The 115343-nt window shown below is 63.1% G+C and carries 110 protein-coding genes and 1 pseudogene (2 of these 111 running past the window's edge); 46 read left to right on the top strand and 65 right to left on the bottom strand.

Annotated elements, in window-relative coordinates; genetic code table 11:
- Together FEZ59_RS27330 and FEZ59_RS27325 are read right to left on the bottom strand one after the other, a co-directional pair.
- A protein-coding gene (locus FEZ59_RS27330; protein ID WP_085989607.1) for a nitrate/nitrite transporter crosses the window boundary here: on the bottom strand, positions 1-1036 show its 5' portion. The gene continues 365 nt to the left of window position 1, outside the view; 1036 of the gene's 1401 nt are visible here — the first part of the coding sequence; it begins with the start codon at positions 1034-1036; its stop codon lies off the left edge, out of view.
- A gap of 113 nt (positions 1037-1149) precedes the next feature.
- A complete protein-coding gene (locus FEZ59_RS27325; RefSeq protein WP_172933458.1) occupies positions 1150-2412 on the bottom strand; it encodes an MFS transporter in 1263 nt (420 codons plus the stop codon).
- A gap of 93 nt (positions 2413-2505) precedes the next feature.
- Between FEZ59_RS27325 and FEZ59_RS27320 the strand changes: the two genes are divergently transcribed.
- Positions 2506-3186, top strand: coding sequence for a FadR/GntR family transcriptional regulator (locus tag FEZ59_RS27320; protein WP_020907120.1), 681 nt, complete (start codon positions 2506-2508; stop codon positions 3184-3186).
- Here FEZ59_RS27320 and FEZ59_RS27315 read toward each other — a convergent pair.
- From FEZ59_RS27315 to FEZ59_RS27305, 3 genes are read right to left on the bottom strand one after another with little or no spacing between them, the layout of a single operon-like run.
- Positions 3183-4037 (bottom strand): TIGR02569 family protein, encoded by an 855-nt coding sequence (locus FEZ59_RS27315; RefSeq protein WP_007731227.1) that lies wholly within the window; start codon positions 4035-4037, stop codon positions 3183-3185. The two genes, FEZ59_RS27320 and FEZ59_RS27315, sit on opposite strands and share 4 nt — an antisense overlap.
- A 45-nt stretch (positions 4038-4082) precedes the next feature.
- Complete coding sequence (gene moeZ, locus FEZ59_RS27310) at positions 4083-5270, bottom strand: adenylyltransferase/sulfurtransferase MoeZ (protein WP_172933457.1); 1188 nt, start codon at positions 5268-5270, stop codon at positions 4083-4085.
- Positions 5271-5317: 47 nt separating this feature from the next.
- A complete protein-coding gene (locus FEZ59_RS27305; protein ID WP_153212496.1) occupies positions 5318-6364 on the bottom strand; it encodes a DUF3152 domain-containing protein in 1047 nt (348 codons plus the stop codon).
- 329 nt (positions 6365-6693) lie between these two features.
- Here FEZ59_RS27305 and FEZ59_RS27300 point away from each other — a divergent pair, with 329 nt between their 5' ends.
- Positions 6694-7365, top strand: coding sequence for a TetR/AcrR family transcriptional regulator (locus tag FEZ59_RS27300; protein WP_003942309.1), 672 nt, complete (start codon positions 6694-6696; stop codon positions 7363-7365).
- Positions 7366-7434: 69 nt separating this feature from the next.
- On the opposite strand, the gene FEZ59_RS27295 is transcribed toward FEZ59_RS27300, so the two are convergent.
- Together FEZ59_RS27295 and FEZ59_RS27290 are read right to left on the bottom strand one after the other, a co-directional pair.
- Positions 7435-7665: a DUF3107 domain-containing protein gene (locus FEZ59_RS27295; protein ID WP_003942312.1), complete on the bottom strand. Its 231-nt coding sequence runs from the start codon at positions 7663-7665 to the stop codon at positions 7435-7437.
- 107 nt (positions 7666-7772) lie between these two features.
- Positions 7773-8468: a ferritin-like fold-containing protein gene (locus FEZ59_RS27290; protein ID WP_029255047.1), complete on the bottom strand. Its 696-nt coding sequence runs from the start codon at positions 8466-8468 to the stop codon at positions 7773-7775.
- A 400-nt stretch (positions 8469-8868) separates the two neighbouring features.
- On the opposite strand from FEZ59_RS27290, the gene FEZ59_RS27285 reads away from it, so the two are divergent.
- On the top strand, positions 8869-10473 hold the full coding sequence (locus FEZ59_RS27285) for a DEAD/DEAH box helicase (protein ID WP_029537929.1): 1605 nt from the start codon (positions 8869-8871) through the stop codon (positions 10471-10473).
- A gap of 9 nt (positions 10474-10482) precedes the next feature.
- Positions 10483-11685: a PQQ-binding-like beta-propeller repeat protein gene (locus FEZ59_RS27280; RefSeq protein WP_029255045.1), complete on the top strand. Its 1203-nt coding sequence runs from the start codon at positions 10483-10485 to the stop codon at positions 11683-11685.
- Between the two features lie 15 nt (positions 11686-11700).
- Here the strand turns inward: FEZ59_RS27280 and FEZ59_RS27275 are convergent, their stop codons facing one another.
- On the bottom strand, positions 11701-12498 hold the full coding sequence (locus FEZ59_RS27275) for an AAA family ATPase (protein ID WP_003940948.1): 798 nt from the start codon (positions 12496-12498) through the stop codon (positions 11701-11703).
- Between the two features lie 71 nt (positions 12499-12569).
- On the opposite strand from FEZ59_RS27275, the gene FEZ59_RS27270 reads away from it, so the two are divergent.
- The gene (locus FEZ59_RS27270) at positions 12570-13193 is read left to right on the top strand and encodes an acid phosphatase (RefSeq protein ID WP_019747801.1); all 624 of its coding nucleotides are present in this window, start codon (positions 12570-12572) and stop codon (positions 13191-13193) included.
- 17 nt (positions 13194-13210) lie between these two features.
- Positions 13211-13690 (top strand): GNAT family N-acetyltransferase, encoded by a 480-nt coding sequence (locus tag FEZ59_RS27265; RefSeq protein ID WP_003940724.1) that lies wholly within the window; start codon positions 13211-13213, stop codon positions 13688-13690.
- Between the two features lie 26 nt (positions 13691-13716).
- Here the strand turns inward: FEZ59_RS27265 and FEZ59_RS27260 are convergent, their stop codons facing one another.
- Positions 13717-14187 (bottom strand): membrane protein, encoded by a 471-nt coding sequence (locus tag FEZ59_RS27260; protein WP_019747799.1) that lies wholly within the window; start codon positions 14185-14187, stop codon positions 13717-13719.
- 41 nt (positions 14188-14228) lie between these two features.
- Here FEZ59_RS27260 and FEZ59_RS27255 point away from each other — a divergent pair, with 41 nt between their 5' ends.
- The gene (locus FEZ59_RS27255) at positions 14229-15185 is read left to right on the top strand and encodes a diacylglycerol kinase family protein (protein WP_019747798.1); all 957 of its coding nucleotides are present in this window, start codon (positions 14229-14231) and stop codon (positions 15183-15185) included.
- Between the two features lie 255 nt (positions 15186-15440).
- Positions 15441-15695 (top strand): WhiB family transcriptional regulator, encoded by a 255-nt coding sequence (locus FEZ59_RS27250; protein WP_003940950.1) that lies wholly within the window; start codon positions 15441-15443, stop codon positions 15693-15695.
- Positions 15696-15814: 119 nt separating this feature from the next.
- Here the strand turns inward: FEZ59_RS27250 and FEZ59_RS27245 are convergent, their stop codons facing one another.
- The 4 genes from FEZ59_RS27245 to FEZ59_RS27230 form a co-directional block, all read right to left on the bottom strand.
- Entirely contained in the window at positions 15815-17317 is a 1503-nt protein-coding gene (locus tag FEZ59_RS27245) for a histidine kinase N-terminal domain-containing protein (protein ID WP_019747797.1), read from the bottom strand.
- Positions 17318-17325: 8 nt separating this feature from the next.
- Entirely contained in the window at positions 17326-17541 is a 216-nt protein-coding gene (locus tag FEZ59_RS27240) for a biotin/lipoyl-binding carrier protein (RefSeq protein WP_007731208.1), read from the bottom strand.
- A 313-nt stretch (positions 17542-17854) separates the two neighbouring features.
- Positions 17855-18136, bottom strand: coding sequence for a mycothiol system anti-sigma-R factor (gene rsrA, locus FEZ59_RS27235; protein WP_003940722.1), 282 nt, complete (start codon positions 18134-18136; stop codon positions 17855-17857).
- Positions 18133-18780 (bottom strand): sigma-70 family RNA polymerase sigma factor, encoded by a 648-nt coding sequence (locus FEZ59_RS27230; RefSeq protein ID WP_085989606.1) that lies wholly within the window; start codon positions 18778-18780, stop codon positions 18133-18135. Before FEZ59_RS27230 ends, rsrA begins: the two co-directional genes overlap by 4 nt.
- A 258-nt stretch (positions 18781-19038) precedes the next feature.
- Here FEZ59_RS27230 and ybaK point away from each other — a divergent pair, with 258 nt between their 5' ends.
- On the top strand, positions 19039-19533 hold the full coding sequence (gene ybaK / locus FEZ59_RS27225) for a Cys-tRNA(Pro) deacylase (RefSeq protein WP_031330963.1): 495 nt from the start codon (positions 19039-19041) through the stop codon (positions 19531-19533).
- A 24-nt stretch (positions 19534-19557) separates the two neighbouring features.
- A complete protein-coding gene (locus FEZ59_RS27220) occupies positions 19558-20271 on the top strand; it encodes an SIMPL domain-containing protein (RefSeq protein WP_021332569.1) in 714 nt (237 codons plus the stop codon).
- Positions 20272-20274: 3 nt separating this feature from the next.
- Here the strand turns inward: FEZ59_RS27220 and FEZ59_RS27215 are convergent, their stop codons facing one another.
- Positions 20275-21027 carry an SOS response-associated peptidase gene (locus FEZ59_RS27215; RefSeq protein WP_020969226.1) on the bottom strand — a complete coding sequence of 251 codons (753 nt, stop codon included), beginning with the start codon at positions 21025-21027 and terminating at the stop codon, positions 20275-20277.
- Between the two features lie 49 nt (positions 21028-21076).
- On the opposite strand from FEZ59_RS27215, the gene aroA reads away from it, so the two are divergent.
- Positions 21077-22390, top strand: a complete 1314-nt coding sequence (gene aroA / locus FEZ59_RS27210) for a 3-phosphoshikimate 1-carboxyvinyltransferase (protein ID WP_172933456.1) — start codon at positions 21077-21079, stop codon at positions 22388-22390.
- Positions 22339-23376: a ribosome small subunit-dependent GTPase A gene (gene rsgA / locus FEZ59_RS27205; protein ID WP_007731200.1), complete on the top strand. Its 1038-nt coding sequence runs from the start codon at positions 22339-22341 to the stop codon at positions 23374-23376. The genes aroA and rsgA overlap by 52 nt, the downstream gene beginning before the upstream one ends.
- Positions 23377-23481: 105 nt before the next feature.
- Here rsgA and FEZ59_RS27200 read toward each other — a convergent pair whose 3' ends face one another.
- The 6 genes from FEZ59_RS27200 to FEZ59_RS27175 all read right to left on the bottom strand — a co-directional run bounded on the left by FEZ59_RS27200 (position 23482) and on the right by FEZ59_RS27175 (position 29712).
- Positions 23482-24723 carry a fatty acid desaturase gene (locus FEZ59_RS27200; RefSeq protein ID WP_019747790.1) on the bottom strand — a complete coding sequence of 414 codons (1242 nt, stop codon included), beginning with the start codon at positions 24721-24723 and terminating at the stop codon, positions 23482-23484.
- A gap of 138 nt (positions 24724-24861) precedes the next feature.
- Positions 24862-26124, bottom strand: a complete 1263-nt coding sequence (locus FEZ59_RS27195; RefSeq protein WP_020907111.1) for an acyl-CoA desaturase — start codon at positions 26122-26124, stop codon at positions 24862-24864.
- A gap of 24 nt (positions 26125-26148) precedes the next feature.
- A complete protein-coding gene (locus FEZ59_RS27190; protein ID WP_003940928.1) occupies positions 26149-27267 on the bottom strand; it encodes a ferredoxin reductase in 1119 nt (372 codons plus the stop codon).
- A gap of 92 nt (positions 27268-27359) precedes the next feature.
- Positions 27360-27860, bottom strand: coding sequence for a hypothetical protein (locus FEZ59_RS27185; protein WP_070386989.1), 501 nt, complete (start codon positions 27858-27860; stop codon positions 27360-27362).
- 23 nt (positions 27861-27883) lie between these two features.
- Positions 27884-29293, bottom strand: coding sequence for a wax ester/triacylglycerol synthase family O-acyltransferase (locus tag FEZ59_RS27180; RefSeq protein WP_003940935.1), 1410 nt, complete (start codon positions 29291-29293; stop codon positions 27884-27886).
- Positions 29287-29712, bottom strand: coding sequence for an HAD-IA family hydrolase (locus tag FEZ59_RS27175; RefSeq protein ID WP_021332567.1), 426 nt, complete (start codon positions 29710-29712; stop codon positions 29287-29289). Before FEZ59_RS27175 ends, FEZ59_RS27180 begins: the two co-directional genes overlap by 7 nt.
- A 55-nt stretch (positions 29713-29767) precedes the next feature.
- Here FEZ59_RS27175 and FEZ59_RS27170 point away from each other — a divergent pair, with 55 nt between their 5' ends.
- The gene (locus FEZ59_RS27170; RefSeq protein ID WP_020723642.1) at positions 29768-30361 is read left to right on the top strand and encodes an Rv3235 family protein; all 594 of its coding nucleotides are present in this window, start codon (positions 29768-29770) and stop codon (positions 30359-30361) included.
- Positions 30362-30413: 52 nt separating this feature from the next.
- Here FEZ59_RS27170 and secA read toward each other — a convergent pair whose 3' ends face one another.
- From secA to FEZ59_RS27080, 18 genes are all read right to left on the bottom strand, one after another.
- Positions 30414-33257, bottom strand: coding sequence for a preprotein translocase subunit SecA (secA, locus tag FEZ59_RS27165; RefSeq protein WP_172933455.1), 2844 nt, complete (start codon positions 33255-33257; stop codon positions 30414-30416).
- Between the two features lie 130 nt (positions 33258-33387).
- Positions 33388-34068, bottom strand: coding sequence for a ribosome-associated translation inhibitor RaiA (gene raiA / locus FEZ59_RS27160; protein ID WP_003940893.1), 681 nt, complete (start codon positions 34066-34068; stop codon positions 33388-33390).
- A 175-nt stretch (positions 34069-34243) separates the two neighbouring features.
- The gene (locus FEZ59_RS27155) at positions 34244-34942 is read right to left on the bottom strand and encodes a ComF family protein (RefSeq protein ID WP_041815795.1); all 699 of its coding nucleotides are present in this window, start codon (positions 34940-34942) and stop codon (positions 34244-34246) included.
- A 48-nt stretch (positions 34943-34990) separates the two neighbouring features.
- On the bottom strand, positions 34991-36769 hold the full coding sequence (lpqB, locus tag FEZ59_RS27150) for an MtrAB system accessory lipoprotein LpqB (protein WP_020907106.1): 1779 nt from the start codon (positions 36767-36769) through the stop codon (positions 34991-34993).
- Positions 36766-38505 carry an MtrAB system histidine kinase MtrB gene (gene mtrB / locus FEZ59_RS27145; RefSeq protein WP_019747781.1) on the bottom strand — a complete coding sequence of 580 codons (1740 nt, stop codon included), beginning with the start codon at positions 38503-38505 and terminating at the stop codon, positions 36766-36768. Before mtrB ends, lpqB begins: the two co-directional genes overlap by 4 nt.
- Positions 38502-39179: an MtrAB system response regulator MtrA gene (gene mtrA, locus FEZ59_RS27140; RefSeq protein WP_003941013.1), complete on the bottom strand. Its 678-nt coding sequence runs from the start codon at positions 39177-39179 to the stop codon at positions 38502-38504. Before mtrA ends, mtrB begins: the two co-directional genes overlap by 4 nt.
- A 116-nt stretch (positions 39180-39295) precedes the next feature.
- Positions 39296-39937 (bottom strand): dTMP kinase, encoded by a 642-nt coding sequence (locus FEZ59_RS27135; RefSeq protein WP_070796172.1) that lies wholly within the window; start codon positions 39935-39937, stop codon positions 39296-39298.
- Positions 39938-40017: 80 nt separating this feature from the next.
- Positions 40018-41496: an adenosylhomocysteinase gene (ahcY, locus tag FEZ59_RS27130; RefSeq protein WP_021332564.1), complete on the bottom strand. Its 1479-nt coding sequence runs from the start codon at positions 41494-41496 to the stop codon at positions 40018-40020.
- Between the two features lie 60 nt (positions 41497-41556).
- The gene (locus FEZ59_RS27125; RefSeq protein ID WP_021332563.1) at positions 41557-42198 is read right to left on the bottom strand and encodes a TetR family transcriptional regulator; all 642 of its coding nucleotides are present in this window, start codon (positions 42196-42198) and stop codon (positions 41557-41559) included.
- Between the two features lie 48 nt (positions 42199-42246).
- The gene (locus FEZ59_RS27120; RefSeq protein ID WP_003940894.1) at positions 42247-42429 is read right to left on the bottom strand and encodes a rubredoxin; all 183 of its coding nucleotides are present in this window, start codon (positions 42427-42429) and stop codon (positions 42247-42249) included.
- Entirely contained in the window at positions 42426-42611 is a 186-nt protein-coding gene (locus FEZ59_RS27115) for a rubredoxin (RefSeq protein ID WP_003940827.1), read from the bottom strand. Before FEZ59_RS27115 ends, FEZ59_RS27120 begins: the two co-directional genes overlap by 4 nt.
- The gene (locus FEZ59_RS27110) at positions 42611-43837 is read right to left on the bottom strand and encodes an alkane 1-monooxygenase (protein WP_020907102.1); all 1227 of its coding nucleotides are present in this window, start codon (positions 43835-43837) and stop codon (positions 42611-42613) included. Before FEZ59_RS27110 ends, FEZ59_RS27115 begins: the two co-directional genes overlap by 1 nt.
- A 111-nt stretch (positions 43838-43948) precedes the next feature.
- Positions 43949-45445, bottom strand: a complete 1497-nt coding sequence (locus tag FEZ59_RS27105) for an amino acid permease (RefSeq protein WP_019747776.1) — start codon at positions 45443-45445, stop codon at positions 43949-43951.
- A gap of 86 nt (positions 45446-45531) precedes the next feature.
- Positions 45532-46491 (bottom strand): cation diffusion facilitator family transporter, encoded by a 960-nt coding sequence (locus FEZ59_RS27100; RefSeq protein WP_134998770.1) that lies wholly within the window; start codon positions 46489-46491, stop codon positions 45532-45534.
- Between the two features lie 28 nt (positions 46492-46519).
- A complete protein-coding gene (manA, locus tag FEZ59_RS27095; protein WP_046378332.1) occupies positions 46520-47767 on the bottom strand; it encodes a mannose-6-phosphate isomerase, class I in 1248 nt (415 codons plus the stop codon).
- Complete coding sequence (locus FEZ59_RS27090) at positions 47768-48862, bottom strand: hypothetical protein (protein WP_020907100.1); 1095 nt, start codon at positions 48860-48862, stop codon at positions 47768-47770.
- Positions 48863-49025: 163 nt separating this feature from the next.
- Positions 49026-50399, bottom strand: a complete 1374-nt coding sequence (locus FEZ59_RS27085; RefSeq protein WP_020907099.1) for a phosphomannomutase/phosphoglucomutase — start codon at positions 50397-50399, stop codon at positions 49026-49028.
- Between the two features lie 127 nt (positions 50400-50526).
- Positions 50527-50913 carry a DUF3499 domain-containing protein gene (locus FEZ59_RS27080; protein ID WP_020969213.1) on the bottom strand — a complete coding sequence of 129 codons (387 nt, stop codon included), beginning with the start codon at positions 50911-50913 and terminating at the stop codon, positions 50527-50529.
- A gap of 80 nt (positions 50914-50993) precedes the next feature.
- Here FEZ59_RS27080 and FEZ59_RS27075 point away from each other — a divergent pair, with 80 nt between their 5' ends.
- On the top strand, positions 50994-51482 hold the full coding sequence (locus FEZ59_RS27075) for a metallopeptidase family protein (RefSeq protein WP_003940797.1): 489 nt from the start codon (positions 50994-50996) through the stop codon (positions 51480-51482).
- A gap of 175 nt (positions 51483-51657) precedes the next feature.
- Here FEZ59_RS27075 and FEZ59_RS27070 read toward each other — a convergent pair whose 3' ends face one another.
- Positions 51658-51936 (bottom strand): WhiB family transcriptional regulator, encoded by a 279-nt coding sequence (locus FEZ59_RS27070; protein WP_020907098.1) that lies wholly within the window; start codon positions 51934-51936, stop codon positions 51658-51660.
- Positions 51937-52316: 380 nt separating this feature from the next.
- Between FEZ59_RS27070 and cofD the strand changes: the two genes are divergently transcribed.
- The 3 genes from cofD to FEZ59_RS27055 are packed head-to-tail and all read left to right on the top strand — an operon-like array spanning position 52317 to position 55255.
- Positions 52317-53309, top strand: a complete 993-nt coding sequence (gene cofD, locus FEZ59_RS27065) for a 2-phospho-L-lactate transferase (RefSeq protein WP_003940958.1) — start codon at positions 52317-52319, stop codon at positions 53307-53309.
- Positions 53306-54691, top strand: a complete 1386-nt coding sequence (locus FEZ59_RS27060; RefSeq protein WP_134998769.1) for a coenzyme F420-0:L-glutamate ligase — start codon at positions 53306-53308, stop codon at positions 54689-54691. Before cofD ends, FEZ59_RS27060 begins: the two co-directional genes overlap by 4 nt.
- A gap of 3 nt (positions 54692-54694) precedes the next feature.
- A complete protein-coding gene (locus FEZ59_RS27055) occupies positions 54695-55255 on the top strand; it encodes an NUDIX domain-containing protein (RefSeq protein ID WP_172933454.1) in 561 nt (186 codons plus the stop codon).
- On the opposite strand, the gene FEZ59_RS27050 is transcribed toward FEZ59_RS27055, so the two are convergent.
- Genes FEZ59_RS27050 through rfbD form a run of 4 tightly spaced genes read right to left on the bottom strand, consistent with a single transcriptional unit; the run spans position 55246 to position 58925 of the window.
- Positions 55246-56016: an SGNH/GDSL hydrolase family protein gene (locus FEZ59_RS27050; RefSeq protein ID WP_134998768.1), complete on the bottom strand. Its 771-nt coding sequence runs from the start codon at positions 56014-56016 to the stop codon at positions 55246-55248. The two genes, FEZ59_RS27055 and FEZ59_RS27050, sit on opposite strands and share 10 nt — an antisense overlap.
- A 32-nt stretch (positions 56017-56048) precedes the next feature.
- Positions 56049-57131, bottom strand: coding sequence for an NDP-sugar synthase (locus tag FEZ59_RS27045; protein WP_019747766.1), 1083 nt, complete (start codon positions 57129-57131; stop codon positions 56049-56051).
- A complete protein-coding gene (locus FEZ59_RS27040) occupies positions 57128-58042 on the bottom strand; it encodes a glycosyltransferase family 2 protein (protein ID WP_019747765.1) in 915 nt (304 codons plus the stop codon). Before FEZ59_RS27040 ends, FEZ59_RS27045 begins: the two co-directional genes overlap by 4 nt.
- A 43-nt stretch (positions 58043-58085) precedes the next feature.
- Positions 58086-58925: a dTDP-4-dehydrorhamnose reductase gene (rfbD, locus tag FEZ59_RS27035; protein ID WP_019747764.1), complete on the bottom strand. Its 840-nt coding sequence runs from the start codon at positions 58923-58925 to the stop codon at positions 58086-58088.
- Between the two features lie 114 nt (positions 58926-59039).
- Between rfbD and FEZ59_RS27030 the strand changes: the two genes are divergently transcribed.
- Together FEZ59_RS27030 and FEZ59_RS27025 are read left to right on the top strand one after the other, a co-directional pair.
- Complete coding sequence (locus FEZ59_RS27030) at positions 59040-60524, top strand: LCP family protein (protein WP_134998849.1); 1485 nt, start codon at positions 59040-59042, stop codon at positions 60522-60524.
- Positions 60525-60578: 54 nt separating this feature from the next.
- Complete coding sequence (locus FEZ59_RS27025) at positions 60579-61292, top strand: TIGR03089 family protein (RefSeq protein ID WP_020969208.1); 714 nt, start codon at positions 60579-60581, stop codon at positions 61290-61292.
- A gap of 3 nt (positions 61293-61295) precedes the next feature.
- Here the strand turns inward: FEZ59_RS27025 and FEZ59_RS27020 are convergent, their stop codons facing one another.
- From FEZ59_RS27020 to FEZ59_RS26990, 7 genes are all read right to left on the bottom strand, one after another.
- Positions 61296-63746 carry an ABC transporter permease gene (locus FEZ59_RS27020; protein WP_134998767.1) on the bottom strand — a complete coding sequence of 817 codons (2451 nt, stop codon included), beginning with the start codon at positions 63744-63746 and terminating at the stop codon, positions 61296-61298.
- On the bottom strand, positions 63743-64540 hold the full coding sequence (locus tag FEZ59_RS27015) for an ABC transporter ATP-binding protein (protein ID WP_019747760.1): 798 nt from the start codon (positions 64538-64540) through the stop codon (positions 63743-63745). The genes FEZ59_RS27020 and FEZ59_RS27015 overlap by 4 nt, the downstream gene beginning before the upstream one ends.
- Before the next feature lie 134 nt (positions 64541-64674).
- Positions 64675-65367 (bottom strand): response regulator transcription factor, encoded by a 693-nt coding sequence (locus FEZ59_RS27010; RefSeq protein WP_019747759.1) that lies wholly within the window; start codon positions 65365-65367, stop codon positions 64675-64677.
- Positions 65368-65402: 35 nt separating this feature from the next.
- Complete coding sequence (locus FEZ59_RS27005; RefSeq protein WP_019747758.1) at positions 65403-66590, bottom strand: sensor histidine kinase; 1188 nt, start codon at positions 66588-66590, stop codon at positions 65403-65405.
- A gap of 35 nt (positions 66591-66625) precedes the next feature.
- Complete coding sequence (locus tag FEZ59_RS27000) at positions 66626-67003, bottom strand: hypothetical protein (protein WP_019747757.1); 378 nt, start codon at positions 67001-67003, stop codon at positions 66626-66628.
- A 7-nt stretch (positions 67004-67010) separates the two neighbouring features.
- On the bottom strand, positions 67011-67523 hold the full coding sequence (purE, locus tag FEZ59_RS26995) for a 5-(carboxyamino)imidazole ribonucleotide mutase (RefSeq protein WP_172933453.1): 513 nt from the start codon (positions 67521-67523) through the stop codon (positions 67011-67013).
- The gene (locus FEZ59_RS26990; RefSeq protein WP_019747755.1) at positions 67507-68775 is read right to left on the bottom strand and encodes a 5-(carboxyamino)imidazole ribonucleotide synthase; all 1269 of its coding nucleotides are present in this window, start codon (positions 68773-68775) and stop codon (positions 67507-67509) included. The genes purE and FEZ59_RS26990 overlap by 17 nt, the downstream gene beginning before the upstream one ends.
- A 122-nt stretch (positions 68776-68897) precedes the next feature.
- On the opposite strand from FEZ59_RS26990, the gene FEZ59_RS26985 reads away from it, so the two are divergent.
- Entirely contained in the window at positions 68898-69515 is a 618-nt protein-coding gene (locus FEZ59_RS26985; protein WP_021332550.1) for a GtrA family protein, read from the top strand.
- Positions 69516-69541: 26 nt separating this feature from the next.
- Here the strand turns inward: FEZ59_RS26985 and FEZ59_RS26980 are convergent, their stop codons facing one another.
- From FEZ59_RS26980 to FEZ59_RS26960, 5 genes are all read right to left on the bottom strand, one after another.
- Positions 69542-70864: a HAMP domain-containing sensor histidine kinase gene (locus FEZ59_RS26980; RefSeq protein ID WP_019747754.1), complete on the bottom strand. Its 1323-nt coding sequence runs from the start codon at positions 70862-70864 to the stop codon at positions 69542-69544.
- 26 nt (positions 70865-70890) lie between these two features.
- Positions 70891-71571, bottom strand: a complete 681-nt coding sequence (locus FEZ59_RS26975; protein ID WP_003940916.1) for a response regulator transcription factor — start codon at positions 71569-71571, stop codon at positions 70891-70893.
- 37 nt (positions 71572-71608) lie between these two features.
- Positions 71609-72175, bottom strand: coding sequence for a PH domain-containing protein (locus FEZ59_RS26970; protein WP_021343702.1), 567 nt, complete (start codon positions 72173-72175; stop codon positions 71609-71611).
- A gap of 74 nt (positions 72176-72249) precedes the next feature.
- The gene (locus FEZ59_RS26965; protein ID WP_172933452.1) at positions 72250-72825 is read right to left on the bottom strand and encodes a DUF308 domain-containing protein; all 576 of its coding nucleotides are present in this window, start codon (positions 72823-72825) and stop codon (positions 72250-72252) included.
- A gap of 118 nt (positions 72826-72943) precedes the next feature.
- Positions 72944-73798: a biotin--[acetyl-CoA-carboxylase] ligase gene (locus tag FEZ59_RS26960; RefSeq protein WP_134998766.1), complete on the bottom strand. Its 855-nt coding sequence runs from the start codon at positions 73796-73798 to the stop codon at positions 72944-72946.
- A gap of 115 nt (positions 73799-73913) precedes the next feature.
- Here FEZ59_RS26960 and FEZ59_RS26955 point away from each other — a divergent pair, with 115 nt between their 5' ends.
- Genes FEZ59_RS26955 through FEZ59_RS26945 form a run of 3 tightly spaced genes read left to right on the top strand, consistent with a single transcriptional unit; the run spans position 73914 to position 76549 of the window.
- The gene (locus FEZ59_RS26955; RefSeq protein WP_020969200.1) at positions 73914-75554 is read left to right on the top strand and encodes an acyl-CoA carboxylase subunit beta; all 1641 of its coding nucleotides are present in this window, start codon (positions 73914-73916) and stop codon (positions 75552-75554) included.
- A complete protein-coding gene (locus FEZ59_RS26950) occupies positions 75551-75892 on the top strand; it encodes an acyl-CoA carboxylase subunit epsilon (RefSeq protein WP_019747751.1) in 342 nt (113 codons plus the stop codon). The genes FEZ59_RS26955 and FEZ59_RS26950 overlap by 4 nt, the downstream gene beginning before the upstream one ends.
- Before the next feature lie 15 nt (positions 75893-75907).
- Positions 75908-76549 (top strand): nucleoside triphosphate pyrophosphatase, encoded by a 642-nt coding sequence (locus FEZ59_RS26945; protein ID WP_007731146.1) that lies wholly within the window; start codon positions 75908-75910, stop codon positions 76547-76549.
- 124 nt (positions 76550-76673) lie between these two features.
- Here the strand turns inward: FEZ59_RS26945 and FEZ59_RS26940 are convergent.
- Both FEZ59_RS26940 and FEZ59_RS26935 read right to left on the bottom strand, forming a co-directional pair.
- Positions 76674-77984: pseudogene (locus FEZ59_RS26940) on the bottom strand (DUF222 domain-containing protein).
- A gap of 63 nt (positions 77985-78047) precedes the next feature.
- Positions 78048-79745 (bottom strand): MFS transporter, encoded by a 1698-nt coding sequence (locus FEZ59_RS26935; protein WP_019747749.1) that lies wholly within the window; start codon positions 79743-79745, stop codon positions 78048-78050.
- A gap of 150 nt (positions 79746-79895) precedes the next feature.
- Here FEZ59_RS26935 and FEZ59_RS26930 point away from each other — a divergent pair, with 150 nt between their 5' ends.
- From FEZ59_RS26930 to FEZ59_RS26890, 9 genes are all read left to right on the top strand, one after another.
- Positions 79896-81389, top strand: coding sequence for a condensation domain-containing protein (locus FEZ59_RS26930; RefSeq protein WP_020907077.1), 1494 nt, complete (start codon positions 79896-79898; stop codon positions 81387-81389).
- A complete protein-coding gene (locus FEZ59_RS26925; RefSeq protein ID WP_020907076.1) occupies positions 81389-82852 on the top strand; it encodes a condensation domain-containing protein in 1464 nt (487 codons plus the stop codon). Before FEZ59_RS26930 ends, FEZ59_RS26925 begins: the two co-directional genes overlap by 1 nt.
- A 118-nt stretch (positions 82853-82970) precedes the next feature.
- The gene (locus FEZ59_RS26920) at positions 82971-83876 is read left to right on the top strand and encodes a sulfurtransferase (RefSeq protein ID WP_019747746.1); all 906 of its coding nucleotides are present in this window, start codon (positions 82971-82973) and stop codon (positions 83874-83876) included.
- Positions 83873-84289, top strand: a complete 417-nt coding sequence (locus FEZ59_RS26915) for a SufE family protein (protein ID WP_003940804.1) — start codon at positions 83873-83875, stop codon at positions 84287-84289. Before FEZ59_RS26920 ends, FEZ59_RS26915 begins: the two co-directional genes overlap by 4 nt.
- Before the next feature lie 4 nt (positions 84290-84293).
- Positions 84294-85694 (top strand): condensation domain-containing protein, encoded by a 1401-nt coding sequence (locus FEZ59_RS26910; protein WP_020969197.1) that lies wholly within the window; start codon positions 84294-84296, stop codon positions 85692-85694.
- Positions 85695-85832: 138 nt separating this feature from the next.
- Positions 85833-87629, top strand: coding sequence for an acetyl/propionyl/methylcrotonyl-CoA carboxylase subunit alpha (locus FEZ59_RS26905; RefSeq protein WP_019747743.1), 1797 nt, complete (start codon positions 85833-85835; stop codon positions 87627-87629).
- Positions 87630-87705: 76 nt separating this feature from the next.
- The gene (locus tag FEZ59_RS26900) at positions 87706-88131 is read left to right on the top strand and encodes a DUF1707 domain-containing protein (RefSeq protein WP_020907074.1); all 426 of its coding nucleotides are present in this window, start codon (positions 87706-87708) and stop codon (positions 88129-88131) included.
- On the top strand, positions 88131-88481 hold the full coding sequence (locus FEZ59_RS26895; RefSeq protein WP_003940792.1) for a hypothetical protein: 351 nt from the start codon (positions 88131-88133) through the stop codon (positions 88479-88481). The genes FEZ59_RS26900 and FEZ59_RS26895 overlap by 1 nt, the downstream gene beginning before the upstream one ends.
- Complete coding sequence (locus tag FEZ59_RS26890) at positions 88478-88840, top strand: VanZ family protein (RefSeq protein ID WP_020969195.1); 363 nt, start codon at positions 88478-88480, stop codon at positions 88838-88840. Before FEZ59_RS26895 ends, FEZ59_RS26890 begins: the two co-directional genes overlap by 4 nt.
- Here FEZ59_RS26890 and FEZ59_RS26885 read toward each other — a convergent pair whose 3' ends face one another.
- Positions 88841-89641, bottom strand: a complete 801-nt coding sequence (locus FEZ59_RS26885; RefSeq protein ID WP_172933451.1) for a tyrosine-protein phosphatase — start codon at positions 89639-89641, stop codon at positions 88841-88843.
- 116 nt (positions 89642-89757) lie between these two features.
- On the opposite strand from FEZ59_RS26885, the gene uraD reads away from it, so the two are divergent.
- The 6 genes from uraD (at position 89758) to FEZ59_RS26855 (ending at position 96476) form a co-directional block, all read left to right on the top strand.
- Complete coding sequence (gene uraD, locus FEZ59_RS26880) at positions 89758-90276, top strand: 2-oxo-4-hydroxy-4-carboxy-5-ureidoimidazoline decarboxylase (protein ID WP_019747739.1); 519 nt, start codon at positions 89758-89760, stop codon at positions 90274-90276.
- Entirely contained in the window at positions 90273-90602 is a 330-nt protein-coding gene (uraH, locus tag FEZ59_RS26875; protein ID WP_020907070.1) for a hydroxyisourate hydrolase, read from the top strand. The genes uraD and uraH overlap by 4 nt, the downstream gene beginning before the upstream one ends.
- 64 nt (positions 90603-90666) lie before the next feature.
- Complete coding sequence (pucL, locus tag FEZ59_RS26870; protein WP_024487453.1) at positions 90667-91584, top strand: factor-independent urate hydroxylase; 918 nt, start codon at positions 90667-90669, stop codon at positions 91582-91584.
- Between the two features lie 53 nt (positions 91585-91637).
- Positions 91638-92951 carry an 8-oxoguanine deaminase gene (locus tag FEZ59_RS26865; protein ID WP_242459955.1) on the top strand — a complete coding sequence of 438 codons (1314 nt, stop codon included), beginning with the start codon at positions 91638-91640 and terminating at the stop codon, positions 92949-92951.
- A gap of 7 nt (positions 92952-92958) precedes the next feature.
- Positions 92959-93768: an FAD binding domain-containing protein gene (locus FEZ59_RS26860; RefSeq protein WP_060938629.1), complete on the top strand. Its 810-nt coding sequence runs from the start codon at positions 92959-92961 to the stop codon at positions 93766-93768.
- On the top strand, positions 93765-96476 hold the full coding sequence (locus FEZ59_RS26855; RefSeq protein ID WP_080909731.1) for a molybdopterin cofactor-binding domain-containing protein: 2712 nt from the start codon (positions 93765-93767) through the stop codon (positions 96474-96476). Before FEZ59_RS26860 ends, FEZ59_RS26855 begins: the two co-directional genes overlap by 4 nt.
- On the opposite strand, the gene lat is transcribed toward FEZ59_RS26855, so the two are convergent.
- Together lat and FEZ59_RS26845 are read right to left on the bottom strand one after the other, a co-directional pair.
- On the bottom strand, positions 96473-97801 hold the full coding sequence (gene lat, locus FEZ59_RS26850) for an L-lysine 6-transaminase (RefSeq protein ID WP_172933449.1): 1329 nt from the start codon (positions 97799-97801) through the stop codon (positions 96473-96475). The genes FEZ59_RS26855 and lat overlap by 4 nt on opposite strands.
- 66 nt (positions 97802-97867) lie before the next feature.
- The gene (locus FEZ59_RS26845) at positions 97868-98332 is read right to left on the bottom strand and encodes an Lrp/AsnC family transcriptional regulator (RefSeq protein WP_019747732.1); all 465 of its coding nucleotides are present in this window, start codon (positions 98330-98332) and stop codon (positions 97868-97870) included.
- A gap of 30 nt (positions 98333-98362) precedes the next feature.
- On the opposite strand from FEZ59_RS26845, the gene FEZ59_RS26840 reads away from it, so the two are divergent.
- Complete coding sequence (locus FEZ59_RS26840; RefSeq protein ID WP_172933448.1) at positions 98363-99679, top strand: VOC family protein; 1317 nt, start codon at positions 98363-98365, stop codon at positions 99677-99679.
- Positions 99676-101181 carry an aldehyde dehydrogenase family protein gene (locus FEZ59_RS26835; RefSeq protein WP_019747730.1) on the top strand — a complete coding sequence of 502 codons (1506 nt, stop codon included), beginning with the start codon at positions 99676-99678 and terminating at the stop codon, positions 101179-101181. The genes FEZ59_RS26840 and FEZ59_RS26835 overlap by 4 nt, the downstream gene beginning before the upstream one ends.
- Here FEZ59_RS26835 and FEZ59_RS26830 read toward each other — a convergent pair.
- Genes FEZ59_RS26830 through FEZ59_RS26820 form a run of 3 tightly spaced genes read right to left on the bottom strand, consistent with a single transcriptional unit; the run spans position 101132 to position 104350 of the window.
- A complete protein-coding gene (locus FEZ59_RS26830; protein ID WP_172933447.1) occupies positions 101132-101917 on the bottom strand; it encodes an alpha/beta fold hydrolase in 786 nt (261 codons plus the stop codon). The two genes, FEZ59_RS26835 and FEZ59_RS26830, sit on opposite strands and share 50 nt — an antisense overlap.
- The gene (locus tag FEZ59_RS26825) at positions 101914-102978 is read right to left on the bottom strand and encodes a 2-oxoglutarate and iron-dependent oxygenase domain-containing protein (protein WP_019747728.1); all 1065 of its coding nucleotides are present in this window, start codon (positions 102976-102978) and stop codon (positions 101914-101916) included. Before FEZ59_RS26825 ends, FEZ59_RS26830 begins: the two co-directional genes overlap by 4 nt.
- Positions 102959-104350, bottom strand: coding sequence for a nucleobase:cation symporter-2 family protein (locus FEZ59_RS26820; RefSeq protein WP_172933446.1), 1392 nt, complete (start codon positions 104348-104350; stop codon positions 102959-102961). Before FEZ59_RS26820 ends, FEZ59_RS26825 begins: the two co-directional genes overlap by 20 nt.
- Positions 104351-104484: 134 nt before the next feature.
- Between FEZ59_RS26820 and FEZ59_RS26815 the strand changes: the two genes are divergently transcribed.
- Genes FEZ59_RS26815 through FEZ59_RS26805 form a run of 3 tightly spaced genes read left to right on the top strand, consistent with a single transcriptional unit; the run spans position 104485 to position 107236 of the window.
- Positions 104485-105048, top strand: coding sequence for a cupin domain-containing protein (locus FEZ59_RS26815; RefSeq protein WP_003940980.1), 564 nt, complete (start codon positions 104485-104487; stop codon positions 105046-105048).
- A gap of 57 nt (positions 105049-105105) precedes the next feature.
- Positions 105106-106110: an acyl-CoA dehydrogenase family protein gene (locus FEZ59_RS26810; RefSeq protein ID WP_060938856.1), complete on the top strand. Its 1005-nt coding sequence runs from the start codon at positions 105106-105108 to the stop codon at positions 106108-106110.
- A 34-nt stretch (positions 106111-106144) separates the two neighbouring features.
- Positions 106145-107236, top strand: a complete 1092-nt coding sequence (locus FEZ59_RS26805) for an N-formylglutamate amidohydrolase (RefSeq protein WP_020969180.1) — start codon at positions 106145-106147, stop codon at positions 107234-107236.
- A 37-nt stretch (positions 107237-107273) separates the two neighbouring features.
- Here FEZ59_RS26805 and FEZ59_RS26800 read toward each other — a convergent pair whose 3' ends face one another.
- Positions 107274-108605: an anaerobic C4-dicarboxylate transporter family protein gene (locus tag FEZ59_RS26800; protein ID WP_020907057.1), complete on the bottom strand. Its 1332-nt coding sequence runs from the start codon at positions 108603-108605 to the stop codon at positions 107274-107276.
- 106 nt (positions 108606-108711) lie between these two features.
- Here FEZ59_RS26800 and FEZ59_RS26795 point away from each other — a divergent pair, with 106 nt between their 5' ends.
- On the top strand, positions 108712-113259 hold the full coding sequence (locus FEZ59_RS26795) for an ATP-dependent helicase (RefSeq protein ID WP_172933445.1): 4548 nt from the start codon (positions 108712-108714) through the stop codon (positions 113257-113259).
- A gap of 48 nt (positions 113260-113307) precedes the next feature.
- Positions 113308-114099 carry an Fpg/Nei family DNA glycosylase gene (locus FEZ59_RS26790; RefSeq protein WP_172933444.1) on the top strand — a complete coding sequence of 264 codons (792 nt, stop codon included), beginning with the start codon at positions 113308-113310 and terminating at the stop codon, positions 114097-114099.
- Here the strand turns inward: FEZ59_RS26790 and FEZ59_RS26785 are convergent.
- Positions 114086-114655: a TetR/AcrR family transcriptional regulator gene (locus FEZ59_RS26785; RefSeq protein ID WP_019747721.1), complete on the bottom strand. Its 570-nt coding sequence runs from the start codon at positions 114653-114655 to the stop codon at positions 114086-114088. The two genes, FEZ59_RS26790 and FEZ59_RS26785, sit on opposite strands and share 14 nt — an antisense overlap.
- A gap of 87 nt (positions 114656-114742) precedes the next feature.
- On the opposite strand from FEZ59_RS26785, the gene FEZ59_RS26780 reads away from it, so the two are divergent.
- On the top strand, positions 114743-115343 hold the 5' portion of the coding sequence (locus FEZ59_RS26780; RefSeq protein WP_019747720.1) for an oxygenase MpaB family protein. The gene runs 341 nt beyond the window's last position; the window shows 601 of its 942 coding nt (coding positions 1-601); the start codon lies at positions 114743-114745; the stop codon falls past the right edge of the window.

The following is a 115343-nucleotide window of genomic DNA, read 5'->3' as shown; positions in this document are numbered from 1 at the left end:
ATCCGAGAACGAAGGTCACCATGATTCCGGCGCTGGCGACGCCCGCGGTGTTGTCGTCCATCGTTCCGGCCGTCACGAGAATCGATGCTGCGAATGCCATGGCGACAAACGTCCACATGGTGATCTTGCCGCCGCCGATCCGGTCGGCCAGTTTGCCGCCGAGGGGGCGAGCGATCGAACCGAGGAGAGGACCGATGAAGGCGATCTGTGCTGCATGCAGCGCGGCCGCGGCCGGAGTGGCACCGCCGGCGAGGAAGTTGATCTGCAGAACCTGACCGAAGGCGAAGCTGAATCCGATGAAGGAACCGAACGTACCGATGTACAGGAAGCTGATCACCCACGACTCGGAGAACTTGAGTGCCTTGGCCATCGAGCGCAGGTCCGACTTCTGGTTGCCCAGGTTGTCCATGAACAGCGCGGCACCGACGGCAGCGGCGGCAATGAACACGAGATAGACAGCGCACACGATCCACGGAGCACGGTTACCGACGGTGGCGATCACCAGCAGACCGATCAGCTGGATCATCGGTACACCGATGTTGCCGCCGCCGGCATTGAGACCGAGCGCCCACCCCTTGAGGCGTTGCGGGTAGAAGGCATTGATGTTGGTCATCGACGACGCGAAGTTGCCGCCGCCGATACCTGCAGTGGCCGCTACCAACATGAACGTGGTGTACGACGCACCCGGGTTCATCATCAGGTAGAGCGTGAGAAGTGTTGGTACGAAGAGGAACAGCGCACTCATGACGGTCCAGTTACGACCGCCGAACCGTGCGGTGGCAACCGTGTATGGAATGCGGAGGACCGACCCGACAAGTGTGGGCACTGCGACGAGGAAGAACTTTCCGGCCGCGTCGATGCCGTAGATATCCGTCGGCATGAACAACACCATCACGGACCAGATCGACCAGATCGAGAAGCCGACGTGTTCGGCTACCACTGACCAGATCAGGTTCCGCTTCGCGATGTCCTTGCCGCCGGATTCCCAGGCGTCGACGTCCTCTGCATCCCAATGCTCGATGTAATGACTCACCAGGGCCTCCTGAATATGTTGGAGACCCAAAGGTAGAAAACGGTTATTGCGCCGGTGCTGCGTGCGATGACCGCGAAGTCAATTGATCCTCACCCGGTAACAAGACCGGGTGTGAGCTAGTTTTTCGCAGGTGCGTGCCAGGAATCCTCGAGCATCCGAGGCTTGCATGCCTGGTAGGCGCCCAGGAGCACCACGATCACCGCGACGACGAGCAGGCCGAACGGCGCAGCGTATCCACCGGACACGTCGTGGAAAACGCCGAACAGGAGCGGACCGAGGCAGGCAACGGAGTAGCCGATGCCCTGGGTGAAGCCGGACAGTGCCGAGGAACCGATGTGCGAACGAGTACGCAGGTTGATCAGCGTGAGCGACATCGGGAACGTGCTCGGACCGAGGCCCAGGACGACAACCCACACGATCGGCGCCGCCATCGGGGCAAAGTACAGCCCGCCCATGCCGACCAGGTAGCAGATGGCACACGCGATCACGACAGGGAAGGGATTGGCCATGCGGGCGCACAGGGTCGGCGCACCGAACGCCGCGACGAGCCCGATCACCGAGAACATTCCGACCATCGTTCCGCCGAACGCATCACTGGCTCCGGCGTCACGAAGGATCGAGGGAATCCACGTGAACATCGAATACGTGATCAGTGAGGTCATGCCGAACATGCCGGCCATCCCCCAGGCCACGGGAGAACGCCAGACCTGACCGCGTGGCTGTTCTGCCACTGCCGCAACCGAATCCGATGCATTCTCGACGGACCCGGCTTCGTTCGCGCGAGCTTTGCGCGAGCGAGCGAGGGTGATCAACCACGGCACTGCTGCGGCGAAGCCGAAGGCGGACCACCAGCCGATCGAGAACCGCCACCCGAAGGCGTCGGCGACCGGGACTGCGACGAACGCCGGAACGATGGTGCCGATCTGCACGGCCACGATGTAGACCGAACTCATGGTGGCGAGGCGATCCGAGAAGTACCGCTTGACCAACGGCGGGATCACGACATTGCCGATTCCCATGCCTGCCAGTGCCAGAGCTGAGAGGGCCAGCAACGACCATGTCTGAGACATCATGGCGCGCAACAGCATTCCGACGCCGGCCATGAGCATCGCAACGAGGGCCGTTCGCTCGAGCCCGATACGTTTCGCGATGGCGGGAGTGATGAGACCGAAGATGGCGAACATTGCGGTCGGAACCATGCCGAAGACACCGACGATCGAGGCGGAGAAGCCGATCTCGTCGCGAATCTCGGCCGCCAAGGGCGAGAACGAGGTCACCGCAAGTCGAAGTACGAGCGCAGACATCGCAATCGCAGCGAAGACGAGCACACGGCCTTGTATCAACGAGCGGGTTTCGGTTCTCTCCAGTTGAGCAGTCACCGGGAAATCATAGGATGACCGGACGAACTCGCACAAGCGCGGTAATCTAACGTCACATTCACACCACTTACCCGGACCCGAGGAAACAACCACGTGCAACCCGTTCGACGCGCAAGTCTCATCTCGCAGGTCACCGAACAACTCCGCAACGAGATCCGGAGCGGAACCTGGCCGATCGGTTCCAAAATCCCCACCGAACCGGAACTGTCGGAGCTGACCGGGACCGGTCGCAATACCGTGCGCGAGGCGGTCCAGGCGCTCGTTCACGCCGGAATGCTGGAACGTCGTCAGGGATCGGGCACCTACGTCGTTGCTGTCTCCGACCTCGGTGGCACTCTCGGCAACTACTTTGCCGGCGCCCACCAGCGAGATGTACTCGAACTTCGGCGCGCACTCGACATCACCGCGGCCACCCTCGCCGCCGCACGGCGAACCGAAGACGACATCGCCGAACTGACGCGACTACTCGAGCTTCGCACCGCGTCATGGGAGGGTCAGGACATCGACGCTGCCACCACCGCGGACGTCGCCCTGCACCGAGCAATCGTCGCGGCCAGCCACAACGAGGTCTACCTGGAGTTCTACGACTCCCTGCTCCCCGTCATCGAGACCACGATCCAACAGCACATCGATGCAACCGGCGAAGGATTCCACTCGCAGCACGCAAACCTCGTCAACGCTGTCGTCGACGGGAACACCGTGGCCGCCTCGAACGCCGCACGCGAGCTGTTCGAGGGCCTGGTCTCGGACTTCGGTACCGGCGCCCCGATCTAGAGCAGCAAGCGCACGATGTCGGAAGTACGGGCCAACCCCGGGAACGCGTCCGCCGTCGAGCGGGGATGCAGAACATGAACTGCCAGGCGGAACATCACCGCACGTAGAAGCATCTGCGGCCACTCGGGGAGATCTTCCCACCGGCCGACCAGTGCCTCGTCTGCCCCGCCCCACGAGATCGCGTCGACCACAGCGACGGCAGCGGCCCACGCAGCCGGTCGCCAATACGGCGTGATGTCGGTGATTCCGGGGGCCATACTGCCCGAGAACAGCACCGTCCCGAACAGATCGCCGTGCACGAGCTGGTCCGGGCTCTGCACCGGCTTCCGCAAAGTAGCGAGCCCGGCAATCAGTTCCAGACTTTTGCGACCGTCCGGAGTGGGCGTCTCGAGTTGCTCGACGCCCTTCGCGATCCTCAGCGGAACCGTTTCCCATGCCGCGCGATCAGCGGCGACGAATACGTCGACCTCGGCCCACGGCGGCACCGGCGGTTGTGCAAGGAAGCGCGGGCGCTCGAGCGAGGCCGTCGCCGCATGCAGTCGGCAGGACATCGAGACCACTTCGTCGTGACGTGGTTCCGGCGATCCGACGATGAATGTGTCGGCGCGCCAGCCCGAGACGACGTAACGACCGTCAGTCGAACGCACCGGTCGAGCCAGCCGAACGCCGTCGACTTCGAGGTTCTCTCGCACCTTCGCCGACCACGCTGCGCGGGCATGATCCGCGACTGCTGAAAGGACAACGTCTCCACACAGCCACCCGCCGTCCCAATCCGCACCGAGTGGGATGGGATCGACTTCACGGAGGCCGAAGGTGGAGCACACGTGCTGGGGAGGTTGGCCTGTGCTCACACCCCAACGCTACCGGTGCGCGGCGCCGCCTCCCGCGAGGCGCGCCTAGTAGACCGGCAGACTCGCATCCACCTGGTTCGCCCAGGCGATCGCGCCGCCTTGAACATGAACTGCGTCGGAGAAACCGGCGTTCTTGAGAAAGGCCAGTGCCTCGGCGGAACGAATGCCGGTTTTGCAGTACAGGACTATCTGCTTGTTCTGCGGCAACGTCGCCAGAGCTTCACCGGAAAGGATGCGGTCCTTCGGGATCAGCACCGCCCCCGGCAGATGCATGATGTCCCATTCAACCGGTTCTCGTACGTCTACCAGCTCGATCGATCGTCCCTCGCCGATCATGGCCTCCAGCTCCGGCGCCGTGATCGTCGAGCCGACAGCAGCAGCGCTCGCCTCTTCGGACACGACACCGCAGAACGCGTCGTAGTCGATCAGGGCGGTGACCGGCACGCGGGTCGGATCACGCTGAAGGCGGATCGTCCGGAACGTCATCGCAAGAGCGTCGTAGATCATCAGGCGCCCGAGAAGCGGTTCGCCGATCCCTGTGATGAGCTTGACCGCCTCGGTCGCCATGATCGAACCGACGGTCGCAGGCAGGACTCCGAGAACACCGCCCTCGGCGCACGAGGGGACCATGCCGGGCGGCGGCGCCTCCGGGTAAAGATCGCGATAATTCAGTCCCGCGCCGTCCGGGGCGTCTTCCCAGAAGACCGAGACCTGCCCTTCGAAGCGGTAGATCGAGCCCCACACGTACGGCTTTCCGGCGATGACGGCGGCATCGTTGACGAGGTACCGCGTCGCGAAGTTGTCCGTACCGTCCAGGATCAGGTCGTACTCCGAGAACAGGTCGACCGCGTTGGAGTTGTCCAGGCGGAATTCGTGCAACCGGACGTCGACGTGCTCGTTTATCTCGAGAATCGACTCCTTCGCGCTGACCGCCTTCGGGCGTCCGACGTCGGAGCGTCCGTGAATCACCTGACGCTGCAGGTTCGACATGTCGACCTCGTCGAACTCGACGATCCCGATGGTGCCCACTCCTGCGGCCGCGAGATAGAGCAGTGCAGGCGAACCCAATCCACCGGCGCCGATGAACAGGACTCGCGCATTCTTGAGCCGCTTCTGGCCGGTCATGCCCACGTTCGGGATGATCAGGTGCCGGCTGTATCTGGCAACTTCCTCCCGACTCAACTCGGCTGCCGGCTCCACCAGTGGTGGCAATACGACGGGTGTTGCAGACACCGCGAAACACTCCTAGTTCAAGACGAGATCAGGGATTCTCGATCCGGTCACGCTCGGGGGTACGGCCACGGATTGAAGCGGCACGTGAGTCCGTTCATCGGAACGACGCCCTCGGGATCAAGCCTAGCGATGTCGTTGTTCGCGGTTCCGAAGGTCTGCTGCATCATGATCGGTGCGAGTCCGCCTTCGGTCTCGCACGGCTGATGAGCGGCGTATCCGATGGCATGGCCGACCTCGTGATTGATCTGATACTGCCGATACGAGCCGATGTCACCCTGGAACGAAATGGCGCCTCGCACCCATCGCGGTTCGTTGAGCAGGACTCGGTCCATGCTCGGGTTGTAGCAGGATCCTTCGAGTTCGATCTCGTATCCGCAGCCTTCACGGATAGTCATCTGCGAGGTCAAGGAGATCCGGAAGTCCGGCTCGCCCGCGTCGACGCGCCGGAACGCGACCTTGGGATCATTGGTCCAACTCTTCGGATTTGCCAGCGTCTGATCGACCATGCGTCCGTACGATTCGTCACCGCCGAAACCGGTCGTGTCGACGCCGTCCTCGATCTCGACCGTGTACGTGAACTCGCGTTCGGTTCCCTGTCCGACCTTGCCCGTCGTACCCGGTACGACGTGCCACGTTCCGCCGCCCGCGACGGTGAACGGACCACCGTCGGGGAGAGCGCCGGACGGTATCGACGACGCAAAGGTTCCGTCTCCGGCCGGCGGCGCACCGATGACGTCGGTTCCGTCGGTGCTGTGTGCGAGGTCGGCAGTGGCCGACGTCTTGCTCGCGGTGTCTGTGGCGTCCGGACGTACTGCGTCGACGATCACAAGGATGGTGAGCACCACGAGAACCGGAATCGCGTAGGCCCGCCAACCGTAGGTCGAGACGAAGCGCCCGAGCTTGCTCTGCTTTCGCGCTGCCCGGTCGGGCCGCGGATTACGCGGGGTTCGGCCCACTTCTCGTTTGGTCGGATCCCACTGGGCACGCAAGGGCTGATGGGAGGAAATGCCGCGATAGTCGCGTTCGCCGTAGGCACGATCATCCGGCACCTCTGGCCGACGTTCGTCGCGGGGCGCTCCAGTTCCGCTACGCATTCGACGTTCCTCACGTTCAGGGTTCTGCGTAGTTCGTCCACGCATGCGCGGTCCCCCTGGGTCAGTCACGTCGTCCAGAATCTCACACACGGCAAGTCACTCGCCCGGGCTGACCGAAACATGCTGGTCCTGGCGTGTCATGGCAACCCGTCCTGTAACGAGAAAGACCGCTGGTCTCGCTCACCGAGGCACGCGCGACTCGCCCGGGCGACACACGGTATCGTTCATTCGGCTACGACCGGTGTGACGGAGGATACTGGCGGGTACGCACACGCGACTCGCGGATCCGCGCGCCGACCGAATTTACTTTTGCTCAGATTGGAAGCGACATGACAGAACTCGCGGATCGGACAGACTCCGATCGCGGTACAACGGCTGGCAAGCCTGCCGGAACACGTCGCAGCACCCGACTCCCCCGCGATGCGCGCCGCCTCCAGCTCCTCGCAGCTGCAAGTGAGGTATTCGTCGCGAACGGGTACCACTCGGCCGGTATGGACGAGATCGCCGAGTGTGCCGGTGTCAGCAAGCCAGTCCTGTACCAACACTTTCCAGGCAAGCTCGAACTGTATGTCGCAGTCCTGCAGAGTTATGTCGACAGCCTCATCTCGGGTGTACGCCAAGCCCTGCGATCGACGACGGACAACAAACAGCGTGTCCGCGCCGCAGTCCAGGCGTTCTTCGACTTCGTCGACAACGACTCGCAGGGCTTCCGCCTGGTGTTCGAGTCCGACATCATGGGCGAACCTCAGGTCCAGACACGCGTCGAACAAGCCACCGAAGCCTGCGTCGACGCCGTGTTCGACCTGGTCAGTCAGGATTCCGGACTCGATCCGTACCGCGCGCGCATTCTTGCCGTCGGTCTGGTCGGTGCCAGCCAGTTCACTGCGCGGTACTGGCTCGAAGCCGCGCGGCCGATCCCCAAGGAAGAGGCCGTGGAAATCACCGTGACACTGGCGTGGGGCGGTCTCTCACACGTGCCGCTGCAGGCCGAAACCAAGTAACCGGAACCCGAACGAGAATGGGCGGGCAGTCTCACGACTGCCCGCCCATTCTGCTGTTACAGCTACGCGTCAGACGGTAGGCGCGAATCCGACCTTGCGGATATCGGACGGACCGATCTCCACGTACGCCACACGAGAAGCCTGCACCAGGAACTTGCGGCCCTTGTCGTCGACGAGAGCCAGAACCGGCTCGCGGCCACCGAGGACAGCCGCGACCAGTGTCTCGACCTCGTCAGGGGTCTGTTCGCTGTTGACGATGAGCTCACGCGGGCTGTCGATTACACCGATCTTGACCTCCACGGTCAACCTCCGAACTGTTCGTGAATTACATCCGTTGTCGACGCAAGGCTAATGCAGCAGCGACCGCCCACGCTCCTCTGCACGCTGTGCCCAGAGCGAACAGGCACCTAGACGAGTCCGAGAATCGCCATCCGCTCGGCGTGCTTTGCCTGCATACCGTCGAACAACGCGACAACTCCGTTGAGGTCACCCGAGGCCGAGATCACCAGATCCGTGAGGTCCTCACGCTGCGCCAGCACGAACTGCGCCTGCGTGATTGCTTCACCCAGAAGACGGCGTCCCCACAGCATCAGCCGGTCCTTGGCGCGGGTGCTGGCCTCCACTGCTGCCTTCACCTCGAGCACCACGAACTCCGAGTGGCCCGTCTGGGACAGCACGTCCTCGACGATCTCGGCGACATCCGCCGGGAGGGAGTGCCCGATCTCGCGGTAGAAATCGGCAGCGATTCCGTCGCCGACGTACGCCTTCACGAGCGATTCCAGCCACGTCGACGGTGTCGTCGACGCGTGATAGTTGTCGAGAGCACGAACGAACGGGTCCATGACGGCAAAGATCTCGTGGCCACGTTCCGTCAGCGCCGTTTCCAGAGTCTCGAAGTGGTCCATCTCGGCGGCGGCCATGCTGGCGAACGCCACCTTGCCTCGCAGGTCCGGTGCCATTTGTGCGTCCTCCGCCAACCGGTAGAACGCCGAAATCTCGCCGTAGGCGAGAACGGCAAACAAATCGATCACGCCGGGGTGATCGGAAGCGACTCGGCCTCCGGTTCCAGCGTCCGTCGAAGCATCAAGATCGTGTGCGCCCATGACTACGAACTGTAGTGCTTCGACGGCCGACGCGACCGCCAAGGACCGCATGTCCGATTCGGTGATCTTCGACATGTCATCACGAGGGGCGGACAACGTGCAGCTACAATGGTCTTGGGAGTTCGCCAGTTCCCCCGGCTCTTATGATTAGCCGGGACGGCTGCTTTAGGTCAGCCGACACGACTGTGCTCACGCGGACCCCACCGATAATGTGCGCGCACCTGCATCGACGGTTGTTGCCCGCTTCGCCGAGATCTCCGGACGGTTCGAATTCGTCCGAGTGGAATTCAGTGCTGAGGCGTAGGCATGACCGAAGAAAAAGAGGGCATCGACATCGGCCGATTTACGGCCTGGCCCCTTACCTTGTGCGTGCGTACCGCCACGAGGAAAGGCTAGTCCCCTGAGCAAGATCACTGTCGACCACGAAGACGAAGCAACCGAGAACACCGTTTCCGTCCAGCTCGACGACACCCATGTACCCCCGAGCTTCGCCGAACTCGGTGTACGCGACGAAATCGTCCGCGCACTGAACGAGATCGGCATCGAGCGCACCTTCGCCATCCAGGAACTCACCCTTCCGTTGGCTCTCGCCGGTGACGACCTCATCGGTCAGGCCCGCACCGGAATGGGCAAGACCTTCGGTTTCGGCGTCCCGCTCCTGCATCGCATCGTCACCGCCGAGAACGGCACGGCTGTCCTCGACGGCACGCCTCGCGCTCTGATCATCGTTCCCACCCGCGAACTGTGCATCCAGGTCGCTCGCGACCTCGAGAACGCCAGCAAGTACCTCCGAGTCGGCGACCGAGGTCTCCAGGTTCTGCCCATCTACGGCGGTCGGCCGTACGAGGCGCAGATCTCGGCACTGCAGAAGGGCGTCGACGTTGTCGTCGGCACCCCGGGTCGCCTGCTCGACCTGGCCAACCAGTCGCACCTGATCCTGGGCAAAGTGGGCGTTCTCGTCCTCGACGAGGCCGACGAAATGCTCGACCTCGGATTCCTCCCCGACATCGAACGCCTCATGGGCATGGTCCCCGACAAGCGTCAGACGATGCTCTTCTCCGCCACGATGCCCGGCCCGATCATCACCCTGGCTCGCACCTTCCTGACGCAGCCGACGCACATCCGCGCCGAGGAAGCCGAATCCTCCGCAGTGCACGACCGCACGAGCCAGCACATATACCGTGCGCACGCTCTCGACAAGGCCGAGATGGTCGCCCGTGTTCTGCAGGCCGAAGGCCGCGGCGCGACGATGATCTTCACCCGCACCAAGCGCACAGCCCAGAAAGTCGCCGACGATCTCGCCGAGCGCGGCTTCTCCGTCGGTGCCGTCCACGGTGACCTCGGACAGATTGCCCGCGAGAAGGCCCTGAAGGGCTTCCGCAACGGCAAGGTCGACGTGTTGGTCGCTACCGACGTCGCCGCACGCGGCATCGACATCGACGACGTCACCCACGTCATCAACTACCAGTGCCCCGAGGACGAGAAGACCTACGTCCACCGCATCGGTCGTACCGGACGCGCCGGACGCACCGGCATCGCTGTCACGCTGGTCGACTGGGACGACATTCCTCGCTGGCAGCTCATCGACAAGGCACTGAGCCTCGGAATCCCCGATCCGGTCGAGACGTACTCGAGCTCGCCGCACCTCTACGAAGAGCTGTCGATTCCGGCCGATGCCAAGGGCACTGTTCGCAAGGCCAAGCCCGCCCCTGAGAAGGCTGCAACCGACAAGGCGGCAACGGACAAAGCAGACGCGCCGAAGACGGCCGACGCCGACGGCAACGAAGAGAAGGCCGCGCCTCGTCGCAACCGGACTCGCCGCCGTACCCGCGCCGGTGCTTCGACCGACGCCGCGACGTCCACCACCGCCGGCGCCACCACAGCTCCCCCTTCGGCACCGGCTGCAACCGCTACCGAGAACTCGGACGAAGACGGAGCGGCCAAGCCGCGTCGCCGTCGGCGTCGTCGCCCCGCGGCTTCCGCGACGGCAGGCGCCGCAGAGTAAGCTGCCGATGTGCTGGCTCCCGAAAGGCGTACTCGCTCAGATGTGATCGGTGCGCTGGCAATCGCGCTGGCCGTAATCGTGGCGGTGACCGTGGTGTGGTTGCGCAGTGATGCGCGCGGAACCACCTCGGTCACCGCCGAATCTCCACTCCCACCTCTGTCGACGTCGGTGTTGTTACCCGACATCCTGAGGCAGACGTGGGAATCTCCCAGTGCCGACTCGACGGCACCGATCACCGTCGGAAATGCCGTCGTCACCGCCGACGGTTCCGACGTGATCGGCCGCGACCCGGCAACAGGCGAAGAAGTGTGGCGATACGCGCGCAACATTCCCCTGTGCGGTGCGATCGGATCGTGGGATCGCGTCGTCAGCGTCTATCAGGACAATCGCGGTTGCTCTCAGGTCACGTCACTGGTCGCCGACACCGGCGCCCGAAAGGACCAGCGCAACAGCGACGCCGATTCCGCGGTCAGTTTGTCGGCGGACGGCACCTATCTGATCTCACGCGGCAGTGAGCGAATGGAACTGTGGCGCTCGGACCTCGTCCGAACTCTCGAGTACGGCCGGGTCGACGCGAAGGTCAATCCCAACAAGCAACCCCGCACCGGATGCACGCTGCTCGACGCTGCGTCGAGCGCCAACCGAGTCTCGGTACTCGAGCGTTGCCCGGGTGAAGCCTCCAACAGGTTGACGGTGATGAACCCCGCACCGAAGGACGCCCAGGAACCCGAAGAATACGGATCCTCGATTCTCCTCGGCTCCGAAGGCGCCCGCCTTCTTGCCGTGGCCGGCGAGAAGACGGCGGTCTACCTCCCTGCCGCCAACGGAACCGCTTCTCGCATCACCATTTTCGACGGAACCGGCAATCCGATCGTCGACTATCCGATCGAGGGAGCGGTGACCGAAGGGGCCCGCACCCACGCCGACAAGGCTTCGATCACGTGGTGGACCGGCTCTCAGACGGTCAACCTCCGCCTGAGCGACCTGGCTCCGACGTGGATCGTCAACGGAACGTCCGGGCCCGGAAGCATGGTCGCCGGTCAGATGCTCATCCCCGTTCCGGGCGGCATTGCAGCCGTCAGCCCGTCGGACGGAGCGGTGCAGCGCATGATCGCAGTCGACCGCGGTGAGACGACGACGCCGATCGTGCTCGCCAGTGCGGGCGAGACGATTCTGGAACAGCGCGGCGATACCTTGTTCGCGCTGCGCTAGAAGCTCTCGCCTTCCTCAGAGCGCCAGTTCCGGCGCGAAAGTCACGACTTCGTTTCCAGCCCAATGCTTTACGAGATTGTCGGCGAGTTCACGATAGGCATCCGCGCCCTTGTTCTTTCGCCCGGCAAGGACCGTCGCGCCGGAAGCAGAGGCCTCGGCGAACTTGACGGTGCGTGGAATCGGCGGCGCCAGAACGGCGAGGGAGTAGCGGTCACTGACGTCAGCGAGTACGTCGCGACTGTGCGTGGTTCGAGCGTCGTACAGAGTCGGAAGTGCGCCGAGCAGAACAAGATCCGGGTTGGTGATGGCTTGGACTTCACGAACCGTACGCAGCAACTGTCCGACGCCGCGGTGTGCGAGGGTTTCGCATTGCAGTGGAACCAGAACCGACTGCGCCGCAGTCAATCCGTTGAGCGTGAGCACACCCAACGACGGTGGGCAGTCGATGATGATGACGTCGTAAGAACCCAGGAGCGGAGACAGGGCCCGCTTGAGCGCGAACTCTCGACCGGGTCGCATCAGGAGCAGCGCTTCGGCGCCCGCGAGATCGATGGTGGCCGGCAGGAGATCCATACCGTCGTCCGTCTTCAGCACGGCGTCGACCGCGTCGAGATCACCCGCCAGGACCTCGTTGACCGAACGCTCGAGGCGATCCGGATTGTGTCCGAGCGAGAACGTCAGGCAGCCCTGCGGGTCGAGATCCACCACCAGAACTCGTTGTCCGAGCGCGGACAAAGCCGCACCGAGAGAAGCGACGGTAGTGGTTTTAGCCACGCCGCCCTTTTGATTCGCCACTGCGAGAACCGTCGTCACACGTAGATCCTTGCGCACTTCGCGCCAGGAGGCGAGCTACACACGCGAGGCAGCCTGCAATGATGGTCGACATGACCTCCCAGTCCGCCCCCTCGTCGATCCCCCTCGGTGCTCGCGTCGTACTCATGCGCCACGGTGAAACCGAGTGGGCACGCACCGGGAAACACACGGGCCGGACCGAGGTTCCGCTGACTCCGCTCGGCGAGATGCAGGCAACCGCGACCGGAAATCGCTTGCGAACCCTCGACCTCCGGAACCCCATGATTCTGACGAGTCCGCGGCTGCGCGCACAGTTGACGGGTGATCTCGCCGGCCTGCCGGAAGAGCGAACCTGGGATGCACTTTCCGAATGGGACTACGGCGACTACGAAGGCCTCACGACGCCCGAGATCCGCGCAACGGTGCCCGATTGGACCGTCTGGACACACCCGTGCCCCGGCGGCGAGCAGACCGATCAGATCCATGCCCGCACCGACATGGTGCTGTCGATGGTGCGTTCGCAGCTACCCGAGCGGGACGTGATCCTGATCGGGCACGGCCACTTCTCACGCGCGCTCATCGCCCGCTGGCTCGAGCTCCCGGTCACCGAAGGAAAGCGTTTCGCGTTGTTCCCGGGCGCTTACACGGTTCTCGGTTACGAGCACGGCGCCAGCCACCTCGTCCATCACAACGTGCCGCCGCTCGTGGAGGCTTGAGGCTTAAGATTCTCCCCATGATCCGACGCGCCACGCCCGCAGACGTCCAGCCGATCACCGACATGATCTACGAGTTGGCGGACTACCAGAAGGCCCTCGACGAGTGCACTGTGAAGGCGGAACAGATCGGCGAGGCATTGTTCGGGCCGGCCGCGACGGCCTTCGCGCACGTCGCTGTGAATTCGGCTGACGACGTCGTCGGCATGGCGCTGTGGTTCCGCAATTTCTCCACGTGGGACGGCGCCCACGGCATCTACCTCGAAGACCTGTACGTCAAGCCCAGCCAGCGCGGATCAGGCCACGGAAAGGCTCTTCTGGCCGCGCTCGCCAAGGAGTGCACCGACAACGACTACACCCGGCTGTCCTGGTCGGTGCTCAACTGGAACACGCCCTCGATCAAGTTCTACGAGTCACTCGGTGCCGACGCGAAGACGGAGTGGACCACGTATCGCCTGACCGGCACCCACCTCGGAGCTCTTGCCGCCGAAGCTGAGTAGGACTGAAGCAGGGTAGGCGTTCCGTCCTACTTGTCCCGCGGCTCTTCGGTCTCGTCCGGGCGTCCCTCTTCCGGCGACACCTCGTCTGCGTACGCTCCGTACTCCGCTGCCATCCATCGAGACGTCGGAGCCGAGAACAGGCAGCCCAGAGCGCCGAGAACGACGACACCCAGAACGATGCCGAGCGGCACCTGATGCGAATCGGTCAGGAGCGACCAGGCGACTGGTAGGAGCAGCAACTGCGCGACGACGGCGATTGCCCGGCCCCACCGGCGACCCGTCAGCAAAGCGATACCGGCTGCCAACACCGCGCCGCCGAGGATCGCGACCCAGGCGGCAAATCCGTATCCGTTGGTGACGCTCTGATCGTGGCCGGTCGCGCCGCGAATCACTGCGACGATCGCGAACCCGGCGGCAACCAGCCCTTGCAGCGTCACGAGGGCACCTGCCCATGTGACTGTCTTGGGCAGGGCGTTCGGACTGGCGGTATTCGGCACGAGGCCAGCCTAGAACACGACACCGGATAGGCTCATGCCCCGTGCGCGCACTGCTGATCGTCAACCCCAATGCCACCTCCACCACCGCTGCCGGTCGTGACCTGTTGGCACACGCCCTCGAGAGTCGGGTGCGACTTACTGTGGCGCACACCACACATCGGGGACACGCTGCCGAACTGGCGCGCGAAGCCCACGAAGACGGCTTCGGCTCGGTGATCGTCCACGGCGGCGACGGAACGGTCAACGAAGTGGTCAACGGACTGCTCGGGTCACCGCATCCCGCGTCGATGAAATCGGTTCCGGTCGGTCCGATCCCGACGATCGCTGTCGTCCCGGGAGGCTCGGCAAACGTTTTCGCGCGCTCACTCGGTATTGCCGCCGACCCGATCGACGCCACAAACCAACTCGTCGATCTACTCTCGGAACGAACGAGACGCCGAATCGGGCTCGCACACTGCGACAACCGTTGGTTCACGTTCAACGCCGGAATGGGCCTCGACGCCGATGTATGCGAAGCCGTCGACGCCAGCCGTAAGAACGGTGACGCCGCCACACCCGCCCGGTATGTCCGAACCGCAATCGCGGCGTTCTTCCGTGCCAAGCGAGCCGAGCCCGCCCTGACAGTCCACCTCCCCGATCAGGATCCCGTCTCCGGAGTCCACTACGCGTTCGTGTCGAACTCGAGCCCGTGGACATATCTGGAAGAGCGTCCCGTACACACCAATCCGGGAACGACCTTCGACAGTGGACTCGGCATCTTCGCCATGACGAGCACCAAAGTCCTACCGTCTCTGCGGGTTGTGCGACAGCTCCTCGCACGCGGCGCAGAACCGAAATCGAAGGTCCTTCTACGCACCGACGACGTCCCGACAATCACCATCGAATCGTCGCGACCGATCGGACTGCAGATGGACGGCGACTACATCGGACTTCGCGAAAAAGTCGAATTCACCTCGGTCCCGGATGCACTGGAAGTGTTCGCACCGATTCCGACGTGAGTCAGGCAACACGTTTGACCTGCAAAAACTCTGGTGCCGAATAGTCGAAATCGGGTAAAATGCCGGTGACGCCCAGGTGGCCGTCAGGTGTGTCACAAATTAGTGAGTTGGCCCACGAACCCGTTCAAACCTATTGACATACCGCGAGTTCGTGAAAGCATTCACAAGTAACAGTGCGGAAACATTGATGACGCACACACAAACTCATTGGTACCAAATGGTGTGAATACACACCCAATTAAGGAGCGAAAAAAGATGGACTGGCGCCACAACGCAATCTGTCGCGACGAGGATCCCGAACTGTTCTTCCCGGTGGGAAACAGTGGACCGGCCCTTGCTCAGATCGCTGATGCCAAGGTTGTCTGCAACCGCTGCCCCGTCACCGCCGAGTGCCTGTCCTGGGCTCTCGAGTCCGGCCAGGATGCAGGCGTCTGGGGCGGAATGAGCGAAGACGAGCGCCGCGCACTCAAGCGTCGTAACGCACGTACCCGTGCACGCACTTCCGTCTAGGTAGAACCGAGACGTTCGACTCGCGGCGGAGAACAGCCCCTCCGCACAGTCGAAGACGACAGCCCGACACCACATGGTGTCGGGCTTTTTGTCTGCTCGAATCGCTAACGCTGCTCGAATCAGTAACGCGCAGTGCGTCTACCGAGCGGCACACGCAGAACCGCGTCGGTGCCGCCACCGCTTCCCGGGTGCAGTCCGAGCGAGCCACCGAGTTCGGCGCCCAGCAAAGTCCGCACGATCTGGAGTCCGAGCCGATCGGACTTCTCGAGGTCGAAGTTCTCCGGCAGGCCGCGCCCGTTGTCGTGGATGATCACGTCCAACCAGCGCGCAGAACGCTCGGCGCTGAGTGTGACCGTGCCGGTCACTCCCGGATCGAAAGCGTGCTCGATCGCGTTCTGCACCAACTCCGTCAGCACCATGACCAGCGGGGTGGCGCGCTCGGCGGAGAACACTCCGAAACTGCCCTCACGCCGAATCGCCACCGGCACACCCACTCCCGCGACATCGGAAAGCATGGGAACCAACCGGTCGATCACCTCGTCGAGATCCACCTCTTCGTCCACCGACATCGACAAGGTGTCGTGAACGAGGGCGATGGACGTCACGCGCCTCACCGACTCTGTCAACGCCTGTCGCGCTTCGTCGTTGCCGGTTCGCCTGGCCTGTAGACGCAGAAGCGCCGCGACTGTTTGCAGGTTGTTCTTCACTCGATGGTGAATCTCGCGGATGGTTGCGTCCTTGCTCAGGAGAGCGCGATCACGACGCTTGACCTCGGTGACGTCGCGGACGACGACCGCCGCACCGACATGCCGGCCGCCCGGCTTGAGAACCAGGGCTCGCAGCAGAACGGTCGCCCCGCGCGCCTCGATTTCCATACGGCGACCGGGCTTGTCCGCCAACGTATCTCGGATGTATCCCGCAGCTTCCTGAGACTCGAACGGGTCGGTGACCAACGAACGGGTCAACGCCGCGAGGTCTTGGCCCACCAGATCCGAACTCAGACCCATCCGGTGATAGGCCGAGAGCGCGTTCGGGCTGGCATAGACGACGGTGCCTTCGGTATCGAGACGGATGAAGCCGTCGCCCGCACGTGGGCTCGAGTTCGTGTCGGAGCGCGATTCTCGGATCGGGAAGGTTCCGTCGCTGATCATCTGACACAGGTCTTCGGCGCAATCGAGATACGCGAGCTCGAGCGGACTCTGCGCTCGCTGGTGCGACAGGTTGGTGTCGCGGCTCAGAACCGCGATGACTCGCCCGTCCAGACGCACCGGAACGGCTTCCCGACGCGGCGGCATTCCTTCACGCCACGTCTCGTCTTCCCCGCGCACGACGCGGCCCTCGACGAGAGCGCGAAGAACCTGCGGGTGCTCGGACTCGGAAACGACCGTTCCGACCGCGTCCTCCGGAAAAGCCGTCGATGCCGTTGTCGGCCGGCAATGCGCGACGCAGATGACCGTCCCCTCGGATCGGTTCTTCTCCGATTCGGTGCCCACCCACAGGAGAACGTCGGCAAAGGAAAGGTCGGCGAGCAGTTGCCACTCCCCCACGACGCGCTGGAGATGGTCGACCGCCGCACCGGGAAGATCGGTGTGTTCGGCGAGGAGGTCACTGAGAGTGGACATCGTCCGGCTTAGGAGATCACGGCGATCAGATCGCCTTGCTGAATCACGTCGCCGACCTTGACGCCCACCGTCGTCACCGTTCCCGGAACTTCGGCCAGGACGGGAATCTCCATCTTCATGGATTCGAGGATGACCAGGGTGTCGCCGTCCGCAACGACGTCTCCCTCGCTCACGACGACCTGGTAGACCGTCGAAACCATCTCGGCGCGCACGTCTTCTGCCATCGTGAACCTCACTTCTGTCGGAACTGCACTCTGACCACGAAAATACGTCGACGGATCACTCGATCGACCTGCCAATGGAACCACACCGGCATCGGCGTGAAACAATGACGCGAAAGAAACAGAAGGGAGACCAATCATGGGTAAGCGTGGTCGTAAGAAGCGCAGCCGTAAGGGCAACGCCGCTAACCATGGCAAGCGTCCAAACGCCTGACATGTAGCGCAACAAAACGTCCGAGGGGCGGGGAAGCATTGCTTCCCCGCCCCTCGGCGTTACTGCCTTCCGACTGCTGCCGCTCAGATCTTCGCTGACGGGCTAGCTGTCGGTTTCGGTAGTCGTTATGACGATGGTCCGACGCAACTCGACGGTGAGCCGCTGACGCAGGCTTTCCGGCGCGTGGTCTCCACCGCACTTACGGTTGATCAGGCTCTTGACCTTCTCCTCGATCCCGTAGGCCTCGAGGCACGATCCACAATCGTCGATATGACGCTGCAGGCGAGCACGACTTGAATCGTCGCATTCTCCGTCGAGCATCAACCAGACGTCGGCGATGACTGCCGAGCAGTCGAGCCTTTCGAATTCGTCCTGCTCACTCATCGTGTGACACCTTCCGTCTCGGTGGCTGCGACTGTGGCTGTGTCGACCGCGCCGTCCCGATTGAATCCCCGGTCTTTTGCGACATCGGCCAAGAGACCACGCAATTGCTTGCGACCACGGTGCAGTCGCGACATCACCGTTCCGATGGGTGTGCCCATGATCTCCGCGATCTCCTTGTACGGGAATCCTTCGACATCGGCGTAGTACACGGCCATACGGAATTCCTCGGGAAGCGACTGCAGCGCCGCCTTGATGTCGTCGTCAGGCAACGCGTCGAGCGCCTCCACCTCGGCCGATCGCAGCCCCGTCGAGGTGTGCTCGGCGGTGGCGGCCAACTGCCAGTCGGTGATCTCGTCCGTCGGATACTGCGCGGGTTGGCGCTGCTTCTTGCGGTACGAGTTGATGTAGGTGTTCGTGAGAATCCGGTACAGCCAGGCTTTCAGGTTGGTACCGGCACGGAACGAACGGAAAGCGGTGTACGCCTTGACGTACGTCTCCTGCACGAGATCCTCGGCATCAGCCGGATTCCGCGTCATGCGCAGGGCAGCGCCGTACAACTGGTCGAGCAGCGGGAGCGCGTCGCGCTCGAACCGGGCAATCAACTCATCCGCAGTTTCGGGCGTTTCGGACACAGCGCCGTCGATAGGTTCAGTTACCCCTGACGGTTCGTCCTTGGGCCGGTCGTGTTCCAGCACTCTGATCCCTTCACTAGCCGTAGGGATCAAGGTTACCGCCAACTGAAGATCCGACCCACGGGCCGGTGGTGGCTCACACACAGCCAGCACGGTCGCTCCTTCGCTTCTCGGGACAAGTTTCATCAACTGGTACCAACACGGGAGTCTGCGACTCTGTTCCCGGCCTGGTCGGATGTACCTGTCGGCGATCCACATAGGGTGTTCCTCATGGCCGGAACAGCGACCCCTGCGACCGTACTTCTCGACAAGTCGAAGACACCGCACCGCGTTCACAGCTACGACCACGATCCTCGCGCCGAATCTTTCGGCGACGAGGCGGTCACTGCACTGGCAGAGTCGACAGGCGTCGAGGCCGCACAGATCTTCAAGACCTTGGTCGTCAAACTCGACACCGGCAAGCTCGCCGTCGCGGTCCTGCCGGTCCCGAACAAGCTCTCGCTCAAAGCCGCAGCCGCTGCCCTCGGTGCAAGCAAAGCCGTCATGGCCGATCGCGCCGAAGCCGAGCGCTCGAGCGGCTACGTCTTCGGCGGTATCTCACCGCTCGGCCAACGCAAGAAACTGCCGACCGTGATCGATGCGTCGGCGCTCGACTGGGACCGCATTCTCTGCAGCGCCGGTCGACGCGGGCTCGAGATCGAGCTGGCTCCGACGGACCTCGCGCAGTTGAGTGGCGCGGTCACGGCGCAAATCACGGCGGGCTGAGTATCCGGTCGCTACGGTCTCACCATGCGACCACACCTGAAAACTCTTGCACTGACCGCTGCAGCGGCAGCTCTCACCGTCTCGCTGACGGCCTGCGGGAGTTCGGACAATGCCGCCAAGGAAGTCACGGTAGTCGGATCAGGGCAGGTCCGCGGGGCGCCGGACATCCTCAATGCCGACATCGGCATCGAGGTGGTTGCCCCGGATGTATCGGGAGCGGTCTCGGAGGCGAATGACAAGGCCCGTCAGATGATCGACGCGATAGTCGCCGCCGGTGTGGCCCCCGAGGACGTGCAGACAAGCGATCTGTCCGTCCAGCCGCAGTACGACGCCAGCGGCGGACCGTTCGTCGGCGGCAACGTGACCGGCTACCGGGCAACCAACTCGGTACGAATCGTCGTACGCGATCTCGACAAGGCCTCTTCTGTCCTGGACGCCGGCATCGCGGCGGGCGGAAACGCGGCACGGCTCGGCAACGTCGCCTTCGCCATCGACGACGACTCTCAGCTTCTGGCCGACGCTCGCACCCGGGCCTTCGAGGACGCGAAGAACCGTGCCGAGCAGTACGCGGATCTGTCCGGTACGTCGCTCGAGAACGTCGTGACCATCACCGAGGCACACGACACGAGCGGCGGTCAGACCATGCGCGCTCCCGACGCCTCGATGTCCGACATGGTTCTCGCCCCGGGAACCCAGCAGGTCTCGTTCGAGGTGACCGTTACCTGGGCTCTCGGCTGACCACTAGAGCAGGCTGATCTGCTCGCCGGCACGGTCGACGTCCGGCTCGATCAACTCGTGCCCGTTGTTCTTGACACTGTTGACCAGCGGCCGGACTCGATCGACGTCGATCCGCTCGAAGAGGTCCGGCACCGGTTCGAGCAGAGCCGAATCGACGGTGTTGTCGGGATCGAGCCACGCCTCCCAGCGGTCACGAGGCAGGGCGAGGGGCATGCGGTCGTGAACCTGCTCGAGGTGACCGAGAGAGTCGACTGTGACGATCGAGCAGCTCAGGACGGGGCTCGCGTTCTCGACCCTCGGGTCCCGCCAGGCAGACCACACGCCCGCCATGAACAGCCGTGATCCGTCGTCGGGGTGCATGTAGTAAGGAATCTTCGCTGCCTTTTTCCCGCCGGTGGCCTCGGTCTGCCACTCGTACCACCCGTCCATGGGGACCAGGCAACGCTTGAACTTGAAGGCGGTCCGAAACGCCGGCTTCTCCGCCAGCGAGTCGGCGCGGGCGTTGAACAGGACCGGGCCTTTGCCCAGTTCCTTGGTCCACGACGGCACCAATCCCCACCGCATCCGCCGAATCCTCTTGGTCGGATCGCTGTCGGGGTTCTCCCGATCGTGGCGTTCGACGACGGTCAACACCTCGGTCGTGGGGGCCACGTTGTAATCGGCTTCGACGGGCGCCGAGTGGTCCGTCTCGTCGAGCGCATCGAGTTCCACCGCCAGGGTGGCCGGGTCCGCTGTGGTCGCATACCTTCCGCACATGACACCCAGGGTGGCACGGTTTCGACCATTCCCCCACCGATGAGAGAAGATGGACCATGTGAGTCTGAGTCTGTGGAGCGCCCCGAGGGCCCAAGCACCCGTCGATGCAGTGGTGACGCTGCCCGGATCCAAGTCCATCACCAATCGAGCTCTGATTCTTGCCGCACTTGCGGATGGCCCGTCCACGATCACCGGTGCACTTCGCAGCCGTGACGCCGACCTGATGATCGCAGCTCTGCGTGACCTCGGCATCGGCATCGAGGAAGCCGGCGATCCGACCACGCTTCGCATCACCCCTGGGCCCCTGCGCGGCGGCGAGGTCGACTGCGGCCTGGCCGGCACCGTGATGCGCTTCCTGCCGCCACTCGCCGCGATGGCCGACGGCATCGTCCGCTTCGACGGCGACGAGCAAGCACGCACACGCCCCCTCGGCACCATCTTGGAGGCACTGCGCGGTCTCGGCGCTCGGATCGAGGGTGACGCACTCCCGTTCACCGTCACCGGAACCGGATCCCTACGCGGAGGAACGGTCACCATCGACGCATCCGGCTCGTCGCAGTTCGTCTCCGGTCTCCTGCTCTCGGCTGCTGCCTTCGAAGAGGGTGTCACCGTTCACCACGACGGCAAGCCCGTCCCGTCCATGCCACACATCGACATGACCGTCGAGATGCTCCGCCGAGCCGGAGTTTCCGTGACGACACCGGCCACGGGCGGAGACGCAGACACGTGGCGGGTGGCACCGGGGCCGGTGCGCGCCGTGGACTGGGCGATCGAACCCGATCTCTCCAACGCCACACCGTTCCTGGCCGCAGCCGCTGTTACCGGCGGAACCGTCAGCGTCCCGATGTGGCCGTCGTCGACGACGCAGCCCGGCGACGCGATCCGCGGGATCCTCGCCTCGATGGGCGCCGACGTCACTCTTGCCGACGGCGTGCTGACCGTTCGCGGCCCGGAGAAACTGCGCGGCATCGACATCGACCTCCACGACGTGGGAGAGCTGACCCCCACCGTCGCGGCCCTGGCCGCTCTCGCCGAGGGCACCTCGCATCTGCGAGGTATTGCACACCTGCGCGGGCACGAGACCGACCGTCTGGCTGCCCTCGCCGACGAGATCAACAAGCTCGGCGGTTCCGTCACCGAAACCGACGACGGCCTGACGATCGTTCCCGCGGAACTCCATGGCGGACAATGGCTCTCGTATGCCGACCACCGCATGGCAACAGCCGGCGCCATCATCGGCCTGGTCGTCGACGGCGTCGACGTCGACGATGTCGGAACCACAGCCAAGACACTGCCCGGCTTCGAGAACATGTGGATCGACATGCTCGAGAGTTCGCCGGCGACACCGAAGGCAAGCTTCTGAGTCCGCGGCAGTACGACGAGTCCGACGTCCGGGTACGTCCCGGCCGCGGATCCCGCCCCCGTACGAAGACTCGGCCCGAACATCTCTCGGCCGAATCGGGGATGGTGGTGTCGAAGGATCGTGGCCGTTGGGGTTGCGTCCTCGGCGGCGATCCCGACCGGCTGATCGTCACGATGCGCGCCCGCGAACTTGGCCGCACCCCCATCGTCGTCGGCGATCAGGTGGACATCGTCGGCGATCTGTCCGGCAAAACCGATACCCTCGCCCGCATTGTCCGGGTCTCCGAGCGTTCTACGGTTCTGCGACGGACGGCCGACGACACCGATCCCTTCGAACGCATCGTCGTCGCGAACGCGGAGCAGTTGCTCATCGTCGTAGCACTCGCCGATCCCCCACCGCGCACCGGTTTTGTCGAGCGCGCACTGGTCGCCGCCTACGTGGGTGGCCTGACACCGATCGTCTGCCTGACCAAGAGCGACCTCGAACCACCCGAGGAATTCGCGAGCACATTCGCCGACCTCGACATCCAAGTGGTCGTCGCCGGTCGCGACGATCCCCTGGACGAACTGACGCAGATCCTCGAGCACAAGTTGACCGCCCTGATCGGACATTCCGGCGTCGGAAAGTCGACATTGGTCAATCGCCTTGTCCCCGATGCCAATCGAGCGGTCGGCATCGTATCCGGCGTCGGCAAGGGCCGGCACACATCGACGCAATCGGTGGCACTCCCCCTCGCCGGTGGCGGCTGGGTGATCGACACCCCTGGCATCCGTTCGTTTGGTCTGGCGCACATCTCGCCCGAGAACGTGGTGGCTGCATTCTCGGATCTCGCTGCGGCGATCGAGGATTGCCCGCGCGGATGCACGCACCTCGGGCCGCCGGCAGACCCCGAATGCAAGCTCGACCTGCTGGAGGGCAAATCCGCTCGACGCGTCGTCGCTGTGCGACAACTGCTGGAAGCGATCAAGTCCAACGATCAGTACTGAGCGACACCCCTGCACGACGCCCCAGCGCGAGAACAGCAAAGCGGCCCGGCACCATGTCGAATGGTGTCGGGCCGCTTGTTGCGTCTGGTCAGCGCAGGCGGGAAATCAGCGCAGGCCGAGAAGGCTGCGCAGCTTTCCACTCTTGCGCTTACGTGCGATGGCGCTCTTGAGACCGTTACGACGCCCGGTCACGGGATCGACAGTCGACGTAAGTTCGCCGTCGAACATCCGCTCCGACGCCGTCTCGGGCGCATTGTCGACGGTGTCCTTGAGGTACTTGTTGGGCAGCGACAGCTTGGCGATGGTGCGCCAGGACTTGGCGTACTGCACGGCAAGTGGGCCCGTCGTGTACGGCAGGTCGTACTTGTCCGCGAGCTGACGCACCGTGACCGCGATGTCCTTGTAGCGGTTGCTGGGCAGATCGGGGAACAGGTGATGCTCGATCTGGTAGCTCAGGTTGCCCGTCATGAAGTCCATGAGCGCGCTGCCCTCGATGTTGGCGCTACCGAGCATCTGACGCAGGTACCACTGAGCCTGCGTTTCCTTGTCGATGTCTTCCTTGGTGAACTTCTCGGCACCGTCCGGGAAGTGACCGCAGAAGATGACCGCGTTGGTCCACACGTTCCGCAGGGTATTGGCGGTGAAGTTGGCCGACAACGTGCTCTTCCACGCCGGGCCGGTGATGGCCGGGTAGATGACGTAGTCGCGCAGGACCTGCTTGCCAATCTTCTCGCCGACCTCGCGGAGCTTGCGCTGGGTCTCTTCCTTGTCGGCGCGGCCCTTGGCCACCTTGCCGAGCTCGAGGTGCTGTGCGGCGATGCCGTACTCGAAGAACAGCGCGAGCAGCGTGTTGTAGACCAGATTGCCGGCGTTGAAGGGCTTCCATCGCTGATCGCGGGTGACGCGCAGGAGTCCGTATCCGACGTCGTCGTCCATTCCGAGGACGTTGGTGTACTTGTGATGCAGGTAGTTGTGGGTCTGCTTCCAGTGCGCAGACGGGCCGGTGACGTCCCACTCCCACGAGGTGGAGTGGATCTCCGGGTCGTTCATCCAGTCCCACTGACCGTGCATCACGTTGTGCCCGAGTTCCATGTTCTCGATGATCTTCGAGAGCGTCAGCAGGCCAACTCCGGCGAGCCACGCCGGACGGCGACGGCTGGCGAAAAGCACTGCGCGGCCGCCGATTTCGAGTGAACGCTGCAGGCGAATGACGTTGCGCACGTAGCGCGCGTCCTTCTCGCCGCGCGACTCCTCGATGTCGCGACGAATCGCGTCGAGTTCGCGGCCGAGCGCCTCGATGTCGGCGTCCGTGAGATGTGCATATTCCTTGACATCTGCAATCGCCATGGAAAGCCTCCTAGCAGTGAGTTAGGCGCAAAGTAGTAAGTGCAGAACGATCATGACTTCGAATCGTTCAGATCAACTGCACCTACTGTAGCGTAACTTACGGCACCGTAGGTTAGGTTTTTCCCGATGTAACCTATATCACTTCCGGCGCTTCGGCATGCGAGAACGCGCCTGCGACTTGAGTGCGGTCAACAATCCGAGGCGCTTGCCGGTGACCGGATCGGTACGCAGGTCCTCGACCATCGCCATGGCTGCGTCCCGGAACCCTGAGTCACGGAACCGTAGTTCCGAGGACGTTTCCGGAGCATTATCCGAGGTCGCAGTCAGCCACTTGTCCGGCAAGGCCAGCTTGTGGATCGTGCGCAGCGCCAGGAGATACTGCTTGAAGAGCGAACCGGTGGTGTACGGGAGATCGAACTTCTCGCACAATGCACGCATCTTCACGGCAATTTCGGGGTAGCGGTTGCTCGGCAGATCAGGGAAGACGTGGTGCTCGATCTGGTAGCTCAGGTTGCCACTCATGAGTCCCATGAGCTTGCCCGAATTGAAGTTCGCGCTACCGAGCATCTGGCGCAGGTACCACTCGTGACGAGTCTCCTGCTCGAATTCGGCAACGGTGAACTTCTCGGCGCCGTCCGGGAAGTGACCACAGAAGATGACGACGTACGCCCACAGGTTGCGCACGAGATTCGCGGTGGCATTGGCCGTCATGGTCGACTTCCACGCCGGCCCCGTCAGCGCGGGGAACAAGATGAAGTCCTTGCCCACCTGACGAAAGATCTTGCGCGCGAAGTCTTTGTTCGCCTGCGAGTTCAGTTGCCCCTTTTCCGCGCCCTCCAACTCCGCTGCCGCCGTGAGGTCGTGCAGCGCGATGCCCCACTCGAACGTGGCCGCCAAGATCACGTTGGCGATCGGCTGGAAGAGGTTGATCGGCTTCCACGGCTCGTCACGCGTCATACGCAGGATCCCGAAACCGAGGTCCTCGTCCATCCCGACGACGTTGGTGTACGTGTGGTGCTGGTAGTTGTGCGCACGCTTCCAGTGCTCGGAAGGACCGGTCTGATCCCACTCCCACGAAACGGAGTGAATCTCGGGATCGTTCATCCAGTCCCATTGCCCGTGCATGACGTTATGCCCGAGCTCCATGTTCTCGATGATCTTCGACAGGCTCAGCAGGGTCGTGCCGACCAGCCATGCCGGTCGGTACCGACTGCCGAACAGCGCGATACGCCCACCGAGCTCCAACGCCCGCTGGACGCGAATGACGCGACGAATGTAGCGGGCGTCCCGGATTCCACGAGAGTCTTCGATGTCGAGTCGAATCTGATCGAGTTCACGTCCGAGAGCTTCGACATCGGCCTCGGTGAGGTGCGAAAACTCTTTGATATCGGTGATGGCCACCGTGGTCCTCCGTGTGCCTAGAAGCTATGCGTCCAGCGTACAGTCGCCGGCGGCAGCGGAGATGCACGTCTGAATCCGCTCGCCCTCCGCGTGCTGTTTTCCCGAGCGTAGGTCGATTGCGTGGCCGGCGACGAGAGGCACAACACACGTCTGGCAGATGCCCATGCGGCAACCGAAGGGCATCAAGGCGCCGGACTGCTCGCCGGCTTCCAGAAGCGTCGTCGCGCCGTCGACGGTGATCGTCTTACCCGACTTCTCGAACGTGACCGTGCCGCCGTCCGCCGAGGCGTCGATGCGTGAAACCGCGAATCGCTCCATATGGAGTCGATCCTCGATGCCTTCCGCCTTCCAGACGTCTTCGAGCTCGTCGAGCAACGGAAGGGGTCCGCACGCCCAGGTGTGGCGCTCACGCCAGTCGGGGCAGACCGTGTCGAGAGAACTGAGTTTGAATTTTCCGTCGCGGCGCGTGAGCTGAACGTGACTCACGAAGTCCTCGTGCTCGGCGTGCAGTGCCGTGAGTTCGTCGGCGAACATCACGTCGGATTCCGTCGGCGCCGAGTGGATGTGCATGACGTCGGGCAATTGACCGCGCCGGTTCATCGTCCGCAACATGCCCATGACCGGAGTGATGCCACTGCCGGCGGTGATGAACAGGATCTTCTCCGGCGGCGGATCCGGCAACGCGAAGTTGCCCGAAGGCGTGGCCAGCCGAACGATGGTTCCCGACGGCACGGCCCCGCTGACGAGGTGGCTCGAGAGAAAGCCCTCTGGCATGGCCTTGACCGCGATGGAAATGCGCTTGTTCTCCCAGTTGGGAGGCGAAGTAAGTGAGTACGACCGCCAATGCCAGCGTCCGTCGATATGCAGACCGATGCCGATGTACTGCCCCGGCTGGTAGTTGAAGTCGAATCCCCAACCCGGCTTGATCACGATGGTCGCCGAATCCGTGGTCTCAGGCCGGACTTCGACGATCTGACCACGCAGCTCGCGGGCGGACCACAACGGATTTGCGAGGTGCAGATAGTCGTCGGGAAGCAATGGTGTGGTCAGCCGCGCCGCCGCACCACGAAGCAGATTGAGCTTCGACCGCGCTGCCGGAACTACCGACGCTGCCGGTGCCTCGATCCAGTCCTTCAGACCCATCAGACCTCCACCTCTCACCTTCCGAACCCACTGCCTACGGTACCGTAGGTTATCAGGTTACGGTACCGTAGGTTACTTCACGGTAAGCACATTCACAGCAGGTCGAGCAAGAACGGCAACTCCTGCGCGGCGTACCACGCCAACTCGTGGTCCTCCGCGTCGCCGAGCGTGAACTCGGCATCAGCATCGCCGAGATCCGCCGCGTCGACTATGCCAGCAGCGCGCTCGATGTCCGATTCTGCCTGTTGGAGGTCGACATGCACAGATGCAACCTGAGCCATCGTCACAGGACCCGCCAATCGAACTACAGAATCGTCGAGATCGGGCCGCAACTTCACATCGGCATCGTCGACGTCGGCGGCAACGACAGCACGCCGGAAGGTGACGTCACCCTCGGTTCCGGCGATCAGCCGCAGCGACGCACGCGCAGCCTCCCCCATGGCGACCTCGGCCAACTCGTCGTCATCGCCCGCCGCGTACGACTCACGCAGAGTCGGGGTGACCGCAAAAGCCGTCCGGCTCATCGGGTCGAACTCCTGATCTGCGACCAACTTCTGCAAAATCTCGACCGTCGCCGGTACGTACACCCTCATGAGACCACCTTCATGCTCGTTCGTCACCGACTCGCATCCGTCAATTCCTCGAGTGACTCGAAGATCAGCGAACGAACGACGTCGACGTCCGACATCGCGTCACGGTCGGCATTCAAACCGTAGTAGACATTTCCGTCGTACGACGTCAGGGCGATGCTGAGTGTCTGATTCTTGAGCAGTGGCGACACCGGATACATCTCCAGCATCCGAGCCCCACCGAGGTAGAGCGGGAACTGTGGCCCTGGCGCATTGGTGATCATCAAGTTGAACATTCGCTGCGACAGACTACTGGCCGCACGGGAGCTCATCGCATGCAGCGTCGCCGGCGCAAACCCAGACATTCGCACCATCGTCTGCGCGGTGACCCGCCGACCCTGACGCGCGAATGCCTCCGTCGCATGCGCCACGTGAGAGAGCCGAACAACCGCGTTGGGTTCACCGACAGGCAGGTCGATGAGGAACGAGGAAACATGCCCCGGCGCCTGCGGATCGTCGACGTCGGGACTCTCGGGGCCGTCCGTGTACACCGACATGGGCACCATCGCCCGCACGATGGTCGCCTCGGTCACCGGCTCACCACGCGAGAGCAGCCAGTTCCGCATCGCACCTGCGATGACGGTGAGAATCACGTCATTGATCTCGCACCCGTACCGCGCGCGAATACGTCGATAGTCCTCGAGAGACGTCTTGGCCACCGCAAGGCGTCGATTGCGCGAGATGGTGGCGTTGAGCGGGCTCGACGGGGCCACCTGGGTCGCCGTTCGAACCACTTCTGCGAGTTTCCCGAGTGCACTCACAGCCTCGGTGACGGATGTGGTCACGTCGTTGAACGCTGCACGCGCCCGTGCGATCCCCTCCCCCGGGCTCGTCACGAGATCTGCCATTGCACTGACCAACAGGCTGGTATCGCTCGGCGGCCTGGCGGGCATCCACAATTCTTCGGGGCCTGGCGCTCGATTCTTCTCCGGATCGAAGATCACCTGACTGATCTCTGGAGCCGCCTCGCCGTCCACCAACGACGAATGAGACTTCGTGAAGATGGCAAATCTGTTTCTGGTCAGCCCCTCGACCAGGTACATCTCCCACAACGGCCTCGTGCTGTCGAGTGGTCTCGACGTCAGCCGCGCGATCAGATCCATCAGCTGTTCGTCGGAACCTGGTTTGGGCAGAGCCGATCGGCGTACGTGATAGGTGATGTCGAAATCCGAGTCGTCCACCCACACTGGGCGGGCCAGGCCGAACGCCACCTCACGCACTCGCTGGCGGTAACGCGGAACCGATCCGAGCCGCTCTTCGACCAGACGAAGCAATTCCTCGTGATCGATCCCGTTTCGCAGTTGCCGGAAGATCCCCAACGAGCCGACATGCATCGGCGTCGTACCGGCTTCGAGGAAGTAGAAAGCAGCATCCTGAGTAGTCAGTCTGTTCACCATGGCTTCGTGTCCCCTCCGTCGCCGAGATCGAACAGAATCGACAACTCCTCGATTGTCGATTCCGAGCCGACGTGGTGGACCCCGACCATCCCGACTGCCACCGCCGCCCGGACGTTGATTTCGAGATCATCCACGAAAACGAAGTCCTCCGGCTCGACGCCCAAACGACTCGCCGCCAACAGATAGATCTCGGCGTCGGGCTTCGCCATCTCGACATCACCGGACAAGATCACGTCGTCGACCAAGACCCCGTCTCCGAGGTCCCGCAACCACTGAGCATTGGCACCGCCGGGATCGTTGCTGACGATTCCCGTCACGATTCCGCGGGCCTTCACCGCGCGCACGACCTCGCTCAAGCCGTCGAGATCCGATCCCGGACCGAACAGCACGCCACCGACATCCAACAGAAGTCCCCGCACGCCATCACCCTAAGTCGCGATGGTGATCACGGCGACATCTCGAGCGTTTCGTGTCATGCTTCTCACCATCGCTCGGGGGAGCGAAGTCCGAGACGACCATCTCGGACGCACGATCATCCGGGGGGATGTCATGGAGCAGGACTGCACAATCATTCTCGAGCCGGCGCCACAATTCGAGCCTCACGCGCATACCGTCGCGCTTACGCGGCCGCAGTGCCGACCCGACCGAGCGCAGTGCCGAACAGACCGAATGCTGCGTCGCCCACGAAAGACACCACACAACGGGACGTCGTCCAGTGCCGGTTTCACTCACGTGCTGGAACCGCAGTTGGCGGGTGCCGACATCTTCTGGAACCGATCGCTTCGCCTGGTTCTCGAAACCGTCGACCGGCGACGAAATCCGCGGCAACTCAAGGGCGTATTGACGCCGTCCGTCCTGGAAGTTGTTGCGCGACTTTATACTTCGGAATTTTCGGCCCGGAAGCTGGGCGGCGCGGCCGTTCACCGCACCCACGTTCAAGCAGTGTCGAAGAGTACCGCCGAAGTCTGTGCGACGTACACACGAGGCACGCAGACATTTGCCGTCGCGGGTCGGATCGACCATACAGACGGAACAGGCTGGACGGTCACCGCACTACACGTGGTGTGACCGTCCAGCCTGCTGAGTACTAACTGCGCTGGTAGCTCAGCTGTACTGAATCTCAGCGCTTGCGCTTGGACTTCGGAGCTCGATTGCTCTTCGACTGCGTCCGTGCTGCTTCACGACGTTCGCGGCGCGAGGCGGCCCCGTCACCGGAGTCGGCGGCCGAGTCCCGCGTTGCCTTCGCCTTGCCGTCCTCGTCCGGGCCGGTGTACGTCAATCGCGACGGACCTTCGTCGTCAAGTCCCTTGGCGCGCAACGCCGTCGGGGCAGCAGTTCCGGTTGTCCTGGCTACGGCTTCCTGCGTCGGGAGCGGCTTGGGCGCCGTGGCGGACGCCGCAGCGGCCGAGCCGGCCGTGACGGAGATTCCGCTCGCGGGCTGCGCCGGAGCTGCCTCGACCTGCAGGTTGAAGAGGAATCCGACGGACTCTTCCTTCAATCCGTCGAGCATGCCGATGAACATGTCGTAACCCTCGCGCTGGTACTCGACCAGCGGATCGCGCTGGGCCATCGCACGCAGACCGATTCCCTCCTTGAGGTAATCCATCTCGTAGAGATGCTCACGCCACTTGCGGTCCAGGACCGAGAGGAAGACACGACGCTCGAGTTCACGCATACCGTTTTCGCCGGCGATCGCATCGATCTCGGCTTCGCGCTTCTTGTACGCCGCGTGGGCGTCTTCGAGCAAAGCGGTTCGCAGGTCGTCACGGCTCAGGTCACTGTTGATGCCTGCGCCGTCCTCCCCTGCCAACGTCTTGTGATCGATGCCGACCGGGTAGAGCGTCTTGAGCGCGGTCCACAGCTGCTCGAGATCCCAGTCCTCGACGTATCCCTCGGCGGTGGCACCGTCGACGTAGGCGGTGACCACGTCAGTGATCATCTGCTCGACCTGGCCCTCCATGTCCTCACCCTCGAGGATCTGGCGGCGCTCCTTGTAGATGACCGTTCGCTGCTGGTTCATGACCTCGTCGTACTTGAGGACATTCTTGCGAATTTCGAAGTTCTGCTGCTCGACCTGAGTCTGAGCGCTCTTGATGGCCTTCGAGACCATCTTGGCTTCGATCGGGACGTCGTCGGGAAGGTTGAGGCGCGTCATGATCGACTCGAGGGCCGAACCGTTGAAGCGACGCATGAGCTCGTCACCGAGCGAAAGGTAGAACCGCGATTCGCCGGGATCACCCTGACGTCCGGAACGACCGCGCAACTGGTTGTCGATACGACGCGATTCGTGACGCTCGGTACCCAGAACGTACAGGCCGCCGGCGTCGCGGACCTTCTCCGCGTCTGCCTTGACCTCAGCCTTGACCTCGTCCAGGACTGCGTCCCAGGCTGCTTCGTACTCGTCCGGCGTCGTGACCGGATCGAGGCCCTTCTTGCGCAGCGCGATGTCCGCGATGATGTCCGGGTTACCACCGAGAACGACGTCGGTACCGCGGCCGGCCATGTTGGTCGCGACGGTGACCGCACCGGAGCGACCGGCCTCGGCGATGATGGTCGCTTCCTTCTCGTGGAACTTCGCGTTGAGGACGTTGTGTGCAACGCCGCGCTTGGTGAACTGCTTGGACAGGTACTCCGAGCGCTCGACGCTGGTGGTACCGATCAGGACGGGCTGGCCGTTCTCGTGGCGCTCGACGACATCGTCGACCACCGCGTCGAACTTGGCTTCCTCGGTCTTGTAGATGAGGTCGCCGTTGTCGACTCGGACCATCGGACGGTTGGTCGGGATCGGGATCACACCGAGGGTGTAAGTCTGGTGAAGCTCGGCAGCTTCCGTCTCGGCGGTACCCGTCATGCCCGACAACTTGTCGTACAAACGGAAGTAGTTCTGCAGCGTGATGGTGGCGAGAGTCTGATTCTCCGCCTTGATCTCCACCTTCTCCTTGGCCTCGATCGCCTGGTGCATGCCCTCGTTGTAGCGACGGCCGACCAGCACGCGGCCGGTGAACTCGTCGACGATGATGACCTCACCGTCGCGGACGATGTAGTCCTTGTCCTTGGTGTAGAGCTCTTTGGCCTTGATCGCGTTGTTCAAGTAGCTCACCAGCGGAGAATTCGCGGCTTCGTACAGGTTGTCGATACCGAGCTGGTCCTCGACCAGTTCGACGCCCGCCTCGTGCACACCGATGGTGCGCTTGCGGATGTCGACCTCGTAGTGGACGTCCTTCTTCAGCAGCGGCGCGATGCGAGCGAACTCGCTGTACCACTTGCTGGAGCCGTCGGCGGGGCCCGAGATGATGAGCGGGGTTCGGGCTTCGTCGATGAGGATCGAGTCGACCTCGTCGACGATGGCAAACGCGTGGCCACGCTGGACCAGGTCGTCCAGCGAATGCGTCATGTTGTCGCGCAGGTAGTCGAAGCCGAACTCGTTGTTGGTGCCGTACGTGATGTCGGCTGCGTAGGCGACGCGGCGCTCGGCCGGCGTCATACCCGAGAGAATCACACTGGTCTCGAGACCAAGGGCGCGGTGAACGCGACCCATCCACTCGGAGTCACGCTTGGCGAGGTAGTCGTTGACCGTGACCACGTGGACGCCGTCGCCGGCGATCGCGTTGAGGTATGCCGGAAGAACACAGGTCAGGGTCTTGCCCTCACCGGTCTTCATCTCGGCGACGTTGCCGAAGTGCAAGGCCGCGCCGCCCATGATCTGCACGTGGAAGTGCTTCTGGTCGATCACGCGCCACGACGCCTCGCGGGCCACGGAGAATGCCTCGGGCAGCAACTCGTCGAGGGTTTCCCCGGCGGCGTAGCGCTCACGGAACTCGGTGGTCTTGGCTTTGAGTTGCTCGTCTGTCAGGCCTTCGACATCGGGCGACAGAGATTCCACATGCTCGGCGATGTGCTTGAGCCGCTTGACCATGCGACCTTCACCAACACGGAGCAGCTTCGATAGCGACAGCGACGGCACAGTCTTCTTCGTCCTCAATCTTCGGCGACAGGGGTCACACACTGAAAATCCGGCCGGGGTCCGAAAACTCCGGCCGGATTCCATGGTAGGCGCTACCGGCGGCGAGCGAGCAAACCCACCACCGATTGGGTCATGTCAGGCGGATCAATCCGTAGTCGAAAGCGTGACGACGGTAGACGACGGACGGCTTGTCCGACTCCTTGTCATGGAAGAGAAAGAAGTCGTGTCCGACCAGTTCCATCTCGTACAGAGCGTCGTCGATGGTCATCGGCTCGGCCGGGTGATCCTTCGTGCGGACCACGCGTCCCGGGCCGTCGTACTCGTCCGGCTCTTGGCCGTTCAGCGAAATGTCCGGTGTGACTCCGAGCGAGTCTGCGTCGACGAGGGAGGCGGTTGCCTCCGCGACGGACACCGGTCGCTTGTCGCCGTAATGGACCTTCTTGCGGTCCTTGGTTCGACGGAGGCGACTCTCGAGCTTGTCGATCACCGATTCGAAGGCGGCGTAGAAGCTGTCTGCGGACGCTTCGGCTCGGGCCACCGGGCCTTTACCTCGAGCGGTGATCTCGACGCGCTGGCAACTCTTGGCCTGTCGTCGGTTGCGTTCATGTTGGAGTTCCACGTCGAAGTGGAATATGGAGGGGTCGAAGTGTTCGAGTCGCGCCAGCTTTTCCGAAACGTAGATTCGGAAGTGATCGGGGATCTCGACATTTCGTCCCTTGACTACGACGTCGGATCTCGGAGCTGCGGCATTCTCGGAACGCTCGATGGTGGCGTCCTCGATGAAAAACGAGGCTTGCGAAGGGGTCGTCACTCGTACCTCCCAATTACGGCCCCGCCCCACGGTGGGCGGCGGCAAATTCTGCAAGTACCGAGAGGGGATCCGCCCGGCACCAGTATCGAAGTACCACCTCCTACCAGTATTTTCGGGTGTGCCGCCGACGCTAGTACGTAACGCGCGCGAGTGCCACTGTTCCAACGAAATTCATCTAAGCCCCTGCAAGAACAAGCACGAGAGTTGTCCGAATCCCACTGAGCGCGAGAGCCCGAACCGACTCTGCCGCAGTTGCTCCCGTGGTCAGGACGTCGTCGAGCAGGACGATGTCGCCGTCCCCGACAATCGAAGAGACTGCAGTGGTGTCGAGAGACACATGACCGTTCACATTGGTCACCCGGTCGGCCGCGGACAGTCCGACCGAGTCACGTACGCCTCGCGTCATCCGGAGAATCGGACAGACACGTACCGGACGCCCCTCGACAGAACCAACTTCTCGCTTTTCGCGCACACTCTCGGCTATCCGGCGAACCGGATCACCCCCGCGAGATCGCGCCGCTCGGGCGCGTGTGGGAGCCGGCACCAGCATGATCGGCGTACGACCCCCGCCGCCGACCTCGCCCCACCGTTCCAGAGTGCCCAATGCGCCGGCCACAGCGATCCCCAGAGGCATCGCGAGGTCCCGACGACCCCGTTCCTTCATCTCGATCACACTGCGCCGCCTGGGGCCGTCGTAGCGGCCGAGTGCCCAGACCGGCACGCCCGGGTCTACGCGCGGACTCAATTGAACCGGATGGTCACGCAGCAGTTCCGCGCACTCACCGCACCACAGTGTCCCCGTGCGGCCACACCCACCACACTCGCGTGGCAACAGCAGATCGAGCAATCCGGCACCGAATTTCTTGTCCCCCATGGCCGAATCATGAATCAGAGCACCGACATGCACCAGAGCACAGAGACGTCAGCCGGGTAGAACCGGAATCGCCTTCTGTCCGGTCAGCACAGTCACTTCACGCCAGCGTCGATCCCCGGCGGGGTCGTTGTTGTTCAGTTGGAACACCGCACGCGCGTCGGCGACGTACTCGGTGGTCGGCGACGCATCCACGGAGGTGACGGGAGCGGTCAGGTTTCCACTCGGCAGCGCGTCCATTCGTGAACCGTCTATGGCGACCTGGACGACCGGTATGTCGGCTCCACTGCGCGCGATCACGATGGTGTCGCTGTTGCTCCAGTCGAGTGAGAGCGCGGTACTGCCCAAGCCGGACGCCACCGCACGCGGACTCGTCAGGGCGTAGACCCCGCTGGGTGTGCGCACGACCACGGCCAGGTAGACCTTGCCGTCGATGATCATCGCGGCTCGCACGCCGTCGCGGGATAAACGTAATTCCGAGATCGTGGAACCGACCGACGTCAACGCCCCGACATCGACGTTGGTGACCGACACCCGACCGGTTCCTGGTTCGCGGACGACCCGAACGACGGTATTGCCGTTCACCGCCGCCCAGACCGCGTTGTTGTCCAGCTCCCACGAGGGTCGGGTGATGGCGCTGCCTTCGAGCACCGGAGCGGAACCATCGCCGTATGTACCGAGCGACAAGTCGAACCGGGTGGCTGGATCCGGCCGAGCCGTGTCTGCGACGGCTGCGACCAACTTGCCGTCCCGCGAGAGAGCAGCCGCCGTGAGGTTGCCCGCATTGCCCGCGAATCCGGGCACCGGAGTCGCCTCCTGCTCGCTGACGCTCACCAGTGAACCGTTGCGCAGTGCGTGCAGTCCGACGGTCGCACTCGTGGTGGCCAGCGGGTTGGTGGACGCGACGTCGGCGGTGGTCCAGCCTTCCGCATGAGCCGCGTCCAGCGGTTCGCCGTCGATCTCCAGAACGTACGGCCCCGCGACATCGGCATTGGCGAGCGTCCAGATGACTTGCGCTGCAAACAAACCGCGCGTCGCAGCATCCATCGGGTTGTCCAGACGGAAGTTGATGCGCACACCGCCGAGACCGACCCCGACCTGTCCCGGCTTCCCGTCGGCCTTGGTGATCGGACCGATCACCGACACGCCATTGCCGAGTTCGTTTCGTACAGCCGGCGCCAGCGCTGCCTTCGGTCCGTCGATCATCAGGCCGATCAGCTGAGCTGCCACCTGGTCCTGTCCGCCGGAGATCCAGCGAAGGTCGGGGACGACTGTCTGGCTGGTCGGGTCGAGGAAGAACAACGACTTCCGCTGATATGCGCCGAGGAACTGCGGGCGCTCCATGATCACACCGGGTGGCAGATCGCTGATACGCCATTCGCCATCGGTCAACGTCAGCGTCATCTTCGCTTCGAAGCTGCCCTCTTCGGGGACGTACAGCCCGCCGGGGTCGAGGCGACCGACCTTGTTCACACGAATCGTGTACACCGCTTCGGAACTGGTTCGCGACGCCGACAGGGTGTCGATCTTGTCGACGATGACGGCACTGGCCGCGTCGTCCCAGCGCGCCGAGGCGTCTTTGGTGAGGTACTGACGGGCTGCAGCATGCCGGTTGGACGGATCGGTACTCGCCTTGACGAAGTCACGTACCAGCAAGTCCGGCTCTCGCCCCGATGCCGGTGATTCGACGGAGGTTCCGGGCACGGCTGTTGCCAGAGTTCCGATTGCCTGCGGCGAGGAGGATTCCGGCAGACTCGCGCACGCGCCGGTCAGCAACAGCACGCTGAGCGTTGTTGCGAGAAGTGCCAGACGGCGGCGGGTTCCGATCATGATCGATCCCCACCGTTGGACTCGTTCCGCGAGTCCGATTCGCGCGGAGTCGGCAGGGACGACGTGACCTCGCCGACGGTATCGGCGACGATATCGGCTTCGCTCGGGGTGCGGACGAACTTTGTGGTCGTCGGCTTGAGAGGCAGTGGGCTCGACACGACTTTCTTGCCACGGGTGCGCGAGAGCGTCAGCCGGAAGCATGCGCCGACTCCCGGTTCGCCCCAGGCCTCGAGCTTGCCGTCGTGCAGATTCGCGTCCTCGACGCTGATCGCGAGGCCGAGTCCGGTGCCGCCACTGCGGCGCACGCGGGACGGGTCCGATCGCCAGAACCGGTTGAAGACCAACTTCTCCTCGCCCGGACGCAACCCGACGCCACTGTCGCGGACGATGAAGGCGAGGGCATTGTCGTCGGCGCGAAGGCGAAGCAGAATCGGCTTCCCCTCACCGTGGTCGATGGCGTTGGCCAGGAGATTTCGCAGGATGCGTTCGACGCGGCGCGGATCGACATCTGCCATGACGGGCTCGTCCGGCATGTCCACGATCAGTTCGGTGCCGGATTCGCGGGCGAGATGGCGAACTGTGGAAACGGCCGCTCGCGCACACATACGCACGTCGAGTTGTTCGGATGCGAGTTCCGCGACACCGGCGTCGTGGCGGGAGATCTCGAGGAGGTCCGCCAGAAGCCCCTCGAACCTGTCCAGCTCGGCGACAAGCAGTTCCGACGACCGACGCAGCATCGGGTCGAGGTTCTCGCTGCCGTCGTAGATCAGGTCGGCGGCCATTCGGACCGTGGTCAGAGGTGTGCGGAGTTCATGGCTGACATCGGAGGTGAAGCGTTTCTGGAGACTACCGAACTCCTCCAACTGGGTGATCTGTTTGGACAGACTCTCGGCCATCTCGTTGAAGGACATGGCCAAACGCGCCATGTCGTCCTCGCCGCGGACCGGCATTCGTTCCTTGAGTCGGCCGTCTGCGAAACGCACCGCGATTCGTGAGGCCGATCGGATGGGAAGCACGACCTGCCTGGCAACCAACAGCGAAATCGCAGCCAGGAGCACCAGCAACACGGCTCCACCGATCAGCAGGGTGCTTCGAACAAGCGACAGACTCCGGTCTTCGCTTGCGAGCGGGAAGATCAGGTACAGCTCGAGTCCCGATATCGACGACGCGGTGGGGCTACCGATGATCAGCGCGGGACCGGAGTAACCGTTCGGGTTGGACACCGTCGCGAATTGGTAGCTGATCTGGCCGCGTTTGACGAACTCGCGCAGGTTGTCGGGGATTTGATCGACCGGTCCCGAACTCGTCGGCTGGCGCGGCCCGTCCCCGGGCACGATGAGCACCGGATCGAAGGTGCCGGCCGACCCGGAGGCCTGGCCCGAGGTCTGGTTTCGACGGCTCGTCAGTCCGGATGCAGCGCTTTCCAATTGAACGTTGAGCGCCGTCGAATCGTCGACACCCGCGAGTTGGTCTTCGACGATGCCGCGGGCACGGTCCATTTCTTCGGTCGCCGCGGTGATCTTCGTTTCCAACAGTCGATCGGTGATCTGGCTGGTCAGCACGACACCGAGAATGACGATGACGATCAAGGACAGCGTCAAAGTCGAGACGACCACTCGCAACTGGAGCGAGCGTCGCCACGTGTGCGCGAGGGTGTTGCTCATCGAGTGACACCACCGCAGAAATGGCGTCAGCCGTCGATTGAGACGACGACGCCACCTGGAAACTCCGCTCACGGCGGTCCGGCCTTGTAGCCGACCCCCCTGACCGTCAGAACCACTTCGGGATTCTCGGGATCAGTTTCGACCTTGGCGCGCAAACGCTGAACGTGCACGTTCACCAGACGGGTGTCGGCGGCGTGGCGGTATCCCCACACCTGCTCGAGGAGGACTTCACGGGTGAACACCTGGCGCGGTTTGCGCGCCAATGCGACCAGCAGGTCGAATTCGAGTGGTGTGAGCGAGATCTGCTCGCTGCCGCGGCTGACCTTGTGCGCCGGAACGTCGATCACGATGTCGGCGATGCTCAGCAGCTCGGCCGGTTCCTCTTCGGTGCGGCGCAGGCGAGCGCGAACTCGCGCCACCAATTCCTTCGGCTTGAACGGCTTCATGATGTAGTCGTCCGCACCGGATTCGAGGCCGAGCACGACGTCGACGGTGTCGGTCTTGGCCGTCAACATCACGATGGGCACACCGGAATCCGCTCGCAGAACCCGGCATACGTCGATCCCGTTCATTCCGGGAAGCATGAGATCGAGCAGGACGAGATCGGGGCGCGTCTCACGCACTGCCGCGAGCGCCAGGGTTCCGTCGCCTACCACGTAGGGATCGAAACCCTCACCACGCAGCACGATCGTGAGCATCTCGGCGAGTGCCGTGTCGTCGTCGACAACCAGAATCCTTGGTTTCATATCCCTATCGTTGCATCTCGGAGCGATGAATCAGACCGTTACGAGGCCGTGCGGCGTGCCGCGTCTTTCCCTCTACTGTGCCGGAAAGTTCGAATCCCGGCTGCCAGGGTGACCGATCACGCGAAATCCGCGAGCCTGCGTGCCAGATCGGCCGGGTCCGTCTCCGGCCCCACGATCCACCAGGGTGAGGCCCAGTTCGTCGCTGCCAACTGCTTGTAGAGCTCACCGGTTCTGCCCTGCAGACCGCCGTCGCGCTCGTAGGCGTCGAGCTGACGCGACGCGTCCTGGGCCTCACGGGAGCGGGCGCGCTGCTCGGCCAGAGCTACCGGTACGTCGAGGTACAGCTGCAGATCGGGAGCGGGGAGAGCGAGACGACCCAACTCCAATTCACGGATCCAGGCGACCATCTCGCCGTCCACACTCTGATGCACGCGCGCCGCGTTGTAGGCAGCGTTGGAGGCAACATAGCGATCGAGGAGAACAATGTCGTTGGTGGACAACAGTTCCGAGATCCGATCCGCAGCACCGGCGCGGTCCAAGGCGAACAGGACTGCCATCGCGTTCACGGATTCAGCCAGGTCTCCGTGTGATCCTTTGAGCGCCTCGGCAGCAAGATCCGCGTGGATCGACTTTCCGTACCGCGGAAAATCCAGAGTCGCGATCGACGTGCCGCCGCGGCGGAGTTCGGTCTCCACTTTGCCGATCAACGTTCGCTTTCCAGCTCCGTCGAGGCCTTCCAATGCCACCAGTGTTCCCACGGCGGACAAGCCTATCCCCCGGCCTGCTTGCGCAGACCGGGGGACGGCGGGCACTACATTCTCAGCGACGAATCGCCGGGTCAGTAGCGGTAGTGCTCCGGCTTGTACGGGCCTTCGACGTCGACGCCGATGTACTCAGCCTGATCTTTCGTGAGCTTGGTCAGCGTGCCACCGAGTGCCTCGACGTGGATCTTGGCGACCTTCTCGTCGAGGTGCTTCGGGAGGCGGTAGACCTCGTTGTCGTACTCGTCCGGCTTCGTCCACAGTTCGATCTGTGCGATGACCTGGTTGGAGAAGCTGTTGCTCATCACGAACGACGGGTGGCCCGTCGCGTTGCCGAGGTTGAGCAGGCGGCCTTCGGACAGCACGATGATCGAGTGGCCGTCGGCGAAGGTGAACTCGTCGACCTGCGGCTTGATGTTGATCCGCGTGACGTCGCCGGACTTCTCGAGGCCTGCCATGTCGATCTCGTTGTCGAAGTGACCGATGTTGCCCAGGATGGCCTGGTGCTTCATGGCCTTCATGTGCTCGAACGTGATGATGTCCTTGTTACCGGTGGACGTGATCACGATGTCGGCCCAGCCGATGGCCTGCTCGACTGTCTTGACCTCGAAGCCGTCCATGAGCGCCTGAAGGGCATTGATGGGGTCGACCTCGGTGACTGCGACGCGAGCGCCCTGGCCACGAAGTGCCTCGGCACAACCCTTGCCGACGTCTCCGTAACCACAGACCAGCGCAGCCTTGCCGCCGATCAGAACGTCGGTGCCGCGGTTGATGCCGTCGAGTAGCGAGTGGCGTGTGCCGTACTTGTTGTCGAACTTGCTCTTGGTGACCGAGTCGTTGACGTTGATCGCGGGGAACGTGAGTTCGCCGGCAGCGGCAACCTGGTACAGACGCAGAACGCCCGTGGTGGTCTCCTCGGTGACGCCCTGGACGGACTCGGCGATCGCAGTCCACTTGCCCTTGTCAGCGGCGAGCGACTGACGCAGAAGCGCAAGGAAGACCTTGTACTCGTCGGAATCCTGGTCGTCGTCCGTCGGCGGCACGACGCCGGCCTTCTCGAACTGTGCGCCCTTGAGCACCAGCATGGTGGCGTCGCCGCCATCGTCGAGAATCATGTTGGCGGGCTCGCCCGGCCAGGTCAGCATCTGCTCCGCTGCCCACCAGTACTCTTCGAGGGTTTCACCCTTCCAGGCGAAAACCGGAACGCCCTTGGGCTCTTCCGGGGTGCCGTGCGGACCGACGACGATGGCGGCGGCAGCATGATCCTGCGTGGAGAAGATGTTGCACGAAGCCCAGCGGACCTCGGCGCCGAGCGCCGTCAGCGTCTCGATCAGAACCGCGGTCTGAATGGTCATGTGCAGCGAACCGGAAACGCGAGCGCCCTTGAGCGGCAACACCTCTGCGTATTCGCGACGAAGCGCCATGAGGCCGGGCATCTCGTGCTCTGCCAGACGGATTTCCTTGCGACCGAACTCCGCGAGCGAAAGATCTGCAACTTTGAAGTCGATGCCGTTACGGCTCTCGGCCACGGGCGTTGTTGAAACTGAGGTCGTCATCTGCCTCTCCTGGTTGACGTGCAAACTATGCACAAGCCTATCGGTGTACCAGGCTATCGGTTAGACGCCCTCTCCCGCCCGCCCCTCTACTGCGCGACCCTCTCGCGCCACGTCGATGAATGGCCCGAGCAATGTGCCCAGATCCTCCGCCACCGAAACCTCGGACTCCGGCGGCATCGAAATGTAGCTGAGCCCGAGACGCGCAATCGCCCTGGCCAGAATCCCGGCATCGGCGGGTGACGCCTGAATCCACCCTCGCTGGAAGCTCTCCGCAAGCCGCGACGACGCGCGTTCGATGATGACCGCGCTGTCAGTGGTGATCAGGCGAAGAAGGTCCGGCTTGGCCTCACCGGTGAGCAGAGAGATCACCAACGGGTCGGTTGCGCTGGAGGCGAAAAACGATCCGAAGCCCGCCGTCAGTGCCTCGACTGCACGTCCGTCGTTCGCCACCATGGCCTCGTCCACCGCATCGACGAATCCGTCGGCAAGGCGAAGCGCGTATGCCTCGGCAAGCCCTTGCCTCGAACCGAACTCGTTGTAGAGCGTCTGACGACTCACACCGGCATGCTTGGCCAGAACTGTCAGCGTCACCTCGGACCAGTCACGCTCGGTCAACAACTCACGCATCGAATCGAGCACCGACGTACGCAGCAGCAGGCGCGACGCTTCTTTCTGCGGCAGACGAGTTGGCGTCGAAGTCATGGTGACGACACTACCGCCGCGCTCAGGTCCGTTCGACGCCGACGCAACTCACCGCCGCTCGACCTCCACCATGAAGAAGTCGCTCTTCGCCGCGCCGCAGTCCGGGCAACTCCAGTCTTCGGGAATGTCGTCCCAGCGAGTTCCCGGTTCGATACCGTCCTCCGGCCAGCCGACTGCCTCGTCGTACTCGAAGCCGCATTGCGCGCACTGATACAGCTTGTAGTCGTTCATGATTCACTCCCTGCCGTTGCCGGCATCGGCTCGAAGTCCAGCTTTTCCCTCACGCCGCAGTCCGGACAGCACCAGTCGTCCGGCACGGCATCCCACGGCGTGCCCGCCGGAAACCCTTCTCGTGGTGCACCCTTCGATTCGTCGTAGACGTATTCACACACCGGGCATCGATAGCTGCTCATCACGCTGCTCCGTACCGAGCAAGGATGCGATCACGCTTGGACGGCTGAACGTTGACGCGGGTGATGTCGCCGCCGTAGTGCGCAAGGACCTTGGGATCCATTACTTTTCGCCACAGCGGCGGAACGTAGGCGAGCATGATCATGCTCGCGTATCCACTGGGCAGGTTGGGTGCACCGTCCATGCTTCGAAGCGTCTGATAACGACGTGTCGGGTTCGCATGATGGTCACTGTGACGCTGGAGGTGATACAGGAAGATGTTGGTGCAGATGTGATCGCTGTTCCAACTGTGCTCCGGTGCGGCGCGCTCGTACCGCCCACTGTCCAGACGGCGACGCTTCAGTCCGTAATGTTCGAGGTAGTTGACGGTTTCGAGCAGGCAGAATCCGAAGACGGCCTGCAGCACCAGGAACGGCAGCACCGAGAGCCCGAAAACGGCGACGAGGACACCGAAGAGTACGACGGACATCAACCACGAATGCAGGACGTCGTTGCGAATTGTCCACGGCTTCTTACCCAGTCGATCGAGCCTGGCTTTCTCCAGGGACCACGACGAGCGCAGAGATCCCCACACACTGCGCGGCAGGAAGGTCCAGAAGCTCTCGCCGAAGCGAGACGACGCCGGATCCTCGGGCGTGGCGACCCGCACGTGGTGTCCACGATTGTGCTCGATGTAGAAGTGGCCGTAAAACGACTGCGCCAGAGTGATCTTCGACAACCAGCGCTCGAGATCGTCCTTCTTGTGACCTAGTTCGTGTGCGGTGTTGATCCCGATTCCTGCGACGCAACCGATACTGATCGCCAGACCGATCTTGGAGATCAGCCCCAGTCCCCCGTCGATTCCGAGCCAGGACAGGTCGGTCGCCGACCAGAGATAGCAGGCCAGGACCAGGCTGGCCAACTGGAACGGTATGTAGATGTAGGTGCAGTACCGGTAGTACTTGTCGTTCTCGAGGCGCTCCATCACCTCGTCCGGCGGATTCTCGCCGTCCGGACCGAAGAAGATGTCGAGGATCGGGAGCAGGATGTAGACGAGCAACGGCCCGATCCACCACCACACCGGCGAGACCGCGTTCCACCCGAGACTGTTGAACAACGCGACCAATCCGACGGCAATGAAGACCGCCGTCGGCGGCACCAGGCCGAGCAGCCAAAGATATCTCTTCTTGTCACGCCACTGCTCGGGCGGGAGTGTCTGCCCGGACTGCGAGTTCACGTGCGTCGACACGGTCTACCTCCTCGATTCGGACCGACTCGACAACTGTGAGTCAGTTCACCCTGAGATAGACAGTACTACGCTATTTGTACAAGTGATAGACAAATCATAATCTTTGTACATTTACTCGATTTCGCCGCGTTCACGCTTCCCGATCAACGAATGCTGCCTGCTGTAGGCGAAGTAGATGACAACACCGAGGGCCATCCAGACCACGAACCTCATCCAGGTCTCCACCGACAGGTTGAACATCAACCAGAGACACGCGAGGACAGCCAGGATCGGGATCAGCGGGACCAGCGGCACCCTGAACCCGCGGGGTAGGTCCGGCCGCGTCCGACGAAGCACGAGAACCCCCAACGACACGAGAACAAACGCGAACAACGTGCCGATATTGACCATTTCCTCGAGGGTGCCGATCGGGAACACTCCGGCGAGCACCGCGACCACAACGCCGACCAAGATCGTGATCCGCACGGGAGTTCCGTGCTTGCCGGTCGGCGCCAGGCGTCGCGGCATCAGACCGTCGCGTGCCATCGCGAAGAGCACCCTGGTCTGCCCGAGCATCAGCACCATCACCACGGTCGTGAGACCGGCCAACGCGCCGAACGAGATGACGTTTTTCGCCCACGTGATGTCGTGGAAGGCGAATGCCGTTGCCAGGTTGGAAGTATCGCCCTCGAGTTCGGTGTACTTCACCATCCCGGTCAACACGAGTGTCACTGCCACGTACAGAACCGTGACGATCAAGAGCGAGCCCAGGATGCCGCGTGGCAACGCCTTCTGCGGCTCCTTCGCCTCCTCCGCAGTCGTGGCGACGACGTCGAAGCCGATGAACGCGAAGAACACCAGACTGGCTGCCGCGAGCAATCCGTACCACCCGAATGTGCTGCCACCGGCCCCGGTCACGTACGAGAACAACGACTGGTGGATGCCCTCTCCCGTCGAGCCCGGCTCCGACGGCGGAATGTACGGCGAGTAGTTGTCGGTGTCGATGTAGAACAGACCGACGATGATCACCAGCAACACCACCGCGACCTTGATCGCCGTGATCACCAGTGACACCCTCGAAGAGAGTTTTGTGCCGGTCGCGAGCAGGATCGTGATGACGGCGATCACCAGCACCGCACCCCAGTCGAACGAGATCGGCCCCAACTCGACGATCGGGCTGCGTGAACCCATCACTTCGCCGAGATACAGCGACCAGCCTTTTGCCACCACCGAAGACGCCAAAGCGAATTCGAGGATGAGATCCCAGCCGATGATCCAGGCGACGAATTCACCGAACGTCGCGTACGAGAACGTGTACGCGCTACCGGCGACCGGGACCGTCGACGCGAACTCGGCGTAACACAGCGCTGCCAGTCCGCAGGCGATTGCCGCGATGACAAAAGCCAGGGAAACCGACGGCCCGGCGACGTTTCCCGCCGTCCGAGCCGTGAGTGTGAAGATGCCCGCACCGATGACCACTGCGACACCGAACACCGTGAGATCCCACGAGTTCAGCTCTTTCCGGAGTTTGGTTTCCGGCTCGTCGGTGTCCTTGATGGACTGCTCGATCGATTTGGTTCGAAACAGCTTCGACCGTCCAGATCCGGCCTGCTCGTCCTTGACAGCCATTGCCGCCTCCTTGCTGGGGACCAGCAGGTCCCACCATGGGCAAGTAGAGAGATGGCATCAGCCTAAGCCCGCAGGCGTGGCTTTGTTCAGGGTTTGTCGGGAGCCTGCAGATCTGTTTCAGGACGATCTTCTGCGCTGAGACGATCCAGGTCCGGCTCGAGGTAGATCACCCGCGCCGCAGGCACTGCCGCGCGCACGCGAGACTCGGCCTCGTCGATCGCCGTCGCCACATCCGAGATCGTCGATCCGATCGGCACCGCAACCTTGGCAGCAACAAGGATCTCCTCGGGACCGAGGTACTGCGTCTTGCAATGAATGACGCGTTCGATACGAGTTCCGTCGACCAGTGCGTTGAGGATCAGTTCGGTCTCCACCGCCGTTGCGCCCTCACCGATCAGCAGCGACTGCATTTCGATGATCAGAATGACCGCGATGATGCCGAGCAGGACACCGATGCACAGAGTTCCGATGCCGTCGAAGACCGGATTTCCGGTCACCATCGTAAGGCCGACGCCGCCGAGTGCAAGGACGAGACCGATCAATGCGCCGGTGTCCTCGAGCAGCACAACCGGGAGTTCCGGGCTACGAGAGGTTCGGATGAAGTTCCACCACGACGCATTTCCCTTGAGCGGTCGTGATTCCTTCGCTGCGGTCCGGAAGCTGTAGCCCTCCAGGCAGATCGCGATGAACAGGATCGCGATTGCCACGAAAGCCGAATTGAGTTCTTCCGGATGCTGAATCTTGTGAATACCTTCGTAGATCGCGAACAGCGAACCGAGGGTGAAGAGCACCAGTGCAACGACGAACGAATAGAAGTACCGGTTGCGCCCGTAACCGAACGGGTGCAGTTGATCTGCCTCACGTTCTGCCTTCTTCTGCCCCAAGAGCAGCAAACCCTGATTGGACGTGTCGGCCACCGAGTGCACCGATTCGGCGAGCATCGACGACGATCCGGTGATCAAGAATCCGGCGAACTTGGCTACGGCAATTCCGGCATTCGCTCCGAGGGCCGCCAGAATTGCCTTCTTGCCACCATGAGCCGACACAATGTCTCCTCGCTATCGACCGAGATTCCTATCGACCGACCACTGCACTGAAAACCTGCGCAGTCGGGGTTCGTGTGGTCAGGTGTACTACGGGCTCGTCGGCAGCAATCCACGCGGCTCGGCCCCGATCGAGGTCGAGAGTGTCGGCACCGCACGTCGCAGTGACCGCGCCGTCGGTGCAGATCAGGATCCGCGGGCCGCCGGCTTCGACAACGAGGTCGGTGGCATTCGAGTCGAACTCCAGACGCGTCAAACGAAATTCGGGCGCAGGCGTGACGTACTCGTATCTGCCTGACCCTGACTGACCTGATCCTGACTGACCTGATCCTGGCGACGGGGCCGGATCGAGCACTTCGATATCGGCCCCGACGAAGTCCAGAACCCTCAACAGTTCGGGCACGTCGACGTGTTTGGGCGTCAGCCCGCCGCGCAGCACGTTGTCCGAGTTGGCCATGATCTCGACCGCGAGTCCATGGAGATACGCGTGGAGATTTCCCGCAGCGAGAAACAGTCCTTGGCCGGGCTCGAGTGTGACGCGGTTGAGCAGCAGTGCCGCCAGAACGCCGGCGTCGCCGGGGTACGCCTCGCTCAATTCCAGCGCGGTGCGGATCTCGGTCACGAATTCGGCGTCGTGGTGCGCGACGTAGGTGATGCACCCCGCAAGCACGGCAGGGAGCAACGTCCCGAGCACCGTGGACGGCAGCGTGATCCATGTCGTGAACAACGCCCGGAGTCCGTCGGAATCGGGTTGGCCTTCGAGCAGACCGATGTACGGCTCCAACTCGTCGACGGCCAGAGCGCGCAGCAGTTTGACAGTCCGCGTCGGCTCGCGGAATCCGGCAAGCGCTTCAAATCTGCTCAGCGCGACAACGAGTTCGGGCTTGTGGCTGCCGTCCTTGTAGTTGCGAATCGGCGATTCCATGGGAACGCCGAGTGCGTTCTCACGACGAAAACCCTCGTCGGCTTGAACGGCGCTGGGATGCGCCTGAAGCGACAGCGGTTCTTCCGCCGCAAGCAACTTGAGCAGGAATGGGAGTCGCTCACCGAATGCCTCGAGGTTCTCACGGCCGAGTTCACGCTCGGGTTCGCGGTGCAGGACCTCGAGCAACGACTCGCTTCCGGATTCGGTGATCACGCGCGCCGGGTCACCCGGGTGCGCGCCCAACCACAACTCCGCTTCGGGATGATTCGACGGGGTCGCAAGACCGCGTAGTTCGGCAATTGCCGTTCGCGAGCCCCACGCGTAAGAACGAAGTGCACCTTCGAGTTCACGCACTTACTTCGCACCGCCCGTCAACTGCACGTACGCCGCGGCCATGTCTACTCGAGACGCCAACACGAATACCTGCTCCATCTCCGATATCACCACGTTGGTCTGGTCTTCGTCTGCCGCCACCACCAGATCGGCGTCGGCCAGTGCGTCCATCCGGCGTCTCGCCTCCCCGCGCGTGGATTCCGTCGCGAAGACGAACGCCCGCGCCGGTGGGGTCGGCAATGCGCCGTCCAGTTGCGGATCGTGAAAGAACGGGTCGTGGAACACCGAATCACGCGAAGCTGCGTCCGGCGCGAACAGAGCTCGTGCCGAACGAATCACCTCCGACATCTCGGCGGCAGCGGCATTCAGGCCAGAACTCATCAGCGAAACGCTCGAGAACTCTGCGAGTGCTGTTGTCACGGAACCACTCCCACACAGAACGACCCGCCGGCCGCTCATTCTGGTGGCCAACGACTTGGCCGGGTTGTGGAATACCTCGTTGGCCGGCCCGTCCCGCAGCGCCTCCGCATCAACGGCGTCGGCGATTCGACCGAGCACCGCCGAACGGTCCTCGATCGATCCCTTGCCCTCGATTTCGGCGGCAACGGCGAGGAAGACGGCGAGGAACCGCGTCATCGTGTGCCTCGGCGAGGCGTAGAGCCGCGGCGGCAACGACATGGTGCGCCCGGCCGCCACGGCCCGCATGGGCCCCTCGTCCGGAACGGCGACAACAACTTCGGCGCCACGGCGAACTGCACTGTCGACGGATTCGACCAGGCGCGGATCACCGGCATCGTCACCGGCAACGACGATCACGTCCAACGGTCCCGCCCACGACGGCGTCCGGTCGAGTACGAGGAGCGGACAACCGATCGAATCTCCGACGAGAGCAAGCGCCATCCTGGCTCCGTGCCGAGCGCCACCGGCACCGGCAATCAGCACGACGCTGCGCGGGCGCAGACCGGCCAGCCGAGAGATCACACTCTCGCCGACGGCCGATGCGGTGGCCCGAATCTGTGCGCCCCCCATGGCCACAGACCGCAGTAACCCTTCCGAATCGGCAGCCGACAAACCCTCGCTGTCGTCGAGGTCGAGAAGCGGCATCGGCGCTGTCATCTCACCGCACCCCCTTCTCCGTTAGCAGTTCCCGCACCATCCAGCATTCCAGCTCTACGCGGTCCGTGGTGGCAAAGCCCTCGTTCCCGAGGCAGTCGTTCCCGAGATAGTCCCCCAACTATCCCAGGGCTTCGGCTCACCGACAAACCGATCAGACTCGGATTCAAGCCCGGACGATCGCCAGAATTTCGTTCACCAATGCGTCGACATCGGCGGACGTGGGTGCTTCGACGTTGAGTCTCAGCAAAGGCTCGGTGTTGGACGCGCGCAAGTTGAACCAGGCATTTCCCTCGAGACTGACCGTGACACCGTCGAGGCGATCCACCGAGTCGGTGCGGTCCGCGAATGCTGCCAGCACAGCGGCGGTGCGATCGGCCGCATCAGCCACCGTGGAGTTGATCTCGCCCGACGCCGCGTAGCGGGTGTACTCCGCCATCAACTCGGAGAGCGGACGGTCCTGCTCGCCCAGTGCGGCGAGTACGTGCAACGCCGCGAGCATGCCGGAGTCGGCGCCCCAGAAGTCGCGGAAGTAGTAGTGAGCTGAGTGCTCGCCGCCGAAGACGGCACCGGTCTCGGCCATCTCCTGCTTGATGAACGAGTGGCCGACTCGGGTACGGATCGCGACGCCGCCGAGTTCTTCGACCAGTTCGGGCACTGCCCGCGATGTGATCAGATTGTGGATGATCGACGCGCCCGGTTCCTTCGCGAGTTCGCGCTTGGCGACAAGTGCCGTCACCGCGGACGGAGAGACGGGGTCGCCCTTCTCGTCGACGACGAAGCAACGGTCCGCGTCACCGTCGAAAGCCAAGCCGATGTCTGCTCCGGTTTCACGCACGTAGGCCTGCAGATCGACGAGGTTGGCCGGATCGAGCGGATTGGCTTCGTGGTTGGGGAACGTGCCGTCGAGCTCGAAGTAGAGCGGGAGGACTTCGAGAGGCATCGGCCCGAATACGGCCGGCGCGGTATGGCCGCCCATGCCGTTTCCTGCATCGACTGCGACCTTCATCGGGCGCAACGCAGCCAGGTCGACCAATCCGCGGAGGTAGCTCGCATATTCCTCGAGGACGTCCTTCGTGCTGGCGGTACCTGCCGGTCCGTCGTACGCGGGAACACCCGAGACGACCTCGGCGGAGATGACTGCCAGGCCGGTGTCCTGACCGACGGGCTTGGCGCCGGCCCGGCACATCTTGATGCCGTTGTACTTGGCCGGATTGTGGCTCGCCGTGAACATCGCGCCCGGGCAGTTCAGCAAACCGGATGCAAAGTAGAGCTCGTCGGTCGACGCCAATCCGATGTAGACGACGTCGAGTCCTTGAGCGAGCACGCCGTCACCGAAAGCAGAAGACAGTGTGGGCGACGATGCACGCATGTCGTAGCCGATCACAACCGTCGTGGCAGCGCCGGCCTCGTCACGGACCAGACGGGCGAACGACGCTCCCACGTCGCGGACAAAATCTTCGTCGATCTGCTCACCGACCACGCCGCGCACGTCGTACGCCTTGATGATTGCAGCAACCGACTCGGCTGTTCGCCCCACTGAAAACTCTCCTTGTGCATGCACCCTCACAGACGGGAACGTCCGGGCGCATGGCGTCCGGAGATTCGCAGTACTCGGGTGTGGAAGTACTCGGTCGAGCCTAGCGTCTGCGGCGACGAATCTCGCGTCAGTTGGATGGGTCGGGCAGTACGCGGAGGTGTCCACGACGCCCTGTACGGGCAGTACTCGGAGCCGCGGGACGTATGTCCTCATCTGCGTCGACGTTGGACTTGTTGCGATCTCCGAGACCGGCTTCACGTACAGCTTCGGCCAAAGCGGTCAGATCGTCTTCGTCGGGAGTGCTCGACGCGAATCCGCCTTCGTGGCGGACGAGTTCCCAGCCCTTGGGGGCGGTGATTCGAGAGCCGTGAGTGTCACACAAATCCCATGAATGGGGCTCGGCGACGGTTGCCAGCGGCCCGACAACCGCAGTGGAGTCCGAGTAGACATACGTAAGCGTCGCGACGGCGGGGTTCTTGCACCCGGGGCGGCAGCAGCGACGCAGAGATCTCACAGGTACGGAGCCTAGCCCTCCCCACGTCCGGAACCTACTCGGACACACCGAGCAGTTTCTTCTGTCGTAATCTGGGCGCCATGCCACAAGCTCGCCGCCGACGCTCGGTCACCACTCGTTCCATCGAGCGACACGGCCGTGGCCTGCGCGGACCACTCCTTCCCCCGGAGGTGCCGGCCAGGCGTACCCGGGCTGAGAAGTTCGATCTCCTGGTGCTCGACGCCTTCTCGCCCGTCGACCTCGCGTGGCACGACCGGTTGACGAAACTCGACATCGCGGTGGACGAAGTTCCGAAGATTCACGCGCACGATCCGGAGTCCGTCACATGGCCGCCGGAGGTCATCGCAGACGGCCCGGTTCCACTGTCACGACTGATTCCGGCCGGAATCGACCGTCACGGAAATACGACTCGCGCAAGAATTGTGCTGTTTCGCCGCCCGTTGGAGCAGCGCGCGAAGGATCCGGAAGAACTCACGGATCTGGTGCACGACGTGTTGGTCCATCAAGTCGGCACGTATCTGGGCGTCGACCCACAGGTCATCGACCCCACACTGCCCGACGAGGACTGATACTGCCCGACGAGGACTGACGCACCGTCAGACGAAAAAACTGATGTCACACGAAGAAGTAAATCCACACGAAGAACAAAACAGTCGTTGCTTGACCTGCAATTCCCCGTTGCAGGTCAGACTTTCGAAGACCGCCCGTCAGCCCCGACGCTGACAGAACCGATTCAGCAGCAGATCAGATGATCCCCCGCTTGAGTCGCCGACGCTCGCGCTCGGACAACCCTCCCCAGATTCCGAACCGTTCGTCGTTCGCGAGCGCGTACTCGAGGCACTCGTCACGAACTTCACAACCGAGGCAGATCCGTTTTGCTTCCCTCGTCGATCCACCCTTTTCAGGGAAGAACGCTTCGGGATCGGTCTGCGCGCAGAGAGCACGCTCCTGCCACTGATCCTCGATGGTGTCGAACAATTCTTCGAAGCCGGTGACGAGACTCAGCACTGGCCGAGTACTCATACCGTCGAACTCACTGCTGCAGGCACCTTCTGCTGCGCCTGCTCGGGAATCGGTCTGCGGTTCGTCGCTTACTGTCATTGCGAGAGAACTGATCTCGACATTTTCATTGGGCATCGTTCCGCCTCCTCACCTGTAATAGCGCAGAATTTTCACTCCATCTTCAACCCCACCCCGTCGACCGTTCGAAACTGTGTTCGAAACCGGCCCCGCTGCAAGTGAACTCACAAGTAGCGGTTGGAATGACACATTTGAGATTACACACGTCCAGCGTGTCGCGGTCAAGCTAAACGAGATGAATCCATTAGTATTCCGGCCCCCAATTGACGGGACCTTCTGCCCGCCAGACACGACGACGCGCCGACCGCCTAGGCTCTGTTGTCGTGAACGTGACTGTATTGGTTGGCGGCGTCGGCGGGGCCCGTTTCCTTCAAGGTGTGCAAAATGCGCTCGGAATCGCCGGTGGTGAATCCCTCGAGAAATACGAAGGCCCACATCGCATCACGGCCGTCGTCAACGTCGGAGACGACGTCTGGATGCACGGTCTGCGGATCTGCCCCGATCTGGACACTTGTATGTACACACTCGGCGGCGGTATCGACACCGAACGCGGGTGGGGGCACGCCGGCGAAACCTGGAATGCGAAAGAAGAACTCGCGGCATACGGAGCGAAGCCGGACTGGTTCGGCCTCGGAGATCGCGATATCGCAACGCATTTGATTCGCAGCCAGATGCTCCGCACGGGATATCCGTTGTCCGCGATCACCGAAGCGTTGTGCAATCGCTGGAATCCGGGTGTCGCACTGCTTCCCGTGAGCGACGATCGCAGCGAAACACACGTCGTGATCACCGATCCGGAAGACGGTGAGCAGAAGGCGATTCATTTCCAGGAGTGGTGGGTACGCCATCGAGCACAGGTGGAAACTCACAGCTTCGCTCACGTCGGCGCCGAGCAGGCCAAGCCCGCGCCGGGGGTGGTCGAGGCGATCGACGGTGCCGACATCGTGCTGATCGCACCGTCCAATCCCGTCGTGAGCGTCGGCGCGATCCTCGCGGTGCCCGGCATTCGCGGAGCCCTGCGGACCACCGCGGCCAAGGTTGTCGGCCTCTCCCCCGTCATCGGTGGAAAACCGTTGCGCGGCATGGCTGACGAGTGCCTCGAAGTGATCGGGGTCGAGACGACTTCCGAGGCGATCGGTCGCCACTACGGAGCTCGCTCGATCAACGGCATTCTCGACGGCTGGCTCGTCGACGAAGGTGACACGGCCGACATCGACGGGGTGGACGTGCGAAGCATCCCACTTTTGATGACGTCCCCCGAAGAGACCGCAAAAATGGTTCGAACGGCTTTCGAGATCGCCGGAGTCGAACTGTGACCGAGCCCGGAACCGAAGCAAGCCGCGACAGAAATCACTCTCCCGGCGATCACTCCCCCGGCGCCGCAATCGAAGTCATTCCCGTGCTCGGCCTTCCCGAGTTCCGGCCCGGAGACGACTTGGCCGCCGCTGTCGTCGACGCGACACCGTGGCTCGAGAACGGCGACGTCGTTGTCGTCACGAGCAAGGTGTTCTCAAAAGTCGAGGGTCGCATCGTTTCCTCGCCGACCGATCCGGAAGAGCGCGACGCAGCACGACGCCTCCTGGTGGATCAGGAAGCCGTCCGCGTCGTGGCCCGCAAGGGCCGCACTCTGATCACCGAGAACAAACTCGGCATCGTGCAGGCCGCATCGGGCATCGACGGCTCCAACGTCGACAGTGCCGAACTCGCCCTGCTCCCCGTGGATCCCGATGCGAGCGCAGCGGGGCTGCGTGCCCGAATTCTCGAGAGCACGGGCAAGTCCGTCGCCGTCGTCGTGACCGACACGATGGGTCGTGCGTGGCGCAACGGGCAGACCGATGCCGCGATCGGTTCCTCCGGCATTCCGGTCCTGCACGGCTACCTCGGGGCACAGGACAGCCAGGGCAACGATCTGATCGTCACCGAGATCGCGATCGCGGACGAGATCGCCGCTGCGGGCGATCTGGTCAAGGGCAAGCTCGGCGGCGTTCCCGTCGCCGTCGTGCGAGGACTCCGATTCGAGGACGACGGTTCGAGTGGCCAGGATCTGATCCGTCGCGGCCCGGACGATCTGTTCTGGCTGGGAACCGAGGAGGCTACGGCGATGGGCCGCGGCCAGGCGCTGCTGTTGCGTCGGTCGGTTCGGCAGTTCGCAGGTGATCCCGTCGACGCGGAGATCATTCGCAGCTCGATCGCCGAGGCACTCACCGCTCCAGCGCCCCACCACACGAGGCCTGTTCGATTCGTGTGGCTGCGGACCGAGTCGGTCCGCACGTCGCTCCTCGAGCAGATGCGTGAGAAGTGGGCCGCCGATCTGCGTGCGGACGGTCGTAGCGACGAATCCGTCGACGCGCGGGTTGCCCGCGGAAACATCCTGTTCGATGCCCCCGAGGTCGTCATTCCCTTCTGCGTGCCCGACGGCGCACATAGTTATCCGGATGCCCGACGTACCGCGGCGGAGTCCACGATGTTCACCGTCGCTGCCGGCGCGGCAGTGCAGGGACTGCTGGTCTCGCTGGCCACACGCGGCGTGGGAAGCTGCTGGATCGGATCGACGATCTTCGCCGCCGACCTCGTACGCGAACAACTCGATCTCCCGGCCGATTGGCAGCCACTCGGCGCAGTCGCAATCGGGTACCCCCTCGAACCACTGACTCCGCGCACGGCCCCCGCCCCTGGGGACGCGTTGGTGGAGCTGTAGGTCATGTCAGCCGAATCGCTGCACGCCTCCGCCAAGGGCGTCCTGGAGGGCTGGTCGACGTCCTCCGAGGCAGACGAGTCACTGCGGCACACGATGCTCGCGTTCCTCGATTCGGCTCCGGACGGCTGCCTTCGTCGCCATGCCCCGGGACACATCACCGCGTCGTCTCTGGTTCTCGACGAGAGTGGCTGCCACGTCCTGCTGACCCTGCATCCCAAGGTGGGCAGGTGGATTCAGCTCGGAGGTCACTGCGAGCCCGACGACGAGACGGTAGTCGATGCGGCATTGCGGGAGGCTCGCGAGGAGTCCGGAATTCACGACGTTCGGATAGACGCGGACCTACTCTCCGCCCACACACATCCGATCACGTGCTCACTCGGGGTCCCGACCAGACATCTCGATCTACGGTTTCTTGTTGTGGCGCCGGACAATTCACATATCGCCCGCAGCGCGGAGTCCACCGACCTCCGGTGGTGGCCGGTGGACGCGCTACCGCCGACTGCCGAACGCGAGACCATCGACCACCTGGTAGCGCTCGCCCATCAGCGCAAGAATCAGGACTGAATCGGAGACAGCTCGGGCTGCTTGGCGCTCACGCCGTCGCCCGAAGATGTTCCCTTCACGCGCCGAGCTACCCACGGCACCAAGAACTCTCGCGCCCATTGACGATCCTCGCGACGAGTTTCCGCTTTCGTGAGAACCGGCGCAGGCCCGAGGTCGGGCGCGATCAATCCGTGTTCGACGCCCAGTACGTCGAGCACCCGCGTCGCCATGTTCTCGTGCCCGGCGGGCGACATGTGGAGGCGATCCCAGTCCCACATCCGTAGGTCCTGATATTCGGAGAATCGCCAGAAGTCGACGAGGGTCGCGCCGTGGCGGTCCGCTACCTCGCGAACAAGCTCGTTGTAAATCGCCAGGCGTCCGCGGAGCTTGCCGAAGAAGGCGGACCATCCGGTGTCGTATGCGGTGAACATGAGAACCTGCGCACCGGAAGCAGTGAGCTGGCCGATTGCCGAATCGTAGCGGTCGACCATCGCGTCGATGTCGAGCTTCGGACGCATCATGTCGTTTCCGCCGGCGTAGATGGTCACCAGATCGGGCTTCAACGCCAGAGCGGGTTCCAACTGCTCGTCGATGATCGGTCCGAGTAGGCGACCACGAATCGCCAGGTTGGCGTAGCGGAACTCGGGGTTGTTCACCGCCAGCTGCTCGGCCACTCGGTCTGCCCACCCGCGCAGACCGTTGGGGAATCGTTCGTCGGCGTCGCCGACGCCCTCGGTGAACGAGTCACCGAGGGCAACGTAACGGCTCGGAAGAGAAGTCATACCCGCCAGTATTCCAGTAGGTCAGCTAACGATCACACATCTGTGCTGAAGCGCACGCCACCGTCCGGCAGCGTCACCCCCGGCCACACACGTGCGCCGCGCAACAATTCGCACCGCGCACCGATGTCCGCGCCGTCTCCGATGACGGCGTCGCGGACCAGTGCTCGTGGTCCGATACGGACGCCGAATCCGAGGATCGATCGTTCGACTACCGCACCGGCTTCCACAACGGCGCCGTCGAAGAGAATCGCACCGTCGAGGCGCGCACCTGCGCCGACTTCTGCGCCACGGCCGACAACCGTGCCGCCGATCAGGACGGCGCCAGGCGCAATTCCCGCCCCGGGGTGAACGAGCGACTCGCCGCGCGGACCTTCGAGAGCCGGCGAAGGCGCGATGCCTCGCACCAGGTCGGCGGAACCGCGAACGAAGTCCTCGGGGGTTCCCATGTCACGCCAGTACGACGAGTCGACGTGGCCGAACACCCGCTTGCCCTCGGCCAGGAGATTCGGGAACACCTCGCGCTCGACCGATACCGGTCGTCCCTCCGGGATCTGTTCGATGATCTCGCGCTTGAAGACGTAGCAGCCGGCGTTGATCTGATCCGTCGGCGGATCCTGGGTCTTCTCCAGGAATGCCGAGACTCGTCCGTCCTCGTCGGTCGGAACACAACCGAATGCACGCGGGTCTCCCACACGAACCAGGTGAAGTGTCACGTCGGCGTCCGTCTTCTCGTGGGTCTCGAGAATGGCGTTCAGGTCGGTGCCACCGAGCACGTCACCGTTGAACACCATGACGTTGTCGCCGCGCAACTTCGGGAGTACGTTGCGGATTCCGCCACCGGTGCCCAGCGGCTCGGTCTCGAAGACGTAGTCGATCTCGAGCCCCATCTTGGAGCCGTCGCCGAAGTAGTCCTCGAATACCTCTGCCTTGAAAGATGTTCCGAGCACCACGTGCTTGATACCGGCAGCCTCGATCCTGGCAAGCAGATGCGTCAGGAACGGAAGGCCGGCGGTCGGAAGCATCGGCTTGGGCGCCGACAGCGTCAACGGACGCAGCCGAGTGCCCTTGCCGCCTACCAGGATTACGGCGTCGGTCGGATTCGGATCGGACATCATTTTCCCCCGTGGTTCGAAACTGATGGGTTGTCGGTCGAGTCGTCGGTGCGAGCGCGCTCGCGTACAGCAGAAGCTACGGCGATCTTGGACCGCACGGCCAGGCCACCGCGCAAGGCAAGTCGCAGCGGAGCCTGCCACCAGTGCGGATGACGATCAGCTTGGAACTGGTAAGCGCTGCGATGATGGGCGGGCAGCATCAGTTCCGGATGCCGGCCTGCCGCATGGCCTTTGGCATGGGTCACGACAGCGGAGGGAACAAAGACGTTGAGCCACCCGGCTTTTCCGAGGCGATCACCGAAATCGACGTCCTCCATGTACATGAAGTATCGCGAGTCGAAGCCGGAGATGGCGTCGAAGGCATCACGTCGTACCAACAGGCACGACCCGGAAAGCCAACCGACGGAGCGCTCGGTGACGGCCTCGTTCTCCTGACGGTAACGAGCAGTCCACGGGTTCTTCGGCCACACGGTGCCGAGCAACGCGTGCCCGACTCCCGAGGTGATGTCGGGCACCGTTCGTGCCGACGGATAGACACTTCCGTCCGGTTCGAGGACCTTCGGCCCAAGTGCACCGGCCCTTGGCCACCGATTTGCCGCAGCGACCAATTCGTCGAGTGAACCGGGTGCCCATTGGACGTCAGGATTGGAAATCACGACAAATTCGATCGACGAATCGATCTCCGCCACAGCCCGATTTATCGCTCCGCCGTAGCCGATGTTTCCCCCTGTACGAAGCAGACGAACATGCTCGTACTTGGCATCCGCCGCCTCCGGCGCACCATCGGTCGACCCGTTGTCGGCCATGATGACCTGGGGTTTTTCTGTCGTCGCCGCGGCGAGCGTGCTCAAGAAATTCTCGAGATGCTCGCCTGGGGAGTACGTCACCGTTACCACGGCCAGCTTGGGACTCACGCCGGTCAGCCTAGCCGCCCACGGGCACTGCCCCGAACAATGCTCACGCCAGAGCGGCGTGCAAAGCCTCTCGCCACGGACGCAGCGGCGTCATTCCCGCGGTAACCCACGCGCGCTCGGACAAAACCGAATATGCCGGGCGGGGCGCAGGGCGCACGAAGTCCGCGCTGCTGCACGGGCGCACCCGCGCCGGGTCTGCTCCGATCTCCTCGAACACCGCTCGCGCCAACTCGTACCAACTGGCTTGCCCGCCGTTGGTCAGGTGGAACGTCGACGCACCCGTGAAGTCCCGCAGCGCAAGTTCGACGATGCCGCCGGCCAGATCGACGCTGTACGTGGGTGACCCGATCTGGTCGTCCACGACGTTCACGAATTCTCGTTCGGCTTCGAGCCTGCGCATCGTGGCGACAAAATCCGTACCGCCACCCGAATACACCCACGCGGTACGGACAACGGCCACGTCGGCGCCCGACTCTCGTACTGCGATCTCGCCGTCCAGCTTGGTTCGGCCGTAGACCGTCGCGGGACCGGTCGGTGCATCGACGTCGTATGGAGTGCTCGCGTCACCCGGAAAGACGTAGTCCGTCGAAACGTGGATCAACCGCGAACCGGCCCGCGCACACGCTCGCGCGAGATTCAGCGGTCCGATCTCGTTGACCGCCCTCGCTGCCTCCTGGTCGGTCTCGGCGGCGTCGACCGCCGTGTACGCAGCGCAGTTGATCAGCACCGAATCGGGCGAGACGAAGTCGTCGACCGCGCGGCTGTCTGTGATGTCGAGCTCGCGGGAACCGACGGCCGTCACAGTGTGACCCGCCGACGTTGCGAGAGCATCGATACGTGTTCCGAGCTGCCCTCGGGCGCCGGTGAGCAGGATATTCGTCACATGGTTGAGTCTGGCACGCCGCGTCGAGGTACCCGCGGCCGAGCATCGGACCAGTAACCTGAAGGGGTGTCCCACCAGCAACCGCAGCGCCGCGCGCGTCCACGACCTGCGCCGATTCGGACCAAGACGAGCCCGGCTCGCATAGCGGTCGCGGTGCTCTCCGTGCTCGTACTGCTGGTCACCGGGTTCGCATGGCGAGGTGTGGACTCGTTGAGAAACAGCCTTGCCACTGCAAGCGGACTCGGCCTCGGTGGGGGCAAGGACGGAGCCATCGACATTCTGATGGTGGGAACCGACAGTCGCACCGACGCACACGGCAACCCGCTTTCACAAAGCGAGCTCGACTCGTTGCGCGCTGGTGAGGAAGTTGCGTCCAACACCGACACCATCATCTTGATCCGCGTCCCCAACGACGGAAGTTCGGCAACCGCGATCTCGATTCCCCGAGACGCGTACGTCAACGTCCCCGGTATCGGTATGTCGAAGATCAACGCCGCGTTCGGTGCCACCAAGGAAACCGAGCGACTGAAGTTGGTCAACAACGGGTCGTCCGACAGCGACGCAGACAAGAAGTCGACGGAAGCCGGCCGGACCGCGCTCATCGGGGCGGTAGGGAATCTGACCGGCATCACCGTCGATCACTACGCCGAAGTCGGTCTACTCGGATTCGTCCTGCTGACAAACGCAGTGGGCGGAGTCGACGTCTGCCTCAACGCGCCAGTCGACGAACCGATGTCCGGGGCCAACTTCGCAGCCGGGAAACAGACACTCGACGGCGCCGACGCGCTGAGCTTCGTGCGACAACGACACGACCTTCCCCGCGGCGACCTGGACCGGATCGTTCGCCAGCAGGTGTTCATGGCGTCCCTCGTCAGTAAGGTACTCAGCGCAAAAACCCTCAGTGACCCGGGTAAGCTCAGTCAGTTGACCTCGGCCGTTCAGCGTTCCGTCGTCATCGACGACGACTGGGACATCATCGAATTCGCCAAGCAGTTGCAGAATCTGGCCGGCGGAAAGGTGCAATTCGAGACCATTCCCGTTCTCGACATCAACGGCATGACCGATTACGGCGAGTCCATCGTCAAGGTCGATCCCAAGGCCGTCAAGAAGTACATCGCCGGATTGGTCGGCGCCGACAGCGAGGACTCGGAGGAGACCTCCGAGGCACCGACCACCGTGAATGCGTCCTCGATCACGGTCGACGTCGCTAACGCCAGCGACATCGCGGGGTTGGCCAGCGGGGTTTCCGAGGCGTTGAGTGCCCTCGGGTACAAGCAGGGTCAGGTCGGCAACAACACCGGCTCCGACGTCTCCGAATCGACGGTGTTCGCAAAGTCCGCGGACGACGACGCTGCACTCGCGGTGGCCGAGACACTCGGCGGTCTGACGGTCAAGGCGGATTCGTCATTGTCCTCGGGCAAGGTTCGGGTTGTCATTGCCGAGGACTACAACGGACCGCAATCCGCGGACGCGGTATCCCCGTCCGAAGGCGCGACAAGCACGACTGAATCGGCGAGCACCACCGAGACCAGTCCCACCCCTGCCCCTCCCGGTCCGCCGATCGACGCAGCCTCCAATGGCCCGCGCTGTGTCAACTGAAAAACTGTGTGAACTGACAGCGGTGTGAACTGAACGGCTGCGTAAGCTGATTACGTGCCTTCGCCTGTAGACAACCTGACCGACGCCCTCCTCGGACCGATCCTGGCTGCCGACCCGGCCGGCCCTCGCGTGACCTACTACGACGACGCCACCGGCGAGCGCATCGAATTGTCTGCGAGCACTCTGGCCAACTGGGCGGCAAAGACAGCGAACATGGTTCGGGACGAGTTCGCCCTCGAGCCCGGTGGCAAAGTTGCCGTGCTGCTTCCCGCGCACTGGCAGAGCGTCGCCGTCTTGCTGGGTGTGTGGTGGGCAGGCGGTGAGGTCGTCCTCTCCCCCGACGCCGACGCCGAACTGGCTTTTGTCACTGCCGACCGTCTGGACGATGTTGCGGACGTACCGGAAGTAGCCGCACTCTCACTCGACGCGTTCGGCAAAGGTTTGAGCGATCTTCCGCTCGGCGTCGCCGACTACGCAACCTCCATTCGTGTCCACGGGGACCAGTTCCGTAGCGCCGGAGCCGGTTCGGCGCTGGAAGGCCGGTCCGTAGCGGACACGATCGACGCCGCACGGGCATCGGCGAAGAACGTCGAATTGGCGTCGACGGATCGTGTCCTCTCCAGCCGCACGTGGGACACGGCAGACGAATTGATCGACGGGCTTCTGGCCGTTCTCGCCGCGGGCGCCTCACTCGTGCAGGTAGCCCACCCGGACGCGGAAGCTACCGCGCGCCGAGTGGGCACCGAGAAGGTCACGAAGCAGTTCTGAACGCTAGCTCGCGAGAGCTGTCACCGGTGACACCAGCCCCGCCCGCCTAGCGGGGAGCAGTGACGCGATCACACCGCAGATTCCGCCGATCAACACGATGGCTACCAATTGCGCCCACGGCACTGCGCTGAGGGCGACGTCCTCGATCCCGAACACCGAGGCGGTACCGGCTACACCGAACACCATCCCGAACAGCACTCCGATCACCGATGCGACTCCTGCCACCAGCAGTGCTTCCCAAATCAACATGGCTCGAATTCCCTTCTTGGTCAGTCCGAGTGCGCGAAGCAGTCCGGATTCGCGGCGCCGTTCGAGAACGGACAGTGCCATGGTGTTTCCGACGCCGATCAGAGCGATCAACACCGCTACCGACAGCAACCCGGCAACCACCATGAGCATGGTGTCGAGGATCGAATCGAGCGCCGAGCGCATTTCGGTCATTCCTTGAACATCGCTGCCCGGAGCTTCCTGGCGTGCCAGTTCGGTGATGCGGTCGGTGGCAGCGAGCGCCTCTTCGTCGGTGTCCGTCCCCAACCTGACCCAGTAGGAATCGGTGGTCGACGTGGTGGCGGCTGCACCCAGATCGCCTCGATCCAACAGCGCTGGTTGACCTTTCACACCTTCGATCACGCTGACGTTCACGGCACCGCGATCCCCACGCACCGTCGCCGTCTCACCCGCCGAGAGTTTGTATTCGGTCAGGTCAGCGGGCGAGAGCACCAACTGACCGGCCGCGGGTACCGAGATCTCGGTACGCAGAACATCTTTCACCCGAGCAGCGTCGACACCGAACCCGGCCAACGAACCGCGCCCGTCGATCGTCAGTTCGGCCTTGTCCAGACCGCTCACCGCGCCGACGCCGTTGACCGCGGCGATGTCTGTGCCCAACCCTGCGGGAAGCGGTGCCGAACCGGAACTGCTCACCATGACGTCGACGGGGAATTGACTGTCCATCGCCGCGGGTGCGGCTTCCTTGACCGTCGCGATTCCCACGACGAGCGTGCTCGTCAAGGCCACACCGATCAACAGGGCCGTGGCTGTCGCCGAGGTCCGGCGTGGGTTCCGACCGGCGTTGCCTGCTGCCAGGCTTCCCACCGGACCGATCAGTCTCGCCAGCACTCCGCCGGCGGCATTGATCAGCGCGGGCACGATTCGCCCGGACAGTGCTGCGATCCCCAGGAACGAAAAGAGTCCACCGGCAGTCGCCGCCGGCACCTGCTGATTCGTCACTCCCAGAACGGTCATCGCGATTCCCGCGAGCAGTATCACGACGCCCAGAACCCGGCGCACGACCGATACCTGAACGCTCTCGGGCTTGGACTCCATCGGCTGCAGTGCCGCCAGCGGGGAGAGCCTCGTTGCCGCCCGCCCGGGCGCAGATGCAGCGAGCATCGTCATCACGATGCCGACGGCAAGACCGACCAGCACGGTCACCGGGGCGACGCTCAGTGACGACAGAGGAACCGGCACATCTGCGGCCGTTGCTACGCGACCGATCGCCCAGGCAAGTCCGACACCGAGTCCGACGCCGATCACCGAGGCGATCACGCCGACCGCAGCGGCTTCGCTGCGAATGCTCCGGCGAACCTGTTTGACTGTGGCGCCGACGCATCGCAGCAACGCGAGTTCCTGAGTGCGCGCGGCGAGCAGAACGGCAAACGTATTGGCGATCACCAGCGCGGCAACAACAACGGCAATGGCACCGAAGGCGAGCAACACCGTGCTGAGGATCTTGGTGCCACCCATGTATTCCGCTGCCGCGTTGTCGGTGGCTTCTTCTCCCGTCAACACGGTGGAGTCCGCGGGCAACGCGCTCGCGATCGAATCCACGAGTTGTTGCTGAGAGCGCGAACCGTCACCGGCGACACGGAACTCACGTTTGGCGCTGTCCCCGGCCCACGCGCTCACCTGCTCGGCGGTGGTGAATATCTTGATCCCGCCCAGTCGTTGCGCCGAACCGGAGAGATCGACCAGTCCGACCACCTGCGCGGTGGGCGCAGCGGCACCGACCGTCGAATCCCTTGCCGTGACAGTGATTCGGGCACCCGTCGGTATCCCGGAGTCCGCGCTCACCAACACCTGCCCCAGACCGGCCGGAAGCGAACCCTCCGACAAGTTCTCCCAACGCAATTCGGGATTGTCGGCGATCGAGAGAGCATCCCCGTAGGACGCGCCCTTTGCCTCGGAGTCGACACGAACATACGTCGACACGTCGTCGGCGACTGCCGAGACGCCCGGCACCGCACTCAGCAGTGCTTCCGTCACGCCTGGACCGGAGGCGACGACATCCGTGGTTTCGTATTGCGTCGCAAGTGATTTACTCACACTCGCATCGACCGTCGAGCTCAATGTCAAAGTCGCGACGATGTATCCGACTGCGATCACCACGGCGAGTATCGAAGCCACATAGCGCCCGGCATGTGCCCGCGCCTGGGCAAAAGCCAGACCCCTCATCGCAGTGCACCCGAAACTGCAGGAACATCAGCCAGGTCGTCGGCACCGAGTGCTCGCATGGCACCGATCACCGAGTCGACGGTGGGATGGTCGATCTCTCCGGCAATACGCCCGTCTGCGATCAACACGACTCGGTCCGCATACGACGCCGCCACCGGATCGTGTGTCACCATGACAACCGTCTGACCGGTCTCCCGAACACTGGTGCGCAAGAGGCCCAGAACCTCGGTCCCGGAACGGGAATCCAAATTTCCCGTGGGCTCGTCGGCAAAAATCACGTCGGGCTGCGGCAGTAGTGCGCGGGCGACAGCTACACGCTGCTGCTGACCACCGGACAACTCGTGCGGCAGGTGGTCGAGGCGCTTCGACAGGCCCAGTTTCCCGATCACCTCGTCCATCCACTCGGGCGAGGGTTCACTACCCGCCAGCTTCATCGGCAGCAGCATGTTCTCCCGAGCAGTGAGCACCGGTAGCAGGTTGAACGCTTGGAAGACGAATCCGATTCGCTCGCGTCGAAGTTCGGTGAGTTCCGTGTCGCCGAGTTTCGTGACTTCGGTGTCGCCCAGGAAAACCTGTCCGCCCGAAACCGTGTCGAGCCCGGCCAGACAGTGCATGAGCGTCGACTTTCCGGAGCCGGACGGGCCCATGATCGCGGTGAACCGCTCACGACCGAAGTCCACGTCGACCCCACCGAGCGCGTGAACCGTGGTCTCACCGGTGCCGTACACCTTGGTGACACCGCGGGCAGTGATCGCCGGCACTGCGGCTGGTTCCGTCGTGGTGTGCGCATGCATTTTTTGCCCTCCGTAAAGCTTCTCGCTATGACGGAATCGACGTTATTGCAGCGCAAGTGGTCTCCGCGTCGGAGCGCGGGGCGATCTTGGAGAGCCCGGTGTCATCCCGGGGTAGGACTGAACAGGGCTGCGCGTCAGCCCTCGGTGCCGAGGAGATCTGCGCGCCGGACAAGTCCGATCTGGAAGGCAAAGACGACGGCCTGCACACGATCACGTGAATGAGTCTTCGAAAGAACCCGTCCGACATGGGTTTTCACTGTCGTTTCGGAGACGTGGAATTTTGCGGCGATCTCCGAATTCGACAGCCCGTACGCCATGGCCTCGAGCACCTCGACCTCGCGCGGTGTCAGCTCTTCGGGCAACTGCGATTCGGGCGCCGAACCTTCCAGGAGAGGCCCGACGTGCTGAAGCAGTCGCCGAGTGGCCCGAGCTTCGATCACCGCGTCCCCGCGATGCACGGTGCGGATGGCGTCGAGCAACTGTTCCGGTGGCACGTCCTTGAGCAGGAAACCGCTGGCGCCCGCCCTGATTGCCGACATCACGTACTCGTCGTTGTCGAAGGTGGTGAGCACCACGACCTTCGGCGCATCGGGGTCGGCCAGGAGCCGACGGGTCGCCTCGATGCCGTCCATCTTCGGCATCTGGACATCCATCAGGACGACGTCGACATGTCGGGCCGCCAACTCGGTCAATGCCTGCTGACCGTCCGAAGCCTCGACCACCACGGACAAATCCGGCTGCGAGTCGATGACCATTCGAAAACCTGCGCGGACCAGCTGCTGATCGTCGATCAGTGCCACTGCGATCGGAGCCACGTGTTCGTCCATGCCACTCACCTTAAGACCTTCAGACGTTTCAAGACCTACCCAGACGTTCGTTCATACGGCAGGACGGCCCGGACACTGTATCCGCCGCCTGATTTCGGCCCGGCGGTTACTTTGCCTCCGTGCAGTTTGGCGCGCTCGGCCATTCCGATCAGGCCCTGCCCGCCTGGTGACGATTCGACCAGCGCGGCGCTACCGCCTCGTCCGTCGTCGGTGATGCCGAGAACGAGTTCGGTTTCAGCCCACGTCATCTCGACGCTCGCCTGTGCTCCTGGCCCCGCATGTTTGAGAACGTTCGTCAGCGATTCCTGGACGATGCGATAGGCCGTCAACCCCGCACCCGCAGAGAGTTCGCGTGGTTCACCGGTCACACTGACGGCGATGTCGAGTCCGCTGCTGCGTAACTCGTGGAAGAGACTGTCGATATCACCGGCGCCCGGGATCACCGAGAAATCCCGGGGCGTGTCCTCACGCAGGACGGACAGAAGCGATCGCATGTCGGTCAACGCTTGGCGACCGGTGGAGGCAATGGTTTCGAGCGCCTGGATTGCAGCCTGAGGATCCTTGGCCGCGCTGTAGCGTCCGCCGTCGGCCTGAGCGATGACAACGGTCAACGAATGCGCGACGATGTCGTGCATCTCGCGCGCAATCCTCGAGCGTTCGCTGATCGTCGCGATTTCCGCTTCCTGCGCACGCTCGAGTTCGAGCAACCGTGCGCGCTCGGTCAGACCTTCCAATTGTTTGGTGCGAACTCGACGCAAATCACCGAACGCCCAGACCGCGAGCATGAAGATCATGACGGCCACGGACTGCATGACCTGCGAAGACACCGGGATTCCGTCGTAGCCGAAGTATCGAACAGTTCCGGCAATCGAGCCGAGCAACGCGAGCACCAGGCCGGTGAGCGAACTCCACCGAGCGCCATAGGCGGCCAGCGCGTACAGGGAGATGGGCACGACAACGGCCGATGCGAGCAGTGTGTTGCCGATGAAGATCACGTGTAGAACTGCGAACCCTGCGATCACCATGCCGGAGAGTTCGGGGCGCGAGCGTCGCCATGCCAACGGAACGGTCATACCCAGCGAGACGAACACCGCCAGCGGACTCGCCTCGACCGCAACGACAACGCTGAACAGTGCGGCAACCGTCGCAATGCAGATGTCCACACCGCGAGCATGTTCCGCGCTCCAGCGGACGAAGCGTTCACTAGTCGGAAAACGAGCCATGCCGCCAAGAGTAGCTTTTACTCACGAGCTTTCACTCAGGTGCGGTAACCGCCGTCTTCGAGACCGGCCTCGATTTCGAACCGGTTCCGCGGACCGCGATGACGCAACTCCTCACGCAGGTACAGCAGCCCGAATACGATTCCGTACCTGGCCCATTGGTCCGCGTGAACTGCCTCGTGGCGAAGGACGGATCGAGTCGTGTTTCGCCGGGTGAGGTACACACCACCGAGAGTTGTTCCGCCTCTGGCGAACCCGCCGCGCAGCCCGGAAGCGACAAAGATCCCGGACTCGTTGTCGAAGCGGATGTCCGCGCCGAGAATCCCGGCGTAGAACAGCGCGACGCGAGTGACGAATGCGGACTGTGCGCTGCCCCGACTCGCTCGGATCAGCGGCAGCCCACGCCGTGCACACACGAGAAGATCAGCCCAGCAGTTTCTCGCGAAGCGCCTTGTCCTTGTCGAGCACCATCGCCTCGAGGCTCTCCTGGAAAGCCACCATTCGCTGCTGCAGTGCGGGATCCGAAGCGCCGAGGATCCGAGCAGCCAACAGACCGGCGTTGCGAGCGCCGCCGATCGAGACCGTCGCCACCGGGACGCCGGCCGGCATCTGCACGATCGAGAGGAGTGAATCCATACCGTCGAGGTACTTGAGCGGCACCGGAACACCGATGACCGGCAACGGCGTAGCCGAGGCAACCATGCCCGGAAGGTGCGCGGCGCCACCGGCACCGGCGATGATGACCTTGATTCCGCGGCCCGCGGCTTCCTTGGCGTAGTCGAGCATCCGCTGAGGCGTGCGGTGCGCCGAGACGACACCGACCTCGAAGCGGATACCGAACTCGGCCAGAGCTTCGGCTGCAGCTTCCATGGTCGACCAATCCGAATCGCTGCCCATGATCAGGCCGACCTGCGCGCTCTCACTCACCGTGTACATCCCATCCGTCGGTCCAAACTGCATACGAAAGCCAATGTGCTGCGCGCTCGGCGCGTTCCCGAACTGCGGCAACGTAATTCGGGTCGTCGATGGATCCGGCGCCGCCGACGATGTTGACGTGGCCGATCTTGCGATCCTTGCGCTCGCCCTTGCCGTACAGGTGGATCTTCGCATCGGGCATCCGCGCGAAGAGGTGATGGACACGCTCGTCCATCGTCATCTCGGGCGCTTCCGGTGCACCCAGAACGTTTGCCATCACCGTGACCGGCGCGATCGGCGAGGTGTCGCCGAGCGGGTAGTCGAGAACGGCACGCAGATGCTGTTCGAACTGAGAGGTGCGTGCGCCGTCCATCGTCCAGTGACCGGAGTTGTGCGGGCGCATTGCCAGCTCGTTGACCACGAGAGTGCCGTCAGTCGTCTCGAAGAGTTCGACGGCCATCGAGCCGACGACACCCAACTCGGAAGCGATGCGCAGCGCCAATTGTTCGGCTTCCTCGGCAACGGCACTCGAAAGGGCGGGGGCAGGTGCGATCACGACGGCGCACTGGCCGTTGCGCTGAACGGTCTCTACGACCGGCCACGTAGCGCCCTGTCCGAACGGCGACCGCGCAACCATGGCAGACAGTTCCCGACGCATCGAGACCATTTCCTCGACGATCAGCGGAACACCCTTGTCCAGCTGCTCGGTGACAATGGCTTCTGCTTCGTCCTGATCATCGGTGATCCAGACGCCCCGGCCGTCGTAGCCTCCGCGGGTTGCCTTGATGACAAGCGGCCAACCGTGTTCGGCACCGAAACGCACGACGTCTTCCGCCCACGTCACTTCGGCGTACGCGGGTACAGGTGCGCCCAGTTCGGCAAGTTTGCGACGCATCAGCAATTTGTCCTGAGCGAAGATCAGAGCCTGCGGCGGAGGCTGAACGTTCACGCCTTCGGCAACAAGAACCTCGAGATGTTCGGTCGGCACGTGCTCGTGGTCGAACGTCAACGCGTTGGAACCGACCGCTGCGCGGCGAAGAGCGTCGAGGTCGGTGTGGCTACCGAGCACGACATCGGGGCTGACCTGAGCTGCCGGCTCGTCCGCAGTTCCGGAGAGCACTCGGAGCGTCTGGCCCAGGGCCACCGCCGCCTGGTGAGTCATCCTGGCCAACTGTCCGCCACCGATCATGGTGACGACGGGCATGGATGCTTTTGCCGGTCGAGGGGTGGTCGGGCGGGCGGGGATCTGCGCGGGATCGTTGTTGCCGGTCACGGCTCTCTATGTTGTCATGTGCCGCGTTCGCCCGTTCATTCAGCGTTCCCAATCTGTGATTCTGCTGATGAATCCGCGGCAAATTGGTGGTAACGCGGTTTCGTTTCGTAAACTCATCTGTTGTGCCATTTGTCGACGGGGTCATTGCCCGCATACCCCAACCGTTTCGTGACATCGCTCTGCGTCACAGCGAGCTGATCAAATTCGCGATCGTCGGCGGAACTACCTTCCTGATCGACTCGGGCATCTTCTACACACTCAAGCTGTCGATCCTCGAATCCAAGCCGATCACGGCCAAGATCATCGCCGGCGTCGTCGCGGTGATCGCGTCGTACATTCTCAACCGCGAGTGGTCGTTCAAGAACCGTGGTGGCCGTGAGCCAGCGCACGAAGCTGCTCTGTTCTTCATCATCAGCGCCATCGGCGTCGTCATCAGCTTCATCCCGCTCTACATCTCCAGTTACGTCTTCAACCTGCGTGTACCCGAAGTCAGCTTGGCGACGGAGAACATCGCCGACTTCATCAGTGCATATGTCATCGGCAACCTGCTGCAGATGGCGTTCCGATTCTGGGCCTTCCGCAAGTTCGTGTTTCCCGACGAGAATCCGGAACCGCTCGAACTGTCCGACACCACAGGATTGTCCGAAACCACAGCGTTATCCGAAACCACAGCGTTATCCGAAACCACGGCGCCTGACCCGGTCATTCCTGATGCCGAAGAGGAGCTCGGGCACTCCTGAGTTTTCCGTCTGCGCGAGCCTTTCGGTCAGCGCGGTTCGCGGTGCGGAACGACGTCCGCGGTCGGCGCAGTGTTGGCCACCGGCAGGAAGACCGCGAACAAGGCAGGCTTACGCCTCTGCAGTTCCAGTCGGCCCCCGTCGGCTTCGATCAGTGCACGTGCGAGCGCCAATCCGACGCCGGTGGACCCGGCCCCCGAAAATCCTCTGTCGAAGATGTGCGGTGCAAGATCGTTCTCCACGCCGGAGCCTTCGTCGGTGACCTCGACGCACACCATCGAGTCACGACGAGACGAACTGCGACCGGTACCGTCGATCAATCGGACAGACACCGTGCACGTACCTTCACCGTGTTCGAACGAATTGTCGACCAGAACGGAAACAGCTTCACGCAGACGCGACCCTGTGGTCGCGGCCATCACCGCGCGATCGCCGCGTAGGCGGAGCCTGCGTCCCTCTCCGTCGAACTGAGCCTGCCAGTCGCGGGTCACCTGTTCCAGCTCGCCGACTACCGACACCAGACTCGCCGATGACCCACTGGTGCGCGACGAGCGAATCAGGTCGTCGATTCCGTCGGTGAGCCTGTCCACTTGCGCCATGGCTTCCTCGGCCTCGTTCACGACGTCAGGATCTTCGTGAACGGACAACTCGTCCAGGCGCAGCCGCACTGCAGTCAGTCGACTGCGCAGTTGATGCGAGACATCCGCGACCAGCGCGCGTTCTCGTTGCAGCCGCACCGAAATCTCCACAGTTGCCGCGTCGAGGACGTCGGACACGCGGTCGAGTTCGGGGATGTCGTGCCGACGAGGATCCGGCCGGAAGTCACCTTCGGCGAGGCGCGCCGCCCGGTCGGCCACATCCTGCAGCGGATCGGCAAGCCGACGTGCAGTGACCACAGCGACCACGGTGCCTGCCGTGATGGACAGAAGCACGAGCACACCGACGGCCATCACCGCTTGCTTCTGCTGGGTGCGCAAGTTCTCCGACGGCACCTCGAGACGCAACGAGCCGGACGTTCCCATCGCGAGCGATTCGACGAGTGCGTTCTTGACCGTCGCCTCACCGACGTCGACGCGTGCAGCGCCGTCGACGACGGTCGGATACACGACGACGAGGCGCCCGTCGTTCGGGGTGAGAACCTTGAGCGAATCGGTGTTCAACGCACCTTCGACGAGCCCGTTCGTCCCCTCTTGCGCGATGACCTCAGCGGCCATCCGGTCGAGTCGCACCCGGAGATCACTTCGCGTCACGTCCTCCACCCAGAGCCACGCCGTGTAGATCAGCGGAACCCCCAGCAGCAACGCCGTCATGATCACGACAGCGAGAATCGACTGCAATATGCGACGCCGCATGCCGGCAGTTCCTGATTCTCGAGAAGTTAGTCGGTGTTGATTCGGAAACCGACACCGCGGACGGTGGCAATTCTGCGTTCCACGGCAGGGCCCTCGTCACCGATCTTGCGGCGCAGCCACGACATGTGCATGTCGAGCGTCTTCGATCCACGAAGCTCGACGTCGCCCCACACCTCACGAAGGATCGTATCGCGCGATACTACTTCCCCGGCATGTTCGAGGAGGACCCGCAGAAGTTCGTATTCCTTGTTGGCCAAGGCGATTTCGGAGCCGTTGACGAGTACGCGTCGTGCCGCGGGCTCGAGCCTGATGCCACCGACCTCGACGATCGTGTCCTCGCGGCCACCGTGGCGACGCAGGAGTGCTCGCACACGTGCCATCAACTCGGCGAGGCGAAACGGCTTGCTGACGTAGTCGTCGGCGCCGGCGTCCAACCCGACCACGAAGTCGACTTCGTCGGTCCTGGCGGTCAACATCAGCACGGCGAGCGAGGTGCGATGCGCACGAATCTGTCGACAGACCTCGAGGCCGTCCATGCCCGGAAGGCCGAGATCGAGAATCAACAGATCGAAATCACCTTCGAGCGCCTGCTGCAACGCAGCGGGTCCGGTCGGTTCGACCGTCACCGAATACCCTTCACGCCCCAGTGCGCGGGAGAGGGGTGCGGCAATGGCCTCGTCGTCTTCGGCTAGCAATACGGCAGTCACACGAACAGACTACGGACAACACGCCTTTGCACGTTGATTACCAGCCATTTCGATCGTTCGGGTCGTCGTTTTCACCCGCCGGCCGCTGCGGTGGCTGCGATGGTGGCTGCTGCATGGAATCGAAAACCTGGTGATACAGCAGGGCGTGAACGTGCTCGACGTCAGGAATGTCGTCGAACTCGAGCGGATCGTCACTGGCAGAGGCGATGACCAGAGTTCCGGTCTTGAGCATTCGATCGATCAAGCCGTGGCGGAACTGAACATTGCTGATCCGCCCCATGGGGATGTCGATACCGGTATGCGTGAGCACTCCGTGGCGGATGAGCACTCGCCGATCGGTGACGATGAAATGCGTGAACTTCCAGACCGTGAACGGCGCAACCGATCGCCAGGCCACGACACCGAGCCAGATGATTCCGATGGCGATGGACGACACGGTGCGAGCCGTGCCGTCCAATCTCGTCTGTGCGAGGCCCAACAAGAACCCGGCGACGGCCGTCGCAAGCACGAACGTCAGCGCCGGAAGCACCAACATCTTCCAATGAGGATGGCGATGCAGTATCAGTTCCTCGTCCTGAGCGAGGGCGTCTTCGGGATATCCCATGACGGGAAGTCTGCCATCCCGCACCGACTTTCAGGCACACCCACTTTCAGGCACACCCACGTTCAGGGCAACGCTCAGGGCTGAGCGATCTTTCGCAGCACCAACGGGGTCACGACGATGATGATGCCGTACAGCACCATCCACACGCCGACCACGATGCGGAAGACGTCGAGCGAGAGTTCGGGCTGCAGAAGGACGATTGCACCCGCGACGATGCTGATGACTCCGAGCACGATCGACAGACCGCGATCGACGGTGTGCCCGGACGCCGCGTCGACCAGATCGAGAACGCCACGGAATACCCACCAGGCACCGATCACCAATGCGATCAGAACCACCGTCTGCAAAGGGCTACGGAGAACCAGGAATCCGAGGAGCACTGCCAACGCGCCGGAGATCGCGACAAGCGTCCGAGTTCCACCCGAAGCCGTCACGTCCGCGAACGAACGGATGATCTGGACGATTCCGAATCCGAACAACTGAATCGCAATGACCACCGCGACCACGAAAAGGGTGGCATCCGGCCATACGAGTACGGCGATACCCAGGCCCAATGTGAGGACACCGAGCAGCACCGTCACACCGGTGAGTACGCGGCGAGCGCTCTCGGCCGTCTCGGCTTCGGTCGGAACAACGATCGGTGTGGTCATGACGCCCCTAGGCAGCTCAGTAAATCCCGCAGTTAAATGAAATGAAGGACGGACGGTTGGTTCGAAAACCGGCCAGGGCCAAAAATTAGCACTTTGGTGCCAGAAAATCCGGCAAGGCTCACGATTCGGCTACCGGGGCGGCCCGAAGGTGCGTGATATCACCCGCAGCGACCGCAAAGGTCTCCCCATCTGTTCCTTCGATTTCGATGACGACGCGGCCGGAAGTGTCGATGTCGGTCGCGATACCGAACACCTCCTTGTCGCCCGGCAAGACCGCGCGGACTCGTTTGCCCAGCGTCCCGCAACGCTGCCGGTATTCGGCAGCCCACACAGATGTATCCCATTTCGATGATTCCCAAGCACGGAATTGCGTCGCCAACTCACGGGCGATTGCTCGAACGAGGGTGTCGCGGTCGACAGTCGATGCTTCTTCGATGAGGAGTGATGTAGCGGTCGGGACGGGCAACTCCTCGACACCCAGGCTCACGTTCAACCCGATGCCCACCACCACCGCGGGATCGGGCGCTGTCCTTGCCACCTCGGCCAGAATTCCGGCGACCTTCTTGTCACCGATGAGAACGTCGTTCGGCCACTTGAGTTCTGCGGGCACTTCGGCCACGTTCCGCAGCGCGTCGACGACCGCGATTCCCGACAGTAGCGGGAGCCAACCCATGTCCGTGAGATTCATTCCAGGCATCGACAGCAGAACCGACATCGAGATCTGCGCTTGCGGCGGACTCACCCAAGTGCGCGAATGACGGCCGCGGGCACTCGCCTGATACTCGGCGATCAGAACGTGACGGTCGGCATCCGGATCTGCCGCTCGTGCAAGGAGATCCGCGTTCGTCGAACCGGTCTCCTCGACAACGTCGAGGCGGTTCCAGAAAACGCGCGCGTCGTCGTTGTCACTGCGCACGAGTGCGCGTCGTAGGGCATTGCCGTCGAGGGGCGGGCGGTTCAAGTCGGTCCACATAGCCCCAGCCTATGACGACAGCGAGAATGTACTGGTCAGTAGCTTGAGCCTGCAAGACAGCGACAATCGGACCTGCCTTCGAAGCCCCCCACGCACTCTCGTTAAGCTCACGTCCATGACCACTGTCCAAGAGCCGAACGCGCCGGAGGCGGCGGCCGCACCCGATATCCACACGACCGCGGGAAAGCTCGCGGACCTGCGGAATCGCCAAGCCCAGGCGCAGGCACCGAGCGGCGAAGCCGCCATCGACAAGGTGCACGCCAAAGGCAAGCTGACCGCCCGCGAGCGCATCACCGCCCTCCTCGACGAGGGCTCCTTCGTCGAACTCGACGCACTGGCACGGCACCGAAGTGTGAACTTCGGTCTCGCTGACAACCGCCCGGTCGGCGACGGCGTCGTCACCGGTTACGGCACCATCGACGGCCGCGACGTCTGTGTCTTCTCACAGGACGCCACCGTTTTCGGCGGATCGCTCGGCGAAATCTACGGTGAGAAGATCGTCAAGGTCATGGACCTCGCGATCCGCACCGGTCGCCCCCTCGTCGGCATCAACGAAGGTGCAGGCGCGCGCATTCAGGAAGGCGTCGTCTCGCTCGGCCTCTACGGCGAGATCTTCCACCGCAACGTCCAGGCCTCGGGTGTCATCCCCCAGATCTCACTGATCATGGGACCCGCCGCCGGCGGCCACGTCTACTCCCCCGCACTGACCGACTTCGTCGTGATGGTCGACGAGACTTCCCAGATGTTCGTCACCGGCCCCGACGTCATCAAGACAGTCACCGGCGAAGACGTCACGATGGAAGACCTCGGTGGTGCTCGCACCCACATGGTCAAGTCCGGAGTCGCCCACTACGTCGCTTCCGGCGAGCAGGATGCCCTCGACTACGTCAAGGACCTGCTCAGCTACCTGCCGTCCAACAACCAGGCAGCAGCTCCCCGCGGCGAGATCACCGACCCGATCATCGGTTCGATCGAAGACAGCCTGACCGCTGAGGACATCGAACTCGACACCCTCATCCCGGATTCGGCCAACCAGCCGTACGACATGCACGAGGTCATCCGTCGCATCCTCGACGACGACGAGTTCCTCGAGGTCCAGGCCGAGCGCGCGATGAACATCATCGTCGGTTTCGGTCGCGTCGACGGCCGCTCGGTCGGCATCGTCGCCAACCAGCCCACCCAGTTCGCGGGCTGCCTCGACATCGACGCCTCGGAGAAGGCCGCTCGCTTCGTGCGTACCTGCGACGCGTTCAACGTCCCGATCATCACCCTCGTCGACGTTCCCGGTTTCCTCCCCGGAACCGAGCAGGAATACAACGGCATCATCCGTCGCGGCGCGAAGCTCCTCTACGCGTACGGCGAGGCAACGGTCGGCAAGATCACGGTCATCACCCGCAAGGCTTACGGCGGAGCGTACGACGTCATGGGCTCCAAGCACATGGGCGCCGACGTGAACCTGGCATGGCCGACCGCTCAGATCGCCGTCATGGGTGCATCCGGAGCTGTCGGATTCGTCTACCGCAAGCAGCTTCTCGAAGCCGCGAAGAACGGCGAAGACGTCGATGCATTGCGCCTCAAGCTGCAGAACGAGTACGAGGACACCCTCGTCAACCCGTACGTCGCCGCTGAGCGCGGATACGTCGACGCTGTCATTCCTCCGTCGCACACCCGCGGACAAATCGTTTCCGCATTGCGACTGCTCGAGCGCAAGGCCGTTTCCCTTCCGCCCAAGAAGCATGGGAACATTCCCCTATGACCGCAACCACCGAGGACATTCTCAGCGAAGATGTCGCACTGGCGGAGACTGCACCGACCAACGGTGCGGTCGTCGAGGGAAGCGCGACGGACGCTTCGCTCACGGAGCTGACCGAGACGTCGACCTCCGACGCGTCGGTCATCAAGATCGTCAAGGGTTCGCCCACCGACGTCGAGATCGCCGCACTGGTCAGCGTGCTTGCCGCGGCTGCCGGCAGCGGTCAGGCTCCCGAGTCGAATGTTCCCGCGGAGACCTGGGGCGATCCGACTCAGTTCCACCGCACGCGTGCGCCGTTCTCGCCGTACGCGTACCTGAACCCCGCGATCCGTCGCAGCTGACGATCACTTGCTGACGTGACTCAACTGGTTCTAGCTTCAGCGTCCCCGGCTCGCCTCGCAGTTCTGCGGGCGGCCGGGGTTTCGCCGCTTGTGCGTGTCTCCGGCGTCGACGAGGACAAGATTGCCGACAACCTCGGCCCCGACGCCGCTCCCGAAAAAGTCGTGACGGTGCTGGCGGAAGCCAAGGCCGCCGAGATCGTTCCCGGCCTCGCCGCCGACAATCTCACCGACGTAGTCGTTGTCGGGTGCGATTCGATGCTCCTGATCGACGGGCAACTTCAAGGCAAGCCGGGCAGCGTAGACATCGCCCGAAAGCGATGGGCCGCAATGGCCGGACGCAGCGCCACTCTCTTGACCGGGCACTGTGTCCTGCGCGTCGCCGACGGCCGCATCGTTCGCATGGCCTCGGATCACAGCGCAACAGTGGTTCATTTCGCGCAACCGTCCACCGAAGATCTCGAGGCATACCTGGCAACGGGCGAACCGCTCCAAGTCGCCGGAGCATTCACGCTCGACAGTCTCGGCGGCTGGTTCGTGGAGAGAATCGAGGGTGATCCCTCGAGTGTCATCGGTATCGGATTACCTTTGGTACGAACACTTCTCGAGCGTGTCGGGGTTTCCGTCTCGGATCTCTGGCGCACGCAGAGCATCTTCTGACACGATTTCTCCAAGCACGTTTTCTCCACGCACGTTTTCTCCAAGCACCACTGACCAGCCTCGCATCGGGTTCATGCCGATGCGAAGCTGGTCGTTTTTGTTGTCGCCGAAGAGGCTTGACCCCTCAGGTTTTGAATGTGGTGTTCGCGGGCCGCGGGTGCTGCCGCGGGTCGATCGAGGGCGGCGGGATGAACCACGGTTTGTTGTCGACCCCGATTCGGATTTCCCATTTCCCGACGAACCTGGATTTGCGGTGCATCAGCCGGTGATGCGAACGGCACAGCAGGACAAGGTTGCTCATCACCGTCGGCCCGCCGTTGGCCCAGTGCCGAATATGGTGCGCATCCGTCCAGGCCGGTACACACGTGCAGCCGGGGAACGCGCAGCCTTTGTCGCGGGCGATCAACGCCACTCGCTGTTCGGCGGACACCAACCGTTTCCCGGGTTTCGCATCCAACGGCGCCCCGTGATCGTCGAGCAGAACAGTCGAGAGGAAACAGTCACACCCGAGGAGTCTGGTCTGCGACACGGACAGTGGTCCGAGCCAGGACATGTGCCCGACATCAAGATCGGCCGGCTCCAGTGAGCCGTCATCACCCGAATCCGAAGACTGTGCGGCACAACCCCGATGCTCAGCCAAATCACGAGCATTGATGTGCACGTTCACATGCGGCCGCTGACCACCATCCGTACCGGTCTTCGCGCAATCCAGATAACGCCGAATCAGTTCGGTGAACCCATCCGCCGTGCGTTTCGCCGCCGACCGAGAATCCGGGGTTCCATCCGGTGCCGGGGTCGGCATCGTCAGATTCGACAACGCCGACAACAACATTTCACCGGTGAGAGCATCGAAATCCCCGCGCACCACCACCCGACCATTCAACGTCGACGCGATCCGCAACTCGTTGCGATCGACATCTTCCGCGGGTGGAATCTCATCGGATTCGAACACTCGCTCCAAGGTCGCGATCACGTTCCGCACCTTCGTGGTCGTCGCCTCCACGCCCGACGCGGCAGCCAACAACAAATCGATACAGCGAGGGAGCGCTTCCTCCGGCATGCCCTTCGGCGGTGATTCGCAGAACGCCACGATCAACACGGCATGCTCGAAGGAGCAGTCCCCGTCATCGAACCGGGCAGTCACCGCCGGAAACGGCCGAAGCGCTGCACCCAGGGCGGCGATCTTCTTCCCGTCCCGAACCTGCAGCATCGTGTTTGCCGCCAATCAGCACCCCACCCCGCGGCTGGCAATCACCTGATCATCCGGCCGCAACGACAACTCGTCCACCACCGCCACCCGCACAGCCTCGAGACGCAGAATCTCCGAACTCGCCTCGATAGCAGCGGTACGCAACTCAGAAGCAGACAACCGCCACAGACGTCCGCGCAACCCCACTGCAGAACCGGACACCACATCCGACAACAGCACGCTCATTGAATCCCCCGATCCCCTCCCCAAACAATACTCGAACACTCGTTCGAGTCAAGGGTATTTTTTTCAGACTGGGGAATTGACCCGCGGCAGGGCAGTCGAGGCCAATCCGATGCCGAGCGCAATTGCTGCGATGATCGCGAGCACGCGGCGTTGGGCTTCGAGAAACGCTTCGCCGGCCGCCGCGCGAGTAGATGCGTACGCGGCATCAACTGCCACTTGAACGGATTGGCCCCCGGCGCCGGCAGTTCCTTCGCGGCGACATTCCGGCGCCACCTCCATCGGTGTTCCGGATGCCAATTGACTTGTCGCGCAATCGACAAATGCCTTTTCGGCGATGTCGACCAGGCCGGGATTCACGCCGGCAGCTTCAAGATTCGCAACGTACTCGGGCCGCTCCCCCTGCACTGCTTGCGGAGCTTGCCCCGCGACCAGCGAGAAGAACACCACTCCGATCAAGGCCAGTCCGATCGAGCTGCCAACCTGCTGAACGGTCGGTAGCAGTCCCGACACCGAACCCGCGTGCGCGGGTTCGACCGTCGCGAGGATCGCGGTTTGCAGTGGCGCCACGAACAGTCCGAGCCCTGCGCCCCCGAGGAGGAGAGGACCGGCGAGCGCGAGCCAGCGTGGATCAGTTCCTTCGTGTTCGAGGATGACCGACAACGCGATCAGCGAGCCGGCAAAGACGACCATCCCCAAGATCAGAACGCGGTTTCCAAGCATCCGGTACACCGCGGATGAGAGAACCGCAGCCACGCCCATGCCGACGGCCCACGGGAGCGTCATCACGCCCGCTCGCAATGCGGAGAACCCGAACCCGAACTGAAGCGTGAGACTGATGGTGAAGATCAACGAAGTCAGGGTTCCGAAGAATACGAACGCAAGAACCGCGCCGATCGCGAAGGCTCGGTCGCGGAAAAGCTCCAGACGAAGGACCGGATCGCCGCCTCGTTTCGCCAGACGCGATTCGTAGAGCACAAACGCCAATGCCACCGGCACCGACATCGCGAGCATGACAACAAGACCTGTGGGCCATCCACGCGCCCTTCCCTCGGCCAGGGGAAGGATCAGCAGGAACAGCGCCAGCGATGACAGTGCGGCGCCGATGAGGTCCAGTGAGCGCACATGCTCAGCGCGAGCATCGACGAGATGGAAATACCCGAGAATCAAGGCGGCGATGCCGATCGGAATGTTGACGAAGAAGATCAGGCGCCAGCCCCAGTCGAAGAGATTCCACTCGATCAGCAGCCCGCCGATCAGAGGCCCACTGACCGTTGCGAGCCCGATGGTCGCACCGTAGATCCCGAACACTCGCGGATGCCTGGCCTTCGGAAACAGACCCGAGATGATGGCAAACGTCTGGGCGGACATCGAACCGGCCGCCAACCCTTGCAAACCCCGGAAGACGATCAACATCGTCGCGCTCTGGGCGAGCCCGCACAGCAACGAGGCCGCGACGAATACGAACAGGGCGGTCAGAAAAACAACCCTACGACCGAACAGGTCCCCCAACCTGGCCGCGGTGATCAACGAACACGCAAAAGCCAGGATGTACACGCTGACCATGAGCAACTGCGCCGATACGCCTGCTTGAAGATCGACGGCGATACTCGGAAGCGCGACGTTGACGATCGTCGCGTCGAGCAACTGCATGAACGCCGCCGCCAGACTCGTCGCCAACCCGAGCCAGGGCGTCAGAGAACCAGCTCGCCGTCCGCCCTTGTGGTCGGCGCCGACAGCGTCACCTAAAGGGTCCGGAAGCACCGAATGATCCTAATCGAACACGACGCTTCTAGAACCTGTTCTTGTTTAGATTGTAGTATTTCGGACAATTCAGTCCCCCAGATGGGATAGTTCGTCGTCTGCCCATTTTCAGAGCAGGCTTCTCGACGACACACGCAGGAGTTCTACTCGATGGATCTGAACTTGATCACCCATTGGCACCCGCTTCCTGGACGGGTAATCGAATGGGGCGTCACGCATGCTTCCGCTCAACGAGCCGCCGAAGCCGAGATCGACCGAGAACTACCCCCGACCACGATGCAGGATCGCCACCTGCGGCGCGCCCGCGTCACCGCAGAGAAGGGCGATCCGCAGTCTCCGTGGATCGGTATCGCCTTCGATTTCGCAGGAACACTCGACCGCGACGCCATGACGCGAGCCCTGCAGCGCTACGTCCGTCGCCACGACACGCTCCACAGTTGGTTCTCCTTCGACGAAGCAACCACCGACGCTGCGGACACCGCGTTCGAGGTCCGTCGACACGTGGTGCCGGTCGAGAGCATCGAACTCGAGTACCGCGTCGGCGACGACGTCTCCGAATCCGAGGCGATCCGCGCACTCGTCGCAACCAAGTTCGCAACGGAAACCAGTGCCCTTCAGTGGCCGGCCTTCGTGTTCGGTGCCGTCGAGCACCACCATGCCGACCTCGAAGCCGATCCGAGCTTCACCCTGTTCCATGCAGTCGACCACGCCCATTCGGACATGAACTCGATGGTGCTGATGTACGCGGAATTGCGTCAGCTCTACGCCGCGGAAACGACCGGGTCACATCCCGAACTAGGCCCCGCGGGAAGTTACGCACAGTTCGGTCGCGTCGAACGCGAGCGAACAACCGAACTGACGATGCAGTCACCCGAAGTGCACCAGTGGCTCGGTTACCTCATGCGCAGCGGCGGCTCGTTCCCCGGATTTCCGCTCCCGCTCGGGGCGGAAGACGCGCCCAAACCGGCTATCGGTTCACGCTTCGACCTGGCCGACGACAATGAGTGCGAAAGGTTCGGTGCGGTCTGTAAAGCCAACGGCGCCAACTTCATCGGTGGAATATTCACCGCCCTCGCGATTGCGGAATTCGAACTGGCCGGACGCGACAAGTACATCGCCCTCTCGCCGGTCAGCACACGAACCGAGGCCGACTCGTTTGCACAGGGCTGGTACATCAACCTGATCCCGGTCGGCATCGACGTCGACGACAAGCGACGCTTCACCGAGTTGGCAAAGCTCGGGCAGCAGGGGTACCACGACGGCAAGGCACTCCTCGATGTCTCTGTGCAGCAAGTCATCGATCTGGTTCTGTCGAGCTTGGCCGAGTCGGATTCCGCACCCGGCGGATTGTCGAAGACGCTCACCCCACCGCCGATCGTCTCGTACATCGACGGCCGCCGCATGCCGGATCCATACAGTTACGCCGAGACGAAGGCAACGGGAATCGTCGGCGGCAAAGAGACTCAGATCGCGTCGATGTGGATCAACCGGATGCACACCGGAACCTGGATCGCCGTGTCCCACCCTGACACCCCCATTGCCCACGAATCGGCCACCCGCTTCGCCGAGCACGTCTCCAAGATCATCAAAACTGTTGCAGCTCAGGGCGACTACTCGTTCTCGGCACCAGAGGGAGCGTCCTGATGCATGTCACCTCGATCGATCGTTACGGACTCGAGCCCGGAATCGTCACCGAGTGGTCACTCCAGCCCGCGGACGGCGCCGTCACCGAGTCGGAAGTACCACCGTCGTACAACCAGCATTTTCATCTCGAGACTGCGCGAACACACGGCATGGGCCGGAGTGTGTGGATGGCAGCCGCATTCGACCTTCCCGGAGAACTGAATCGGCCTGCGCTCGATCTCGCGCTGCGCCTGTTCATCAGTCGCCATGACACTCTGCACACAGGATTCGAGGTGGGCGAGTTCACCACCACCCGAATGGGACTCGATCCCGACGGCACACACATCGAGACTTCGGAACCTGTGAAGTTCGATTCGACCGAAGACCTCCGAGCGCACCTCAAGAAGCGATTCACGACGGTATGCGATCCACTGACCTTCCCCGCCTACACGTTTGCCACGGTCGAACGCGAAGAGCACTACACGGTCCTGAGCGCCTTCGATCACACCCTCGTCGACGGCTACTCGTTGGTCATCGCTCTCGGGGAACTGCGACAGATCTACGAGGGACTGATCGCAATACCCGAACTGACCGACCACGAGGCCGTCGACGCAGTGATGAGCCGACTGGGTGACCCGGGAAGTTTCGTGCGGTACTGCGAACTGGAGGCCGACGCTCTGCTTCCCGTCGACAACGACCCTCGAATCCGAGAGTGGGCAAGGTTCTACGAGATTTGTGGTGGCACATCGCCGAGTTTCCCCTTGGATCTCGGCGTCGAGGCAGGAAAGCCCGCGCCTCAGGGCGCCGATGTGCGCGTGCTGCTCGACGAGGAACTGACCGCGACGTTCGACGAGATCTGCCTATCCGCCGGCGGTAGCGTGTTCACCGGAATCCTCACTGCGATGGGACTTTCCGTCCACTCGTTCACCGGACAGGCGACGCTTCCACTGCAATTCCCGCTGCACATCCGCAAAGATCCACGCTGGGCCGACGCCATCGGCTGGCTCACCACGAGCGCGCCGATCACGGTCCAGATCACTCCCGACGCGGATTTCGGTGCATCCCTTGCACATACGCACGCGTCATTCCGAGTTGCGTTGACGCTCGAGGGCGTCACCATGGCCCAGGTTCGAGATGCTTTGGGCGACAAGATTCGACGCACGCGCACCGACGTCTTCATGGTGTCGTACATCGATTACCGCAAACTACCCGGCACCGACGATCATGATCTCCTCAACGCTCATCACATCAGCAATGTGACTGTCGCCGACGATGCCCAGTTCTGGATTTCGCGAACGAACCGTGGTCTCTCGCTGCGTTCGCGCTTCCCGGACACCGACACGGCAAACGAAACCATGGTGAATTTCCTCACCGATCTCGACCGGATTCTGAGGGAAGTCTGCGCCCGGGGCGTGACGCCGATCGGAAGTGTCACCGAACAATTGAGAGATTCGAGCGTCGGGGCAGGAACACCGAGGATTTAGGGTCGGCAACGGGTACGAGCAGGCAGAACCCGCTTCCGGGCGTCTCCCCTTGCGCGCAGCGCATAGAATCGATCAAGTCCGTGTTCGAACCGAACGATTCGTCTTCAGGAGTACGCCCGTGCCCGTTGCCCCCGATCCCTCAACCGCGTTTGCCGAGTTCGCGCATCCCGACCGGTTGGTCTCGACGGAATGGCTCTCGGCGAATCTCGGTACGCCGGGCCTCAAGGTCGTCGAATCCGATGAAGACGTGTTGTTGTACGACGTCGGCCACATTCCCGGCGCAGTGAAGATCGACTGGCATCTCGACCTCAACGATCCGGTCACACGCGATTACATCGACGGTGCGAAGTTCGCAGAGTTGATGAACCGCAAGGGCATCAGCCGCGACGACACCGTCGTCATCTACGGCGACAAGAGCAACTGGTGGGCCGCCTACGCACTGTGGGTCTTCACTCTCTTCGGCCACGAGGACGTCCGTCTTCTCGACGGTGGCCGCGATGCGTGGATCGCCGAGAACCGTGACACCGCATTCGACGTTCCCGACATCACGTCAACGGATTACCCGGTCGTCAAGCGCAACGACGCTCCCATCCGCGCATTCAAGGACGACGTACTCGCACACTTGGGCGACGGGCCGCTCATCGACGTGCGATCTCCGCAGGAGTACACCGGCGAGCGCACCCACATGCCCGACTACCCCGAAGAGGGTGCGTTGCGCGGTGGACACATTCCCAGCGCTCTCAGCATCCCGTGGGCGAAGGCGGCGGCACCGGACAGCCGCTTCCGCACCCGCACCGAACTCGGCGAGATCTACGGCGGTCTGTCGGCCGACGACAACATCGTCGCGTACTGCCGCATCGGTGAGCGTTCCAGCCACACCTGGTTCGTGTTGACCCATCTTCTCGGCTACCCGAACGTTCGTAACTACGACGGTTCCTGGACCGAGTGGGGCAATGCAGTGCGCGTCCCGATCGTCCAGGGCGAAGAGCCCGGCGCAGTTCCTTCCTCCGTATCGGCGTCATGAGCGCTCTTCCTTCGGCTCTGGCCGAGATCGTCGACGACTTCGCAGCCGTCGGCGCCTCGGACAAGCTCACCCTTCTTCTCGAGTTCAGCCGAGAGCTACCGCCGTTGCCGGCGGAGCTCGAGCAGAGCGCGATGGAGCCGGTCCCCGAGTGTCAGTCGCCGCTGTTCCTCTCGGTCGACGATTCGGATCGCGACAACGTCCGTCTGTACTTCAGCGCGCCCCCCGAGGCTCCCACGACGCGTGGTTTCGCATCGATCCTCGCGCAGGGGCTCGACGGTCACAGCGCGGACGAGATCCTCGGTGTACCCGACGACTTCTATTCGGCGCTCGGTCTCGCAGAAGCTGTGAGCCCGCTCCGTCTGCGCGGAATGTCGGCCATGCTCGCGCGCATCAAGCGGCACTTGCGGGGCTGAAAACATGGAGTTCACCGAACTGGCCGACTATGCGATTCCGGCCGGCGCACTCGTCGAATGGTTGCCGTGCGCAACCGGGCCTTGGGTTCCGGATCCGCGGCCCGTCTCCTACATTCACGAGGCACATCTCAACCGTTCCGCCGCAGGTGCGGGCGACAAGTCTTGGCTGGGAACAGCTTTCGAGATTTCCGGCCCGCTCGACGTCGATGCGTTCCGAGTCGCCCTCGGCCGCTGGATCGACCGTCATGAAGTTCTGCGCTCGCATACCGTCCTCGAGCCCTCGAGTGGCGAGATCACCCGGCACACCGTCCCGATCGGCGGAATCGACATCGGGGTCGTCAGCCACGGCTACGACGCGTCCAGCCAGGACAACTTCGACCACCTTCACCGCCTGTTCGACGATTACGCGTCCCCGCACAGTTGGCCGTCGTACGTCTTCGCGACGTTGACGCCCCGCGGTGGCGACGGTCCGTTCACCGTGTTCTTCGCGGCGGACCACTCGATCATCGACGGTTTCTCGATCGTGCTGGTCGCTCACGAGATTGCAGCGCTGTACCGCGAGGCCTCGACCGGCAGCGCTGCAAATCTGTTCCCGGTGGGCAGCTACGTCGATTTCGGTGCCGTCGAACGCGAGCAGATGGCCGACATGGAAGCCGAGAAGGCTGCGGTGGAGATCTGGCGTAAGGCTCTCGGAACGGACGGGTTACCCCAGTTCCCGCTACCGATCGGTGAACGCGGAACCGATTCTCAGAACGGCCTGTCGACCTGGCTACTCGACGCCGAGCAGTCCAAGGCCTTCAGTTCGACGTGTGCAGCCGCCGGCGTGGGCTATTTCGCCGGACTACTCGGCGGACTTGCGGCCGTAGGTCGCGAAGTCGCGGGATCCGATCAATTCGAGGTCGTGACGCCGGTTCACACCCGCAGCGCTCAGGAGTGGGCGGGTGCGCTCGGCTGGTTCGTCGGACTGTGCCCGGTCGAGTTCGCCGTTGGATCGGACTGTTCGTTCGGCGACCTCGCGACACGCGCCGCCGAATCGATCGCTTCGGTCAAGCCTGCCGCCGCGGTCCCGTTCGATCGGATCGGTGAGCACCTCGAAACCCCGATTCGACCGCGATTCGTGGTGTCCTACATGGACGTTCGCTTTGTACCCGAGGCCGCACAGTGGCCCGAATGGAACGCCAGAGCACTTCGAAGCAAGGCATACACGCACGACGTATACATCTGGATCAACCGCACACCCCAGGGCCTCAATCTCGCAGTCAGGTATCCAGGCAACGAGACGGCGAACGCCGCGGTTCACGCCTACGTGGCCGCACTGCGCCGGACCGTCGAAGAAATCGTCGCCGAACCGGACACCGGCACCTCCGGCAGCTACTCATCGGTAGTTTTCGAAACCGTTTCCTAAGCCGGAGTGGGCTTTAGCGATCCGGTTACAGCCAGCGCCGAAGCGATGCATACACTCCGAAGTGATGCCAATCCCCCGATGGTGAAATCCCAGAGGAATACACCGCGGAGACAGACTATGCGAACCACAGGAGGCTCAGTGCCCAGTCATGCCAGCGCGCACATTACGAAGGTGCTTGTCGCGAACCGCGGTGAAATCGCGGTACGGGTCATCCGGGCGGCCAAGGATGCCGGCTACGGCAGCGTTGCCGTTTACGCCGAGCCCGACGCAGAAGCGCAGTTCGTGAAGCTCGCAGACGAGGCATTTGCCCTCGGCGGACAGACGTCCGCCGAGTCCTACCTCGTGTTCGACAAGATCCTCGATGCCGCCAAGAAGTCCGGCGCCGACGCCATCCACCCCGGCTACGGCTTCCTCTCCGAGAACGCCGACTTCGCCCAGGCCGTCATCGACGCGAACCTCATCTGGATCGGCCCGTCACCGCAGTCCATCCGCGACCTCGGCGACAAGGTCACGGCACGCCACATCGCAGAACGCGCGAAGGCTCCGATGGCTGCCGGCACCAAGGACCCCGTCAAGGGCGCAGACGAGGTCGTCGCATTCGCCAAGGAATACGGCGTACCGGTTGCGATCAAGGCTGCCTTCGGCGGCGGTGGACGCGGCATGAAGGTCGCCCAGACCATCGAGGAAATCCCCGAGCTGTTCGAGTCTGCCACCCGTGAGGCCATCGCAGCCTTCGGTCGCGGCGAGTGCTTCGTCGAGCAGTACCTGGACAAGGCCCGCCACGTCGAGGCTCAGGTCATCGCCGACCAGCACGGCAACGTCGTCGTCGCCGGTACCCGCGACTGCTCACTGCAGCGTCGCTTCCAGAAGCTCGTCGAAGAGGCTCCGGCTCCGTTCCTGACGGACGACCAGCGCGCACGCATCCACGCGTCCGCCAAGGCCATCTGCAAGGAAGCCGGCTACTACGGCGCCGGAACGGTCGAGTACCTGGTTCAGGGCGACACCATCTCCTTCCTCGAGGTCAACACCCGCCTGCAGGTCGAGCACCCCGTCACGGAAGAGACCGCGGGCATCGACCTGGTGCGTCAGCAGTTCCTCATCGCCAACGGTGAAGAGCTCTCCATCAAGGAAGATCCCACCCCGCGTGGACACTCCTTCGAGTTCCGCATCAACGGTGAAGACGCCGGCCGCGGCTTCATGCCCGCCCCCGGCCCGGTCTCCGTCTACCGTGAGCCCACGGGCCCCGGCGTCCGCGTCGATTCCGGTGTCGTCGCCGGCGACGTCATCGGCGGACAGTTCGACTCCATGCTCGCCAAGCTCATCGTCACCGGCGCCACCCGCGAAGAAGCCCTCCAGCGGGCATCGCGCGCTCTGGCCGAGTTCGAAATCGACGGCCTCGCGACCGTCCTCCCGTTCCACCGCCACATCGTCGAGAACCCGGCATTCGTCGGTGACGGCGAGAAGTTCGACATCTACACCAAGTGGATCGAAACCGACTGGGAAAACACCATCGAGCCCTACGCCGGTTCCGGTGCACCGGTCGACGACGAGGACGAGGCTCTGCCGCGTCAGAACGTCGTCGTCGAGGTCGGTGGACGTCGCGTCGAGGTTTCCCTCCCGGGCCAGTTCTCGCTCGGCAACGGCGGCGGCGCAGCATCCGGTGCCATCCGCAAGAAGCCGAAGGCACGCAAGCGCGGCGGCGCCGGCGGCGGCGCAGCATCCGGTGACGCCGTCACCGCTCCGATGCAGGGCACCGTCGTCAAGGTCGCAGTGACCGAAGGCCAGGAAGTCGCAGAAGGCGACCTGATCGCGGTCCTCGAAGCCATGAAGATGGAAAACCCCGTCAACGCGCACAAGGCCGGTGTCGTCACCGGACTGTCCGTCGAGCCGGGTGCAGCAATCACGCAGGGAACGGTTCTCGCAGAACTGAAGTAAGGCCTCCGGCCCCGTGCGCCTTTCCGGTAGTCCCCACTACCGGAAAGGTGCACAGTCGTTTGAGTAGGCTGTAACGATGGCTGACGTCCCCGACATTCGCATCGGCACTGCAGAACGCGAGCAGGCACTCGATCTCCTGAGCGAGCACTTCGCCGCAGGCCGCCTCACCGTCACGGAGTTCGACGAGAGAAGCGGAATCGTCAGTGCCGCAACAACTCGTAGTGAACTCGTTCCGGTGTTCGCCGATCTACCGGGCAACTATCAAGCTCCAGGCACCGCTCCCCTGTCGATGGTGACGCCTCCCGCCGCACCGGCGGAGCGACGATTCAACCCCGACTGGTCCGGTCGCGTCATGGCCGTCATCCCGATTCTCGCGGTGATCCTGTTCTTCGTCACCGGTACCTGGTTGTGGTTCCTCGCGATTCCCCTCGCCGGTGCACTGCTGTTCGGTACCGACAGGGAACGCAAAGCCAAGCGTCGCCGCGAGCGGGACTCCGACTGATGGAGCCGATCGAGATCAACGCAGGCGGATGGTATCTGCGAGCACTGCGCGCAGACGAGCGTGTGGACGACCGCCCTGCCCTTGCCGACGGCGGTATCACCGACCCCGATTATGTGAGTCAGCGGAGCGCTCAGTGGCACGAAAACAGCGTCTACTCCTGGGCCGTGTGCCAGCCCAACACCGGTGAGCTTCTCGCCGAGGTCGTTCTGACGCCTCTCGACTCCACCGCCCTGCTGACCGGCTGGGCCCGCGACGGGCACACCGAGGCGCTCACGACCGCCGCCGACGCCGTCACCAGATTCGCCGAAGGTGCACTCGGACTCGTCGTCGTCGAGGGGCAGACGAATTGAAGAACAACCGATACTGGCCGCTGGCGATCGCCGTGGTCATTGCGCTGATCATGCTCTTCTCCCCGGGCTCCACCGTCCCGTCGAGCCCGGAGAACACCGACAAGATCACTCACACGTTGATGTTCGCGGTGCTGGCGATCACCTCGTTGCACGCCCGGATCCCGGCGTGGCTCACCGCGGTGTGGCTCGTGATTTTTGCTGCGACGTCCGAGGTTCTTCAAGCAGCGCTGCCCATTTCGCGTTCCGGTTCGATCTGGGACGGCACCGCCGACCTGCTCGGCATCGCCATCGGGATCGGTATCGTCAGCCTCGTGATGCGGCGTCGAACGGCCCGCGACGACGAGCCGAGCAGGTCCTGATCAGCTGAGCAGGTTGCTCCGCAATTGTTCCTGGGTCGACGCGTCGATCTTCAGGCCGTCGGTGAAGTAGGCCTCGATCGATCCGTGGACCTGCGCAAGCTCTGCCATCGACGCCTCCAGGTACTCGCGCCTGACACCGAGGACACCTTCGAGCAGGGTCGGATCGATACCCTTGGCCTCGAATCGCTCGAGGAGCGGCGCGAACATCGGCAACAGAACCTTGTTGGTTTCGAGGTAGTCCGCGAAGACCGCGTCCTCGGAGGCACCCAGGAACAGCAGTAGCGCGGCTGCGGCCCAGCCCGTGCGGTCCTTGCCCGTGGTGCAGTGAATGAGTGCCGGCGAGCTGGGCGGCTGCGCCAAGTCGACGAACAGTTGCCGGTACGACGTGACCGCACTCGGCAAGGTCACGAAATCGCGGTAACTTCCCTGAAAGTACTCGAGCGCCTGGCCGCCGCCCAACGCTTCGGCAGCAAACGCCGGGTCGGCGATCATCTGCTGCATTTGAGCCGGAATGGCGCGATACTGCTTGTCCGCCAATACGTCCAGGCCGAGTTCTCGGATTCCGTCCGGCGTCAGATCCGGCGCCGTCTCGCGTTCGGACTCGGTGCGCAGATCGTAGATCGTGACGATGCCCAGATCGGCGAGGGTCTGTGTGCCCTCCGCACTGAGCGATGCCAGATCGGTGGAACGAAACACACTCCCGGTGCGGACGGTGCCACCGAAGCTCGATTCGGGGCCACCGATGTCTCGGAGGTTCGCCAGGGACGGTACGACGGAAGACAGCTTCGGAGTATCGGTCATACCTAAGAATGTATCTGTCACCGGAAAAGGGCGGCCGGAGAAATAAGATCGAGACACATCATCTCCCGTAATTGCTGCGCTACAGATCCGTAACATGCTCAAGTAATCCTGTGGACATGCCTACAACGAATTCCAGTGGTCTCGGAGCCTTCGATGCGCTCGGTGACCACCAGGCAGTCGCGGCGCTGCTCGAGTGTTGCCATTCCGCCGTGTGGGCACAGGAAATCGCCTCGTCTCGCCCGTTCACCGATCTGGAAGCTCTGTTCGACAAAGCAGATGCGGTGCTGGCCGAGCTTCCCGAGTCCGAGATCGACGACGCTCTGTCCGGCCACCCACGAATCGGTGAGCGAAGCGAAAGTGCGGCCTCGACCCGTGAACAGTCGGGAGTCTCGTCCGCGACAGAAGACGTCCTCGCGGAACTTCGACAGAAGAACGCCGAGTACGAAGAGACATTCGGCCATGTTTACCTGGTCTGCGCGTCGGGGAAATCTGGAACGGAGCTCCTCGACATCCTTCGAGGCCGTCTCCGAAACGACCCGGCGACCGAGCGTTCCGTGCTTCGAACCGAATTGGCCGCCATCAATCGAATCAGACTTGCCCGTCTGATCGATTCACTCGCCGGAGGCGCAGCATGAGCAAGACCCTGAGCACGCACGTTCTCGACGCGACGACGGGCATTCCCGCGGCGGGGATTCGCGTCGAACTTCGTGATCGAGACGGCGTCACGATCACCAGCGCCGAGACCGACTCCGACGGCCGCATCCCCGAACTTGCTCCCGGTGGTCTGGTCACCGGTCACTACACCCTGACTTTCGACACGGGAACGTATTTCGAGACCAACGGACAAGAGAACTTCTACCCGGAAGTGACAGTGACCTTCCGGGTGGACGACACGGCGCGGGGCTATCACGTCCCACTGTTGCTGTCGCCCTTTGCTTATTCCACCTATCGCGGGAGCTGAACACGTGACTACCGAAAACATCACGACCGGCAACATCACGACCGGTGCTACAAGCACCGACCGGTTGAGCGGATCCATCGAACTTACCGGTCACCAGTACGGCAAAGCTGAGAACAGGGTAGTCCGAATCTACCGCGACACTCCTCGTCACGAGATCCACGACATCAACGTCTCCACCTGCCTGCGTGGAGATTTCGCCGACGCGTACCTCACCGGCGATCAGTCGAAGGTTCTGCCGACCGACACGCAGAAACAAACGGCCTATTCCTACGCCAAGGAAAAGGGTCTGATCTCGATCGAGACGTACGGACTCGAACTCGCCCGTCATTTCGTCGACGACATCGAACCGGTCAGTGGCGCGCGGATCGAGATCGAGGAATACGCTTGGGAGCGTGCAATTGTCGACGGCAGCGAGCACGACTACACCTGGATTCGGAAGGGTCAGGAAGTTCGGACGGCGTCGATCACAATCTCCGATACTGGGACAGCCGATGCCGGGACGTGGGTGATCGGCGGCTTGAAGGACCTGGTGATCCTCAAATCGACCGGTAGTGAGTTCTCGGGTTTCCTCGAAGACCCGTACACGATCCTCGAGCCGACAGACGACCGCGTCATGGCGACGACGTTGGTCGCCCAGTGGCGATTCGTCACCACCGACGTCGACTGGGAATCGGTCTACGTGGGTATCAAGGCACAAATCGTCAAACAGTTCGCGCAGGTGCATTCACTTGCCTTGCAGCAGACGCTCTTCCACATCGGCAAGGCAATTCTCGAAGAGTTTCCGATCATTGCCGAGGTTCGACTGTCGGCACCCAACAAGCATCATTTCGAATATGCACTCGGCCGCTTCGGAGTCGAGAACGACAACGAGGTGTTCCACGCCGCCGATCGTCCGTACGGGCTGATCCAAGCTGCGGTCAGCCGATCCGACGCACCAGACGCGGGGCCGTCGTGGACACCCTATTCAGGCTGGTTGTCGTGACCGACCCGGCCCTCGGGACCACTCTCGTCGTCGCCAATGCCCATGTGGTCACGATGGACAGCGAGCGTTCCGAGCACCCCGACGGCTACGTCGTGATCTCGGGCAACAAGATTGTCGACGTGGGGGCCGGAAAGGCTCCCGTGTACCCGAATGCGCACGTGATCGACGGCAACGGTTGCCTGATCACGCCCGGTCTGGTGAACACACATCATCATCTCTACCAATGGATCACCCGTGGCCTGGCAGCAGACTCGACGCTCTTCGAGTGGCTGACCACGCTGTACCCCGTCTGGGCGGGTATCGACGCCGACGCCGTTCACGTGGCGGCCACCGGCGGACTCACCTGGTTGGCAAAAACCGGATGTACGACCACCACCGACCACCACTACGTCGTTCCCCGCGACGCCGGCGACGTTTTCGAAGCCGAGATCACCGCCGCTGCGCAGGTTGGCCTTCGATTCCACCCGTGTCGTGGGTCGATGGACCTCGGTCAGAGTTCCGGCGGCCTGCCACCGGATCACGTCGTGGAAAAACTCGACGACATCCTGACCGGCACGCAGTCGGTGATCGACCGCTGGCACGATCCGAATGCGGGGTCGATGCTGCAGATCGCGGTAGCTCCCTGCTCACCCTTCTCGGTGACGGAGTCACTGCTCCGAGAGTCCGCGACGCTGGCCCGCGAAAACGGCGTGCGAATGCACACGCATCTCGCCGAGACCCTGGACGAGGAAAGCTTCTGCCGAGAGCTTTTCGGTTGCACGCCGGTCGAATACATGGAACGCGTCGGTTGGGTGGGTCCGGACGTCTGGTACGCACACGCAGTCCATCTCGACGACGCCGGTATCGAGACGATGGCGCGAACCGGAACTGCCGCGGCACACTGTCCGACCTCCAATGCGCGACTGGGGGCCGGTATCGCCCGTGCCGCCGATCTGGTGAAGGGCGGGGTCACCGTGGGGCTCGGTGTGGACGGCGCGGCGAGCAACGAAGCATGCAGTCTGATCGAGGAGTCTCGTCATGCGCTTCTGTTTGCTCGCGCCAAGGGCGGACCGCAGACGATGACGGTGCGAAAAGCCTTGGAATTGGGAACGATCGGCGGCGCACGAGTTCTGGGCCGCGAGGGCGAAATCGGATCGATCGAGGTCGGAAAACTTGCCGACCTGGCGGTGTGGAAACTCGACACCGTCGCGCACGCCGGCATCACCGATCCGGTGGCGGCGCTCGTACTCGGCTCGACGCCCCCGCTGAAGTTACTACTCGTCAACGGGCAAATCGTAGTTGCCGACGGACGAGTCACCACCGTCGACGAGGACGTCGTGGCCTCGGATGTCGCACGCGCACACCGCGACCTACTCGGAAAGGCTTGAGGCAGCGATGGATCTGCACAGCGTCGACGAAGTTCTGGTGCCGCGGACCCGCTCCGAGCTCCCCTGTGCCTCACCCGGTATCGGGTTCATCGGCGGCGGCACCTGGCTGTACTCGGAACCGCAGCCGCACCTGACCACTCTTGTCGACCTTGCGGGCTTCGACTGGAAAGCTGTCGTGGTCGGCGATCTCGGTCTCGAAATCGCGGCCACCTGCACCATCGAGGAACTGTGCCGCGCCGGTCTTCCCACCTCATGGTCCGCCGCAGCGCTGTTCCAACACTGCGCTGACGCACTGCTCGCATCGTGGAAGGTGTTGCGATACGCGACCGTCGGCGGCAACATCGCGCTCTCCTTCCCGGCCGGAGCGATGACGACTCTGTGCACCGCTCTCGATGCCGAACTGACGATCTGGCGTCCGGACGGTACCGAATACTCAGTCCCCGTAGTCGATTTCGTCATCGACGATTCTCGCAACGTGCTCGGCCCCGGCGAGATCATCCGCAGTATCCGGATTCCCGTGCATGCACTGACCGCACGTACCGCGATGCGAAAACTGGCACAGACGTCACTCGGGCGATCGGCCGTAGCCGTTGCCGGACGCTGCGGTGCCGACGGTTTCACACTGGCGATCACCGCCGCGACCCGCCGTCCGTACGCTCTGAAATTCGACGAACTCCCCGACGCCGCTGCACTTGCGGATGCGTTGCACAGCAGGATTCCGGAAGACGCTTACTTCACCGATGTCCATGGAACTGCGCCGTGGCGGAAGGCGATGACTGACCTTCTCGCCGAAGAAATCCGAGGTGAACTGGAATGAAGTACTCGGTGGACGGAGTTCCCCGCGACGACCAGCCCCGCCCCGGACAGTGCCTGCGAACCTTCCTCCGCGAGCACGGAGCGAACTCCGTCAAGAAGGGGTGCGATGCCGGAGACTGCGGCGCCTGCTCGGTTCTGGTCGACGGACACCCCACCCATTCGTGCATATTTCCCGCCCACCGCCTCGGCGGCCGCGACGTCGTCACCGCCGCCGGCCTCGGAACACCGGAGAAACTTCACCCCATTCAACAGGCATTCGTGGACGCCGGTGGATTCCAATGTGGTTTCTGTACAGCGGGAATGGTAGTCACCGCATCAGCGCTGTCGGTCGAACAAAAATCCGATCTCGCGTGCTCGATGAAAGGTAACCTGTGCCGTTGCACCGGTTATCGGTCCATTCGTGACGCCCTCGCGGGTACATCCAATACCGAGACCGCCAAAACAGGCGGGGCACAAGGGCGTTCCATCGCAGCCCCGGCGTCCGCACGCATCGTCACGGGGACCGAGCAGTACACCATGGACTTCTCCCCGGGTGAGAAGCCGATCGGCCTGCTTCACGTCGCAGTACTCGGCAGTCCGCACGCACACGCACACATAACCCGGATAGACACGGCAGCAGCGGAAGCGGCGCCGGGCGTCGCCGCGGTCCTCACCTTTCAGGACAGTCCGGACGTGCTGTTCTCGACCGCCCGGCACGAGGACCGCAACGACGATCCGGACGACACGCGGGTGTTCGACAGGACCGTCCGTTTCCGCGGCCAGCGAGTCGCCGCGGTCATCGCCGAAACCCCGACGCAGGCGGAACGTGCACTCTCGCTGATCGAAGTCGACTACGAGGTACTCGACGCGGTATTCGAACCAGATCTGGCGCGTTCCCCCGGCGCTCCGCTTCTGCACGGCGACAAAGACGAGAGCTCGCGGATCGCAGAAGTCCCTCGCAACGTGGTTGCCGCGCTTCACGATGGTGTCGGCGATCTGGACCGTGCGCTCGCGGATGCCACTGCAGTCGTCGAAGGTACGTGGAAAACTGCGCGAGTCCAGCACGTGGCCTTGGAAACTCACGGCGCAGTGGGGTGGCTCGACGAGGACGGCCGTCTCGTCATCAGAAGCAGCACACAGGTGCCGTTTCTGGTTCGGGACGAATTGGCGCACATCTTCGATCTCGATCGCAGCCGAATCCGGGTGTTCGCCAAGCGGGTAGGTGGAGGCTTCGGCGGGAAGCAGGAACTACTCACCGAAGATCTGGTCGCACTCGCCGTCCTGCGAACGGGTAGGCCCGTTGCTTACGAGTTCAGCCGCAGCGATCAGTTCACCATCGCACCGTCACGGCACCCGATGCGAGTTTCGGTTCGCGCCGGCGCCGATGCCGACGGAACTCTCACTGCACTGGCCATCGACGTCCTTTCCGACGCCGGGGCGTACGGGAACCATTCGATCGGAGTCATGTTCCACGGTTGCGCCGAATCCATGGCGGTCTATCGCGCTGCAACTAAACGCGTCGACGCCGAAGCGGTCTACACGAACAACGTTCCGTCCGGCGCCTTCCGTGGTTACGGGCTCGGCCAGATCATCTTCGCCGTCGAGTCGGCCATGGATCAGCTCGCTGATCGTCTCGGCATGGACCCCTTCGAGTTTCGGCGGCGAAACGTCGTCGTACCCGGAGACGATTTTGTCGACTGGCACGTCGAGGACGGTGATCTCGAATTCGGCAGCTACGGACTGGACCAGTGCATCGACCTCGTCGACAGTGCACTGTCGAGCGGACGCGGGGAGGCTGCACCGGCAGGGTCGCGTTGGCAGATCGGCCGGGGCATGGCAATTGCCATGATCGCGACGATCCCGCCGCGTGGTCACTTCTCCGACACCACTGTCGCACTCGAGGCCGACGGTCGGTACGTGGTGAACATCGGCACCGCTGAGTTCGGCAACGGAACCACCACGATTCACCAACAGATCGCGGCCACCGAATTGCGGACGACAGTCGATCGCATCACGATTGTTCAATCCGACACCGATGCAGGCGGATACGACACCGGAGCATTCGGGTCGACGGGAACGGTGGTCGCCGGCAAGGCGCTCCTGATCGCCTGCGAGCGCCTTCGCGAGCGAATACTGACCCGTGCGGTGCGATTGAGTGGCCGCGGCGCGCAGATCGACGATCTTTCGCCGGACGGGGTCGAAACGTCCCACGGTTGCCTCGATTTCGCGACGCTACTCGAAGGTGGCCCGCTCGCCGCTGACGGTCGCCACGACGGAACACCGCGCTCGGTCTCGTTCAACGTTCACGGTTTTCGCGTTGCCGTCGACACGGATACCGGCCGGGTGAAGATCCTGCAGTCGGTTCAGGCCGCCGATGCCGGCACCGTCATGAACCCGGCACAACTGCGAGGGCAGGTGGAAGGCGGTGTGGGACAGGCCCTCGGCGCTGCACTGTCGGAGGAAATCGTCATCGAAGAAGGCCGAGTGATCAATCCTCAGCTACGCAATTACCACGTTCCACAGATCGGAGATTTGCCGATCACCGAAGTACTGTTTGCCGACACGTACGACAAACTCGGGCCTTTCGGCGCAAAATCGATGAGTGAGGCCCCCTTCAATCCGGTAGCACCGGCGTTGGCAAACGCGATAGCCAACGCGTGTGGAGTGCGTATGTACTCCACACCGATGACACCGGATCGAGTGTGGAGCGAACTCCAGGCCAGAGCCTAGACTTCGCGCTCGAGCACTCGCTCGACTGCGTCGACCGCGTCGTCCAACTCACCGGTGGTCACCGTCAGCGCGGGACGGAATCTGATTCCTCTCTTCCCGGTTGGCAGTATCATCACATGCTCGTCTTCTCGCAGTCGCTGGACGACGCGATCACGAAGGTCACTGTCCGCCAACGTAATCGCGCACATCAGACCACGACCGCGCGGCTCGGTCGCCGCCGCGTAGCGCCCGCAGACTTCGGTCAACCGGGCAAGGAGATGCGCACCCGTGAATCGCGCGCGGTCGATCAGTCGGTCCTGCTCGATGACTTCGAGTATCCGCCGGGCGCGCACCATGTCGGTGAGGTTGCCACCCCACGTCGAATTGATCCGGGAACTGACGTGAAACACATTGTCGTGCACTTCATCCACTCGACCGCCGGCCATGATGCCGCACACCTGCGTTTTCTTACCGAAGGCCACCACATCCGGATGCAATCCCAATTGCTGATAGGCCCAAGCGGTTCCGGTGATTCCGCATCCCGTTTGCACCTCGTCGAGAATGAAGAGGGCGTCATTCTCACGACACAGCTCTTGCATCGCCTGCAGGAATTCCGGCCTGAGGTGATGGTCACCGCCTTCGCCTTGGATCGGCTCGGCGATGAAACAGGCTATATCGTCGGGGTTGTCGGAAAACGCTCGGCGCGCTTGCTCGAGAGCTTGCCTCTCCGCAGCTTCGACATCGCGACCGTCTGCGAGATACGGCGAGTCGATCCGGGGCCAGTCGAACTTGGGGAATCTCGCGACCTTGCCCGGTTCGGTATTGGTGAGCGACATCGTGTATCCGCTACGACCGTGGAAGGCCTCGGTCAAATGCAGGACCTTCGTCCCCAGATCACTTGACAATCCACGGCTTTCGTTCAACCGACTCTTCCAGTCGAAGGCAACCTTGAGCGCATTTTCCACCGCAAGTGCCCCGCCGTCCACGAAGAACAAATGTGGGAGCGCCGAATCCCCCAGGACCCGAGCGAAAGCCGCAACGAAGCGCGCCATAGGCTCGGTGTAGATGTCGGAATTACTCGGCTTGTTGGAGGCGACAACGGCCAATTCCTGCTGGAATTCCTCGTCGTCGGCGATCGCCGGGTGATTCATCCCCAGGGCGGAAGAGCCGAAGAAACCGAACATGTCCAGAAACTCGGTGCCGTCTCGCAGGTCGCGGAGATACGAACCCTGCGACCTTTGCACATCGAGAATCAGATCGAATCCGTCGACGAGAATGCTGGCCTTCAGCACCTCGTAGACCGGAAAGAGCGCACTGTCACCGAAGTCTCGCATCGCAGTACTCATACTGCGAAGATTATGTCAATTTTACGAAAGTGTCGATAGGAGGCCGCAAAAGTTACGTAAGACCCGTCATTCGTCGTAAAAAGTTTGTAGGATGATGGTGCTTCGCGTGTTGACGTTGGCTGCCGTACGGATCTCCTGCAGCAATCGTTCCAACGCGCGAGGTGACGCCACCCGGACCAGGAGGACGTAGCTTTCGCTCCCGGCCACGGAGTGACACGAGACGACGGCCGGTAGATGACGCAAGCGAGCAGGCGCATCGTCGGGCTGCGAAGGATCGAGAGGAGTGATTGCGACAAATGCGGACAGATTATGACCGAGTGCCTCCGGATCGATCTTCGCCGAGTAGCCACGGATCACCTTGCGAGACTCCAATCGACGCACTCTCGACTGGACTGCAGAGATCGAGAGTCCTGCCTTCTCAGCAAGACTCGCGAGAGTGGCACGGCCGTCCAAGACCAATTCACGCATCAAAAGTCGATCGGTTTCGTCGACCGGAACCCCGGCAGCGTCACTGGTTTCTGTTTCTCGCACCTGCGCAGGCTAACGCAATCGGACATTCGTATGGTTGAAACCTGGGAGCTACGTGCACGGTTCGCAGCGGCCCTCGCCAAGATGTATGGCGACGAGGTCCCCGCTTACAACACCTTGGTAGATGTAACGATGCAGGTGAACCGCGATTTTGCCACCGAACACCCGGATTCGGCGGAGCGCCTGGGCAGCCTGGCGAGAGTCAGCGCCGAGCGTCACGGCGCCATCAGACTGGGGACTCTCGACGAACTACGTGACGTAGCCACCGTCTTCGGCGGATTCGGTATGTTTCCGGTCGGCTACTACGACCTCCGGCTCACCGACTCCCCCATTCCCGTTGTCTCGACGGCGTTTCGCCCCACCGAACCTGCCGAACTCGCCCGTAACCCGTTCCGTGTTTTCACTTCGGTACTGACCGGCTCCGATTCCAGGTTCTTCGACACCGACCTCGAGCGTCGGATCACCGGGTTCCTGCGTCGCCGCACCCTGTTCTCTCCAGAACTTCTGCAGTGGGCACGGCAAGCGAACCGCGAGTGCGGCCTACCGGAGCCCGAGGCGACACAATTCGTCGAAGCGGCGACCTCGGCGTTTCGGCTCGGCACCGATCCCATCGACGCCGGTTGGTATCGCGAACTTGCCGCGATCTCACCTGTCGCCGCAGACATCGCCGGCCAGGGCTCGACACATGTCAACCACCTCACCCCGCGAGTGCTCGACATCGACGAGTTGTACCGCCGAATGACCGAGCGCGGCATCACCATGATCGACCGCATCCAAGGCCCGCCGAGGTGGAATGGACCGCCACTGCTTCTGCGGCAGACGTCGTTTCGCGCACTCGCCGAAGACAGACGTTTTCGCCGGCCGGACGGATCGGTCACCACAGAACCTGTCCGCGTCAGATTCGGCGAGGTCGAGGCACGCGGAATCGCGTTGACCCGCGGCGGGCGTGCAATCTACGACCGACTGATCGCAAGGCCCGCGGACGCCGACTGGGACAGCGAATTTCCGCACACCGAGGACGGATTGGACGACGCGGGGTTGGCGTACTTCACGTACCGAAACGAAGGAACTGTTGTCGTCCGCGACCCGATCGTCTACGAGGACTTCCTACCGGCGTCCGCGGCCGGGATCTTCGCGTCCAATCTCGATTCCGTGACCGGATTCGTTTCCGATGCGCCCGGCGCCGAATACGGGCAGGATCGATTGGAGGGCGCCATCGACCGCACCATCGAAGATCCGTTCGAGCTGTACCGCGCACAACAAGAGGCATCACGTGCCCTGCTTTCTCCCGCCAACATCCACTCCCGCCTACAAACACTCCCGCCTTCTAACACAGAGGACTCCCCGTGAACCTGCCTGATCCTTCGAGCCTCGCTGATCGCGCCGAGAGAGCCCTCGCTGCCTGTGGCGTCGAGTGGCCCGCCGGTGATCTGAGCGCACACACGCCGATCACCGGCACACAGCTGCGTACGGTCCGGCAGCACTCCGGCCGAGAGGTCGACGACGCCGTCGAGGCGGCTCATCGAGCGTTCCTCACCTGGCGCACCGTCCCCGCTCCGGCGCGCGGCGCGGTGGTGCGGCGGCTGGGCAGCCTACTTACCGAGCACAAGGAGGATCTCGCGGAGATCGTGACGCTGGAGGCAGGCAAGGTCACCTCGGAAGCTCTAGGCGAGGTACAGGAGATGATCGACATCTGCGAGTTCGCGGTCGGTCTCTCCAGGCAGCTCTACGGGCGCACCATGCCGTCCGAACGTCCCGGCCACCGGTTGTCGGAAACGTGGCACCCGCTCGGCGTTGTCGGGGTCATCTCTGCGTTCAACTTTCCGGTAGCGGTGTGGTCGTGGAATACCGCCATTGCTCTGGTCTGCGGCGACTCCGTCGTCTGGAAGCCTTCGGAAACCACTCCGTTGACCGCTCTGGCATGTCATGCGCTCCTGCGGCGTGCGCTCGCGGATTGTGAAGCACCGATCGACGTGCACCAGTTGGTCGTCGGCGGACGTGACGTCGGTGAGGCGCTGGTGGACAACCCACTCGTGGCCTTGGTCAGCGCCACGGGTTCCGTGCGGATGGGCCGCGCCGTGGCTCCGCGGGTCGCCGCGCGCTTCGGACGAAGTCTTCTGGAGTTGGGTGGGAACAACGCCGCGGTCGTCACGCCGTCGGCGGATCTCGAGCTCGCCGTGCGCGGAATTGTCTTCTCCGCCGCGGGAACTGCCGGGCAGCGCTGCACCTCACTGCGCCGACTCATCGTTCACGAGTCGATCGCCGACAAGGTCGTCGACCGCATTGCGTCCGCGTACGCGCAACTCCAGGTCGGTAGTCCCTTCGATTCCGGTGTTCTGGTCGGACCGCTGATCAACGAAGCCGCGTACGAGGCAATGCAGAAGTCCCTCTCGGCCGCGCGCGGCGACGGCGGAACCGTGGTGTGTGGCGGTGATCGCGTCGGCGAATCCGGGTTCTACGTGACACCTGCTCTCGTTCGTATGCCCGCACAGACCGAGGTGGTACGGGCGGAAACATTTGCACCCATCCTCTATGTCTTGACCTACACCGACTTCGACGACGCTATTGCGCTGCACAACGGTGTACCTCAAGGACTTTCATCCTCGATCTTCACACTCGATCAGCGAGAAGCAGAGCGCTTCCTCGCCGCCGACGGCTCCGATTGCGGCATCGCGAACGTGAACATCGGAACGTCCGGTGCGGAGATCGGCGGCGCATTCGGCGGAGAGAAGGAGACGGGCGGCGGACGCGAATCGGGTTCGGATTCATGGAAGGCCTACATGCGCCGAGCCACCAATACCGTCAACTACTCGGACCAGTTGCCGCTGGCTCAAGGCGTCGAGTTCGGCTGAACGCGTTCTGGGCAAAATCGGCGATCGCTTCGATCAACTCCGGGAGCCTCGACAACTGCGGGGCGTGGTCGGTGTCCAGGCTGACCACCTGGGCACCGGGAACAAGTTTCTGCATGGCACGCTGAGCTTCGATCGGCACGGTTCGATCGAGCGTGCATTCGACATACAAACGCGGGACGGTTCCGAATCGTTCTTCCGTCCAGACGGGTGCCATCAGGCGGGCCGACTCCAGTTGTGGAACGAGCATGCGCGCGGCGAAGATCGCATCAGCCACCGGCGCTTCGTGGAAGAACACAGCGGCACCGGCTTCGGGCGGAACCACCGTCGCATTCCCGTCGTCCACGGGGACCAACCAACGTGAGATCCCGACCGGACTTGCCAGACCGACTTCGATGCAGAGCATCCCGAAGTCCATCTGCGATGGAAGCATCATCCCCGCGACGTACACAAGACCCGCTACCCGCGACGGCAGTAACTCAGCCACCTGTGAGGCCACGATGCCTCCGCCGGAGTGACCGACGAGGGTGCACCGCCCGTCCAGGGACTCGACTACTGCCACAACATGTTCGGCAACTGCGTCGAGATCGATCACGTCGTCGGGGTTCCAACTTCCCGAGCCTGGAAGCTCCACCACAACGGGATTGAAGCCGGCCGATTTCAGTGGGCCACACACACGATCCCAGACCCAACCGCCGGCCCACGCTCCGTGGATGAGGACGATGTTCCGTGCACTCACTGCTTGATCTCGAGCTCTGCAGCCGAAAGTACCCGAGCCGCCTCACGACCTGCGGCGGCGTTGGACTTTCCCTGCCTCGACCCGGCCAATTTGGCCTTGATGTGATCGCGAACGGTAATGGATTCGTACTCCAAGCCGGAGTCGTCCTGAAAACTCGGCAGAGTCGCAATCACCGCGTCGACGTTTCCGTCGTGGAAGAAGGCCGCCGATCGCCGACGCTTGATGGTGCCGTTCACCACCGGAGGCGCAACTCGGTGCAGCGTGGACATCCACCTGTCGTTGGTCAGTCGCGCGGTGAGATCCCCGAGATTGACCAGTAGCGCGCCGTCGACCGGCCAGACATCGTGCCAGCGTCGGTCGCTCCCGAGTACTTGCAAACCTTCGACCTGATCCGCCCACAGCACGGTGACCAGCCCGAAATCGGTATGTTCGCCCATACCCTTCAACTCACCGTCCAATGTCACCGTCCCTTCGGGTAATGCGTAGTTGTTCATCCGCAGTACGTCGATGGAATGGTCGGTGATCGACTCGAAGAATCCTGGGGTCAGACCGAGCGCATCTTCGAAAATAGTTGTCAGTGTGCGTGCCACCCGCTCGCCATGGGCGTAGTAATTCTCCACTCGTTCCGTGAAACCTGGCACTGCGGGCCACAGATTGATTCCGTAATCCTCCTCCGACAGTTCGAGTTCGGTGAATGATCTGGCTTCGGTTCCGACGTTGAAGGCCTCGAAGAAGTCATTCATCCGAGTCGCGGATTCGACGCCGAGGCTCAAGCTCAGCGACTCGCTCTTGGGCGGGCTGTATCCACGATTCGCGCCCTCGATTCGGTAGCCCGTTTTCGTCTCCATCGGCAGCCCGAAGAAGTCGTCCATGGCTTCGGCGAGGCCGGAAGAAACATCGACCGGAACGCCGTGGCCCCGAATCTGGATGAAACCGACAGTCCGACAGGCATGGTCGACTTCGGCGGCTACTCGCGCCTTGTCCTGGTCGGCACCACCGAGTACGTAGGGCGAGATGTCGATGACGGGAACTTCGAAGGGATCAGACTGGGACGATGGCACTGGCGTCTCCTGCAGAGCTGGTAGCGGGTTCAGTTTGTGCAGTGGGGTGGAGGCTCTCTCGCGATCGCCTCGCGAGTTCACCGAGTCGGGTGTGATTGAACATCAGATTGAGTGAAAAGGCAGAGGCCGCAGCCAAGGTGATGCCGCTACCGAGGAGGATCTGAGCCGAGGAGGGGAATCGCTCGAACATCCCCTCCGCAAATTCCGGCAGAATACCGATTCCGACGGACACAGCAGCGATCGTGGTGTTGATCGGGTCACTGAGATCGACCTTGCGCAGTGTGTTGATTCCGACCACGGCGACAGTGGAGAACAAGATGATTCCGACGCCGCCGACCACCGGATCAGGCAGGGCTGCAACCACTTCACCCATTCTCGGGATGAGGCCGAGAACGATCAGAATGGCACCGCTGGTAGCGGTCACGTACCGGCTGTACACCCGGGTCGTGGCAACGGCGCCGACATTCTGCGAGAAAACGGTGTCGACAAAGGCATTGAAGATTCCGCCCAGAACTCCCGACATGCCGTCGGCCACCAGCCCGCGTGCGAGATCTGCTTTTTTCAAAGGCTTTCCGGTGATCTCGCTGACCGCCAGCATGCTCGCCGTCGATTCTGCGAAGACGACTGCCATGACGATACTCATCGCCACCACGGCGGTGACGGGAAACTCCGGAGCGCCGAAGTGGAACGGCATCGGGAAGCCCACCCAGGCCGAGCCGCCGACGCCACTCAGATCGATCAGACCCATCGGGATGGCGATCACGGTACCGATCACCAGTGCCATCAGTACACCGAGTTGCGTCCACATCCCGCGACCGAGGCAGATGAACGCCACCGCGACCACAACGACTGCGGCAGCCAGCGCCAGATTCTTCGGATCGGCGAACGACGGGGAGGTCGGGTCGTTTCCGACGATCAGTCCTCCCGCGACACCGATCAACGAGATGCCGATGACTGTAAGGACGACGCCGGTGACCAGGGGTGGGAAGTATCGGACGATTTTGGCGAACGGGACGGCCAACGCTATGCCGACCACGCCACCGACCAGCATGGACCCGTACACGGCCTGCAGGCCGTACTCCTTGGCGATCAGAATCATCGGCGTCAGCCCGGCGAACGTCGCACCGCAGACGATCGGCAGGCGGACACCGGCAACCTTGCCGACGCCCAGGCTCTGAATGATCGTGATGATGCCTGCAACGAGCAAGTCCGCACTGATCAGCATCGCGACCGTGTTGCGGTCCAGCCCGACTGCGGCACCGAAAACCAGCGGAACCGTGATGCAACCGGTGTACATGATGAGGACGTGCTGAAGAGCAAAAGCAGACTGGCGGGCAATGGGGAGCCGCTGGTCGACTGGATGGATGGCCATGCGCCGATCTCCGTCCGAAGCTGGAAGTGTTTCGTGTACGGGACTATTCAGCACGTCGATAATTTCTTACCGTGGTCGAATTTGTTTCGTCTGTGTAATCAAAACTTTCACCAGAGCACTGCTATCTTCGGCACATGGACGACGACCAGAGAGCGATAGCGACCGCAATCGGGGCAGCCGTGCGGACAGCGAGAAAAGAAGCCGGTTTGACGTTGCGTGAGGTTGCCGTGAAGTCAGGGTTGTCGCAGCCATTCCTGAGCCAAACCGAAAACGGGCACGCAGTACCCAGCGTCATGAACCTTCATCGCCTCGCGCAATCGCTCGGCACCACGGCGCACTCACTCTTGGCACAGGGCGAGCGAACTCCGTCCAGCCTCGTCCGCGCCGGCGAGGGGCGAACCTTCGAACTGGCACACGATTCGGTGATCCGATTCTGCTCGACCGGTTCACGGACCATGGAACCCAACGAGATCACGGCAGCACCTCACTCCGAGGCAGGTGAGCACACCGAGCATGCCGGCGAAGAATTCATTCATGTTCTCGAAGGATCTGTCGAGGTCGAGGTCGGGCTGGACGAGCATCACGTTCTTCATGTCGGCGATACCCTCCTCTACACCTCGACCATCCCGCATCGGTGGTTCAATCGCACCGCTGCAGTTGCGAGATTCCTCATCGTGAGTTCACCGCCGTCCTTCTAGATACGCCACCGCTGCAGTTCCACACCACAACCCCGGCTCGCGGCTTACCCTGACAGCGTGACCAAGTGGCCGGAACTTGCGCGTGAGATCGCCGATACCGTTCTGTTTCCCGTCGCCGACAGCGTCGACGCCGACGGAGAAATCCCCAGCAGCCATTTCGACGCGCTCGCCGCCGACGGCTTCTACGGCATCGCCGCCCTCGGTGACGGTGGCCCCAGCAGCGAAGAACTGGTCGAGGTCCTCGAAACCTTGTGCGGCGGTTGCCTCGCGACGACGTTCACCTGGATGCAGCATCACGGCGTCGTCGGGGCCCTGGCAGCGAGTACCAATACGTCTCTGCGCGAACAATACTGGGACGGTCTGGTTTCCGGCACGATTCGCGGTGGGGTTGCCTATGCCGGCGCCATCCCCCGCCCACCGCTCCTGTGGGCCAAGCGGGTGAACGACGGCTACGTCCTCGACGGGATCGCACCCTTCGTCACCGGTTGGGGCATCGTCGATGTTCTCTTGGTGTCGGCGCGCGACGAGTTCGACAATTCCATCGTTCATTCCGTCGTACCGGTGGGCGAGGCCCCGGGTCTGACGATCGAGGAGCTTCCACTGATCGCGGCGCGCGGGAGCAACACCGTCCGAATCGTGTTCGACGCTTTCGAAATTCCCGATACCGACGTCTGTGCTGTCGTCAGCGACGAACAGTTCCAGAGCACCCAACTCCCCGGCTTGTGGCTCAATGGCGCGATGGCCATGGGCATCACCCGCCGCGCCGTGACCGAACTCGCGGATCTGGGAGTCGACGCCGACGCGTTCGAAGAACAAGCCGCCCGGGCGCGCGCCGATCTCGATGCAGCACTGCGCGGCGGCGGCGACATGTCGGCCGCACGCGCCCGCGCATCGGAACTTGCGATACGAGCATCGGCCGCGCTCGTCACTGCGACCGGAAGCCGCGCCCTCGTCGGCAGCAACACCCCCGAGCGGCTCATGCGAGAAGCCACCTTCACTCTTGTCGCGGCTGGTCGACCGGAGATCAAGACAGCTCTCGTGGAACGACTCAGCGGATACTGAGTCTGCACGGTTGCACTCGATTACGCTGGGGCTCATGACCAGTGGAGAACCAGTACTCATCCCGGCCGGAACCGTGTTCACGCCGGAGGACCTGACGTTCTATGCCGATCGCGACTCCCGCAGTCTCGACGACGCCATCGCCGAAGCCGACCTTCTTGTCAGTTGCCCACACTCGGGTTCCGCGATTCCAGCAGAACTCTCACGTTTTCTCGCACCCGAGTTCACACAGCGGCTGCAATTCGACTTCACCGACATGTCCACCAGTCCCATCGTGCGCCGTTGGGCCGAAATCGATTCGCGCATCGTGTACGTGGAGAATCCGCACCCTCGCATGATTCGCGATCCCAATCGTGCGAAGCCCGAAAACCTGGAAGCGTCACTGCGCGAAGCCTTCGCCCGCGTCCACAAGGCCGGTGCAGGCAACAAAGCAGACCTCACCGGCGTCGACGCAGTTCGCCCTGTCACCTTCTCGTTCTACCCCCTGTTGCTCGAGCCGACCGACGACGCGGGCTGGAAGAACCTCGCCGAGACCTTCACCGAGACAGCCGAACACGGTTTGGGTGTCTACGAAAGAACTCGCGACGCACTGATCGAAGCCATGGTGGAGAAGAGCTTCGAACTCGGTCGATCGTTCACGACGTTGTCGTTCCACGACACGATGAACCACACCACCCGGCGGGACGGCGCCGTCAATGTCGAACGGCCGGAAGCAGATCGACTCCCCGACGTCGTCGCACTCTCCAATCGTGGCGACCACCACGGCAATCGACGCGGCGACAATCCCGTGACGATGGATCCGGAGCTCATTCGCACACTTGCGGTCTCACATCGCAAGGGATTTCAGGTCGACGATCCAGATGCCGTCGCTCTCAATCAGCCGTACCTCGGCAGTTTCGAAATCATCCGAGCCGGAGCCCGATTCGCCGAATTGAGCGCCCGCGCCGCCGAAGCCGGGATCACGTTGAGTGCGGTTCAGGCCGAATTCAAACGAGAATTCCTACTGGGAGACGAACTGGCCGCATACATCATGGAACCCGGCCTCGATTGGCCTACACCCGACGCCGAACGGGTGGACCAGCTCGCCCACGCGTGCAAGGCGAGCTGGGACCACTACCGCAACAGCTGACTCAGCGATATCACTCAGGCTGACTCAGCGGTATCACTCAACCGAGTACCACTCCGAACACCGCGCCGGCCGCAATCGTCGTGACGGCCAAGATGATGGTCGGCAGGAAGAACGAGTGGTCGACGAGCTTGGAGCCGAGCTTCGTGCTGCCCGAGAGGTCGAAGTTCGCAGCTGCGATCTGCGAACCGTTTGTCGGCAACAGATAGACACCGGCAAAGGCTCCGGCCCACATGCCGCTCACCAGGCCGGGTGCAATCCCGGCAGCGAGACCGATCGGCACGATGGTCCTCGTCGCGGTCGACTGGCTGGTCGTCAGGACACAGACCAGGAAGACACCGAGCGCGAAGATCCATGGCGCGGCGTTGACCCAGTCGCCGACGGTGCTCGTGATCAGCTCCGAATGTGCGCTGATGAACGTGTCCGTCAGCCATGCCAGACCGAACAGCGCGATGGCCGAGACCATGCCGGCACGGAACACCGTCGACGAGGGCACGTCGGCAACGTTCGGGCGGCACACCAGCAGGATCAACGTACCGACGACGAACATCAGCATTTCGATGATCGGTGTCATCCCCATCGGGGAACCGTCGGCGGCTTCGGGGCGAATTCCCTTGAACAGGCCGAAGATCACGATGGCCAGAACGCCGGCCAGGAAGATCAGTGCCGCGTTTCGTCCGGTCTTCGTCGAGACGAGTTCGGTCTTGGACGCTGCACCAGGTCCGGCCAATTCGCCCGACTTCATCTTCGCCTGTATGTCCGGGTCGTCGTCGAGATCCTTACCGAGCCTGTTGACCGCGATGGAGGAGAGGACGATGCCGACGACAGCGGCCGGGAAGGTGATCTTGATGATGTCGATGAGTTCGAAATCGTAAGGCGGCACGTCGGTCAGCGTGACCATCGCCGCCATCGCCGCGGACACCGGACTACACGCCAGCGCCACACCGGTCGAGACAACCGACAGCGACAGCGGCCGTGACGGCCGCACACCGTTCTTGTACGAGACGTCGTAGATGACGGGGAGCAGCGGGTAGAGGATGTTGGACGTACCGGCACCGACCGAGAACAGGAATGACACCAACGGCGCGATCAGCGTGATCTGCTTCGGGCGAGATTCGATCAACTTGGCCGCGATGGTGACCATCCAGTCGATACCACCGGCCGCCTGCATCATCGACGACGCGAGGACAACGGACAGGACGATGAGGAGAGCGTCGACCGGCGGACTGCCGACGTCCTCTCCGAAGACGAACACGAGGACGGCAACACCTGCGCCGCCCCACAGACCGAGAGCGACACCGCTCGATCTGGTACCCATGACAATCGCCCCGAGCACGACCGCCAGCTCGAGGACAATCTTGACTGCTTCCATCAGGCACTCGCCTTCTCGATAACAAGAGAATCGCTATAACAGGGCAAATAGTATGCTCTGCACTTCGGCTGCGGGCACGAACACGCTGTCGGTGGGAAGGGGCAATATGGTGGTCGTGACCAACGTCCTCAGTAGGTTCTCGCCCGCCACACGCGAGTGGTTCGGCGGCGCTTTCAGCGCTCCGACTGCTGCGCAGCTCGGTGCCTGGGAATCCATCGCGAGTGGCTCTCACACACTTGTCGTCGCACCCACCGGCTCCGGCAAGACATTGTCGGCGTTCCTGTGGGCCCTCGATCAACTCGCCGCGAAGGACGAAGGCGAACGCGCCACCAAAGTCCTCTACATTTCGCCACTCAAAGCGCTGGGCGTGGACGTCGAACGGAACCTTCGCGCGCCGCTGGTCGGCATCACACAAACTGCGAAACGTCTGGGCCTCACCCCGCCAGAGATCACCGTCGGTGTCCGTTCCGGCGATACGTCCCAGGCCGATCGGCGCTCGTTGATCAAGCGTCCTCCGGACATCCTGATCACGACGCCGGAGTCGTTGTTCCTCATGCTCACCTCCGCTGCCCGGGAAACACTGGTCGGCGTCGACACCGTGATCGTCGACGAGGTTCACGCGGTGGCGGGTACCAAGCGCGGCTCGCACCTTGCGCTCTCTCTGGAACGTCTGGACGGCTTGCTCGAGCGTCCGGCGCAACGCATCGGATTGTCGGCCACTGTCCGTCCCCACGAGGAGATCGGGCGGTTCCTCGCCGGTTCGGCACCGATCCGAATCGTGGCACCGCCTGCCGCCAAGACCTTCGATCTCACGGTCCGTGTCCCCGTCGAGGACATGACCGAATTGGGTATCGCGACGCCCGCCGACGGTTCCGAATCCCCCACCCCGCAAGCCGGTTCGATCTGGCCCCACGTCGAGGAACAGATCGTCGACCTCGTGCTCGATCACCGATCGTCCATCGTGTTCGCCAACTCTCGGCGCCTCGCCGAACGATTGACAGCCAGGCTCAACGAGATTCATGCAGAACGCATCGGTCTGGCCGTCGAGAAAACACCTCGCCCGCCCGCGCAGATCGGAGCTCCCACCGAGGTCAACTACGGCGCAGAACCCCTCCTTGCTCGCGCCCACCACGGATCGGTCAGCAAAGACCAACGAGCCCTCATCGAAGACGACCTCAAATCGGGTCGATTGCGATGCGTCGTCGCCACCAGCAGTCTCGAACTCGGAATCGACATGGGCGCCGTCGACTTGGTCATCCAGGTGGAGGCGCCGCCTTCGGTTGCCAGCGGCCTGCAACGTGTCGGTCGCGCGGGCCACCAGGTCGGCGAGATCTCACGAGGCGTCGTCTTCCCCAAACATCGCACCGACCTGATTCACTGCGCGGTGACCGTCGAGCGCATGGTCGAAGGCAAGATCGAGGCGATGGCCGTTCCCGCCAATCCCCTCGACATCCTTGCCCAGCAAACTGTTGCGGCCACCGCTCTGGAACCGATCGACGTCGACGACTGGTTCGAGACGGTGCGCCGAAGCGGTTCCTTTGCAACGCTTCCCCGTTCGGCCTACGAGTCGACTCTGGATCTGCTCGCCGGGCGGTACCCCTCGGACGAGTTCGCCGAATTACGTCCGCGCCTGGTCTGGGATCGCGAGTCCAACACTCTGACGGGCCGCCCGGGTTCGCAGCGCTTGGCAGTCACTTCCGGCGGCGCCATCCCCGACCGCGGCCTCTTCACGGTCTACATGGTCGGTGAGAAAGCATCAAGAGTCGGCGAACTCGACGAAGAAATGGTCTACGAATCCCGGGTAGGCGACGTCTTTGCGCTCGGCGCCACCAGTTGGCGGATCGAGGAGATCACCTTCGATCGGGTTCTGGTCAGCCCCGCCTACGGCATGCCCGGTCGTTTGCCCTTCTGGCATGGCGACGGACTCGGTCGCCCTGCCGAACTCGGACAGGCGTTGGGACAATTCGTTCGAGAGACCGCGCTGGGTAACGAAGCCGACGTCGTCGAGCGTTGTCGCGTGGGCGGGCTCGATCACAACGCCACAACCAATCTGATCCAACTCGTCGGTGAGCAGAAGAATGCCACCGGGCAGGTCCCGTCGGATCGAACGCTGGTTGTCGAGCGCTTCCGCGACGAACTCGGCGATTGGCGTCTGGTGCTGCATTCCCCGTACGGCCAACGGGTTCACGCACCGTGGGCCCTCGCCATCGGGGCCCGCTTGCAGGAACGATACGGCGTCGATTCCAGTCCGACGGCCTCCGACGACGGCATCATCATCCGTCTCCCCGACACCGAGAACGAACCTCCCGGCGCCGAACTGTTCACCTTCGACGTCGAGGACATCGAAGATCTGGTCACCCAGGAGGTGGGCGGCTCGGCATTGTTCGCCTCCAGATTCCGCGAATGTGCCGCCCGCGCACTGCTTCTCCCACGCCGCAATCCCGGCAAGCGTGCTCCACTGTGGCAGCAACGTCAGCGGTCGGCGCAACTGCTGGACGTCGCTCGCAAGTTCCCGACATTCCCGATCCTGCTCGAGACCGTGCGTGAGTGCTTGCAGGACGTCTACGACCTGCCGGCACTGAAGGAATTGTTCGGCAAGATCGAACGGCGCCAGATTCGAATAGTCGAAGTGGAGACGCCCTCGCCTTCACCGTTCGCAAGTGCGCTCCTGTTCAACTACGTGGGCGCGTTCATGTACGAGGGCGACAGCCCCCTGGCCGAGCGACGCGCCGCCGCACTGTCGTTGGACTCCACGTTGTTGGCCGAACTCCTCGGCCGCGTCGAACTGCGCGAGCTGCTCGACGCCGGAGTGATCGAGCAGGCAGAACGTGAACTGCAACGGCTCGCTCCGGACCGCAAGGCCAAGGACCTCGAGGGCGTTGCCGACCTCCTCCGCATGCTCGGCCCGCTGACCACCGAAGAAGTCACCGAACGCTGTCTCGAAGATCCGGTCGCGTGGCTCGACAAGTTGGTCGCAGACAAACGTGCCCTCCACGTCTCCTATGCGGGCGAGAGTTGGTGGACCGTCGTCGAAGATGCAGCGCGCCTTCGCGATGGACTCGGCGTTCCCCTACCCATCGGGGTTCCGGCCGCGTTCATCGAGCCGGTCGATCAGCCACTCGACGACCTCCTGAGCCGATACGCACGCACTCACGGACCATTCACTCTCACGGATGCGGCTGCACGCTTCGGTATCGGAGTATCCGTCGCGCGTGACGTTCTCGGTCGGCTCGCGCTCGAAAAGCGTGTTCTCGAAGGAGAATTCCGCCCGTCTGCAACTGGGAGCGAATGGTGCGACGCCGAAGTCCTGCGCCGCTTGAGGCGTCGCTCGCTCGCCGCGGCACGGCAAGAGGTCGAGCCGGTCAGTACCGCAACGCTCGGACGTTTCCTTCCCGGTTGGCAGCATGTGGGCGGCACGCTGCGCGGAATCGACGGTGTTGCAACGGTAGTCGATCAACTTGCCGGCGTTCCGATTCCGGCGTCCGCTCTCGAATCGTTGATTCTGCCGAGCCGAGTCGCCGACTACTCCCCCGCGATGTTGGACGAACTCACCTCGACGGGTGAAGTCCTGTGGTCCGGATCCGGAGCAATCTCCGGCAAAGACGGGTGGGTAGTTCTGCACCCCGCCGACCTGGCACCGATCACGCTCAATTCGCCCGCCGACACCGACGTCTCGGAGTTGCAGAAGCGCATCCTCGACCTGCTGTCCGGCGGCGGTGCCTACTTCTTCCGCCAGTTGGTCGACGCGTTGCAAACTACGGAGTCGGCTGCAGACACGGTCGACAGTGTGGTGACGACGGCACTGTGGGAGTTGGTGTGGCTCGGACACATCGGTAACGACACCGTGGCACCGCTGCGCGCACTTCTCTCGGACACCACCAGAACCACCACAAGTCACCGATCGCCTCGACGTGTTCCTCGTGCCCGTCCGTACCGCGGAATGGCGCGCACTTCAACCCCGGCTCGCACGGGACCGGCAACCGCTTCCGGTCGGTGGTTCCAACTGCCGGCCATCGAACCGGACCCGACCATCCGGGCGCACGCCACTGCCGATCTGTTGCTCGAACGGTACGGCGTCGTCACCCGCGGATCGGTGATGAGCGAGAACGTGCCGGGCGGTTTCGCGTTGATCTACAAGGTACTGAGCACGTTCGAGGACAACGGGCGCGCTCGACGCGGATACTTCGTGGACACCCTGGGCGGCGCTCAATTCTCGACGCCTCCCGTGGTCGACCGCTTGCGCACGTTCGGTGATTCCATCGAGGGGCGCCACACCTCCTCGGCTGCAGTCACTCTCGCGGCGTGCGACCCGGCCAATCCCTACGGCGCCGCACTGCCGTGGCCGGCGTCGGGGGGCGAAGAGTCACCCGGACACCGACCCGGACGTAAGGCGGGAGCACTGGTCGTTCTGGTGGAGGGCGAGTTGGTTCTGTTCGTCGAGCGCGGCGGTCGCACCATCCTGACATTCACCGACGACAGCGGAACTTTGCGCCTGGCAGCGCTGTCGCTTGCCCAGAAGGTGACTTCTCGCGCTGTCGACAAGTTGGTAGTGGAGAAGGTCGACGGAGAGACCATCCACGGCAACGATTTTGCTCCCGTCCTGGTCGAAGCCGGCTTCGCCGCCACTCCTCGCGGATTCCGGTTGAGGTCATGAGGATTGAGGTCATGATGGTTGCGATCGTGAAGTGCTGGAGCGGCGACCATGCCTGAGGGCGATACCGTGTGGCGGGCCGCCAACGATCTGCGCGCTGCCCTGGCCGAGAAGGTACTCACCACCTGCGATGTCCGCGTTCCTCGCTATGCCACCGTCGATTTATCGGGACATCGTGTGGATTCCGTCGCCAGCCGCGGAAAGCATCTGCTGATCCGCGTGGGCGAAGCGTCCATTCACACGCATCTGAAGATGGAGGGTCAGTGGCAGATTTATCTCCCCGGCGAGCGCTGGCGCAGACCCGCCCACCAAGCGCGCATAATCTTGGCCACCGAAGACTCTGTAGCAGTGGGCTTTTCACTGGGAATCACCGAGATCCTCGAACTGGGGCAGGAACAGGAGGCCGTCGGGCACCTCGGACCGGACCTGCTCGGGACCGATTGGGACAATTCCGTGGCCGTCGAGAATCTTCGCGCTGCAGACTCCGTACCGATCGGAATCGCGCTCCTGGATCAGCGCGTGATGGCCGGACTGGGCAACGTGTACCGCAACGAGATCTGCTTCCTACGAGGCATTCACCCGAAAACGCCGACACACCGCGCCGGGAACCTCGACGCGATTGTGGATCTGTCATTCCGCACCATCAACGTCAACAAGTCGCGTCGCATCCGGGTCACCACCGGCGACACCCGCCCAGGTAGGCAAACGTGGGTGTACGGCAGACGCGGAAAACCATGCCGCCGATGCGGAACCCGCATCAGAGAAGACACCCTCGGACCGGATCAGCTCACCGAGCGAAATATCTTCTTCTGCCCCGTGTGCCAGCCGTTCACGCCTGGTTAGCGTTGATCAGCAGCCGGACGCAATGGCGCACAAATCGCTCGCGTTCGACGACGATCGAGCCGTCCAGATAACCGATGAACAGTGTGAACAACGCCCCGACCAGCCCGACTGCCACCAGCTGCTTGTCCACCGGATCAGCAATCTCGGACAACTGGTCGTACACCAGGTCCACGAACGCCGGCATCGATTCGATACCGCGTCCGCTCAGCACCGGCTCCGAGAGCGGAGCGATCAGAAGCACTCGCCCCATTGCCGGGTCGTCGACCATCAGCTTGACGAAAGCGTCGACCGCAGCGGTGGCGACTGCCTCGGATGTCGTCTCGGACTCCACTGCCGTGGCGAGCGCCGACTGCGCGCGCTCGGCGACAAACGTGTGGACCGCGACAACGTACTGATCGCGATCGGTGAAGCTCTCGTAGAAGTACCGCTCGGTCAGACCAGCGGCCTTGCAGACCGCTCGCACGTTGACGGCCGGACCGTCGACCGCACCGAGCAGTGTCACTCCGACGTCGAACAACGTCGCCTTTCGAGTGGCCCTGCGTTCTTCGATGCTCACAACTTCCCCACTTCGCCGACACTTGTTCTTCAATGCACCCGGTATTCGATCCTTGACTACCGCTGTTGTCGATCCTAATCTGACAACATGCGTAGTCAACTTGGCGACAGCAGCACCCCGGTTCCCCTCGGTCCGGATTCCCTGACCTGGAAGTATTTCGGCGACTGGCGCGGGATGCTCCAAGGTGTCTGGGCAGGTTCGATGCAAAACATGCACCCTGGTCTCGGCGCCGGGGTCGAGGAGCACTCGCAGTTCTTCGACGAGCGCTGGGAACGGCTGTACCGCTCGCTGTATCCCATTGCCGGCGTGGTCTTCGACGGCGATCGCGCGCAGCAGACAGCCGAAGAAGTCCGTGGCTATCACACACGGATCAAGGGCATCGACAAGCTGGGACGCCGGTACCACGCACTTGATCCCGACACCTTCTACTGGGCGCACGCGACATTCTTCATGGGCACCATCGTCACCGCCGAGAACTTCTCCGGTGGCCTGACCGAGGCCCAGAAACGACAACTCTTCACCGAGCACATTCAGTGGTACCGCCTGTACGGGATGAGCATGCGCCCGGTTCCCGAAACCTGGGAAGCATTTCAGGAGTATTGGGACCACATGTGCCGCAACGTACTCGAAGACAACAAAGCGACCCGCGACGTCTTGGATTTGTCGGGGCTGGGAAAGCCCCCGTACA

Source organism: Rhodococcus sp. MS13 (genome assembly GCF_013277835.1).
Lineage (GTDB): Bacteria > Actinomycetota > Actinomycetes > Mycobacteriales > Mycobacteriaceae > Rhodococcus_F > Rhodococcus_F erythropolis.
Note: the sequence above shows the minus strand (reverse complement) of the source record. Positions and strands in the feature narration are given on the sequence as shown.

Excerpts from the sequence above, each read along its gene's own strand:
- ahcY (WP_021332564.1), bottom strand. The coding sequence starts at position 41,496 with ATGACGACCTCAGTTTCAACAACGCCCGTGGCCGAGAGCCGTAACGGC.
- uraD (WP_019747739.1), top strand. The coding sequence starts at position 89,758 with ATGCCTACAACGAATTCCAGTGGTCTCGGAGCCTTCGATGCGCTCGGT.
- FEZ59_RS27270 (WP_019747801.1), top strand. The coding sequence starts at position 12,570 with ATGACCTCCCAGTCCGCCCCCTCGTCGATCCCCCTCGGTGCTCGCGTC.
- FEZ59_RS27250 (WP_003940950.1), top strand. The coding sequence starts at position 15,441 with ATGGACTGGCGCCACAACGCAATCTGTCGCGACGAGGATCCCGAACTG.
- FEZ59_RS26885 (WP_172933451.1), bottom strand. The coding sequence starts at position 89,641 with ATGACCGATACTCCGAAGCTGTCTTCCGTCGTACCGTCCCTGGCGAAC.
- FEZ59_RS27290 (WP_029255047.1), bottom strand. The coding sequence starts at position 8,468 with ATGGGCGCACACGATCTTGATGCTTCGACGGACGCTGGAACCGGAGGC.
- FEZ59_RS26805 (WP_020969180.1), top strand. The coding sequence starts at position 106,145 with ATGACCAGTGGAGAACCAGTACTCATCCCGGCCGGAACCGTGTTCACG.
- FEZ59_RS27200 (WP_019747790.1), bottom strand. The coding sequence starts at position 24,723 with ATGGCGATTGCAGATGTCAAGGAATATGCACATCTCACGGACGCCGAC.
- FEZ59_RS27050 (WP_134998768.1), bottom strand. The coding sequence starts at position 56,016 with ATGACTTCTCTTCCGAGCCGTTACGTTGCCCTCGGTGACTCGTTCACC.
- FEZ59_RS26800 (WP_020907057.1), bottom strand. The coding sequence starts at position 108,605 with ATGGAAGCAGTCAAGATTGTCCTCGAGCTGGCGGTCGTGCTCGGGGCG.
- FEZ59_RS27125 (WP_021332563.1), bottom strand. The coding sequence starts at position 42,198 with ATGACTTCGACGCCAACTCGTCTGCCGCAGAAAGAAGCGTCGCGCCTG.
- FEZ59_RS26910 (WP_020969197.1), top strand. The coding sequence starts at position 84,294 with ATGGAGTTCACCGAACTGGCCGACTATGCGATTCCGGCCGGCGCACTC.
- FEZ59_RS26855 (WP_080909731.1), top strand. The coding sequence starts at position 93,765 with ATGAAGTACTCGGTGGACGGAGTTCCCCGCGACGACCAGCCCCGCCCC.
- FEZ59_RS26965 (WP_172933452.1), bottom strand. The coding sequence starts at position 72,825 with ATGACCACACCGATCGTTGTTCCGACCGAAGCCGAGACGGCCGAGAGC.
- FEZ59_RS26895 (WP_003940792.1), top strand. The coding sequence starts at position 88,131 with ATGGAGCCGATCGAGATCAACGCAGGCGGATGGTATCTGCGAGCACTG.
- ybaK (WP_031330963.1), top strand. The coding sequence starts at position 19,039 with ATGGCCGGAACAGCGACCCCTGCGACCGTACTTCTCGACAAGTCGAAG.
- uraH (WP_020907070.1), top strand. The coding sequence starts at position 90,273 with ATGAGCAAGACCCTGAGCACGCACGTTCTCGACGCGACGACGGGCATT.
- lpqB (WP_020907106.1), bottom strand. The coding sequence starts at position 36,769 with ATGATCGGAACCCGCCGCCGTCTGGCACTTCTCGCAACAACGCTCAGC.
- FEZ59_RS27220 (WP_021332569.1), top strand. The coding sequence starts at position 19,558 with ATGCGACCACACCTGAAAACTCTTGCACTGACCGCTGCAGCGGCAGCT.
- FEZ59_RS27265 (WP_003940724.1), top strand. The coding sequence starts at position 13,211 with ATGATCCGACGCGCCACGCCCGCAGACGTCCAGCCGATCACCGACATG.
- FEZ59_RS26970 (WP_021343702.1), bottom strand. The coding sequence starts at position 72,175 with ATGGGATATCCCGAAGACGCCCTCGCTCAGGACGAGGAACTGATACTG.
- FEZ59_RS26790 (WP_172933444.1), top strand. The coding sequence starts at position 113,308 with ATGCCTGAGGGCGATACCGTGTGGCGGGCCGCCAACGATCTGCGCGCT.
- FEZ59_RS26820 (WP_172933446.1), bottom strand. The coding sequence starts at position 104,350 with ATGGCCATCCATCCAGTCGACCAGCGGCTCCCCATTGCCCGCCAGTCT.
- aroA (WP_172933456.1), top strand. The coding sequence starts at position 21,077 with ATGGACCATGTGAGTCTGAGTCTGTGGAGCGCCCCGAGGGCCCAAGCA.
- FEZ59_RS27005 (WP_019747758.1), bottom strand. The coding sequence starts at position 66,590 with ATGGCTCGTTTTCCGACTAGTGAACGCTTCGTCCGCTGGAGCGCGGAA.
- FEZ59_RS27070 (WP_020907098.1), bottom strand. The coding sequence starts at position 51,936 with ATGAGTACTCGGCCAGTGCTGAGTCTCGTCACCGGCTTCGAAGAATTG.
- FEZ59_RS27305 (WP_153212496.1), bottom strand. The coding sequence starts at position 6,364 with ATGCGTAGCGGAACTGGAGCGCCCCGCGACGAACGTCGGCCAGAGGTG.
- FEZ59_RS27045 (WP_019747766.1), bottom strand. The coding sequence starts at position 57,131 with ATGATGTCCGATCCGAATCCGACCGACGCCGTAATCCTGGTAGGCGGC.
- FEZ59_RS27190 (WP_003940928.1), bottom strand. The coding sequence starts at position 27,267 with ATGGGTCTGAAGGACTGGATCGAGGCACCGGCAGCGTCGGTAGTTCCG.
- FEZ59_RS26865 (WP_242459955.1), top strand. The coding sequence starts at position 91,638 with ATGGACAGCGAGCGTTCCGAGCACCCCGACGGCTACGTCGTGATCTCG.
- rsrA (WP_003940722.1), bottom strand. The coding sequence starts at position 18,136 with ATGAGTGAGCAGGACGAATTCGAAAGGCTCGACTGCTCGGCAGTCATC.
- FEZ59_RS26815 (WP_003940980.1), top strand. The coding sequence starts at position 104,485 with ATGGACGACGACCAGAGAGCGATAGCGACCGCAATCGGGGCAGCCGTG.
- FEZ59_RS27120 (WP_003940894.1), bottom strand. The coding sequence starts at position 42,429 with ATGAACGACTACAAGCTGTATCAGTGCGCGCAATGCGGCTTCGAGTAC.
- FEZ59_RS27155 (WP_041815795.1), bottom strand. The coding sequence starts at position 34,942 with ATGGGGGACAAGAAATTCGGTGCCGGATTGCTCGATCTGCTGTTGCCA.
- lat (WP_172933449.1), bottom strand. The coding sequence starts at position 97,801 with ATGAGTACTGCGATGCGAGACTTCGGTGACAGTGCGCTCTTTCCGGTC.
- FEZ59_RS27075 (WP_003940797.1), top strand. The coding sequence starts at position 50,994 with ATGCCACAAGCTCGCCGCCGACGCTCGGTCACCACTCGTTCCATCGAG.
- FEZ59_RS27170 (WP_020723642.1), top strand. The coding sequence starts at position 29,768 with ATGCTTCTCACCATCGCTCGGGGGAGCGAAGTCCGAGACGACCATCTC.
- FEZ59_RS26930 (WP_020907077.1), top strand. The coding sequence starts at position 79,896 with ATGGATCTGAACTTGATCACCCATTGGCACCCGCTTCCTGGACGGGTA.
- FEZ59_RS27180 (WP_003940935.1), bottom strand. The coding sequence starts at position 29,293 with ATGGTGAACAGACTGACTACTCAGGATGCTGCTTTCTACTTCCTCGAA.
- FEZ59_RS27055 (WP_172933454.1), top strand. The coding sequence starts at position 54,695 with ATGTCAGCCGAATCGCTGCACGCCTCCGCCAAGGGCGTCCTGGAGGGC.
- FEZ59_RS27115 (WP_003940827.1), bottom strand. The coding sequence starts at position 42,611 with ATGAGCAGCTATCGATGCCCGGTGTGTGAATACGTCTACGACGAATCG.
- FEZ59_RS26960 (WP_134998766.1), bottom strand. The coding sequence starts at position 73,798 with ATGTGGACCGACTTGAACCGCCCGCCCCTCGACGGCAATGCCCTACGA.
- FEZ59_RS27105 (WP_019747776.1), bottom strand. The coding sequence starts at position 45,445 with ATGGCTGTCAAGGACGAGCAGGCCGGATCTGGACGGTCGAAGCTGTTT.
- FEZ59_RS26900 (WP_020907074.1), top strand. The coding sequence starts at position 87,706 with ATGGCTGACGTCCCCGACATTCGCATCGGCACTGCAGAACGCGAGCAG.
- purE (WP_172933453.1), bottom strand. The coding sequence starts at position 67,523 with ATGTACACGGTGAGTGAGAGCGCGCAGGTCGGCCTGATCATGGGCAGC.
- FEZ59_RS27185 (WP_070386989.1), bottom strand. The coding sequence starts at position 27,860 with ATGAGGGTGTACGTACCGGCGACGGTCGAGATTTTGCAGAAGTTGGTC.
- FEZ59_RS27010 (WP_019747759.1), bottom strand. The coding sequence starts at position 65,367 with ATGGACGAACACGTGGCTCCGATCGCAGTGGCACTGATCGACGATCAG.
- mtrA (WP_003941013.1), bottom strand. The coding sequence starts at position 39,179 with ATGAAACCAAGGATTCTGGTTGTCGACGACGACACGGCACTCGCCGAG.
- FEZ59_RS26925 (WP_020907076.1), top strand. The coding sequence starts at position 81,389 with ATGCATGTCACCTCGATCGATCGTTACGGACTCGAGCCCGGAATCGTC.
- FEZ59_RS27015 (WP_019747760.1), bottom strand. The coding sequence starts at position 64,540 with ATGCATGCGCACACCACGACGGAACCAGCCGCAGTGCCGGCGATCACT.
- FEZ59_RS26955 (WP_020969200.1), top strand. The coding sequence starts at position 73,914 with ATGACCACTGTCCAAGAGCCGAACGCGCCGGAGGCGGCGGCCGCACCC.
- FEZ59_RS26950 (WP_019747751.1), top strand. The coding sequence starts at position 75,551 with ATGACCGCAACCACCGAGGACATTCTCAGCGAAGATGTCGCACTGGCG.
- FEZ59_RS27020 (WP_134998767.1), bottom strand. The coding sequence starts at position 63,746 with ATGAGGGGTCTGGCTTTTGCCCAGGCGCGGGCACATGCCGGGCGCTAT.
- FEZ59_RS27090 (WP_020907100.1), bottom strand. The coding sequence starts at position 48,862 with ATGACAGCGCCGATGCCGCTTCTCGACCTCGACGACAGCGAGGGTTTG.
- FEZ59_RS27300 (WP_003942309.1), top strand. The coding sequence starts at position 6,694 with ATGACAGAACTCGCGGATCGGACAGACTCCGATCGCGGTACAACGGCT.
- FEZ59_RS26795 (WP_172933445.1), top strand. The coding sequence starts at position 108,712 with ATGGTGGTCGTGACCAACGTCCTCAGTAGGTTCTCGCCCGCCACACGC.
- FEZ59_RS26915 (WP_003940804.1), top strand. The coding sequence starts at position 83,873 with ATGAGCGCTCTTCCTTCGGCTCTGGCCGAGATCGTCGACGACTTCGCA.
- FEZ59_RS27245 (WP_019747797.1), bottom strand. The coding sequence starts at position 17,317 with ATGTCCACTCTCAGTGACCTCCTCGCCGAACACACCGATCTTCCCGGT.
- FEZ59_RS26860 (WP_060938629.1), top strand. The coding sequence starts at position 92,959 with ATGGATCTGCACAGCGTCGACGAAGTTCTGGTGCCGCGGACCCGCTCC.
- FEZ59_RS27215 (WP_020969226.1), bottom strand. The coding sequence starts at position 21,027 with ATGTGCGGAAGGTATGCGACCACAGCGGACCCGGCCACCCTGGCGGTG.
- FEZ59_RS27240 (WP_007731208.1), bottom strand. The coding sequence starts at position 17,541 with ATGGCAGAAGACGTGCGCGCCGAGATGGTTTCGACGGTCTACCAGGTC.
- FEZ59_RS26980 (WP_019747754.1), bottom strand. The coding sequence starts at position 70,864 with ATGCGGCGTCGCATATTGCAGTCGATTCTCGCTGTCGTGATCATGACG.
- FEZ59_RS26840 (WP_172933448.1), top strand. The coding sequence starts at position 98,363 with ATGGTTGAAACCTGGGAGCTACGTGCACGGTTCGCAGCGGCCCTCGCC.